Annotated in this window: 95 protein-coding genes, 2 tRNA genes and 1 riboswitch (2 of these 98 cut by a window edge); of the genes, 34 read left to right on the top strand and 63 right to left on the bottom strand. The window is 68.0% G+C overall.

Features of this window, described 5'->3' with window-relative positions:
- The 3 genes in view from EDC29_RS00780 to EDC29_RS00770 are tightly spaced (each overlapping or abutting the next) and all read left to right on the top strand, a layout consistent with a single transcriptional unit that may run on beyond the window.
- Nucleotides 1-155, top strand: partial view of an AAA family ATPase gene (locus tag EDC29_RS00780; protein ID WP_132228174.1) — the end only. The gene continues 799 nt to the left of window position 1, outside the view; only the last 155 of its 954 coding nucleotides appear in the window; its start codon lies off the left edge, out of view; the stop codon is at nt 153-155.
- Nucleotides 139-1137 (top strand): DUF58 domain-containing protein, encoded by a 999-nt coding sequence (locus EDC29_RS00775; protein WP_132228172.1) that lies wholly within the window; start codon nt 139-141, stop codon nt 1135-1137. Before EDC29_RS00780 ends, EDC29_RS00775 begins: the two co-directional genes overlap by 17 nt.
- Entirely contained in the window at nt 1127-3121 is a 1995-nt protein-coding gene (locus tag EDC29_RS00770) for a transglutaminase TgpA family protein (RefSeq protein WP_132228170.1), read from the top strand. Before EDC29_RS00775 ends, EDC29_RS00770 begins: the two co-directional genes overlap by 11 nt.
- Here EDC29_RS00770 and EDC29_RS00765 read toward each other — a convergent pair.
- The 7 genes from EDC29_RS00765 to EDC29_RS00735 form a co-directional block, all read right to left on the bottom strand.
- Nucleotides 3118-4092, bottom strand: coding sequence for an AAA family ATPase (locus EDC29_RS00765; RefSeq protein ID WP_123139202.1), 975 nt, complete (start codon nt 4090-4092; stop codon nt 3118-3120). The two genes, EDC29_RS00770 and EDC29_RS00765, sit on opposite strands and share 4 nt — an antisense overlap.
- Nucleotides 4089-5228, bottom strand: a complete 1140-nt coding sequence (locus EDC29_RS00760) for a DUF4350 domain-containing protein (RefSeq protein ID WP_132228168.1) — start codon at nt 5226-5228, stop codon at nt 4089-4091. Before EDC29_RS00760 ends, EDC29_RS00765 begins: the two co-directional genes overlap by 4 nt.
- The gene (locus EDC29_RS00755; RefSeq protein WP_123139204.1) at nt 5218-6642 is read right to left on the bottom strand and encodes a DUF4129 domain-containing protein; all 1425 of its coding nucleotides are present in this window, start codon (nt 6640-6642) and stop codon (nt 5218-5220) included. The genes EDC29_RS00760 and EDC29_RS00755 overlap by 11 nt, the downstream gene beginning before the upstream one ends.
- On the bottom strand, nt 6632-7600 hold the full coding sequence (locus EDC29_RS00750) for a stage II sporulation protein M (RefSeq protein WP_123139205.1): 969 nt from the start codon (nt 7598-7600) through the stop codon (nt 6632-6634). Before EDC29_RS00750 ends, EDC29_RS00755 begins: the two co-directional genes overlap by 11 nt.
- Complete coding sequence (locus EDC29_RS00745) at nt 7597-8328, bottom strand: RDD family protein (protein ID WP_132228166.1); 732 nt, start codon at nt 8326-8328, stop codon at nt 7597-7599. Before EDC29_RS00745 ends, EDC29_RS00750 begins: the two co-directional genes overlap by 4 nt.
- A gap of 100 nt (nt 8329-8428) precedes the next feature.
- Nucleotides 8429-9097, bottom strand: coding sequence for a cation efflux transmembrane domain-containing protein (locus tag EDC29_RS00740; RefSeq protein WP_123139207.1), 669 nt, complete (start codon nt 9095-9097; stop codon nt 8429-8431).
- Nucleotides 9098-9848: 751 nt separating this feature from the next.
- Nucleotides 9849-10430: a chorismate--pyruvate lyase family protein gene (locus EDC29_RS00735; RefSeq protein ID WP_123139208.1), complete on the bottom strand. Its 582-nt coding sequence runs from the start codon at nt 10428-10430 to the stop codon at nt 9849-9851.
- 371 nt (nt 10431-10801) lie between these two features.
- On the opposite strand from EDC29_RS00735, the gene EDC29_RS00730 reads away from it, so the two are divergent.
- Entirely contained in the window at nt 10802-10999 is a 198-nt protein-coding gene (locus tag EDC29_RS00730; protein WP_005221977.1) for an alanine-zipper protein, read from the top strand.
- Here EDC29_RS00730 and EDC29_RS00725 read toward each other — a convergent pair.
- Nucleotides 10978-11934: a L,D-transpeptidase family protein gene (locus EDC29_RS00725; RefSeq protein WP_243695626.1), complete on the bottom strand. Its 957-nt coding sequence runs from the start codon at nt 11932-11934 to the stop codon at nt 10978-10980. The genes EDC29_RS00730 and EDC29_RS00725 overlap by 22 nt on opposite strands.
- 385 nt (nt 11935-12319) lie before the next feature.
- On the opposite strand from EDC29_RS00725, the gene EDC29_RS00720 reads away from it, so the two are divergent.
- Together EDC29_RS00720 and feoB are read left to right on the top strand one after the other, a co-directional pair.
- The gene (locus EDC29_RS00720; protein ID WP_123139210.1) at nt 12320-12589 is read left to right on the top strand and encodes a FeoA family protein; all 270 of its coding nucleotides are present in this window, start codon (nt 12320-12322) and stop codon (nt 12587-12589) included.
- 45 nt (nt 12590-12634) lie between these two features.
- Complete coding sequence (gene feoB / locus EDC29_RS00715) at nt 12635-14986, top strand: Fe(2+) transporter permease subunit FeoB (RefSeq protein WP_123139211.1); 2352 nt, start codon at nt 12635-12637, stop codon at nt 14984-14986.
- Here feoB and EDC29_RS00710 read toward each other — a convergent pair.
- From EDC29_RS00710 to EDC29_RS00700, 3 genes are all read right to left on the bottom strand, one after another.
- Complete coding sequence (locus EDC29_RS00710) at nt 14958-15497, bottom strand: SixA phosphatase family protein (protein ID WP_123139212.1); 540 nt, start codon at nt 15495-15497, stop codon at nt 14958-14960. The two genes, feoB and EDC29_RS00710, sit on opposite strands and share 29 nt — an antisense overlap.
- A 91-nt stretch (nt 15498-15588) precedes the next feature.
- Complete coding sequence (locus EDC29_RS00705) at nt 15589-16470, bottom strand: fructosamine kinase family protein (RefSeq protein ID WP_123139213.1); 882 nt, start codon at nt 16468-16470, stop codon at nt 15589-15591.
- Nucleotides 16467-17072 carry an HNH endonuclease gene (locus tag EDC29_RS00700; protein ID WP_123139214.1) on the bottom strand — a complete coding sequence of 202 codons (606 nt, stop codon included), beginning with the start codon at nt 17070-17072 and terminating at the stop codon, nt 16467-16469. The genes EDC29_RS00705 and EDC29_RS00700 overlap by 4 nt, the downstream gene beginning before the upstream one ends.
- A 636-nt stretch (nt 17073-17708) precedes the next feature.
- Between EDC29_RS00700 and EDC29_RS00695 the strand changes: the two genes are divergently transcribed.
- The gene (locus tag EDC29_RS00695; RefSeq protein ID WP_132228164.1) at nt 17709-19916 is read left to right on the top strand and encodes a primosomal protein N'; all 2208 of its coding nucleotides are present in this window, start codon (nt 17709-17711) and stop codon (nt 19914-19916) included.
- A gap of 179 nt (nt 19917-20095) precedes the next feature.
- Here EDC29_RS00695 and EDC29_RS00685 read toward each other — a convergent pair whose 3' ends face one another.
- Nucleotides 20096-20695 carry a histidine phosphatase family protein gene (locus EDC29_RS00685; RefSeq protein ID WP_123142298.1) on the bottom strand — a complete coding sequence of 200 codons (600 nt, stop codon included), beginning with the start codon at nt 20693-20695 and terminating at the stop codon, nt 20096-20098.
- An 814-nt stretch (nt 20696-21509) separates the two neighbouring features.
- Between EDC29_RS00685 and EDC29_RS00675 the strand changes: the two genes are divergently transcribed.
- From EDC29_RS00675 to EDC29_RS00665, 3 genes are all read left to right on the top strand, one after another.
- Nucleotides 21510-21812, top strand: a complete 303-nt coding sequence (locus EDC29_RS00675; protein WP_123139217.1) for a hypothetical protein — start codon at nt 21510-21512, stop codon at nt 21810-21812.
- A gap of 3 nt (nt 21813-21815) precedes the next feature.
- Nucleotides 21816-22256: a hypothetical protein gene (locus tag EDC29_RS00670; RefSeq protein ID WP_123139218.1), complete on the top strand. Its 441-nt coding sequence runs from the start codon at nt 21816-21818 to the stop codon at nt 22254-22256.
- A gap of 186 nt (nt 22257-22442) precedes the next feature.
- The gene (locus EDC29_RS00665; protein WP_132228160.1) at nt 22443-22919 is read left to right on the top strand and encodes a bacteriohemerythrin; all 477 of its coding nucleotides are present in this window, start codon (nt 22443-22445) and stop codon (nt 22917-22919) included.
- Between the two features lie 26 nt (nt 22920-22945).
- Here the strand turns inward: EDC29_RS00665 and sdhB are convergent, their stop codons facing one another.
- The 4 genes from sdhB to EDC29_RS17585 all read right to left on the bottom strand — a co-directional run bounded on the left by sdhB (nt 22946) and on the right by EDC29_RS17585 (nt 26477).
- On the bottom strand, nt 22946-23707 hold the full coding sequence (gene sdhB / locus EDC29_RS00660) for a succinate dehydrogenase iron-sulfur subunit (protein WP_123139220.1): 762 nt from the start codon (nt 23705-23707) through the stop codon (nt 22946-22948).
- A 17-nt stretch (nt 23708-23724) separates the two neighbouring features.
- Nucleotides 23725-25608 (bottom strand): succinate dehydrogenase (quinone) flavoprotein subunit, encoded by a 1884-nt coding sequence (gene sdhA / locus EDC29_RS00655; protein ID WP_123142301.1) that lies wholly within the window; start codon nt 25606-25608, stop codon nt 23725-23727.
- Entirely contained in the window at nt 25605-26237 is a 633-nt protein-coding gene (locus EDC29_RS00650; RefSeq protein WP_123139222.1) for a succinate dehydrogenase/fumarate reductase transmembrane subunit, read from the bottom strand. Before EDC29_RS00650 ends, sdhA begins: the two co-directional genes overlap by 4 nt.
- Before the next feature lie 114 nt (nt 26238-26351).
- Nucleotides 26352-26477, bottom strand: coding sequence for a hypothetical protein (locus EDC29_RS17585; protein ID WP_255419372.1), 126 nt, complete (start codon nt 26475-26477; stop codon nt 26352-26354).
- 156 nt (nt 26478-26633) lie between these two features.
- Between EDC29_RS17585 and EDC29_RS00645 the strand changes: the two genes are divergently transcribed.
- Nucleotides 26634-27701, top strand: coding sequence for an endonuclease (locus EDC29_RS00645; RefSeq protein WP_242465910.1), 1068 nt, complete (start codon nt 26634-26636; stop codon nt 27699-27701).
- Nucleotide 27702: 1 nt separating this feature from the next.
- On the opposite strand, the gene EDC29_RS00640 is transcribed toward EDC29_RS00645, so the two are convergent.
- From EDC29_RS00640 to EDC29_RS00620, 5 genes are all read right to left on the bottom strand, one after another.
- On the bottom strand, nt 27703-29886 hold the full coding sequence (locus EDC29_RS00640) for a sensor domain-containing diguanylate cyclase (protein WP_123139223.1): 2184 nt from the start codon (nt 29884-29886) through the stop codon (nt 27703-27705).
- A gap of 128 nt (nt 29887-30014) precedes the next feature.
- Nucleotides 30015-31100 carry a phosphotransferase enzyme family protein gene (locus EDC29_RS00635; RefSeq protein ID WP_165913402.1) on the bottom strand — a complete coding sequence of 362 codons (1086 nt, stop codon included), beginning with the start codon at nt 31098-31100 and terminating at the stop codon, nt 30015-30017.
- Nucleotides 31090-33306 carry a RelA/SpoT family protein gene (locus EDC29_RS00630; RefSeq protein ID WP_123142305.1) on the bottom strand — a complete coding sequence of 739 codons (2217 nt, stop codon included), beginning with the start codon at nt 33304-33306 and terminating at the stop codon, nt 31090-31092. Before EDC29_RS00630 ends, EDC29_RS00635 begins: the two co-directional genes overlap by 11 nt.
- A 35-nt stretch (nt 33307-33341) precedes the next feature.
- Nucleotides 33342-34577, bottom strand: a complete 1236-nt coding sequence (locus EDC29_RS00625) for a DUF1015 domain-containing protein (protein ID WP_132228156.1) — start codon at nt 34575-34577, stop codon at nt 33342-33344.
- A gap of 42 nt (nt 34578-34619) precedes the next feature.
- Entirely contained in the window at nt 34620-35633 is a 1014-nt protein-coding gene (locus EDC29_RS00620) for an amino acid ABC transporter substrate-binding protein (RefSeq protein ID WP_132228154.1), read from the bottom strand.
- Nucleotides 35634-36372: 739 nt separating this feature from the next.
- Here EDC29_RS00620 and rpoH point away from each other — a divergent pair.
- Nucleotides 36373-37212 (top strand): RNA polymerase sigma factor RpoH, encoded by an 840-nt coding sequence (gene rpoH, locus EDC29_RS00615; protein WP_123139228.1) that lies wholly within the window; start codon nt 36373-36375, stop codon nt 37210-37212.
- Between the two features lie 120 nt (nt 37213-37332).
- Here rpoH and EDC29_RS00610 read toward each other — a convergent pair.
- The 6 genes from EDC29_RS00610 to EDC29_RS00585 form a co-directional block, all read right to left on the bottom strand.
- A tRNA-Phe gene (locus EDC29_RS00610) sits at nt 37333-37408 on the bottom strand.
- Nucleotides 37409-37805: 397 nt separating this feature from the next.
- Nucleotides 37806-38078, bottom strand: coding sequence for an oxidative damage protection protein (locus tag EDC29_RS00605; RefSeq protein ID WP_123139229.1), 273 nt, complete (start codon nt 38076-38078; stop codon nt 37806-37808).
- 40 nt (nt 38079-38118) lie between these two features.
- Nucleotides 38119-39201 carry an A/G-specific adenine glycosylase gene (mutY, locus tag EDC29_RS00600; RefSeq protein WP_123139230.1) on the bottom strand — a complete coding sequence of 361 codons (1083 nt, stop codon included), beginning with the start codon at nt 39199-39201 and terminating at the stop codon, nt 38119-38121.
- Nucleotides 39198-39515, bottom strand: coding sequence for a putative signal transducing protein (locus EDC29_RS00595; protein ID WP_123139231.1), 318 nt, complete (start codon nt 39513-39515; stop codon nt 39198-39200). Before EDC29_RS00595 ends, mutY begins: the two co-directional genes overlap by 4 nt.
- A 14-nt stretch (nt 39516-39529) precedes the next feature.
- Nucleotides 39530-39603 (bottom strand) — tRNA-Gly (locus EDC29_RS00590).
- Nucleotides 39604-39635: 32 nt separating this feature from the next.
- On the bottom strand, nt 39636-41459 hold the full coding sequence (locus EDC29_RS00585; protein ID WP_123142309.1) for an AMP-dependent synthetase/ligase: 1824 nt from the start codon (nt 41457-41459) through the stop codon (nt 39636-39638).
- A 334-nt stretch (nt 41460-41793) separates the two neighbouring features.
- Here EDC29_RS00585 and EDC29_RS00580 point away from each other — a divergent pair, with 334 nt between their 5' ends.
- Together EDC29_RS00580 and EDC29_RS00575 are read left to right on the top strand one after the other, a co-directional pair.
- On the top strand, nt 41794-42858 hold the full coding sequence (locus EDC29_RS00580; protein WP_132228152.1) for an efflux RND transporter periplasmic adaptor subunit: 1065 nt from the start codon (nt 41794-41796) through the stop codon (nt 42856-42858).
- Complete coding sequence (locus EDC29_RS00575; protein WP_132228150.1) at nt 42851-46108, top strand: efflux RND transporter permease subunit; 3258 nt, start codon at nt 42851-42853, stop codon at nt 46106-46108. Before EDC29_RS00580 ends, EDC29_RS00575 begins: the two co-directional genes overlap by 8 nt.
- Before the next feature lie 312 nt (nt 46109-46420).
- On the opposite strand, the gene moaD is transcribed toward EDC29_RS00575, so the two are convergent.
- From moaD to EDC29_RS00525, 10 genes are all read right to left on the bottom strand, one after another.
- Nucleotides 46421-46675 (bottom strand): molybdopterin converting factor subunit 1, encoded by a 255-nt coding sequence (gene moaD / locus EDC29_RS00570; protein ID WP_123139235.1) that lies wholly within the window; start codon nt 46673-46675, stop codon nt 46421-46423.
- Nucleotides 46676-46682: 7 nt separating this feature from the next.
- A complete protein-coding gene (locus tag EDC29_RS00565; RefSeq protein ID WP_132228148.1) occupies nt 46683-47924 on the bottom strand; it encodes a molybdopterin molybdotransferase MoeA in 1242 nt (413 codons plus the stop codon).
- An 8-nt stretch (nt 47925-47932) separates the two neighbouring features.
- Nucleotides 47933-48463: a molybdenum cofactor biosynthesis protein B gene (gene moaB / locus EDC29_RS00560; RefSeq protein ID WP_132228146.1), complete on the bottom strand. Its 531-nt coding sequence runs from the start codon at nt 48461-48463 to the stop codon at nt 47933-47935.
- Nucleotides 48464-48914: 451 nt separating this feature from the next.
- Nucleotides 48915-49289, bottom strand: coding sequence for a diacylglycerol kinase (locus EDC29_RS00555; RefSeq protein WP_123139237.1), 375 nt, complete (start codon nt 49287-49289; stop codon nt 48915-48917).
- The gene (gcvPB, locus tag EDC29_RS00550) at nt 49279-50754 is read right to left on the bottom strand and encodes an aminomethyl-transferring glycine dehydrogenase subunit GcvPB (RefSeq protein WP_123142313.1); all 1476 of its coding nucleotides are present in this window, start codon (nt 50752-50754) and stop codon (nt 49279-49281) included. Before gcvPB ends, EDC29_RS00555 begins: the two co-directional genes overlap by 11 nt.
- Nucleotides 50755-50843: 89 nt before the next feature.
- Nucleotides 50844-51341, bottom strand: a complete 498-nt coding sequence (tpx, locus tag EDC29_RS00545) for a thiol peroxidase (RefSeq protein ID WP_132228144.1) — start codon at nt 51339-51341, stop codon at nt 50844-50846.
- 42 nt (nt 51342-51383) lie between these two features.
- Nucleotides 51384-52754, bottom strand: a complete 1371-nt coding sequence (gene gcvPA / locus EDC29_RS00540) for an aminomethyl-transferring glycine dehydrogenase subunit GcvPA (protein WP_132228142.1) — start codon at nt 52752-52754, stop codon at nt 51384-51386.
- Nucleotides 52755-52863: 109 nt separating this feature from the next.
- On the bottom strand, nt 52864-53256 hold the full coding sequence (gene gcvH / locus EDC29_RS00535; protein WP_132228139.1) for a glycine cleavage system protein GcvH: 393 nt from the start codon (nt 53254-53256) through the stop codon (nt 52864-52866).
- 87 nt (nt 53257-53343) lie between these two features.
- On the bottom strand, nt 53344-54438 hold the full coding sequence (gene gcvT, locus EDC29_RS00530) for a glycine cleavage system aminomethyltransferase GcvT (protein ID WP_132228137.1): 1095 nt from the start codon (nt 54436-54438) through the stop codon (nt 53344-53346).
- Nucleotides 54439-54623: 185 nt separating this feature from the next.
- Nucleotides 54624-54714: riboswitch (glycine riboswitch) on the bottom strand.
- 80 nt (nt 54715-54794) lie between these two features.
- On the bottom strand, nt 54795-55337 hold the full coding sequence (locus EDC29_RS00525; RefSeq protein ID WP_005221914.1) for a zinc ribbon-containing protein: 543 nt from the start codon (nt 55335-55337) through the stop codon (nt 54795-54797).
- Between the two features lie 523 nt (nt 55338-55860).
- Here EDC29_RS00525 and leuS point away from each other — a divergent pair.
- From leuS to EDC29_RS00505, 4 genes are all read left to right on the top strand, one after another.
- Entirely contained in the window at nt 55861-58413 is a 2553-nt protein-coding gene (gene leuS, locus EDC29_RS00520) for a leucine--tRNA ligase (RefSeq protein WP_132228135.1), read from the top strand.
- 71 nt (nt 58414-58484) lie between these two features.
- Entirely contained in the window at nt 58485-58997 is a 513-nt protein-coding gene (locus tag EDC29_RS00515; RefSeq protein ID WP_123139244.1) for an LPS-assembly lipoprotein LptE, read from the top strand.
- A gap of 76 nt (nt 58998-59073) precedes the next feature.
- Nucleotides 59074-60087, top strand: coding sequence for a DNA polymerase III subunit delta (holA, locus tag EDC29_RS00510; RefSeq protein ID WP_132228133.1), 1014 nt, complete (start codon nt 59074-59076; stop codon nt 60085-60087).
- A 31-nt stretch (nt 60088-60118) separates the two neighbouring features.
- Nucleotides 60119-61393 carry a glutamate-5-semialdehyde dehydrogenase gene (locus EDC29_RS00505; RefSeq protein ID WP_132228131.1) on the top strand — a complete coding sequence of 425 codons (1275 nt, stop codon included), beginning with the start codon at nt 60119-60121 and terminating at the stop codon, nt 61391-61393.
- 84 nt (nt 61394-61477) lie between these two features.
- On the opposite strand, the gene EDC29_RS00500 is transcribed toward EDC29_RS00505, so the two are convergent.
- Nucleotides 61478-62938 (bottom strand): hypothetical protein, encoded by a 1461-nt coding sequence (locus EDC29_RS00500; RefSeq protein WP_132228129.1) that lies wholly within the window; start codon nt 62936-62938, stop codon nt 61478-61480.
- 358 nt (nt 62939-63296) lie between these two features.
- On the opposite strand from EDC29_RS00500, the gene nadD reads away from it, so the two are divergent.
- Both nadD and rsfS read left to right on the top strand, forming a co-directional pair.
- Nucleotides 63297-63953 carry a nicotinate-nucleotide adenylyltransferase gene (nadD, locus tag EDC29_RS00495; RefSeq protein ID WP_123139248.1) on the top strand — a complete coding sequence of 219 codons (657 nt, stop codon included), beginning with the start codon at nt 63297-63299 and terminating at the stop codon, nt 63951-63953.
- A gap of 189 nt (nt 63954-64142) precedes the next feature.
- A complete protein-coding gene (gene rsfS, locus EDC29_RS00490) occupies nt 64143-64499 on the top strand; it encodes a ribosome silencing factor (protein ID WP_005221898.1) in 357 nt (118 codons plus the stop codon).
- A 67-nt stretch (nt 64500-64566) separates the two neighbouring features.
- Here rsfS and EDC29_RS00485 read toward each other — a convergent pair whose 3' ends face one another.
- Complete coding sequence (locus EDC29_RS00485; RefSeq protein ID WP_123139249.1) at nt 64567-64980, bottom strand: BLUF domain-containing protein; 414 nt, start codon at nt 64978-64980, stop codon at nt 64567-64569.
- Nucleotides 64981-65322: 342 nt separating this feature from the next.
- Here EDC29_RS00485 and EDC29_RS17225 point away from each other — a divergent pair, with 342 nt between their 5' ends.
- The gene (locus EDC29_RS17225) at nt 65323-65478 is read left to right on the top strand and encodes a hypothetical protein (RefSeq protein ID WP_165913401.1); all 156 of its coding nucleotides are present in this window, start codon (nt 65323-65325) and stop codon (nt 65476-65478) included.
- A 147-nt stretch (nt 65479-65625) separates the two neighbouring features.
- On the opposite strand, the gene EDC29_RS00480 is transcribed toward EDC29_RS17225, so the two are convergent.
- The 10 genes from EDC29_RS00480 to EDC29_RS00435 form a co-directional block, all read right to left on the bottom strand.
- Nucleotides 65626-66717: an alginate O-acetyltransferase AlgX-related protein gene (locus tag EDC29_RS00480; protein WP_123139250.1), complete on the bottom strand. Its 1092-nt coding sequence runs from the start codon at nt 66715-66717 to the stop codon at nt 65626-65628.
- A gap of 5 nt (nt 66718-66722) precedes the next feature.
- Nucleotides 66723-68216: an MBOAT family O-acyltransferase gene (locus EDC29_RS00475; RefSeq protein WP_123139251.1), complete on the bottom strand. Its 1494-nt coding sequence runs from the start codon at nt 68214-68216 to the stop codon at nt 66723-66725.
- A gap of 406 nt (nt 68217-68622) precedes the next feature.
- Nucleotides 68623-69951 carry an HlyD family type I secretion periplasmic adaptor subunit gene (locus EDC29_RS00470; RefSeq protein ID WP_123142325.1) on the bottom strand — a complete coding sequence of 443 codons (1329 nt, stop codon included), beginning with the start codon at nt 69949-69951 and terminating at the stop codon, nt 68623-68625.
- Nucleotides 69952-70030: 79 nt separating this feature from the next.
- On the bottom strand, nt 70031-71758 hold the full coding sequence (locus tag EDC29_RS00465; protein ID WP_123139253.1) for a type I secretion system permease/ATPase: 1728 nt from the start codon (nt 71756-71758) through the stop codon (nt 70031-70033).
- Nucleotides 71759-71890: 132 nt separating this feature from the next.
- Nucleotides 71891-72685, bottom strand: coding sequence for a SapC family protein (locus tag EDC29_RS00460; protein WP_123139254.1), 795 nt, complete (start codon nt 72683-72685; stop codon nt 71891-71893).
- Between the two features lie 189 nt (nt 72686-72874).
- Entirely contained in the window at nt 72875-74077 is a 1203-nt protein-coding gene (locus EDC29_RS00455; protein WP_123139255.1) for a trypsin-like serine protease, read from the bottom strand.
- 152 nt (nt 74078-74229) lie between these two features.
- On the bottom strand, nt 74230-76998 hold the full coding sequence (locus tag EDC29_RS00450; protein ID WP_132228127.1) for a beta strand repeat-containing protein: 2769 nt from the start codon (nt 76996-76998) through the stop codon (nt 74230-74232).
- A gap of 458 nt (nt 76999-77456) precedes the next feature.
- Nucleotides 77457-78218 carry a conserved phage C-terminal domain-containing protein gene (locus EDC29_RS00445; RefSeq protein ID WP_132228125.1) on the bottom strand — a complete coding sequence of 254 codons (762 nt, stop codon included), beginning with the start codon at nt 78216-78218 and terminating at the stop codon, nt 77457-77459.
- A gap of 437 nt (nt 78219-78655) precedes the next feature.
- Complete coding sequence (locus EDC29_RS00440; RefSeq protein WP_132228123.1) at nt 78656-79804, bottom strand: transposase; 1149 nt, start codon at nt 79802-79804, stop codon at nt 78656-78658.
- Nucleotides 79805-80107: 303 nt separating this feature from the next.
- Nucleotides 80108-82441 (bottom strand): beta strand repeat-containing protein, encoded by a 2334-nt coding sequence (locus EDC29_RS00435; RefSeq protein WP_132228121.1) that lies wholly within the window; start codon nt 82439-82441, stop codon nt 80108-80110.
- Nucleotides 82442-82907: 466 nt separating this feature from the next.
- On the opposite strand from EDC29_RS00435, the gene EDC29_RS00430 reads away from it, so the two are divergent.
- From EDC29_RS00430 to purE, 11 genes are all read left to right on the top strand, one after another.
- Nucleotides 82908-83744, top strand: coding sequence for an ABC transporter permease (locus EDC29_RS00430; RefSeq protein ID WP_123139260.1), 837 nt, complete (start codon nt 82908-82910; stop codon nt 83742-83744).
- Entirely contained in the window at nt 83734-85080 is a 1347-nt protein-coding gene (locus tag EDC29_RS00425; protein ID WP_062274950.1) for an ABC transporter ATP-binding protein, read from the top strand. The genes EDC29_RS00430 and EDC29_RS00425 overlap by 11 nt, the downstream gene beginning before the upstream one ends.
- Before the next feature lie 133 nt (nt 85081-85213).
- Entirely contained in the window at nt 85214-86341 is a 1128-nt protein-coding gene (locus EDC29_RS00420; protein ID WP_062274952.1) for a DegT/DnrJ/EryC1/StrS family aminotransferase, read from the top strand.
- Nucleotides 86328-86900, top strand: a complete 573-nt coding sequence (locus EDC29_RS00415; protein WP_132228119.1) for an acyltransferase — start codon at nt 86328-86330, stop codon at nt 86898-86900. The genes EDC29_RS00420 and EDC29_RS00415 overlap by 14 nt, the downstream gene beginning before the upstream one ends.
- Before the next feature lie 69 nt (nt 86901-86969).
- Nucleotides 86970-88184, top strand: a complete 1215-nt coding sequence (locus EDC29_RS00410) for a glycosyltransferase family 2 protein (protein WP_123139262.1) — start codon at nt 86970-86972, stop codon at nt 88182-88184.
- 31 nt (nt 88185-88215) lie between these two features.
- Nucleotides 88216-89250 carry a glycosyltransferase gene (locus EDC29_RS00405; RefSeq protein WP_132228117.1) on the top strand — a complete coding sequence of 345 codons (1035 nt, stop codon included), beginning with the start codon at nt 88216-88218 and terminating at the stop codon, nt 89248-89250.
- The gene (locus EDC29_RS00400) at nt 89247-90431 is read left to right on the top strand and encodes a glycosyl transferase (RefSeq protein WP_123142882.1); all 1185 of its coding nucleotides are present in this window, start codon (nt 89247-89249) and stop codon (nt 90429-90431) included. The genes EDC29_RS00405 and EDC29_RS00400 overlap by 4 nt, the downstream gene beginning before the upstream one ends.
- Before the next feature lie 7 nt (nt 90432-90438).
- The gene (locus EDC29_RS00395) at nt 90439-92682 is read left to right on the top strand and encodes a glycosyltransferase (protein WP_132228115.1); all 2244 of its coding nucleotides are present in this window, start codon (nt 90439-90441) and stop codon (nt 92680-92682) included.
- 97 nt (nt 92683-92779) lie between these two features.
- Nucleotides 92780-94702, top strand: coding sequence for an acyltransferase family protein (locus tag EDC29_RS00390; RefSeq protein WP_132228113.1), 1923 nt, complete (start codon nt 92780-92782; stop codon nt 94700-94702).
- Between the two features lie 682 nt (nt 94703-95384).
- Nucleotides 95385-96539, top strand: a complete 1155-nt coding sequence (gene purK, locus EDC29_RS00385) for a 5-(carboxyamino)imidazole ribonucleotide synthase (protein WP_132228111.1) — start codon at nt 95385-95387, stop codon at nt 96537-96539.
- Nucleotides 96536-97048 carry a 5-(carboxyamino)imidazole ribonucleotide mutase gene (gene purE / locus EDC29_RS00380; RefSeq protein WP_123139268.1) on the top strand — a complete coding sequence of 171 codons (513 nt, stop codon included), beginning with the start codon at nt 96536-96538 and terminating at the stop codon, nt 97046-97048. Before purK ends, purE begins: the two co-directional genes overlap by 4 nt.
- Nucleotides 97049-97136: 88 nt before the next feature.
- On the opposite strand, the gene EDC29_RS00375 is transcribed toward purE, so the two are convergent.
- Nucleotides 97137-98471, bottom strand: a complete 1335-nt coding sequence (locus EDC29_RS00375) for a peptidylprolyl isomerase (protein WP_132228109.1) — start codon at nt 98469-98471, stop codon at nt 97137-97139.
- Entirely contained in the window at nt 98452-100887 is a 2436-nt protein-coding gene (locus EDC29_RS00370; RefSeq protein WP_242466026.1) for an LPS-assembly protein LptD, read from the bottom strand. The genes EDC29_RS00375 and EDC29_RS00370 overlap by 20 nt, the downstream gene beginning before the upstream one ends.
- A 222-nt stretch (nt 100888-101109) precedes the next feature.
- On the opposite strand from EDC29_RS00370, the gene EDC29_RS00365 reads away from it, so the two are divergent.
- Nucleotides 101110-102090, top strand: a complete 981-nt coding sequence (locus EDC29_RS00365) for an aminoglycoside phosphotransferase family protein (protein ID WP_132228105.1) — start codon at nt 101110-101112, stop codon at nt 102088-102090.
- 38 nt (nt 102091-102128) lie between these two features.
- Here EDC29_RS00365 and purD read toward each other — a convergent pair whose 3' ends face one another.
- The 12 genes from purD to cutA form a co-directional block, all read right to left on the bottom strand.
- On the bottom strand, nt 102129-103421 hold the full coding sequence (gene purD / locus EDC29_RS00360; RefSeq protein ID WP_132228103.1) for a phosphoribosylamine--glycine ligase: 1293 nt from the start codon (nt 103419-103421) through the stop codon (nt 102129-102131).
- A 65-nt stretch (nt 103422-103486) separates the two neighbouring features.
- The gene (gene lpxA / locus EDC29_RS00355) at nt 103487-104263 is read right to left on the bottom strand and encodes an acyl-ACP--UDP-N-acetylglucosamine O-acyltransferase (protein ID WP_123139273.1); all 777 of its coding nucleotides are present in this window, start codon (nt 104261-104263) and stop codon (nt 103487-103489) included.
- Between the two features lie 110 nt (nt 104264-104373).
- Nucleotides 104374-105948 carry a bifunctional phosphoribosylaminoimidazolecarboxamide formyltransferase/IMP cyclohydrolase gene (gene purH, locus EDC29_RS00350; protein WP_123139274.1) on the bottom strand — a complete coding sequence of 525 codons (1575 nt, stop codon included), beginning with the start codon at nt 105946-105948 and terminating at the stop codon, nt 104374-104376.
- A 104-nt stretch (nt 105949-106052) separates the two neighbouring features.
- Entirely contained in the window at nt 106053-106361 is a 309-nt protein-coding gene (locus EDC29_RS00345) for a helix-turn-helix domain-containing protein (RefSeq protein WP_005221820.1), read from the bottom strand.
- A complete protein-coding gene (gene dusB / locus EDC29_RS00340) occupies nt 106358-107365 on the bottom strand; it encodes a tRNA dihydrouridine synthase DusB (RefSeq protein WP_132228101.1) in 1008 nt (335 codons plus the stop codon). Before dusB ends, EDC29_RS00345 begins: the two co-directional genes overlap by 4 nt.
- The gene (gene prmA / locus EDC29_RS00335) at nt 107362-108243 is read right to left on the bottom strand and encodes a 50S ribosomal protein L11 methyltransferase (protein ID WP_123142890.1); all 882 of its coding nucleotides are present in this window, start codon (nt 108241-108243) and stop codon (nt 107362-107364) included. The genes dusB and prmA overlap by 4 nt, the downstream gene beginning before the upstream one ends.
- Nucleotides 108244-108929: 686 nt before the next feature.
- On the bottom strand, nt 108930-110270 hold the full coding sequence (gene accC, locus EDC29_RS00325) for an acetyl-CoA carboxylase biotin carboxylase subunit (RefSeq protein WP_062274983.1): 1341 nt from the start codon (nt 110268-110270) through the stop codon (nt 108930-108932).
- A gap of 99 nt (nt 110271-110369) precedes the next feature.
- Complete coding sequence (accB, locus tag EDC29_RS00320) at nt 110370-110834, bottom strand: acetyl-CoA carboxylase biotin carboxyl carrier protein (RefSeq protein ID WP_123139278.1); 465 nt, start codon at nt 110832-110834, stop codon at nt 110370-110372.
- 2 nt (nt 110835-110836) lie between these two features.
- Nucleotides 110837-111298, bottom strand: a complete 462-nt coding sequence (gene aroQ, locus EDC29_RS00315; RefSeq protein ID WP_005221810.1) for a type II 3-dehydroquinate dehydratase — start codon at nt 111296-111298, stop codon at nt 110837-110839.
- Nucleotides 111299-111430: 132 nt separating this feature from the next.
- Nucleotides 111431-112000 (bottom strand): TlpA family protein disulfide reductase, encoded by a 570-nt coding sequence (locus tag EDC29_RS00310; RefSeq protein ID WP_123139279.1) that lies wholly within the window; start codon nt 111998-112000, stop codon nt 111431-111433.
- Nucleotides 111997-114279 (bottom strand): protein-disulfide reductase DsbD, encoded by a 2283-nt coding sequence (gene dsbD / locus EDC29_RS00305; RefSeq protein WP_132228097.1) that lies wholly within the window; start codon nt 114277-114279, stop codon nt 111997-111999. The genes EDC29_RS00310 and dsbD overlap by 4 nt, the downstream gene beginning before the upstream one ends.
- Entirely contained in the window at nt 114279-114614 is a 336-nt protein-coding gene (gene cutA, locus EDC29_RS00300) for a divalent-cation tolerance protein CutA (protein ID WP_123139281.1), read from the bottom strand. The genes dsbD and cutA overlap by 1 nt, the downstream gene beginning before the upstream one ends.
- Before the next feature lie 470 nt (nt 114615-115084).
- Between cutA and EDC29_RS00295 the strand changes: the two genes are divergently transcribed.
- On the top strand, nt 115085-115343 hold the 5' portion of the coding sequence (locus EDC29_RS00295; RefSeq protein WP_123139282.1) for an FxsA family protein. 173 nt of this gene lie beyond the right edge of the window; the window shows 259 of its 432 coding nt (coding positions 1-259); it begins with the start codon at nt 115085-115087; its stop codon lies off the right edge, out of view.

Raw genomic sequence — 115343 nt, 5'->3', positions numbered from 1 at the left:
CGCTGCTCGGCGGGCGCGACTATGTGCTCCCCGAGGACGTGCAGGCGGTGTTGCCGGCCTGTTGCGCCCATCGTCTGGTCGGCAGTGGCGAGGGCGCTGTGCTCGACGCCTGCCGGGTCGACGCCGAGATCCTCGCCCATGTCCCGGTCCCCTGAACGCGCGCGCTGGCGCGGCTGGCTCGCCGCGCGCTTCGACGCCATGCTGCGCCGCGCCCGCAGCGATCCCGACGGCGTGGTGCGCATCGGCGCGCGCCAGATCTATATCCTGCCCACCCGCTTCGGGCTGGTGTTCGGCGCCGTGCTGCTGGTGATGCTGCTCGGCTCGCTCAACTACCAGAACAACCTCGGGCTGCTGTTCACCTTCTTCCTCGCCGCGGTGGCGCTGCTGGCGATGCACCACGCCTGGTTCAATCTGCTCGGGCTGGAGCTGCAGGCGCGCCCCGGGGCGGCGGTGTTCGCCGGCGAGTCGGCGCGCTTCACCCTCAGCGTGCGCGGGCGCGGTCGTCGCACGCGTGCCGACCTGCGTCTGAGTGGTGCCGAGGATGCCGCCGCGCCGCTCGCCGTCCCCGCCGGTGAGCAGAGCGGCTGCGCTCTGGTCGTCACCACCAGGCGCCGTGGCTGGCAGCCGCTCGGCGAGGTGCGGGTCGAGACCTGCCACCCGCTGGGGCTGTTCCGCGCCTGGTGTCACACCCTGCCGCGTGCCGCATCGCTGGTCTATCCGGCGCCGGCGTCCCTCGCGCCGCCGCCGCCCGGCGCCGGTGCCGGCGCGCGTGCCTTGCCCCGGGGGGCGGGGGCCGGGCTCGAGGACTATGCCGGCGCGCGCGACTATCGTCACGGCGACTCGCCACGCCATCTCGACTGGAAGGCCTATGCCCGCGAACGCGGTCTGTTGACCAAGCAGTTCGAGGGTGAACAGGGGCATGAGCTGTGGATCGACTGGGCGGCGCTCGCCACCGTCGATCCCGAGACGCGGCTCGCCGAGCTCGCCCGTCAGTTGCTCGATGCCGCGGCCGCCGGGGCGCGTTTCGGACTGCGCCTGCCCGGGGTGGAGGAGCCGCTGGCCGCCGGCGAGGCGCAGCTGCAGCGCTGTCTCACCCGTCTCGCGCTGTTCGGCCTGGAGGGCGGCGATGGCCACTGAACGCGCGCACTGGCCCGAGCCCGTCCCGGACCGTCTCCAGCGGCTGTGGTTGACCCTGCTGGTGATCGCCGGCGCCCTGCCGTTGCTGCCCCGGCTCGACTGGCGCATCGGCGCCTTCGCCAGCGCGCTGTTCGCGTTGCGTCTGCTCGCGCTGCGCTGGCACGGGGTGCAGCCCGGGCGCTGGCTGCTGGTGCTGCTCACCCTCGTCGGCATCGCCAACTGTCTCCATGTCTACGGCAGTCTCAGCGGGCGTCAGGGCGGGGCGGCGCTGTTTCTCACCATGCTCGCGCTCAAGCTGCTGGAGCTGCACGCGCGGCGTGACCTGCAGATCGCGGCGATCCTGCTCGGCTTCCTGGTGGTGGTGCAGTTTCTCTTCGACCAGTCGCTCGGCCTCGCGCTCTATCTGGCGCTGGTGGTCGGGGCCATGCTCACGCTGCTGGCCGACATCAACGCTACGACAGGGGGCGGGCGGCTGCGCCCGGCGCTGACCACGACCACGCGGCTGGCGCTGCAGGCGCTGCCGCTGACCCTGGTGCTCTTTCTGCTCTTCCCGCGCCTGAGCGCGCCGCTGTGGGACCTCGGGCTCGATGCCGAGCAGGCCCGCACCGGCTTCTCCGACACCATGGAGCCGGGTGCGGTCAGCGAGCTGGTGGTCAATGGCGAGCTGGCCTTCCGGGTGCGCTTCGATGCCACCCCGCCGCCGCCCGATCAACGCTACTGGCGCGGTCTGGTGTTGTGGCAGACCGATGGGCGGCGCTGGACGGTGGGCGAGCCGCCGCGCACCGGACCGGCCTCGCTGGCGCTCGCCGCCGCGGCCGATCGGCTCGACTACGAGGTGGTGCTGGAGCCGACCGACCGGCGCTGGCTGTTCGCGCTCGACCTGCCGGTCGCGGCCGAGGGGGTGGTGCTCGCGCCCGATCATCTGTTGCGTGCCAGCCGCGCGGTGGAGAGTGCGCTGCGCTATCGGGTGCGCTCGGTGCTCGACGCTCGCACGCCCGCGCCGAGCGCGGCGCTGCGTGACTATGCCCTGCGCCTGCCGGCCGGCACCATCACCCCGCGGATGCGCGCCCTGGTGGCGAGCTGGCGTGGCGAGGGCGCGGACGACCAGACGGTGGTGAGACGCGCGCTCGCCTACTTCAACCGCGAGGCCTTCCACTACACCCTGCTGCCGCCGCCGCTCGGGCCGAATCCGGTCGATACCTTCCTGTTCGAGACCCGGCGCGGCTTTTGCGAGCACTATGCCAGCAGTTTCGCGACGCTGATGCGGCTGGCCGGGATCCCGTCGCGGGTGGTGCTCGGCTATCTCGGCAGCGAGCCCAACGCCATCGGTGGCTATCACATGGTGTGGCAGTCCGATGCCCATGCCTGGGTCGAGGTGCTGCTGCCCGGGCGCGGCTGGGTGCGGGTCGATCCCACCGCGGCGGTGGACCCCTCGCGGATCGACAACCAGAGTGCCTCGCGACTGCTCGGCGCCGGCAACCCGGTGCGCTTCGAGCTGGCCCAGGATGCGTGGCTCGCCCGGCTGGCGCGCGGTGCACGCCAGTTCGCCGACAGTATCGATGCGGCCTGGCAGCAGTGGGTGCTCGACTTCTCGGCCGAGGACCAGCTCGGCCTGCTGCAGCGGCTCGGGCTCGGTGGGCTGGGTGAGTACGGGCTGGCGGTGCTGATGGTCGTGACCTTCTCGCTGACCCTGGGCGCGGTGCTGCTGGGGCTGGTACGCGCGCCGCGCGAGCCCGATCCGCTGGTCGCGCGTCATGCCCGTTTCTGTCGCCGGCTGGCGCGTATCGGGCTGGCGCCGCACCCCGGCGAGGGCCCGCAGGACCATGGCCGACGGGTGATCGCCGCGCGTCCCGACCTCGCCGCCCCGGTCTCGCGCTTCCTCGCGCTCTATCTGCCGGCGCGCTTCGGTCCTGCGCCCGACCCCCGGACCGTGGCGCGGCTCGATGCCCTGTTGCGCGGCTTCCGTCCGCGCCGTCGTCGCTAGTCGCGCGGTGCGGGGACGCGTTCGACCAGCTCGCCGAGCAGGGCGTCGGCGCTCACCCCCTCGATCTCCAGCTCGGCGCCGAGCCGCAGCCGGTGGCGCAGTACCGCCGGGAGCATGCAGCGCACGTCGTCCGGGGTGGTGAAGTCGCGCCCCTCGATGAGCGCGTGCGCCCGCGCCGCGCGCACCAGCGCGATGCTGGCACGCGGCCCGGGACCGCTGTCGACCCCCGGCCAGTCGCGCGCGGCGCGCACCAGCGCCACCGCGTAGTCGAGCACGCGCTCATCGAGTCGAAGCGTGGTGGCGCTCAGCTGCAGGCGTTGCAGGGTCTCGGTATCGAGCAGCGGACGCACCGCCGAGGTGTCGAGCCGGTCGCCGATGCGCCCGCTGGTGGCGGCGCGCACCGCCGCGCGCTCGGCCTCGGCGCTCGGCGGCGCCACCGCGATCTTCAGCAGGAAGCGATCGAGCTGGGCCTGGGGCAGCGGGTAGGTGCCTTCCTGCTCGATCGGGTTCTGGGTGGCGAAGACCAGAAAGGGTGGTTCCAGCGCCAGCGCCTGGCCCTCGATGGTCACCTGTCCCTCCTGCATCGCCTCGAGCATCGCCGCCTGGGTCTTGGCCGGGGCGCGGTTGATCTCGTCGGCGAGCAGCAGGTTGCAGAAGATCGGTCCGCGGCGGATGCGGAAGGCCTCGCGCTTGAGGTCGAACACCGCGTGCCCGGTGACGTCGCTCGGCATCAGGTCGGGGGTGAACTGGATACGCGCGTAGCGCCCCTGTACCGCGGCGGCGAGCGCGCGCACCAGCAGCGTCTTGCCCACCCCGGGCACGCCCTCGAGCAGCGCGTGCCCGGCGGCGACCAGCGCCACCAGCAGCTCGCGGATGGCCTGGCGCTGGCCGCTGACGGCCTGGCCGATGTCCTGTTCGAGCCGGTCGAGCTGGATGACCGCCTCGGTCAGCGGCAGTGGGGTCTGGGTCATGGATCGGTGCTCTCGCGGTTGCCTCCGGGCGATCGGGCCTGCTGCTCCAGTCGCGCCAGGGTGTGGGTGAGGGTGATGAGCGCGCGGGCGCTGCGGGGTGTCTCCTCGAGCGCCTGGGCGAGGCGCGCGCGCGACTCGCCGCTGGCCGCGGCGAGTCGGGTCAGCCGCTGTTGGCGGGGCGCGCGCGCGAGTCCCGGCAGGCGCCTCGCCCACAGCCGCAGCACCCGGGCACGGCTGGCTGCGAGCAGCGCGCGGATCCGCCGATGGCGCCACAGAAAGCGCGCCCCGGCCTCGAGATGGACGAGCCGGTCGCGCGCCGGTGGCGGAGCCGGGGCGAGCGTCGGACCGAGCCGCGCGCCGAGCGACCACAGCCACACCGCCAGGGTGAGCGCTGCGGCGATCAGTGCCAGCGGCGCCCGCGCCCACAGCCGCGCGAGCAGCCCCGGCGGGGTCTCGGCATACAACAGCCATACCGTGCCGCCGGGTGCGGGGGCGACCAGACGGGCGCCGAACAGGGCGTGGTCGCGCTCGCCGATGCGCTGGCGTGTGAGGATGTCGAGGTCGGCGAGCACGCTCAGCCGGCCGGCGCCGATCTCCCGATGCGTCAGCGGTTGTCCGCACCGCTGTTTGTCGCCATGGCTGACGCACAGGGTCCGCCCGGGGTCGAGGGCGACCTCGAGTGGCGGCGCCCCGGGCGTCGGGCGCAGCCGGACCGGCGTCGGTGGGCCCGACTCGGTCCAGCTCTCGGGGTGGATCCCGAAGGTCTCGAGCAGCGCGTGGCGCGGCCCAGTCCCCGGCGTGGTCACCAGCCGTCCGCCGGCGGCGATCCAGTCGCGTAGCCGGTCGCGTTGGCGTGGCGACAGCGGGCCGGGTGCGCGCACCACCAGGGTGTCGCCGGGGGGCGGTGGGGCGGCGAGCAGGCCATGATCGGGGCGACTCTCGACGGTGATGCCGAGCCCGATGAGGAAGCGCTCGAAGGCGAGCAGCGGGTTGGCTCGAGCCGCTGCCGAGGGACCGACCGGTACCTGTTCGACCCGGCGCTCGAAGTGGGTCAGGAACCAGCTCGCCAGCGCTGCCACGAGGACCAGCCCGGTGCCGCCGAGGGTGAGCGCGAGCAGGCGCTGTTCAGTGCGCATCGGTCCGTCCCTGCCAGCGCCGCCAGTGGCTCAGCAGTCGCTCGACGTGCGCCGCGCTCGGGTCCCGATCGCCGTAGGCCGCGTGCTGGCGCGCCGCGGCGATCGCGGCGAAGGGGACCCCGACCCGGTGTGGCAGCCGGGCGCTCGCCCGCTGCACGCAGCTCCCCTCGGTGGCCCCCGGGGGGAGCGAGAGACCGAGCCGGTCGAGTCTCTCCAGGCTGGCGCGATAGAGCGCGCCGATGGCCGCGCCCGGGTCGTCGGCAGCGAGCAGGCGACGGATCTCGGTCTCGTGATCGATGGGCGATGCGCTGTGCGGCTCGGGCGCGGCCTCGTGCTCCGTCCTGGCCGATCTGGGCAGGCGTGGTGAGCGTTCGCGCCACAGTGCGCGGATGAGTATCAGCAGGGCGATCGCACCGAGCGTCACCAGTCCCCATTGGATGGTGCCGGCGAGCCAGGGGGGCGGGGTCGCCGACCAGGTTGCCTCGGCGTCCTCGGTGCTGCGCTGTGCGGGGTCGGCCACCGGCAGCCACAGCTCGACCTCGCGGGTGGCGCCGAAGTCGGGCGAGTCGAGCACCTCGGCGATGCGGGCGCGGGCCGCCTCGGGGGCCGGCCAGGTCTCGGCCTCGGCCGGTGGCGGCGCGAGCAGCAGCGGCGCGAGCAGCGCCAGCGCCGGGAGCACGGCGGCCGGTGGCGGCGGGGCGCGGCGGAAGGCGAGCTCGATGTCCCAGCCCTCGAGTTCGGTGCGGCGGCTGAGATAGAGCGCGAACCCGGCGCAGACGTAGAAGGGCGCGATCAACGAGCAGGCGAGCAGATAGCAGGCGCTGCTGATCCAGTAGGCCGGCGCGGCGCTGTCCTCGAGTGCGGCGATCAGGTCGATCCCTGGCAGCCCCTCGGGGATCAGCAGATAGAGCCCGAGCAGCATCCCGCCCCAGAGGATCGCCTCGAGGTGATAGCAGACCAGGGTCAGCCATCCGCTGGCGCTGCCCCCGGCGAGGGTGCGCAGCCGCGCGCGTCGCGCCCGTTGCGGCAGCCCTTCGAGCAGCAGCAGCGGGAGCACGAGCGCGCGTCTCGGGCTCAGTCGGCGCCACAACAGCAGCGGCAACAGGCGCGGGCGCAGTCCGGCGCCGAGCATCCCCGGGAGGGCGCCGCGTCGCGGGCGCTCGTCGAACAGCGCGCGGCTCGCCCACAACAGCAGCGGGGCCTCGTAGAGCGGCTTGCACCACCACAGCGCCAGCAGCCAGAGGTCGCTGTGGAGCCAGGCCAGCGCCAGCACGATCAGGGTCAGCGGTAGCGCGGTGCACCACCACAGCGCCCAGAGCGCCGGGAACCAGGCGCGGGCGAGGGCGAAGCCGAGATCGATCGCCTGCCAGGCGGGGCAGGGGCGCAGCTGGGCGGTGAGTCGCTCAAGACGCATCGTCGCCACGTCCGGCCAGGGCGATGTAGAGCGCGAGGAGGGTCCAGCCGGCGGCGCCGACGGCGTATTTCACCGCCACCGGCGCCGCGCCGGCCGACCAGAAGGCCTCGATCAGCGCCGCGCCAACGAGCATCAGCGCCGCGCCCGCCACCAGCACCAGGGCATCGCGGGCATTGACGCGCAGCGCCGCGAGCCGCGGCAGCCGTCCCGGGGCGAACAGCGCCTTGCCGAGCAGCAGTCCGGCGCCGCCGCAGATGGCGATCGCGCTCAGTTCGAAGGGGGCGTGACCGCTGACGAAGGGCCAGAAGGTGATGCCGTGACCGATGGCGCTGAGGTGACCGGCGGCGGCGCCGATGAACAGCCCGTTGAACACCAGGATGACCACGCTGCCGATGCCGAACAGCACCCCGGCGGCGAAGCTGCGAAAGCCGATGCCGACGTTGTTGCGGACATAGAAGCCGAACATCGCCAGATCGCTGTCGGCCGGGCGCACCTGCCCGGGATGATCCCGGGCCGGGTCGTAGAGCGCCTCGAGTTCGGCGAGCTGCTCGGCGTCGACCAGCGTCAGGATCAGCCCGGGGTCGTGATAGGCGCCGAGCGCCATCGCCGCCATCGGTACGAACAGCAGCGCGGCGGCGAGCCACAGCGGCGCGGCGTGACGGCGCAGCGCGCGCGGGAAATCGCGTGCCATCAGCTGCAGTGCGCGGGCGCCGAGGCGCAGCGTGGGGCGGTGGAGCTGGGCGTGACCGCGCCGCACCAGCTGCTCGAGTTCGGCGATCAACCCGGGGGTGTAGCCGCGGGTTCGGGCCAGCGCATAGTGCGCGCACACTCGGCGATGGAGGCCGGGGAACTCGGCGAGCTCGGCGCCGCGGCGCCGGCGCTGCTCGAGCTGCTCGAGCAGCGTGCGATAGCGCGCCCAGTCGGCGGCGTGCTGGTGCTCGAAGCGCTGCTGTCTCATGCCGCACGTCCGTCGGGCGCGCCGCGGTCGAGCCAGGTCGCCCAAGCGGTGATCAGTGCGGGCGCGGCACCGCCGCGCACCCCGCGCGGGGCGGTCAGGACCTCGGCGAGTTCGATGCGCCGCGCCTCGGCGAGTGCGGGCGCGCGCTCGGCGAAGGCGAGGATCGCCGCCCGGGTGTCGGCGTCGAACTCGGGCGGCGGTCGCTGGCCGGTGGTCGATGCCGGGCCCCGGCGTGGCGCCGGGCGGTCGTCGTGCACCACCAGGGTGGCGGCGGCGAGGTCGCCGATGCGGCGGAAGTCAGGGTCGGCGAGGCTCACCACCAGCCCCAGGGCATAGCCGGCGGGGAGGAAGTCGACCGTCCGCAGCAGGTTGCGCAGGGTCGAGGCGGGGAGCCCGACCGGGGTGGCGTCCTCGTGCACCACGCGCAGCCCGAGTGCCCGCTTGCCGGGGGTGGCGCCGCGCCAGACCTCGAACACCACCGGATAGAACCACTCGATGGCGAACACCGCGAGCAGCGCCAACCCGACCCCGAGGTCGGCGAGTGCGAGCAGCGGGAGCAGCAGCAGATAGAGCCCGAGACGGATCAGCAGGTCGAGCGCCAGGGCGAGCGCACGCGGTACCGCTCCGGCGACGCGCAGCCCGAGGTCGATGCCCTCGGGGGTCTCGCGCAGGCGCAGGGTGTCGAGCGGCGGTGGTGGCGTGGCAATGTCCCGGCGTGGCGCATCCATGGCACAAAGATGCGGGATTCGCCCGGCGCGGGCAAGCCGGTGGGATCGGTGGTGCCCGCGCCGCGCAGGCGCGCGGCACGGGGCGGGCGATGGTGCGTGATCAGATGCGCTGTGGCGCGCGTTCGAGTTCGGCGAGCTGACGCAGCGAGTGCCTGACCATCTTCAGCGGGATGCCGAAGAACCAGATCGAGGCGACCAGCACCATCACCGGGTCGGCGTAGCGGGCGAGGTGTGCCATCGGGGTCAGCTCGGTGAGCTTGGCGATGACGAAGCCGCACATCACCGCGCCGCTGATCACGGTGTCCATCAGCCACTGCTTCTCCTCGGCGTTGATCAGCCCGGAGCCGCCCTGCTTGCGGTGCTTGGTGATGTACCACCAGCTCAGGGTACAGCCGATCACGTTGATCAGGCCGAAGAGGATGGCGAGATCGCCGTCGGTGTCGCGACCACCGTCGAGGATGGCGCGCACTGCGAGCACCAGCGACAGGGTGCAGAGCAGGATGATGACTGCACCCTTGAACAGGATCACCCGATGCTCAATACGGGCCGCGGCCTGGGTGTTGAGCAGTCGTGACTGGCGATGGATGTAGTAGAGGGCGAGCAATGACACCAGGGTCATGAACAGGCCGATCAGGGAGTACAGGCCGTCGAAGATGACCACCATCGAGTTGATCCAGAGACCCCAGATCACTCCCATGATGGCAAAGGCGAGGGTAGACAACATCGAGAAGATCAGGATCTGACGTTCTCTCCGAGTCTGGGCGGACATGATGACCTCAACAGAAAGATGATGCGTGTTTGATAGGTGAAGCGCGCGCCGGTCTGGTCCGGGTGTGGAACCGTGCGGCACACGTCAGGGTGCGAGCCTGTGGGGCGAGCGATGCGCGGTGCTGTCTCCATGCAATGATCCGGTGGTGTTGACGGTGACGACCTCCAGCGCGATGGCGCTGGAGGCCGGTGAGGCGGCCCCGGCACCGGTTGTCCGGGGGCGCTGGATATGGTCGTCGAGCCGTATCGGCGCGCTCGGGCACGGCCCTTCCGGGCGCGCTCGACGGATGGGGGTGCTGGCGTCAGCGTTGCGGTGGCGCGGGTCGCGCACGGACGGTCGGCGATGATGATGCGGACGCGCACGGGCGACCGCTCACCCTGGGGCGGGAGACGGCATCGGTGTCAGGCACCGATGGTATCGGCGGTGTTCGGGGCGCCGATCACGGGCTGGTGTGCTGGGGGGAGCGCGTGAGAAGCACACCAGTGCTTCCCGGGGTGCGAGCCATCACCGCGTCGCGTGTCGCGCGGGCGGCTGACCGCATTGATCTGGGGCGATGTCTGTATGCTCTAGGCTGCTTGCGAGTTGGCGGGGTGGTGCGTGACCACGCCCTGACCTCCCCATCTGCGTAGCGTCGGCAGGATCATGAACGTGTATTCATTCAAACACTTGTTCAAGGGCTTTGCAAACGTCGCCCGGTGAGCGGCACGCATCATCGCGACGCCCGTCGCCATGTGGCGGTGGGCGTATCGGCTCAGCGATAGAGCGCGAGGGGGAAGTACTCGGTGATCAGGATCACCGGGTGGCGCTCGATGATGATGCGGTAGGTGCGGTAGACCGCGCTCGGCTCGGCGCCGTCCTGAACCAGACCGACGTCGAGTACCTCGCGATAGCTCTCCAGTCCACTGTCGCGGATCAGCACGCCGATACCGATCTCGCGATCGATCAGGCGCTGGCGGAAGTCGGCGGGGATCAGGTCGGTGCGGATCAGCGAGAAGGCCTCGGCGAAGCTGCGACCGCTGTCGTCGCCGCGCAGCCGCGCGTCGCGCAACAGGCAGCGATCGCCCTCGGCGACCTCGACCCAGGGGACCGTGGCGGCGGCGTGCTCGAAGCGTTGCTCGACGGTGTCGACCGTCACCGGTTCCCAGAAGTAGGCCTCGAGGATCTTGGTGACGGTACCGTCGGTAACCAGCAGGGCGCGCAGGAAGGGGGGCAGTGCGGCGAGCGCGAGGCTGGCGCCGTTCGGCGCGCGCAGCTGACCGTTGCGCAGGAAGCCGTCGCAGCGGAAGGTCGATTGTGCCGGGCCCTGGTCGGGGAGTCCGTAATAGCGGTGCATGGACGGGGCCTCAGCACGCGCGCCACGGGCGGGCGGTGAGGGGGATGGGGGATGCGGACATGGATGCTTGCCTTGATCGGTTGGATGGTCTGTGGTCGCCGGCCACGGCGGTGGCGGAGAAAAATAGCAGAACTTGGCCGTGATGGGCTTGATGTTGAGTCATGCTTGACGCACTCTCAGAGCACGGCGTCCGGTCGCCTCTCTGGAATGGTGGGACCGGGGCCGGCACACTGGACCTTAAGGGTCAGAGACCACTTCGCCAACTCGGCCAGCCCCGGCCTCGGGACTGGCCGGTCCGCGCGCGGAGGTCAGTCCCGGGTAAATGTGTTATACCAACAAAGGCCTTGAGCCGATCAATGGAGACATTACCAATGACCAAGACCGTCAAGCTCGCTTCCCTGTCCCTCGCTGCTCTCCTTGGCGCATCGCTGCTCGGCGGTTGCGCGACCGACCAGACCGCTCGCGACATGGCGCAGCAGGCGCTCGACACCGCCAACAGCGCTCAGGCGTGCTGCAACGCCAACACCGAGCGCCTGGATCGCATGTATCAGAAGATCATGGGCAAGTAAGGCGCTTGATCTGAGTGCGTCCGGTGTCCCACGGCCCGTGGGACACCGGTGTTCTCGTCGATGGCGCGCTGCACCTCGCGCCAGTCGATCTCCACCCCCTCGGCCTCGGCGAGCGCAGTCGGGACCGCCTCGCGGGCCGTGACCCGCTTGCCCTCGCGATTGACGTGCACCTCCAGATAGAGATCGTCGCCGCGCCAGCCGAACTTGTAGGGCTGGTCGACGATGGTGACCTGGGTGCGCAGCTCGGTCAGCGAGAACAGCTCCTCGATCCCCTCCGGGTAGAGCCGGATACAGCCGGCGCTGACCTCCATCCCCAGCCCCCAGGGCTTGCTGGTGCCGTGGATCAGGTACTCCGGGTTGCTCAGCCGCATCGCGAACTGTCCCAGCGGGTTGTCCGGTCCGGGCGGCACCACCGCCGGCAGGATGTCGCCATAGGCGGCGTGGGCGGCGCGCACATTGGGGCCCGGAGTCCAGCTCGGGTCGCGCTTCTTCTCGATGATGGTGAAGCCGCCCAGCGGTGTGTCCATGCCCTCGCGACCGACGCTGATGGCGTAGGAGCGGACCTCTTCCGGGTCGTCCGGGGGATAGAAATAGAGCCGCTTCTCGGGGCGGTTGATGACGATGCCCTGGCGCGGCGCATCGGGCAGCACGTAGAAGGTCGGTACCATCACCTCGGTGCCCGCGCCCGGGACCCACATGTCGACCTCGGGGTTGGCGCTGCGCATGTCCTCGAAGCCCTGGTTGTTCTGGCGGGCGACATCGAGCAGGGTGTCGTCGGCGCGGGTGGTGAAATAGAACGGGAAGCCGATGACGCTGTCGCCCGGGTGTTCGAGCCGATAGGTCTCGGCGTGTCCGGCCCCGGCGATGGTCAGCGCCAGGGCGCCGGCGAGACTGGCCGCCAGTGTGCGACGAGCGTTGGTGAATCCCCGTTTCATCAAGACCTGTGTCTGCATCTGTATCCGCCCAAAGAAACCTCGATCGAGTGTTGAACGCCCGACTCGCTGGGGCCGGGGTGGCGCATCCTCTGCCAGTTCGCCTGCTCCCGCAAGCGGCATCCCGGCGCGACCGGCCCGGTCGCGGCGCTCGCCTGTTCATCAACATGGATCGTCCGGGGCGGGTTTTCGAGCATGCGTTGTCCGCCGCGCCCGTCGCCGGCCGATTGATCCCTCCGATCAGCCCGTTGCGCCCCGGGTTCCCCAGGGCGGTGGCGTCGGCGTGACTGCGGCGCAGGCACGGTTCGGGTTATGCTTCGATGATCGACCCGGCTCGATTGATTCGCAGTCGCAGCCGCCCCTCGTTATCGGTCCAGACCCATCAGCCATGTCGCATACCGCATCGCCCATCCCCCTGTCCGAACTCCAGCACGACACCCCGGCACGTATCGTCGAGATCCAGGGTGGACGTCACCTGACCCGCCGTCTGCTCGCACTCGGGCTGCGCCAGGGCAGCCAGCTCAGCGTGGTACAGCGCCGCGGGCAGGGACTGGTGCTCGCCACCGGCGGTGGTCGGATCGCCATGGGCTTCGGGGTGGCCGAGAAGGTGCGGGTGTGTGTCGACCCCGAGGCCCGCAACGACAACGACCTCGACTGAGCGCGCGATCAACACCCCGCGAGCCCCAACACCAGGATCGAAGCGATGACGGCGACCCTTACCCCTCTCGATGATCAACGTCCGGCCCCGCTGACCCTTGCCCTGGCCGGCAACCCCAACTGCGGCAAGTCGGCGCTGTTCAATGCCCTGACCGGGATCCGCCAGACCACCGGCAACTGGCCCGGGGTGACGGTCGAGCGCAAGGAGGGTGCGCTCGAACTCGATGGTCGGCGGTTGCGGGTGATCGACCTGCCGGGGATCTATTCGCTCGATGCCAGCTCGCTCGACGAGCGGGTCACCCGCGACTATCTGCTCGCGCGCGAGGCCGGGCTGATCGTCAACGTGATCGATGCCGCCAACCTCGAGCGTCATCTCTATCTCACCGTACAGCTCCTGGAGATGGGCGTCGACCTGGTGGTCGCGCTCAACATGATGGACGTGGCGCGCAAGCGCGGGGTGGAGATCGATGTCGCCGCGCTCGCCGCCGCGCTCGGCTGTCCGGTGGTGCCGGTGGTGGCGGTCACCCGCGAGGGGCTCACCGAGCTGCAGGCGCGGGTGCTGGCGGTGGCCGAGGGGCGTGAACCGGGTGGACACGCACTCGCCCAGGGCGACTGCGTCGAGGAGGCGATCGAGCGTCTGGCGGCGACCTGTGACCCGGCGCAGCCGCGCGCCAACGCCCGCTGGCTCGCACTCAAGCTGCTCGAGTCCGACCCCGATGCCGAACATGCCGCCACGCCCGAGGCGCGCGCACTCGCTGCGCAGGCACGCGCCGAGATCGCCGAACGCGTCGGCGACGAGGCCGATCTGCACATCGCCGACACCCGCTTCGGCCATGCCCACGCCCTGGCGCAGCGGGTGTCGCGCGCGCGCGGCGCGGCGGCACGCAACCTCTCCGATCGCATCGACCGGGTGGTGCTCAGCCGCGCCTTCGGTATCCCTTTGTTCCTGTTGATGATCTATCTGATGTTTATGTTCACCATGAACGTCGGTGGTGCCTTCATCGACTTCTTCGATCTCGCCGGCGGTGCACTCTTCGTCGACGGTACCGCCGCGCTGCTCGGCGCGCTCGGCGCCCCGGGCTGGCTCGAACTGGTACTCGCCCAGGGCATCGGCGGCGGGTTGCAGGTGGTCGGCACCTTCATCCCCATCATCGCCAGTCTCTACATCGTGCTCTCGATCCTCGAGGACTCGGGCTACATGGCGCGCGCGGCCTTCGTCATGGATCGCTTCATGCGCTCGATCGGGCTGCCCGGCAAGGCCTTCGTACCGTTGATCGTCGGCTTCGGCTGCAACGTCCCGGCGGTGATGGCCACCCGCACCCTGGAGCACGAGCGCGAGCGCAAGCTCACCATCCTGATGAACCCCTTCATGTCGTGCGGTGCGCGGCTGCCGGTCTATGCGCTGTTCGCCGCCGCCTTCTTCCCGCACTCGGGGCAGAACCTGGTGTTCGCGCTCTATCTCGTCGGTATCGCCGCGGCGGTGCTCAGCGGGCTGGCGATGAAGCACAGCCTGCTGCGCGGCGAGAGTGCCGGGCTGCTGATGGAGCTGCCGCCCTACCACCTGCCGACCCTGCGTGGCGTGGCGCTGCGTACCTGGGACCGGGTGCGGCTGTTCCTGCGCGGGGCGGGCAAGGTGATCGTGCTGATGGTGCTGGCGCTCAACCTGCTCTCGAGCGTCGGCAGCGACGGCAGCCTCGGCAACGAGGACAGCGACCAGTCGGTGCTCGCCGCCGCCAGCCGTGCCGCCACCCCGTTGTTCGCGCCGCTGGGGATCGAGGAGGACAACTGGCCGGCGGTGCTCGGGGTGATCTCCGGGGTGCTCGCCAAGGAGGTGATCGTCGGCACCCTCGACTCGCTCTATGGCCGGCTCGCCGAGGAGGAGGGCGCCGCGGCGGCGGCGGACGATGATACCTTCGCGCTCGGCGCCCGGCTCGGCGAGGCGGTGGCCAGCATCGGCGACAACCTCGGCGCGCTCGGTGCGCGGGTGCTCGACCCGCTCGGGCTCGACGTCGGCGAGCTGGCCGACAGCGCCGAGGCGGCCGCCGTTCAGGGGGTGCGGGATGCGACCTTCGGGGCCATGATCGAGCGCTTCGACGGCCAGGCCGGGGCCTTCGCCTATCTGCTGTTCGTGCTGCTCTACTTCCCCTGCGTCGCCACCATCGGCGCCATCGTGCGCGAGGCCGGGGCGCGCTGGGCAGTCTTCGTCGCCGCCTGGACCACCGGCGTCGCCTATCTGGTCGCGGTGATCTTCTATCAGGCCGCGACCTTCGCCCGCGATCCGCTCGGTGCCGGGCTGTGGATCGGCGGCGGTCTGACGGCGCTGGTGGCGGTGTTGCTGGGGCTGCGACGTTGGGCGGGGAGGCCGGAGATCAGTCGGCGAGCTGACGCGGCCGGGTGAGCGCGAGCAGATTGGCGCAGCCGGGTTCGAGCCGCGTCCAATCCGCCGGCATCTCCAGCCGGACGAGTGCCGCGGTGGGCAGCAGCTTGCCGTGTTCCGGCGGCTCGAGATCATCTCCGGCGAGATACTGGAGCAGCTGCTCGAGGCCGGGGTTGTGGCCGACCAGCAGCACCGTAGCGGCCGCTTGCGGACACTGTGCGAGGATCTCGAGCAGGGCGGGCAGGTCGGCCTCGTAGAGGCCCGGTTGCCAGAGGATGCGACGCTTGTCGAAGTCGAGCCGCTTGCAGACCATGATCGCGGTCTGGCGGGCGCGCTCGGCCGGCGAGCTGAGGACCTGATCGGGGACCAGTCCCTCGCGATAGAGCCAGGCGCCGATCCGCGGCGCGTCGCGTCGTCCGCGCTTGGCCAGGGGGCGGGCGAAGTCGGTGGCGGCGCCGGCGTCCCAGTCGGACTTGGCGTGACGCAGGATCAGCAATTCGCGCGGGGTACGGAAGGCGTCTTGATAGTTCAAGCCGGGGTCCAGGCCAGACTGCGGTGACTTGGGCGCACTTTTAACACAGTCGTCATCTCGACGACAGAGGGTGTGCGCAAGCGTCGACCGTTCAGCCCAGCTCGGCGAGCAGCTGCTCGATCATCCCCTGGGCCTGCTGGCGATAACCGCCGCCGAACAGGTTGAGGTGGTTGAGCACGTGATAGAGGTTGTAGAGGGTCTTGCGTACCGCATAGCCCGGCGCCAGCGGCCAGGCCTCGCGGTAGGCGGCGTGGAACGCCGGACCGAAGCCGCCGAACAGCTCGGTCATCGCCAGGTCGGTCTCGCGATCGCCGTGATAGACGGCGGGGTCGAAGATCACCGGGGCGCCGTCTGCGGTGGCGCCGATGTTGCCGCCCCAGAGGTCGCCGTGCAGCAGCGAGGGTGTCGGTGCGTGATCGAGCAGGGCGTCGACCCCGAGCAGCAGGCGCTCGCCGGCGCGCTGCAGGGCGCCGCCGTGCCCCTGGGCGGCGGCCAGCTCGAGTTGCGGGCGCAGTCGTCGCTCGCGCCAGAACTCGGCCCAGTCGGCGCAGGGTGCGTTGTGCTGCGGGGTCGAGCCGATGGTGTTGTCGCGATGCCAGCCGTGGCGCTCGGCGCTGGTGCGGTGCAGCGCCGCCAGCCCGTGGGCGGCGCGCACCGGGTCGAGCCGACCGTCGAGCGCGAGGTACTCCATCGCCAGGAAGCTGTGCCCCTCGGCCAGACCGCAGCAGATCGGTCGCGGCACGCGGATCGCCGCGGCTCCGGCCAGGGTCTCGAGCCCCTCGGCCTCGGCCTCGAACATCGTCAGTCGCTCCGGGCTGTTGAGCTTGACGAAATAACCGCGTGCGCCGGATTCGAGCACCAGCGCATGATTGATGCAGCCGCCGTGCAGGGTGCGCCGGCGCTCGGGGTGGAAGGGCTGGCCGCTGGCCGCGCCGATGCGCGCGGCCAGCGCCTGCTCCAGGCTCAGGCTCACTGCGTCCCTCGCGTGAGGATGCGTCGGTGCAGCGGGCTGGTGCGTGGGAAGTGGGCGCGCAGGAACTCCATCTGATCGGCGAGGACGTGACGGCCCATCAGATAGATGTACTCGGCATGATTGGGGGTGAAGGGCACCGCCAGCAGCTCCATGCCGGCGTCCTCGGGCGAGCGCCCGGCCTTGATGTTGTTGCAGCGCATGCAGGCGGTGACGACGTTGTTCCAGTGGTCCTCGCCGCCCTTGCTGGTCGGGCGCACATGGTCGCGCGAGAGATGGCGTGTCGAGAAGCGCTGGCCGCAGTAGAGACAGATGTGGTCGTCGCGCTGGAACAGGGTGCGATTGGAGAGCGGCGGCACATAGTCGTCCTTCTGCTTGACCATCGCCTGATGATTGCCGTAGGTGGCGATGATCGAGTGGATCACCAATTGACTGCGCAACCGGGTATGCGCATTGACCCCGCCGTAGAGCCGGAACAGGGTGTGGCCGCAGGCATAGGCGACCTGCCCGAGATAATAGAGCCGGGCGGCGACGCGATAGTCGATCCACTCGAGTGGCATGCCTGCCAGATCCGTTCGCAGTACCTGTTGATTCAATGACAACATAGCGGGAATGCGGCTCGGAATTTGCCTGCATGATACAGACTTGATCGTCCTGCGCAAGTCATTGCGCGCAGACCGTTATCCTTTCTGCAAGCAAGGTTTTACCTCTTCCTGGGTGGATTGCCGGCTGGATCCAGAAGACGAGCCGACAGACGGTCATCTTCAATGACCTCTGGATGACCGAATGGTTGCCGACGCCAAGCATCCGTTGATCCACGGCGGACGAATGATTCGGGCGCGCTCGAGCGTTGTGCGCACTCATTGAAACGTCTGTCGTGCTGGGGATGAATGGCGCCACCGAGGTTGCTCAATGAGTGTGTCATGGGATGCTCTCCGACCCATCGCGGCGGCTCACTAGCGCCGTCGGGAGAAGACTTCATTCACAGAGCGGCGGGCTGGTGTCGGTCTTGATGATATGGTTGGGTTCATTTCCGGTAAAATTCACGAATGATTTTTAACTCAATGATTTTTAAGACAGTTTTTTTGATGGTCAAAATCTGTTCAAAACCCTCGGGTCACCGTGGTGATGCTGTTTGATAGGCGCTCGTCGCCGTCTGTCCCCAGACTTATCCACAGGTGCCGAGGCTGCGGAGCGACGCGGATCGATGTGGGTGACGAGTCGGTCGACGAGGTCGTGTCGTGACCGAGGCGAGGATCGCACGGGTGGCGTTGCCCGGTCCGCTCGACGAATTGTTCGACTATCTGCCCGGCGCGATGGGGCAGCCCGAGCCGGGGACCCGGGTGCTGGTGCCCTTCGGTCGTTCACGTCGGGTCGGCATCCTGGTCGAGTACGCCGCCGAGTGTGGCTGTGACCCGAGTCGGCTCAAGTCCGTCGAGCGCGCGCTCGACTCGCGACCGCTGTTCGCGCCAGCCGATCTGACGCTGATCCGCTGGGCCGCCCGTTATTATCGTCACCCGCTCGGCGATGCCCTGTTCACCGCGCTGCCGGCGCGGTTGCGTGAGTCCGGTCCGCTGCTCGCGAGTGGTGTCGCCGGTATCCGTCTCACTGCCGCTGGTGCGGCCCTGACACCCGCCGAGCTGGCACGGGCGCCGCGTCAGCAGGCGCTGCTCGCGCGTCTGCTCGAGTCACCCGAGGGCCTCGCGCAGCGCAACCTGGAGGAGGAACTCGGCGGCATCACCAGCGCGCTGCGCGCACTGCGCGCCAAGGGGTTGGTCGAGTCCTGTCGGCTGGAGCCGGGTGCGGTGGCGTCGGCGGACTCGTCTGCGGTGCTGGCGGCCCCCGAGCTCAACCCCGAACAGGCCGCGGCGCTGGCGGCGGTGAGCGAGGCGCTCGGCGGCTTCCGCCCCTTCCTGCTCGACGGCATCACCGGCAGCGGCAAGACCGAGGTCTATATCCGCGCCATCGCCGAGGTGGTGGCAGCCGGAGGCCAGGCGCTGGTGATGGTCCCCGAGATCGGACTCACGCCGCAGCTGCGCGAGCGCTTGCGCACGCGTCTGCCGGGGCCCCTGGCGGTGCTGCACTCGGCGCTCGCCGCCGGCGAGCGTGAGCGCGCCTGGCACCAGGCGGCCAGCGGTGAGGCGCCGGTGGTGCTCGGTACCCGTTCGGCGGTGTTCGTGCCGCTGCCGCGGCTGGCGCTGATCGTGGTCGACGAGGAGCACGACCCCTCGCTCAAGCAGCAGGAGGGGTTTCGCTACTCGGCGCGCGACCTGGCGGTGCGCCGCGCCCAGCTCGTCGGCTGTCCGGTGGTGCTCGGCACTGCCACGCCGGCGCTCGAGACCCTGCACAACGTCACCGCCGGTCGCTACCATCGTCTGGCGCTGCCGCGCCGCGCCGGCGGTGCGCGACCGCCCACCATCAACCTGCTCGACATCCGCAACCAGCCCTTGCGCGCCGGGCTCTCGCCGGTGCTGCGCGAGCGCATGCACGCAGCCCTGGCGGCGGGCGGTCAGGTGTTGCTGCTGCTCAACCGCCGCGGTTATGCCCCGGTGCTGACCTGTCACAGCTGTGGTTGGGTCGGCGTCTGCCCGGATTGCGACGCGCGCATGACCCTGCATCTGGGCGAGCGGCGGCTGTGGTGTCATCACTGTGGTCGGATCGAATCGGTACCGCGCGACTGTCCGCAGTGCGGGGGGCCGGATCTGCGCATGCTCGGGCGCGGCACCGAGCGGCTCGAGGAGGGGCTGACCGAGCTCTTCCCCGGCGTGCGGATCGCGCGCATCGACCGCGACAGCACCAGACGCAAGGGCGAGCTGACGCGGTTGCTCGCCGCGGTGCATCGCGGCGAGGTGCAGATCCTGCTCGGCACCCAGATGCTGGCCAAGGGGCACGACTTCCCCGGGGTGACCCTGGCCGGGGTGATCGATCTCGATCACGCCCTCTATGCCAGCGATTTTCGTGCCCCGGAGCGCACCGCCCAGCTGATCGTCCAGGTCGCCGGTCGCGCCGGGCGGGCCGAGCGCGCCGGCGAGGTGGTGCTGCAGACCCGCCACCCCGAGCACCCGCTGCTGCAGTCGCTGCTGCGCGAGGGCTATGGCGGCTTCGCCCGCGCCGCGCTCGCCGAACGCGAGGCGGCGCAGTTGCCGCCCTTCACCTATCTGGCGCTGCTGCGCGCCGAGGCCCCGGAGCAGGAGGCCGCGCTCGCCTTCCTCGCCGAGGCGCGCGCACACGCCGAGCCCTTGTGCTCGTCCGAGGTGGAGCTGCTCGGTCCGGTGCCGGCGCCATTGTCGCGTCGCGCCGGACGCCATCGCGCCCAGCTGCTGGTCCAGTGCGCGCAGCGTCCGGCGCTGCAACACTTCCTCGCCCACTGGACCCCGACGCTGCGTGCCCTGCGTCGCGTCAAGGGGGTGCGCTGGTCGCTCGACGTCGACCCGCAGGAGATGGTCTAGGAAGGGATGTCAGCCCTTCAGCCGCCAGCTTCCAGTGGGAGTGCTCCCTCGATCCTGCTCGCGCAAGATGAAGCGCGACGCCTATCCTCGCTGGCTGGCGGCTGGCGGCTGGCGGCTGGCGGCTGGCGGCTGGCGGCTGGCGGCTGGCGGCTGGCGGCTGGCGGCTGGCGGCTGGCGACTCAGGGCAGGGTGGGGCGGTTCATGCATTCGAGCACCGGGCCGTTGGCGCCGTGGCGGATACGGGTGATCCCGGCGTAGTCGGTCTTGGTGCGATACCAGTCGTGCGGACCGAGTCCGAGTACCTCGCCGAGGATGGCGCGGGTGGTCCCCGAATGGCAGACGATCAGCAGGTGCTCGCCGGGGTGGCGTTCGAGCCGGGCGCGATAGGCGCTGACGACCCGGTCGAGGAAGGCCTCCAGGGGTTCGGCGCCCTCGGGGCGGCAGCCGACCGGGTCGTTGCGGTAGGCGCGATGACGCTCGGGCTCGCTGACGGCGATCTCGTGATGGGCGCGTCCTTCCCATGCACCCATGCCGACCTCGGCAAACTCGGGGACGATCTCCAGCGGCAGGCGATGATGCTCGGCGAGTTCGCGGGCGAAGGCCTGACAACGTTGCAGCGGCGAGCTCAGGACCCGCGTCCAGGGCGCGGCGTCGCCGACGGCGTGGCGCATCTGCTGCCAGCCGGTCTCGGACAGGGGGTCGTCGACGCCACAGCCACGGTAGCGCCGTCCGCCCACGGGCTCGCCGTGGCGGATCAGGTCGATGAGAGTTGCGGACACGCTTGGGGATTCCTCGGGAACGGACGGGCGCGCCGCTGGTGAACGGGCGCGCGGGAAAAGCCCTCAATTCTAGCTCGACTCCATGGCGATGGCATCAGGGGCGAAGGCTGGCGGCTCGGCACCTGACAGCGATCAGCCGATTGAGCCGCCAAGCGCGCGAAGATGAGGAAAGGCTTCCAGCCTTCAGCCTTCAGCCGCCAGCCGCCAGCCGCCAGCCGCCAGCCGCCAGCCGCCAGCCGCCAGCGGGCGTTTTTCCTCACCGTCGCCGCGAACACCAGGCGTCATCGACGTAGGATGGGCAAAGCGCAGCGTGCCCATCGTGGGATTGGCGATCAGCGCCTAGCCTTCAGCCTTCAGCCGCCAGCTGCCAGCCTCCAGCGAGGGGGCTGGGTTGTCTCGTTGCGTCGCGGTTGACCGCACACCGACACCGGAGGCTGTTTGCTGGAGGTTGGTCGCTTTCTTCGCGTCCTTTGTCTCTTTGCGGTTCCATCTTCATTGAGCCGCAAGGCGCCAAGAGCGCGAAGATGAAGAAAGGCTTCCAGCTGCCAGCCTCCAGCGAGGGGGGCAGGGTTGTCTCGTTGCGTCGCGGTTGACCGTACGCCGACACCGGAGGCTGTTTGCTGGAGGCTGGTCGCTTTCTTCGCGTCCTTCGGGTCTTTGCGGTTCAATCTCCTGGCCGCTGGCCGCTGGCCGCTGGCCGCTGGCCGCTGGCCGCTGGCCGCTGGCCGCTGGCCGCTGGCCGCTGGCGACTGGCGCCCCTTTGCGGTTCAATCGTCGCTGACCACCGACTCTCAATCCAGCAAGGGATCACGCCATGTCTGTCAAACGCTATGCCGGTATCCACAATGAACTCCAGGGCGGGATGACGCCGACGGCCAACATCATCCGCGACGCCTGGGTGTTCGGCCTGATCCCCGAGGAGGAGACCTGCGAGGGCTGGACGGTTCAGGGGATCGATGACCTCTATGACAAGGTCAGCGCGGCCTGGGCGCCTTATGGGCATCTGGTCTCCAACCTGCCCGCGGAGCTGCGCGAGCGTCATGCCCGGATCTACGAGGTCGCGGTGAGCCGGGCGCGTGCCGCCGGCTGGGACCCGGACCAGCTCGAGGAGGATTGAGACATGGACAGTTCCGGGCCTGGTTTCGTCTTTTATCGGCCCGGGACCGTGATCGCGCGTGAATCGACGACCCTGCCCGCGCCGCTGCACAACGCCCTGCAGCTGCGCCGCATGCACAGCGGTATGGATCGGGTGCTGCTGCCGATCCGCTCCATGCAATATCTCGTCCTGATCGAGCGTGCCGAGATCGCCTTCGTCGACGTCCAGAGCCGCTACGACGAGGGTGGCGGGACTGGTGGTCGTCCCATCCGGGTCGCCTGGCGGCCGCTGGCCGGCCGATGCTCGCTCACCGACCCCGTTGGCTATGAAATTATCTATTATTGCAGGGACATGGCGCAGACCCAGCACCGTCTGATCGCGGAGCTGGGAAAGCTGCTCCTGGCCGGGGGGACCGGCAGAGGTCACGCGACCCGCTGTCCCGTGCTGCCCTTCCCCGGTGCATGAGGTGGGTGCCACGCCAGACCCGTCACGCCAATCAAGAGTCTCGCAAAGGGACCCGTTCGAATCGTCTCGTTGTCCAGTTCGTGGGGCTGTGCGCCGTCGTCGGCGCGCATCGGGTCAAGGGTATGGCGATCGCACAGTGCCGCTCGGGCGCCGGTGGTGCGTCCGCAATCATGACGAGAGGCCCTTATGTCCAAGCTACCCAGGTGGCGAGAGGATTGGTCGTTGAACATCGACGTTATCGATCAGGAGCATCGTGCGCTGATCGAGCGCCTCGCCGACCTCTGCCTGAGGTTCTGTCCCGAGGCCACGCCGACACGCAGCGGCGAGGCCCATGCCCTGATCGAGGCGCTCGCCGAGCTCGGCGAGCAGGCGCGCGCCCACTTCCAGCACGAGGAGCGGTTCATGCGGGCGATCGGCTTCGATGAGCTGCCCGAGCACCAGCGCGAGCACGCCCTGATGATGGCCGAATACACCGCGCTGTTGCGTGAATGGCGCGCCGAGGGGGTGGAGGTGTTCACGCCTGCGATCCAGGAGACGGTGCGTGAGTGGTTGCTGGCGCACATCCTCGGCGCCGATCGCGAGTTCGCCCGCGCCTATTTTCAACTCTGCGGCGGTGACGACCCGGTCGCCCCCAGGCCGTCGCGGAATCTCCAGCTGGGGTGAGCGCGCGGCACGGATGCCGGACCGGGTCAGGACGACCCGAACAGGTCCTTGAGCGCCTGGATCGTGGTCTGACGCCCGAGTTCGCCGATCGCGGTGGTCAGCGGGATCGCCTTGGGGCAGACCCGTACGCAGTTCTGGGCGTTGCCGCAGTCGCTCAGCCCGCCCTCGGCCATGATCGCGTGCAGCCGCTCGGTCTTGTCATGACGCCCGGTGGGATGGGCGTTCATCAGTCGCACCTGCGCCAGCGGCGCCGGGCCGACGAAGTCCGCGCCGGCGCCGAACTGCGGACAGGCGGCCATGCAGCAGCCGCAACTCATGCAGCGGCTGTAGAGATAGTCGGCGGCCCATTGTTGCGGGGCGATGCGCGGTGGCGGCTCGTGGGTGTCCCAGGCGCCGTCGATCTCGATCCAGGCGTGGACCTTGCGTAGCCCGGCGTCGATGGCGCTGCGATCGACGAGCAGGTCGCGTACCACCGGGAACTTGGGCAACGGTTCGAGCACGATCGGCTGTTCGAGCTGGTCGATCAGCGCCGAGCAGGCCGGACGCGGAACCCCGTTGATCAGCATCGCGCAGGAGCCGCACACCTCCTCCATGCAGTTGTGATCCCAGCACACCGGATCGACCCGCCGCCCGTCGTGGGTGAGCGGGTGCTCGCGCAGTGCCATCAGCACCGAGACCACGTTGTGATCGGGCGCGTGGGGCAGCACGAAGGTCTCCCAGTAGGGCGGCGTGTCGGGGCCGTCCTGACGACGGATACGCAGCTCGATGGTGGAGGGTGTTTCGCGCATGACGGGGACTCTCACTCTCAGCGGTAGTCGCGCGGCTCGCTCGGCGGGCAGACGCTGAGGTCGACCGCCTGGTAGTGGATGCGCGGGCGCGGCGCGGCGTACTCGGCCAGGGTCGTCTTGAGCCAGCGCGTGTTGTTCTCGCGCCAGCGGGCGCGATAGTCCTCGAACTCGGGGTCGCCCGGGAAGCTGCCCTCGGGGATGGGGAGTTCGAAATCCGGTTTGTGATGGGCGCCGCGACACTCGTCGCGGGCCAGGGCGCTGGCCGTCACCGCCTTGGCGAGCACGATCATGTCGGCGAGCTGGCGGGTGAAGATCAGGGTCTGGTTGGCCCAGCGGTTGGCCTCGCCGAGACCGATCCGCGCCAGTCGCGCCTCGAGCCGGTCGAGTTCGTCGAGGGCCTGCTCCAGCCCGGCGTTGTCGCGCACCACCCCGACGCGCTCGGTCATCAACGCCCCCAGCGCCTGGTGCAGGGTGTAGGGGTTTTCCTCGCCGTCGGCGCCCAGCAGGCGCTGGTTGATCGTCTCCTGGCGGCGCCGCTCGGCTTCGATCACCGTCTCGGCCAGCGCCGGTCGCGCCGGGTCGAGCCCACGCAGATAGTTGGCCGCCGCCTCGCCCGCGACCCGCCCGGAGAAGCTCGCCGAGAGCAGCGAGTTGGCGCCGAGTCGGTTGGCGCCGTGATAGGCGTAGTCGCACTCGCCGCAGGCATAGAGCCCGGGGATATTGGTGGCATGGTTGCGTGCGCTGCCCGGGCGCATGCCGCCGTCGGCATCGCGCTCGAAGTCGACCCACAGCCCGCCCATACCGTAGTGGGCGGCGGGGAAGATCTCCATCGGGGTGTCGAGCGGGTCGCTGCCGGCGAACTTGCGATAGATCTCGAGGATGGCGCCGAGGCGGGTGGCGACGAAGCGCCGATCGAGATGGGTGAGGTCGAGATAGACCCGGTCGCCGCCGCCGATGCCCAGCCCGAGTTCGCGGGTGACGCGCCAGATCGCGCGCGAGGCCTCGTCGCGCGCCACGGTGTTGCCGTAGGCGGGGAAGAACTCCTCGAGGAAGTAGAAGCGTTCGCGCTCGGGGATGCGGGTCGGGTCACGGCGGTCGCCCGGGGTACGCGGCACCCACACCCGACCGCCCTCGCCGCGGGCCGCCTCGCTCATCAGCCGGGTCTTGTCGTGCCCGAGCATCGCCGTCGGGTGGAACTGGAAGAACTCGCCGTTGGCGAACCAGGCGCCCTGCTGATAGACGCGGCTGGCGGCGGCGCCGGTGGAGTTGGTCGAGGTGGTGGTCTTGGGCGCGTAGAGCTGGCCGAAGCCGCCGCTGGCGAGCACCACGGTCTCGGCGGGGAAGGCGCGCACCTCGAGGCTGCGCAGGTCCATCGCGAGGATGCCGCGACAGCGCCCGTCGGCGTCGATGAGCAGTGACAGGAACTCCCACCACTCGAACTTCTCCACCCGTCCCAGACTCTCGAGCCGGCGCACCTGCTGGTCGACGCCGTAGAGCAGTTGCTGGCCGGTACTGGCGCCGGCGAAGCAGGTACGCCGATGCTTGACGCCGCCGAACAGACGCAGGTCGAGCCCGCCCTCGGGGGTGCGCGAAAAGGTCACGCCCATGCGCGCGAAGGTGCCGATCAGCCCTGGGGCCTGCTCGCACAGACTCTTGATCGGCGGCTGATTGGCGAGGTACTCGCCGCCCTTGATGGTGTCGAGGATGTGCTGCTCGATCGAGTCGCGCTCGCCCTTGGTGTCGAGCACCGCGTTGATCCCGCCCTGGGCGCACACCGAGTGGCTGCGCTTGACCTCGAACAGCGAGAACAGCCGTACCGGGAACCCGGCCTCGGCCAGACGCAGGCTCGCCCACAGCCCGCCGAGCCCGCCGCCGACGACGATCGCCCCCGGTGCGCTCATGACAGGAACCCCAGCATGCCGTGCACCCCGAGCGCGGCGAGCAGCACCCCGAACCCGGCGCAGGCCCAGGCGAAGCGCCGTTGCGCCGCCGCCGAGGTGGTCAGTCCCCAGACGATGGCCATGGTCGACAGGCCGTTGGCGAGGTGGAACACCGAGGCGAGCAGCCCGACGAGATAGAGGGCGAAGAACCCGGGGTTGGAGAGCAGGGTCTGCATGTAGCCGTAGAGATCGTCGCGGATCGCCGGCGTCCACAGCCCCTGGATGCGGGTCATGCCGACATGGAGGAGGAGGAAGAGGAGGATCACCACCCCGGAGAGACGCTGCAGCCAATAGGCCCAGTTGCGTGCATAGCGGTAGCGGATGGGCTCGGCGCGCATCTCGCGGGTGATCGCCAGCCCGATCACCGCGTGCAGCAGCAGCGGCAGCGCGATCACCAGGAGTTCGATCGGCACCAGATAGTTCAACCCCTGGAGCGCCTCGACCACCTCGCGGTTGTAGTGCTCGGCGCCGAAGCGCGACTGCGAGTTCTCCCACAGATGGAAGATCAGGAAGGCGCCCACCGGGAGCAGCCCCAGCAGCGAGTGCAGCCGGCGCAGCACGAAATGGCGGTTTCCGATGGAGGCGGTCATCGTGCGGCCCGTGGTTGGCATCCGAGTCCAGAAGATAACGCGATGGGCCGGTTGCGGGGTTGATCAGGCTCAGTCGCGGTGCGCGCGACCCGGGGCGGGTCCGCGCGGCGACACTCAGCCCTGTTTGTCGTCGTCGTTGCGGTCGTCGCGGTTGCGGCTGCGGTACTGGGTATAGACCAGCCAGCCGACCAGACCGAGGAACAGTGTCAGTTCGAGCGCGGCGAGCGAGCTGCCTTCCATCGTTGATCTCCTTGAGCGCAGTGGGGGGCGAACCCCGTTTGTGTTGGTTGGCCTCAGATGGCGACGCCGGGCGCGAATGGCAACGCCCGGGGTGCTCTTGCCCTTGGGTTGCGCGGATCTGTTACAGTTCCGTACCCATTCTTGTCGTGCTGTACCATGTCCCGTCGTCGCGTATCCAGGTCCCGCTCCCGTACCCGCTCATCCACGCCTTGGTCCTCGATCCTCGCCCGGTTCAGACGCCTCAGTGGCCGTGCGCGGACGCTGCTGCTCGCCACGGCTCTGGTGTTCGCCGTCTCGCTGCTGCCCCAGTCCTGGGTCGAGCGGTTGCCCGAACATGCCCGCGAGGCGGTGGCGATCACCGTCGACATCCGCGAGCTCGCCGTCGGCCTGGTCGCCGACGCCGGCAGCTGGGCCGGTGGGCTGGTGGCGGTGGTCGCCGGCTCGACCGCCGATCAGCTGCTCGCCCTCGTCGACCGTCTGCCGGTAGAGCCGCCGGCCTGGTGGCCGGAGTCGGCGGCGGTGCCCGCGCCGCCGGCGCTCGACAGCCTGCCGCGGGTCGCCGGCAGCTTCTCGACCGCCAAGCGCTGGCTCTACGAGGATATCTATGCCGATCATCGCGAGACCTTCTACTGCGGCTGTCGCTATGACACCGAGGCCCAGGTCGAGCTCGGCAGTTGCGGGCTCGATGCCCTGGCCGGCAGTCGCCGGGCGCGCCGGGTCGAGGCCGAGCACGTCTTCCCGGCCGCGCAGTTCGGCAACTTCCGCCAGTGCTGGCGCGAGCCCGAGCACTTCGCCGAGTGTCGTACCAGCAGTGGCCGCCAGCTCTCCGGGCGGGCCTGCTGCGAGCGCGTCGATCCGGTGTTCGAGGCCGCGCACAATGATCTCTACAACCTCTACCCGGCGGTGGGGCAGATCAACGGCGAGCGTTCGGACTTCAACTGGGGGATGGTCAGTGGCGGGGAGCGTTACGGCACCTGCGAGATCCGTATCGACGCCGAGCATCGCCGGGTGGAGCCGCCGACGCGGGTGCGCGGCGACATCGCGCGTACCATGTTCTACATGCGCGATACCTACGGGTTGCGGTTGAGTCGTCAGGACGAGCAGCTCTACACCGCCTGGAACAACGCCGACCCGCCGGATGCCTGGGAGCGCGAGCGCTCGCGCCGGATCGCGCGCATCCAGGGGCGCGAGAACCCCTATATCACCAGCTATCGGCGGCTCTGACTCAGGCGCGCTCGACGCGATCGCGCCCGTTGCGCTTGGCGCGGTAGAGCGCCTCGTCGGCGCGCGCGAGGATACCGTCGGGGCCGTCGTCGTCGTGGCGGATCTGGGTGCAGCCGATGCTCACCCGCACGGTGATGAGCGCCTCCTTGTGCTCCACCCGCAGTGCGGCGACGTGACGTCTGAGCCGCTCGGCGAAATGACAGGCCGCGGTGAGATCACTGCCCGGCACCAGCACGGCGAATTCCTCGCCGCCGAGCCGCCCCGCGCAGTCGGTGCTGCGCAGCTCGGCGCGCAGCACCTCGGTGAAGGCGCGCAGCACCGCATCGCCGCCGCCGTGTCCGTGGTGGTCATTGATTCGCTTGAAGTGATCGAGATCGAGCATCAGGACCGCCGCCGGGGTTTCGTGACGGCGGATACGATCGAGTTCGCGCTGCAGTTCGGCGAAGAAACGCCGACGGTTGGGCAGGCCGGTGAGGTCGTCGGTCTCGGCGAGTTCGCGCAGTCGTTGCTCGAGACGCTTGCGCTCGGTCAGGTCGGTATTGGCGCCGGCGACCCGGATCGGGTGTTCGTCGGCATCGCGCTGGATGAAACCGCGCGAGAGCACGGGGACATAGTGACCGTCGCGGTGCAGCAGTCTGAACTCGACCGAGTAGGCGTTGGTGGTGCCGTTGAAGGCCTGATCGAAGACCTGCTGGACCCGTGCCTGGTCCTCGGGGTGGATCAGCAGCTGCCACAGATAGCGGTTGGTCTCCAGCGCCCCCTCGTCATAGCCGAGCATCTCCCACCAACGCGTCGAGTAGGACACCCGGTCGCTGCTCAGATCCCAGTCCCACCAGCCGTCCTCGGTACCGCGCAGCACCAGTGACAGACGCTCCTCGCTGATGCGTAGCGCCTCGCTGGCGCGGGTGCGCTCGATGGCGATGCTGGCGAGATTGGTGGCCAGCTCGATGCGTTCCAGATCCTCTCTGTCGGGCCCCTGAGGGTGGTCGTGATAGATGGCGAAGGTGCCGAGGATATGTCCGTCCGAGGCGCGGATCGGCTCCGACCAGCAGGCGGCGACCCCCGCCTGTCGCGCCAGCGCACGAAATGGCCGCCAGTAGGGGTGGGTGGCGATGTCCTCGACCACTACCCGCTCGCCGGTCGCCGCGGCGCTGCCGCAGGAGCCGATGCCTGGGCCGATCGCGAGCCCGTCGATCGCCCGGTTGTAATCGGGTGGCAGGCTCGGTGCCGCGGCGGTATAGAGACGTTTGCTGTCACGGTCGAGTTCGAGGATGCTGCAGCGCCCGGAACTCTCCTGTTCGAAGCCCTCGACGATGACCTCGAGCACCGCCCTCAGCGGGGCGCCGGCGACGAGTTGCTCGAGCACCCGGTTGCGCAGCCGCTCGCGCTGCTCGAGGCGGCGCTGTTCGGTGGTGTCGCGCCCGACCGACTGGATCTCGATCAGCTGTCCGCCGGCGTCGAAGATGGCCTGGTCGACCCACTGCACCCAGCGCCGCTCGCCGTCGGCGCGCACCACCCAGTGCTCGCTGATCATCGCTGGATTGTCGGCGTTGCAGCGGCTCATCATCGAGTCGACGAGGGCGTGTTCCTCCTGCGGCACCAGGGTCATGAAGCTTCTGCCGATCAACTCGGCACGGCTGTATCCGAAGAAGGTGCAGTAGGCCTCGTTGGCGAAGGTGATGGTGTTGTCCGGGAGGAAGCGACAGACCAGGTCGCTCTGTAATCCGACGATGGCGCGATAACGGGTCTCGCTCAACCGGAGGCGTTGCTCGCGGGTCTTGAGGTCGGTGATCTCGGTGATGATGAGATCCCAGTCCTCGCCGTTGGCGCCGGGGTGGGCGTTGAGACGGATCCAGCGCAGCGCGCCGGCGCTGTCGCGGATACGACAATCCTGCTGCCAGGGCTGGCGCCCACCGCCCGCTCCGTCGAGCCGCTGCAGCAGGGCGGCGCGATCCTCGGTGATGACCGCCTCGATCCAGCGCGCGTCGCCATCCCGGCTCGGGGCGCTGGTGTCCGGTGGCGAGAGCCGGCAGAGCGTCCAGCGTCCGTCGGCGTCGACCGAGAGCCTCAGCCAGGCGCCGGCCGGCTGCATGCACTGCGCCTCGAGACTGTTGCTGCTGTCCGTGGCGGCAGGGCCGTGGTTGGTGCTGTCTGGTTCGCTGCTGTGGCCTGGGCGACGAGGCATGATGATCGCCTGGCGAGGGAGCGCACCGCGCGTTCGTCGTGTCCTCCGGATGACGGCGGGCGGTGCGTCTCGCGCATGACTGGAGGGCTTGGGTGGATGCTCTCAGGTTAGCCGGTCGCGAGGGCGATTCAAGCGACGCTGGTCGCCTCGGCGAAGCAGCGTTCGACCAGCGTCTCGATCTCGTCGGTCTGGCGCTCGAGGTCGGCGACCAGGGCGAACTGGACGCGCGCCTTGCGCAGGTTGTCGCCATGACGGCGCACGCGGAAGTAGCGGTCGCCCTGGAGGTGGTCGGTGAGGAAGCGTATCCCCAGCTCGAAGGGGATCAGCCGTAGCGCCTGCGGGATCAGTGCGCGCTCCTCGGCATCGAGCAGTCCGTCGGTCGCGGCGGCATAGCCGCCGAGGATGGCGGCGGCGAGGGCGAGGTCGAAGCGGGCGCTCGCGCCGCCCTCACCGGCGCGGTTGCAGCACGAGCGCAGACAGTCGCCGAGGTCGTGGTGGATCAGCCCGGGCTGGACGGTATCGAGGTCGATCAGCGCCACCACCCGGGTCGCATCGGTCGAGAACAGCAGGTTGTCGAGCTTGGGGTCGCCGTGGACGACGTGCTCGCCGATCCGCCCCTCGGCGCGGGCGGTGGCGAGCGTCGCGGCGAGCGGGGCGCGCTGCGCGACGAAGTCGAGCGACTCGGCGAGCGTCGGATCGCGCCGCGCCGTCGGGGTGTCGAGTCGTCGTAACCCGGCGAGGTAGGCCGGGGTGTCGTGGAAGCCGGGCAGGGCGGTCTGCAGCGGCAGTGGGGCGTGCCGGGCGAGGGTGCGATGGAAGCGCCCGAGCGCCTCGCCCACCGCCCTGGCCTGGGCGGGATGATCGAGTCGGGCAAGACTGCGGCTGGGGGCGATGAAGCGGGTCAGTCGCCAGCACGCGCCGCTGTCGTCGTGGAGGGCGAAGCCGCCGTCACGAGTTGGCAGGGGGGCCGGGATGTCGAGCCCGGGGGCGTCCCAGACCGCGGCGAGCGCGGCCTGGTTGGCGATCACCCGCGCCGGGTCGGGAAAGACCCGGGCATTGATCCGTTGCAGCACGTAACGCCGCTCATCGAGCCGCACCGCGAAGCTGTCGTTGATCAGACCGCCGCCGAGCGGGGTGATCGCGGCGCGGTCGGGATCGCCGGCGAGGGCGAAACCGGCGAGCAGCGCGTGCAGCCGCACCGGTTCAGTCGGCACGACGCACCTCGAGCACATCGGGGAGCTGGCGCAGCCTGACCAGCACCCGGCCGAGCTGCTCCTGGTCGCGGACCTCGATGGTGAAGCGCATCGAGGCGGTGTCGGTGGTGCGCTCGGAGTGGGTCTCGACACCGAGCACGTCGAGGTCGTCGTCGACGAACACCGAGGAGACGTCGCGCAACAGCCCCTTGCGATCGGCGGCGATCACCAGCAGGTCGACCGGGTAGCTGGCCTCGACCGGGGCATCGGCCCAGCGCACCGAGATCAGCCGTTCGGCCTCGTCCGGGGGCAGATGGCGGACGTTGCTGCAGTCGCGCCGGTGGATGGTGACGCCGCGACCGCGGGTGACGAAACCGATGATCGGGTCGTGCGGGACCGGTTTGCAGCACTGCGCCATCTGCGTCATCAGGTCATCGACGCCCTCGACCACCACCGCGCTGCTCGGCTCGCTGCGCTGGCGCTGGGGGTGATGACGCGGCTTGTGTTCGGACTCCTTGCTGTGCTCGGCGCGTGGCTCGCCGACCTGGCGCGCAACCTGGCCGACCGGCACGTCGCCGCGCCCGATGGCGGCCAGCAGATCCTCGCCGCGCTTGAAGTTGAAGCGCTCGGCGAGCGCCTCGAGCTGGGGCTTCTCGACGATCCCCAGACGGGCGATCTCGCGCTCGAGCAGGCCCCGGCCCTCGTGGGCGTGCTGCTCCAGGTCCTGTTGCTTGAACCACTGGCGCACCCGGTTGCGCGCGCGCGCCGTGGTCAGGTAGCCGTGGTGGGGGCTGAGCCAGTCGCGGCTGGGGGTGGCGTTCTTCTGGGTGAGGATCTCGACGGTGTCGCCGCTCTCGAGCCGCTGGTGCAGCGGCACGATGCGACCGTTGACGCGCGCCCCCCGGCAACGGTTGCCGACCTCGGAGTGGATGGCGTAGGCGAAGTCGAGCGGGGTCGCTCCCTTGGGCAGCTCGATGACCTTGGCGTGCGGGGTGAGCACATAGATGTGCACCGGCTCGAACTCCTGGCGGAAGCGTTCGAGCACCTCGCCGGGGTCCTCCAGCTCGCCCTTGAGTTCGAGCCAGTTGCGCATCCATACCAGGCGACGCTGGAAGGCCGCGTCGTGGCCCTTGGCCTCCTTGTAGGCCCAGTGCGCGGCGACGCCGAACTCGGCGTGGCGATGCATCTCATAGGTGCGGATCTGCACCTCCAGCGACTTGTCGCCGGGGCCGATCACCGCGGTGTGCAACGACTGATACATGTTGCCCTTGGGGGTGGCGATGTAGTCGTCGAACTCCTTGGGGATGTGGCGCCAGAGCCCGTGGACGATACCGAGCGCGGCATAGCAGTCGGCGACGGTCTCGACCATGATGCGCACCGCGCGCAGGTCGAAGATCTCCTCGATGTCGACGCCCTTGCGGCGCATCTTCTTCCAGATGCTGTAGATGTGCTTGGGTCGGCCGGTGATCTCGGCGCTGATGCCGCTGTTGGCGAACTTCTCGCTGAGGACCTCCATCACCGAGGCGATGTAGTGCTCGCGCTCCTCGCGCCGCTCGGCCAGCAGCCGGGCGATGCGCTTGTACTCCTCGGGCTGGAGATAGCGCAGGCTGAGGTCCTCGAGCTCCCACTTGAGCTGCCACACCCCGAGGCGGTTGGCCAGCGGTGCATAGACGCGCTCGGTGTCGCGCGCGATGCGGGTGCGACGGCGGATCTCGAGGTCCTTGATCGCGCGCATCAGATGCACCCGCTCGGCGAGCACCACCAGCACCACGCGCACGTCCTCGGCGATGCCGAGCAGCAGGCGGCGCAGGTTCTCCTCGTGCTGCGACTGGTCCTTGGCGGCGATGATGGCATCGACATTGGCCAGCTGCCCGATCCGCGACAGGTCGTCGACCATGCGCGCGACATTGGCGCCGAAGCGTTGCTCGATGTCGGCGAGGCTGGTGGCCTGCGCCTCCAGGCTGCCGTTGAGCAGCGCCGCCACCAGGGTCTCGTCGTCCATCTCCAGGCCGACCAGGATGTCGGCGGTGGAGAGCAGGTGACGCACCCGGGTCTCGCCGGTCTCGATGCGCTGATCGCCGTGGATGCGGGTGAGCATCGCGCAGGCGCCGGCGACGGCCTCGAGGCCGGCGGGCTGATAGCGCCCCTCGAGGCTCTCGAGCCAGTGGCGGATCGCGTGTTCGTCGTCGCCGCGGTCGGCGGGCAGGTTGTAGGTGGGTCTGACCATCGTCTTCGGTTGTCGTCTTCCGTCGTCTTGCAGTGTCAGTCCAGGACGTGGCTCACCAGTCCGTCGGCGAGCTTGGGTTCGAACCAGGTGGACTTGGGCGGCATCACCGCGCCGGCGTCGGCGACGGCGAGCAGCGATGCCATGGGAGTGGGGTGAAGGGCGAGCGCGAGCGCCATCTCGCCGCTGTCGACGCGTTGCTGCAGCCCGTCGAGTCCGCGGATGCCGCCGACGAAGTCGATGCGCGGATCGCGGCGCGGGTCGTCGATGCCGAGCAGTGGCTCGATCAGGTGTTGCTGGAGCAGGCTGACATCGAGGCTGGCGACCGGGTCGTCGGCAGGGATCAGCCCGGGGTCGAGTCTCAGCCGATACCAGTGTCCGGCGAGATAGAGCCCGAACTCGCCGGGGCGCGCGGGCGCGACCGGGGTGTCCGCCGGCTCGACGGCGAAGCGCTCGGCGATGGCCGCGAGCAGCGTCTCCGGGCTGTGGCCGTTGAGATCGCGCACCACCCGGTTGTAGTCGAGGATGCGCAGCTGATCGTGGGGGAAGATCACCGCGAGGAAGGACTCGTGCGCGCCGCCCGGCGCGGTGCCGGCCTCGCGGCGGGCTGCGGCCACCCGCGAGGCGGCCGCCGAGCGGTGATGGCCGTCGGCGACGTAGAGCACGTCGATCGCGGCGAAGGCGGCGTCGATTGCGGCCACCTGCGCTGGTTCGCCGAGCCGCCACAGCTCGTGGCGCACGCCGTCGGCGGCGGTGACGTCGACCTCGGGTGGCTGCTCGGTGGTCGCGGCGAGCAGGCCGTCGATCGCGGCCTGGGCGCGGTAGGCGAGGAACACCGGACCGGTCTGGGCGTCGAGCGCCTCGATCTGGCGCACCCGGTCGTCCTCCTTGGCCGGGCGGGTGAACTCGTGGCGCTTGATCCGACCGTCGTCATAGGCCGCCACCGAGGCGGCGGCGACCAGTCCGGTCTGGCGGTGTCCGTCCATGGTCAGCCGGTAGACGTAGTAGCTCGGGGTCGGGTCGCGTCGCAGCACCCCGGCCGCGAGCATGTGCTCGAGGTTGGCGCGAGCCCGGGCATAGACGCTCGGGTCATGGGGATCGGTGCCCTCCGGCAGGTCGACCTCGGCACGCGAGATGTGCAGGAAGCTCCAGGGGCGCTCGCGTACCAGCTCGCGTGCCTCTGCGACGTTGATGACGTCATAGGGCGGGGCGATGACGGCCTCGGCACGATCGGGTGCCGGACGCAGGCCGGTGAAGGGCTTGATCAGGGGCATGGGTGCTCTCGCTGTTGGATGGTCCGGGGGATGGTGGCCTCGTCAGCGGCTCGGCGGCGCGTAGAGGATGCCGCCGTCGCGCCAGAGCGCGTTGAGGCCGCGCCTGATCCCGAGCGGCGAGTGAGCGCCAAGGTTACGCTCGAACAGCTCGGCATAGTTGCCGACCTGGACGATGATGCGCTGGCGCCAGCCCGGTGTCAGACCGAGTCGGGCGCCGATCCGGGCATCGTCTTCCGGTGACGGCATGGTCGTGGGCAGCTCCGTCGTGGGCGTGATGAGGCTGTGGCTGTCGATGCCTTGCTCCTCGGCATCGATCAGTACGAACAGCGTCCAGCGCACGATGTCGAACCAGCGTCGATCGTCGTCGCGTACCGCCGGCGAGAGCGGCTCCTTGGAGATCACCTCGGGGAGAATGCGATGCCCGCTGTTGCCCTGTGGCAGCATCGAGCGTATCGCGAACAGCTGCGACTGGTCGGTGCTCAAGACCTCGCACTGGTGATCCTGATAGGCCTGGGTGGCGCTGCGGCTATCGGCGCTGATGACGAGCCGCGCGCGCATCCGGTGGCGCGCGAGATAGCCCCTGATATTGCCCGGCCCCGTGCCCCCGGCAATCACGCAGATCGACTGATCGTCGAGTTCGAGGGCGCTGTGGACGGGGCTGTCGTCATGGACCATGAAGCCCTGACCGTCGTGATAAAGGATGCCGACGAAGGTGATGCCGGGCTCGGTATCGCGCGTCAGGGTCCAGGTGGTGTTGCGCGCCAACAGGTCGAACTCGCCGTCGCGCAGGCGTGCGAGACGGTCGTTCGGCGAGGTGGCGACGAAGCGCACGCGCCGGGCATCGCCGAGCGTGGCGGCGGCCACCGCGCGACAGAAGTCGACGTCGAGTCCGTGCCAGTGGCCGTCGGCGTCGCGGTACGACAGCCCTGGTACATCCTGATTGACCCCGCAGCTTAGCTCGCCGCGTGCGCGGACCTCGTCGAGGGTGTCGGCGCTCCCCGGGGCGAGGATGGTGGCGAGGATCAGGCCGATGAGCCATTGCTGTCGAATCCGCATCGCAAGTCTCCGCTGGACGGTCGCTCGGAGGAGGTCTTCAGCGTCCGGACCGACGATCGCCTGGGCGTCCGGAGCGGGTCGCTGTATCCGCTTGCGGCGAGCCTGACGGCGCCGGCCGTTGTCGACGCGTCGCCGAGCAGGCCATCACCACCGGGTGCGAGCCGTCTGGTGGCTGAGTGTGGGCGTGGACGGCGATCTTCGGGCGGTGGCCAGCGACCACCGGGCAGGGTGGCGCGGATCGGTCCATGTCTTCAGCAAGCAGCCACGCCGATGCCATGGGTTGGGGGCCTCTCGTTGTCTGGCATCCGCATCCTTTCTCCGGTCTGGATGTGACCGACTATCTTTTCAGTATCGTCCTCGCGGCGCAATGCCCAGGGCTCGCCCGAGGCTGTTTGCAGCCTAGCGACGAAGAACCACTGTTCAGGTTTTGTCCAACCTTTGAGAATCTCCTCGGCACCCTGTCATCTCGCGATGGAGCGACTTGGGTTGCCCTTGGTTGATTTGTTCAAGTAACTGTTTTTAAAAAATAAAAAATCAGTTATCAGCTTCGCCTATGGTTGTTATCGAAAGATACGATCCCTAATTAACCGCTCGGATCTTGTCCCTATGCCGATGCTTGCCTAGAGTCTGATTGAACTTTTGTCGTGCTCCTGTCTCCAAATCCGCGGCAAAAGTGCTGGCATATTCCTTAGCGTACTGCTAGGATAATTATCCAAGCTTACAACTCAGGTATTGGACTATGGCGAAGGATCTCACTCTCGTGCCTACTGGCACCATCGATGCCTACATCAGCGCCGCGTACCAGATCCCAGTCCTGACCGCAGAGGAAGAGCGCTCCCTGGCCGTGCGGCTGCGCGATCATGGGGATGCCCATGCCGCCAAGCGGTTGGTGACCTCGCACCTGCGCTTCGTGATCCGCATCGCTCGCGGCTATCTCGGCTACGGTCTGCCGTTGCCCGACCTGATCCAGGAGGGGACCGTGGGCCTGATGAAGGCGGTGCGTCGCTTCGAGCCCGACATGGGGGTGCGTCTGGTCTCCTTCGCGGTGCACTGGATCCGCGCCGAGATCCACGAGTACATCCTGCGCAACTGGCGCATCGTCAAGGTCGCCACCACCAAGGCTCAGCGCAAGCTGTTCTTCAACCTGCGTAGTGCCAAGAAGCGTCTGGGCTGGTTCACCCGTCAGGAGGTCGAGGACGTGGCCGCCGATCTCGGGGTCAAGCCGGAGACGGTGTTGCAGATGGAGTCGCGTCTGGCCAACCAGGACCTGTCGTTCGACGGTCTCGACGACGATGACGACGACGCCCCCTCGGCGCCCTCGACCTATCTGCCCGACAACAGCATGGAGCCGGGCCGGTTGCTCGAACGCGAGGACTCCGAGCGCAATCAACGCGAGCGTCTCTATGCCGCACTCCAGGGACTCGATGAGCGCAGCAAGACCATCCTGCGCGAGCGCTGGCTCTCCGAGCGCAAGCAGACCCTGCACGAGCTGGCCGAACAGTTCGGCGTCTCGGCCGAGCGCATCCGCCAGATCGAGAAGAACGCGATGAAGAAGCTGCGCCTGCAGTTGGAGATATGATGAGCCCGGGCGCGCTGGATGCGCGCAGCCCTCACCGAGGCCCGCCAAGTGCGGGCCTTTTTCATGGTGGGGAGAACGAAAAAGGCCCCGTCGACGGACATCGACGGGGCCTTTCGAAGATGGTGCCCAGGGACAGAATCGAACTGCCGACACGGGGATTTTCAATCCCCTGCTCTACCAACTGAGCTACCTGGGCAGGTAGTTCGTGTGCAAGCATGCTGCTTGGCTTGAGCGCAGTATTAAACCAACGGAATTTTGGTCCGTCAAGTCTTTTTCAAGCTCTCAGCCGCCAGCCGCCAGCCGCCAGCCGCCAGCCGCCAGCGGATTGAACCGCAAAGCCGCGAAGGACGCGAAGAAGGAAAGAGCTTCCGGCGATCAGCCTCCCGCTGCCAGTGGCTGTCTGCCTTCGAGTGTTGGCACGCCACCCAGTGTGCCGACAGTGAATGGAGCGTGGCGCTATCGTCGAGGGCGTCCCTCCACTGGCGGCTGGCAGCTTGAATCACTTCGCGCCCTTCGCGCCTTTGCGGTTCAATCTCCTGGTCGCTGGTCGCTGGTCGCTGGTCGCTGGTCGCTGGTCGCTGGTCGCTGGTCGCTCAACTGCCTGGCGGCACGTACCCCTCGGGCAGTTCGGCGCCGTCGCCGAAGAAAAAGTGTTCCATCTGGGTCTCGAGGAAGCGGCGGGCCTTGGGGTCCATCGGGCTCAGTCGGTTCTCGTTGATCAGCATGGTCTGGTGACGCAGCCACTCCTGCCAGGCCTGTTTCGAGACCTGTTCGAAGATGCGTGCGCCCAGCGGGCCCGGGTAGGGTTGGCGATCGAGTCCCTCGGCCTCCTGGCCGAGTCTCACGCAGTGCACGGTACGGCTCATGCTTGGCTCCTGTTGCTGCGGGTGCCGGAGGGCGCGTCGTTCAGTCTTGGTCGAGGATGCTCGCCACCGGCGCCGGCAGGCCGAGCGTGGCGCGCTCCTCGGGACCGACCCAGCGGCGATCGGCCTCGTTCACGGTCGTGGCCGGGGCCGACAGCCGGAGCTGCACGACCTCGATCTCCAGCACGAAGTGAGTAAAGGTGTGACGGCGTCCACGCAGGGTTTCAACCGTGTCGGGGGTGCTGTTGAAGCGCGCCAGGCACCAATCTGCCGGGTCGTGCCCGGGGTCGGTCTCGGGCAGGCTCCAGAGCCCGCCCCAGATACCGCTCGCGGGACGGCGCTCGAGCAGGACGGCGCCGGTGTCGTCGCGGACCACCAGCATCCGGGTGCGGCGTTCGGGCAGCGTGCGCCGCGGGCGCGGGGCCGGCAGCTCGCGCTGGCGCCCCTGGTGCAGGGCCTGACAGCGCGCGGCGAGCGGGCAGCGCGCGCAGTCCGGGGTGGCACGGGTACAGCGGGTGGCGCCGAGGTCCATCATCGCCTGGTTGTAGGCGCCGGTGCGCTGGTGCGGGGTGCAGCGCTCGCTGAGTTGCCACAGCCGCTTGAGCACCGCGCTCTGTCCCGACCAGCCGTCGACGGCGAAGCAGCGCGCCAGCACCCGCTTGACGTTGCCGTCGAGGATCGGATGGGGCTGGCCGTCGGCGAGCGAGAGGATGGCGCCGGCGGTGGAGCGACCGATGCCGGGGAGCGCCTCGACCGCCGCCAGGGTGTCGGGGAAGCGCCCGCCGTGGCTCTCGACGACGGTGCGCGCGGCGCGGTGCAGGTTGCGCGCGCGGGCGTAGTAGCCGAGCCCGGACCACAGCGACAGCACCTCGTCGAGCGGGGCTGCGGCCAGGCTCGACAGGTCCGGAAAGCGCGTCATGAAGCGCGCGAAGTAGGGGATCACCACCGCCACCTGGGTCTGCTGCAGCATGATCTCCGAGACCCACACCCGGTAGCGGGTCGGCTCGTGCTGCCAGGGCAGGTCCTTGCGTCCGTGCCGGTCGAACCAGTCGAGCACGGCGGCGGCGAAATCGGCGGGTGACCAGGGGGCGGGCGGCTCGCTGGCGAAGAGGTCGGGTGTACTCATTCGGGGTAGGGGGTCGCGCAGTTCCAACACAGGGCGAATCCGGCCTCGACCTGCTCGCCGCAGTGCGGGCAGGTCCAGGCCGGGGTCGGGTGGCCGCCGAGTCCCTCGCGCAGGAAACGCGCGAGTACGGCCTCGGCACGCTCACGATCGTCGTCGTCGATGAGCCAGAGGGTCGGATGGATGTCGAGCGGCAGCTCGCCCGCGGCACCGGCAAGGGCGTCGCCGAGGATGACGGTACGGATCAGATGGCGATCGAGCAGATCGTGGAGGAGCTGTGCCTCGATGCGGTCGCCTGCTTGATAGAGTGGACGCATAGAGGACTGGGGAGTGGAGCGGGTGATGGGAATCGAACCCACGTCATCAGCTTGGGAAGCTGAGGTTCTACCATTGAACTACACCCGCATTCGTCCCCGATTGTATGCGTTCAGCCCCGCTCAGGCAAGCTCCGAGTCCTTGTACATGTGCTCGATGGCGTCCTGGTAGCGCTCGATCACCTTGTTGCGCTTGACCTTGAGGGTCGGTGTGAGCAACCCGTTCTCGATGGTCCAGGGCTCCAGGGTCAGGGTGACGCGCCGGATCTTGGCGTAGCCCGGGAAGTCGCGCAGCGCCGTGCGGATACGCTTGACCGCCTCCTTGTGCAGCTTGGCGTTGGCGAGGCTCGTCGGGTCCTCGGGATCGAGTCCGAGTTCGAGCGCCAGCCCCGGCCAGAGATCGGGGTTGAGCACCAGCAGCGCGCTGAGATAGGACTGCCCCTCGCCGAGTACCACCACCTGATCGAACAGCGGGTCGAGCGCGATGGCCAGTTCCATGTCGCCGGGCGGCACCTTCTCGCCGTTGGAGAGCACCAGGATGTCCTTGATGCGCCCGGTGATATGGATGTGGTTGTCCTCGATGCGCGCCTGGTCGCCGGTGTGCAGCCAGCCGTCCTGGGCGAGCATCTTGGCGGTGGCGGCGTGGTTGTTCCAGTAGCCGAGCATGGTGTTGTCGCCGCGCACCAGCAGCTCGTTCTCCGGGCCGATGCGCACCTGCAGCCCGCGCAGCGGCACGCCGACGCTCGCCGGAATGTTCGACTGCAGGGTGTTGAAGCTGATCACCGGGCTGGTCTCGGTGAGGCCGTAGCCCTGCAGCAGCGGCACGCCGAGACCGATGAAGGTGCGCGCGACCTCGGTCGACAGCGGTGCCCCGCCGCTGACGGTGGCGCGCAGCCGACCGCCGAGTCGCTGCTGGACCGGGAGCGCGACCTTGCGTCGCAGCAGCGGCCAGACGAGCAGCCAGGGGTGCCAGCCGGCGCGGCCCTGCTCGTGCTCGAAGGCGCGCCAACCGGCGGCCACCGCGGCATTGAACAGCCAGCGTACCGGCTTGGGCCGCTTGTCGAGCTGATCGAGGATGCGCTGATAGACGCGCTCGAACACCCGCGGCACGGCGATCATCGCCGTCGGGCGGATGGTCTGCAGGTCCTCGGCGAGCTGGCCGATCGAGCGCGCATAGGCCACCCGTGAGCCGGCCATCATCGGCAGATAGTAGCTGCCGGTGCGTTCGAGCATGTGCGAGAGCGGCAGGAAGGAGAGGAAGACGTCCTCGCCGTAGACATCGATCTGGGTCAGCGCGCCGTGGGCGTTGCTGAGGATGTTGCGGTGGCTGAGCATCACCCCCTTGGGACGACCCGTGGTGCCCGAGGTGTAGACGATGGTCGCCAGCGCGTCGGGGTCCCCCTCGCGCGGGGTCGGCGCCGGGGCCGTGGCCGGCAGCCAGTCCTCGGCGACCACCACGCGGGGGTCGGCCGCGGCGCAGGCGCGCGAGGCCTCGCTCGCCTCCAGCAACACCACCCGCAGCGGCCAGGGCGAGTCGCCGATGGCCTCGGCCAGACGACGCCAGCGACCGAGATCCTGCACCAGCAGCACCTTGACCGCGGCATCGTTGAGGATGTAGGCGGCGTTGTCGGCGCGGTCGTCGGTGTAGAGCGGGACCGTGACCAGACCGAGTCCGAGCGCGGCCTGGTCGAACATCACCCACTCGGGACAGTTGCGCAGCAGGATCGCGACCCGGTCGCCGGGCTCGAGCTGCTCGTCGGCGAGCGCCTGACGCCAGCGCGCCGTCGCCTCACCGACCTCGGCCCAGGTCAGATCCTTCCACCCGCTGGCGCGCTCGAAATGGGTGTAAGCGACGCGCTGTGGTGAGCGTGCCACCCGTTGCAGGAAGAGCCCGTCCAGGGTTCTTGCTCGGTCGATCGGGATCAAATCCTCGGACCATCGGCTCACGAAACTGCCCTCTCCGCCGTGTTGCTGTCTGGATCGGATGGTCTGGCGTCGACCGTCCGTCTGGATGCGCTCGAGCCCGTGGACCGATCGGTGCGTGCGAGCGGTCGGCATCGCTGCCGCCCCTTGGGGCGGAGCTGCTCGACCCGAGCCGGGCTACGGTATAAAGGCCGTCACCGATTTGCAATCTTTCCGCGCCCCTGATCGTCTCGTCTCGCCGCCTGATTACGCCATACTTGGGGCGGGCTGCGGCGAGGTCATGTGTTGGGAGTTGTTGAAAGGTCAACTGCGCCGCAAATATAATAAAATTCTAATATTTTGACGATTCCGACTCCCCATGCGTACCATCCGATTGATTACGGCGCTCGCCGCACTCGCCCCCGGCCTGCTCCAGGCCGCCGATAGCCCCTCTCTCGAGACCGCGGTCGCCGAATACCGCACGCTGCCGCGCGAGTACCGTCTCGACGGCATCGTCGAGGCGGTCAACCGCACCACGGTCTCGGCTCAGACCCAGGGTCGGGTCGAGGAGATCACCTTCGACGTCGACGACTATGTCGAGCAGAACAGCGTGGTCGCCCGTATCAAGGACACCGAACATCGCGCCAAGGTCGCCCAGGCCGCCGCCGACCTCAAGTCCGCCTCGGCGCGGCTGCTGCAGGCGCGCGAGGAGTTCGAGCGCATCCAGGGCCTCTATGCGCGCAAGAACGTCTCCGACTCGGCGATGGACAAGGCCACCGCCGATCTCGCCGCCGCCCAGGCCGAGCTCGACTCGGCCACCGCGCGGCTCGAGCAGGCCCAGGAGCAGCTCGACTACACCCAGATCCGCGCCCCCTATTCGGGCATCGTCACCCACCGTCACGTCGAGATCGGCGAGACCCTGTCGCCGGGACAGCCGGTGATGACCGGCATCTCGCTCGACCAGCTGCGGGTGATCGTCGACGTGCCGCAGAGCGCGATCGCCTCGGTGCGTCGCGAGCCGCAGGCCCGCGTCTATCTGCCCGACGGCGAACGGGTCGAGACCGATCGCATCACCGTCTTCCCCTTCGCCGACCTCGGCTCCAATACCTTCAAGGTGCGTATCGAGCTGCCCGAGGGCACGCCGTCGCTGTTCCCCGGCATGTTCGTCAAGACCGGTTTCGTGGTCGGGGTGAAGGACGAGCTGGTGGTGCCGCGCGCGGCGGTGGCGCGTCGCTCCGAGGTCACCGGGGTCTATGTGGTGACCGCCGACGATCACCTGATCCTGCGCCAGATCCGGCTCGGTCGCGAGCTCGACGACGTGGTGGTGGTGCTCGCCGGGCTGAACGCCGGCGAGCGCGTCGCCCTCGATCCGATCGCCGCCGGGGTTGCGATCAAGGCCCAGGCCGAGGCACGACGTGCGGCCGTGGAGGCCGACCATGACTGAGCCGGCGCGACAGGGGCTCGCGGGCGCCATCGCCGCGCGCTTCCAGAACAGCGAGATCACCCCGCTGCTCGCGTTGCTCGGGCTGCTGCTCGGGCTGTTCGCGATCCTGGTGACCCCGCGCGAGGAAGAACCGCAGATCGACGTCACCTTCGCCGACGTCTTCATCCCCTATCCCGGTGCCTCGGCCAGCGAGATCGAGCACCTGGTCTCGGGTCCGGCCGAGCAGGTGCTCGCCGAGATCCAGGGCATCGAGCACATCTACTCGGTCTCGCGCCCCGGCATGGCGGTGCTCACCGTCCAGTACGAGGTCGGCGAGGACAACACCGACGCGGTGGTGCGGCTGTTCAGCAAGGTGCTGTCGAACCAGGACTGGCTGCCGCAGAACCTCGGCGTCGGCAGCGCGATCGTCAAGCCCAAGGGCATCGACGACGTGCCCATCCTCACCGCCACCCTGTGGTCGGACGACCCCGCCGTCGGCGCCTTCGAACTCGGCCAGGTGGCGCATGCCATCGAGCAGGAGATCAAGCGCGTCCCCGGCACCCGCGACGTCTACACCGTCGGCGCCGCCGATCAGGTGGTGCGGGTGCTGCTCGACCCGCAGGCGCTGGCCGGCTACGACATCGATCTCGACGACCTGCGCCGCTCGCTGCAGGCCGGCAACACCACCAGGGACAACCTCACGGTGACCGCCGACAACCGCGAGCTGCTGGTGCAGGCCGGCACCTTCCTCACCAGCCCGCAGGAGATCGCCGATCTGGTGGTCGGGCTGCACGCCGGGCGTCCGGTCTATCTGCGCGATGTCGCCCGGGTCGAACTCGGGCCGCAGCAGCCGACCACCTCGGTGCGTATGGGCGCCGCTCTCGGCGCCACGCACACCGGGCTGGAGCTGGCCGGCAGCGTGCCGGCGGTGACCATCGCGGTGGCCAAGCTCCCCGGCATCAATGCCGTCGACGTCGCCGGGCGGGTGACCGAGCGGCTCGAGCAGCTGCGCGGCATCTTCATCCCCGACGGGGTGGAGTTCAGCATCACCCGCGACTATGGCCAGACCGCCGACTACAAGGCCAAGAAGCTGATCACCAAGCTGATCTTCGCCACCAGCTCGGTGATCCTGCTGGTGTGGCTGACCATCGGTTGGCGCGAGGCGGTGATCGTCGGCGCGGCGGTGATCGTCACCCTGGCGCTGACCCTGTTCGCCTCGCTCGCCTGGGGCTTCACCCTCAACCGGGTGTCGCTGTTCGCGCTGATCTTCTCGATCGGTATCCTCGTCGACGACGCCATCGTGGTGGTCGAGAACATCCACCGTCACATGGCGCTGCACGTCAGCGGCACGCGCCGACGCCTGCTCGAGCTGATCCCGGGCGCGGTCGACGAGGTCGGCGGACCGACCATCCTCGCCACCTTCACGGTGATCGCGGCGCTGCTGCCGATGGCCTTCGTCAGCGGCCTGATGGGCCCCTACATGAGCCCGATCCCGATCAATGCCTCGATGGGCATGCTGATCTCGCTGGTGGTGGCCTTCGTCTTCACACCGTGGATGACCAACGCCATGCTCGCGCGTCATTACGACGCCGACCCGCAGGCCGCGGCCGGTCATCAGGAGGAGGGCGCGGCTGGCGCTCGACTGGCGCGCTTCTTCACCTGGATCATGACGCCCTTCCTCGAGGGCCGGCGCGGCTGGCGCAACCGCTGGTTCCTGCTGTTCGGCATCTTTGCGCTGATCGCCGCCTCGGTGAGCCTCGCGGTCAACCGCACCGTGATCCTCAAGATGCTGCCCTTCGACAACAAGAGCGAGTTCCAGGTGGTGCTCGACATGCCCGAGGGCACCAGTCTCGAGCACACCGCCCAGGTGCTCGCGGAGATGGGCGACTATCTCTCCGGGGTCGAGGAGGTCACCGACTTCCAGTCCTACGCCGGCACCGCTGCGCCGATCAACTTCAACGGTCTGGTGCGTCAGTACTATCTGCGCGAGGGCGCGCATCTCGGTGATCTGCAGGTCAACCTGGTCGATGTGCACCATCGTGATCGCCAGAGCCACGAGATCGCGCTGGCGTTGCGCCCGCCGCTGCAGGAGATCGCCGAACGTCACGGCGGAGTGGCCAAGATCGTCGAGATCCCGCCCGGTCCGCCGGTGCTCTCGCCGCTGGTCGCCGAGGTCTACGGGCTCGACTATGCCGGTCAGATCAAGACCGCGCGGGCGGTGCGGGCGCTGTTCGAGTCGACCCCGGGCGTCGTCGACGTCGACGACTCGGTCGAGTACCCGGCCACCAAGCTGGTGGTGGTGGTCGATCGCGCCAAGGCCGCGCGGCTCGGGGTGGCGCAATCGAGCATCGCCCAGGCGCTGGCGAGCGTGCTCGACGGCGACGACATGAGCTATCTGCACGGCGCCGGGGTCAAGTACGCGGTGCCGATCCGCGTCGAGTACAGCGAGGCCGACAAGGCCGACGTCGAGCAGGTGCTGGCGCTGCGGGTGCGTGCAGAGAGTGGGGCGCTGGTGCCGCTCTCGGAGATCGTCGAGGTGGTCGAGACCGAGCGCGAGCACAGCATCTACCACAAGGATCTGCTGCCCGTGGTCTATGTCACCTCGGACGTCGCCGGGGCCACCGACAGCCCGCTCTACGGCATGTTCGCCATCTCCGCGGCCCTCGATGAAGAGCTTGGGCTCGAGCAGTGGTTCCTGCAGCAGCCGGACAACCCCTACGAGTACAGCCTCAAGTGGGACGGCGAGTGGCAGATCACCTATGAGACCTTCCGCGACATGGGCGCGGCCTATGGCGTCGGCCTGATCCTGATCTATCTGCTGGTGGTGGCGCAGTTCCGCAGCTATCTGGTGCCGCTGGTGATCATGGCGCCGATCCCGCTGACCATCATCGGGATCATGCCCGGGCACGCCCTGCTCGGCGCCCAGTTCACCGCCACCTCGATGATCGGCATGATCGCCCTGGCCGGCATCATCGTGCGCAACTCCATCCTGCTGGTCGACTTCATCAACCAGCAGGTGCGCGAGGGCAAGGCGTTCGCCACCGCGGTGATCGACTCGGCGGTGGTCCGTGCCCGACCGATCGCGCTCACCGCGGTCGCGGCGATGGCCGGCGCGGCCTTCATCCTCGACGACCCGATCTTCTCCGGGCTGGGGGTGTCGCTGCTGTTCGGCCTGTTCGTCTCCACCGTCCTCACCCTGGTGGTGATCCCGGTGGTCTACTACGGCGTGATGCACAAGCGCGTCGAGTGGATCCGCCGCGCCACCGGCTGATCGTCCCGCCAACTGCCGGTACGTCGGTTGGGTTGCCAGGGCGGCAACCCAACCAGCGGTCCGCCTCCAGCTACCAGCTACCAGCCGCCAGTTGTTGGTGGTGTCCGAGTGAGGATGCCCTCTGGTGGCTTTCCCTGACCTGCTCCAATGGGGGAAGAGTCCGACCTCGCCGTCGGCGTCGTCGATCCCGGGATCGGTGGGGCTGGTTGTGTGCCATCAGCGACCAGCTCCCAGCATCCAGCTAACAACCGTCGGTCATGTGCGCGTGAGGTGCCTGCTGGCGGCTGAAAGCTGGCAGCTGATGGCTGGTCGCTACCCCCCCGTCACCGGCGGGAAGAGCCCGATCTCGTCGCCGTCGCTGATCTCGGTCTCGGCGCGGGCGAGGGTGTGGTTGCGCGCCATCATCAGCCGCGGGGTGGCCTCGAGGGCCTCGCGCCAGGGGGCGCCGCGCGCGCTCAGGTGCGTGACCAGCGCGCCCAGGGTGTCGACCCCGGCGGGGAGTTCGATGCGCTCCTCGTCGCGACCGATGCGTTCGCGCAGGCTGGCGAAGTAGCGGACGTGGATCATCGCGCCCTCAGTGCAACAGCTCGGTGAAGGGGATGAACTCGACCGGGTCGCCCGGGGCGATCGCCACCCCGGGGGCGAGGTCGATCAGTCCGTCGGCCCACACCAGCGAGCGCAGCGAGGCCGAGGAGCGGCTGGCGAAGACCTCGACCCGGGGTTGTCCGCTGTCGTCCTCGACCAGCCGGGCACGATGGAACTCGCGGCGCTTGTCCGGGCGCGGCCAGGCGAAGGCGGCGGGCAGGCGTTGCCGACGCGGCGCGAGGTCGCCGCCGACGCCCTGCATCCGCAGCACCAGCGGGCGCACCAGCAGCGCGCAGGTGACGAACAGCGAGACCGGGTTTCCGGGGCTGCCGAAAAACGGGGTGTCGCCGATCCGCCCGAAGGCCACCGGCTTGCCCGGGCGGATCGCCACCTGGTGCAGCGCGAGCGTGCCGATGCGCTCGACGGCCGGGCGTACATGATCCTCCTCGCCGACCGAGACCCCGCCGCTGGCGATCACCAGGTCGGCCGCGTCGGCGCTGCGGGCGAGCGTCGCGCAGGTCGCCTCCAGGTCATCGGGAATGCGCCCGAGATCGATCACCTCACAGCCGAGCGCGGTGAGCATCGCCCCCAGGGTGAGACGGTTGGAGTCGTAGATCTGGCCGGGGCCGAGCGGGGCGCCGGGCGCGACCAGCTCGTCGCCGCTGGCGCAGATCGCCACCCGTAGCCGGGGCCGCACCATGAGTTCGGCCAACCCCAGACTGGCGGCGAGCCCGAGGTGCTGAGGGCCGAGCCGGGTGCCGGCGGCGATCACCTCGGTGCCGGCGGTGAAATCCTCGCCGGCGCGGCGGATGTTGCCGCCCGCCTTGCACTCGGGCGGGATGCGCACCCGCTCGCCGTCGCGCTCGCACTGCTCCTGCATCACCACGGTGTCGGCGCCCTCGGGCACCGGGGCGCCGGTGAAGATCCGCGCCGCGCTGCCCGGCGCGAGCGGCGCGCCGACCGTGCCGGCGGTGATGCGCTGGCCGATCGGCAGCCAGCCGTCTGCGGCGGCGGCGAGGTCGGCATGGCGCAGCGCATAGCCGTCCATCGCGCTGTGGTCCCAGTGCGGGACCGCCAGCGGGCTGCGCAGCGGTGCGGCGAGCACCCGACCGAGCGCGGCGGCGAGCGCCACCGGCTCGCTGGTGCTGGGTGTCGGCGCCTGTTCGAGCAGCCGCGCGAGCGCGGCGTCGAGTGACAGGGCGCGGGGAGAGGCGGGACAACTGGCGGACATCGCGGACCTCAACGTTCGTGGAGACGTGGCAGCAGCTGGGCGAAGTTGCAGGGGCGGGTGCGGCGATCGAGCTGGGGGGCGAGGATGCGCTCCCAGGCGGTGCGACAGGCCCCGGTCGAGCCCGGCAGGCAGAACAGGAAGGTGGCGTTGGCCAGCCCGGCGAAGGCGCGCGACTGCAGCGTGGAGGGGCCGATCTCGGCGAGCGAGTAGTGACGGAACAGCTCGCCGAAGCCCTCGATCTCCTTGTCGAGCAGTGGGCGCAGCGCCTCCGGGGTGCTGTCGCGGCCGGTCACCCCGGTGCCGCCGGTGCTGATCACGACATCGACGGCGGGGTCGGCGATCCACTGCGAGACCTGGGCGCGCAGTCGGTAGATGTCGTCGGCGACGACACAGCGCGTCACCACCTGGTGCCCGGCCGTGCGCGCGGCCTCCTCGAGCAGCGCCCCCGAGGTGTCGCTGGCGAGGTCGCGACTGTCGGTGACGGTCATCAGCGCGATGCGCAGTGGCAGGAACTCGGGCGATCCGGTCGTCTGGGACATGCGGACTCCTTGCGGGCTCAGTGATCCGAGACGGGCGTGTACACGCCACGCGTCGAACCATCATCGCCGCCCGCTGCGGGGCTGGCAAGGGGGTGTCAGCTACCAGCCGCCAGCCGCCAGCCGCCAGTCGCCGGGGCTGATGGCTGGGCGCTGGCGGCTGGATGTTGATTCGAACCGCAAAGACGCCAAGCGCGCGAAGCAAGGATGTTTCGGCTGGGTGGCCGCTTCAGGCAATCGAGCGTCGTTTGCGCCAGCCGTCAGCCGCCAGTCGTCAGCCACCAGCCGCCAGTGAGGCGCGGCGGTCCGCTGCCGCTCATGGTCGCTACCCGCGGACGCCCGCTGGGGAGCGTCGCTTGAATCAGCCGCCAGCCGTCAGCTCCCAGCCACCGGTCTCGATGGCTGGCGGCTGGTATCTGGCCGCTGGCGGCTTAGGTCACTCTGGCCGCTGCGGTCAAAAGAGCTTGGGCACCAGCAGCAGGGCCCAGATCACCACGCACAGGGTGATGCTGGAGAACACCGCCGCCGAGGCGATGTCCTTGGCGCGTCCCGAGAGTTCGTGGCGCTCCGTGCCGATGCGGTCGACGTTGGCCTCGATCGCCGAGTTGAGCAGCTCGACGATCGGCACCACCAGCAGGCTGCCGACGAGCAGGGCGCGCTCGACCGGGGTCTCGCCGAGCCACAGCCCGAGCGGGACCAGCGGGATCAGCAGAAACAGCTCCTGGCGGAACGCCTCCTCCAGCTCGTAGCAGGCGCGGAAGCCCTTCATCGAGTAGCCGAAGGCGCGTACCACCCGGCGCCAGCCGAGGTTGCCGCCGTTATTGGCCATCGCCGCCCCCGTCGGCCTGCTGCGGGGTCCAGGCGAGGTCGAGTTGGCGCGCCGCGCGCACGTCGTCGAGACGGCGCCGCGGCATGGTGTAGGGCGCGCCCTTGAGCTTCTCCGGGTCCTCCTGGGCCTCGCGACGGATCGCGATCATCGCCTCGACGAAGCCGTCGAGCGACTCCTGGGTCTCGGTCTCGGTCGGCTCGATCAGCAGGCACTCGGGCACCAGCAGCGGGAAGTAGGTGGTCGGGGCGTGGAAGCCGTAGTCGAGCAGCCGTTTGGCGAAGTCCATCGCGGTGACGCCGTACTCCTTGGCCTCGCGCTTGAGGGTGACGATGAACTCGTGGCTGGCGCGCCGCTCCGGGTAGGCCAGCTCGAAGCCCGCCTGCTGCAGCCGCGCCATCAGATAGTTGGCGTTGAGGGTGGCGAAGTCGGCCACCCGCGCCATGCCCTCGCGTCCGAGCATCCGCGCGTAGACATAGGCGCGCAGCAGGATGCCCATGTTGCCGCCGAAGGCGGTCATGCGACCGATGGTCTCGGGGCGGTCGGCCTCGGTCAGCCAGCGGTAGTCGTCGCCCTCGCGCTCGACCAGCGGCACCGGCAGATAGGGTGCGACCCGCGCCGAGACGCCCACCGGACCCGCGCCCGGACCACCGCCGCCGTGCGGGGTGGAGAAGGTCTTGTGCAGGTTCATGTGGATGACGTCGAAGCCCATGTCGCCCGGACGCACCTTACCGAGGATGGCGTTGAGGTTGGCGCCGTCGTAGTAGAGCAGGCCGCCGGCGTCGTGGACGATGCGGGCGATCTCCTCGATGTTGCGATCGAACACCCCGACGGTGCTCGGGTTGGTGAGCATGATGCCCGCCGTCTGCGGTCCCACCGCCGCGCGCAGCGCCTCGACGTCGACGTCGCCGTCGGGGCCGGTGGGGATCTCGCGCGCCTGGTAGCCGCACATCACCGCCGAGGCCGGATTGGTGCCGTGGGCGGCATCGGGGATCAGCATCTCGGTACGGGCGTGATCGCCGCGCGCGAGGTGATAGGCGCGGATCATCGCCACCCCGGTCAGCTCGCCCTGGGCGCCGGCGGCGGGCGCCAGCGACACCGCGCTCATCCCGGTCACCGCCTTGAGGATCTCCTGCAGGTCGTGGAGACAGGCCAGCACCCCCTGACCGTGCTCGACCGGCGCCAGCGGGTGACGCTCGGCGAAGCCGGGCAGCGCGGCCAGGCTGTTGCACACCCGCGGGTTGTATTTCATGGTGCAGGAGCCGAGCGGGTAGAAGTGGGTGTCGATCGAGAAGTTCTGCTGCGACAGCCGGGTGTAGTGACGCACCACCTGCAGCTCGGAGACCTCGGGCAGCCGCGGACGCGCGCGGCGGCGCAGCGCCTGCGGGATGTCGCTCGGCTCTGGGGTGTGGCTCGGGGCCAGGACGTTGGCGCGTCGTCCGGGGCGGGATTGGTCGTGGATCAGCATGGCGATAGGGTCCGTCGGGTGGTGCGGCCCGCGCGGGCGGGCCCGGGAGCTGGGGCCGCGCCGCACCTCGGGGCGCGGCGCGGGTCGGTTCAGAGCGCGGCGAGGGCGGCCGCGTAGTCGGGTTCCTCGGTGATCTCGGGGACCAGCTGGCAGTGGATCACCCGGTCCTCGGCGTCGAGCACCACCACGGCGCGGGCACAGACCCCGGCCAGCGGACCGTCGGCGATCAGCACCCCGTAGTCGCGCGCGAACGCCTGCGAGCGCATCAGCGACAGCGGGATCACGTTGTCGATGCCCTCGGCGCCGCAGAAGCGGCCCATGGCGAACGGCAGGTCGGCCGAGATCACCAGCGCCACGGCGTCGTCACGCTCGGCCATGGCGGCGTTGAAGCGCTGGGTGGAGAGCGCGCACACCGGGGTGTCGAGGCTGGGGACGATGTTGAGCAGCTTCTTCTTCCCGGCGAAGTCGGCCAGGGTGCGATCGTTGAGGTCCTTGTCGACCAGGGTGAAGTCGGGGGCCTGCTGCCCGACGGCGGGCAGGGTGCCGGTGAGGGTGACGGGCGAGCCTTGCAGTGCGGTCTGTGCCATGGGTGATGTCTCCGCTGCGATGGGGAATCCGTGGCCGGGCGTTCAGCCGGCCTCGAGGATCTCGGCGAGGGCGCTGGCGTAGCGACGCATCTCCTCCTCGCTGCGCTGCTCGGTGGCGCACACCAGCAGTGCGTCGTCGAGTTCGGGATAGTCGGCGCCGAGGGCGAAGCCGCCGAGCACGTCGGCCTCGGCGGCGAGCCGTCCGAGCACCTCGCGCGGCGCGCGCGGCAGGCGCAGCGCCTGTTCGTGGAAGATTGCGCCGGTGAACGCCGGCTCGACCCCGGGGAGGGCGCAGAGCCGCTCGACGAGCCCCAGGGTGTTGGCGTGACAGGCGCGCGCGACCTGCTCCAGCCCCTCGGCGCCGAGCAGCGCCAGGTGGATGGTCGCGGCGGTCACCATCAGCCCCTGGTTGGTGCAGATGTTGGAGGTCGCCTTGCTGCGGCGGATGTGCTGCTCGCGTGCCTGCAGGGTGAGGGTGAAACCGGGCTTGCCGTCGGCATCGAGGGTGCGCCCGACGATCCGTCCCGGCAGCTGGCGCACCAGCGCCTGCTTGCAGCAGAGGAAGCCGGCGTAGGGCCCGCCCGAGGACAGCGGCATGCCGAACGGCTGGGCCTCGCCGCAGGCGATGTCGGCGCCCGCAGCGCCCCACTCGCCGGGGGGGGTGAGCAGCGCCAGGGCCAGCGGGTTGACCACCGCCACGGCCAGGGCGCCCTGCTCGTGGGCCCAGTCGGTGAGGGCGTCGACCGTCTCGAGCACGCCGAAGAAGTTGGGCTGGTTGATCACCACCGCCGCCACGCCCTGGTCGCCGGCGAGCGCGGTGCAGCGCTCCACCGGGGTCTGGCCGCTGGCGGCGTCGAAGTCGACCTCGACGAGCTCCAGCCCCTGCGGCTCGACGATGGTGCGTACCGTGCTCCGGTACAGCGGGTGCAGCGCGCGCGGGATCAGCACGCGCCTGGACTTGCAGCGACGGTTGGCGCGCACCGCCATCAGCAGCGCCTCGGCGAGCGCGGTGGCGCCGTCGTAGAGCGAGGTGTTGGAGGCGTCCAGCGCGGTGAGCGCGGTCATCATCGACTGGAATTCGTAGAGCACCTGCAGCGTGCCCTGGCTGGCCTCGGCCTGGTAGGGGGTGTAGGCGCTGTAGTACTCGCCACGGGTGGCGATCTGCCACACCGCCGCCGGGATGTAGTGATCATAGGCGCCGGCGCCTATGAAGCAGGCCGGCTGCTCGTCGGTCTGGGCGCGCAGGCGCATCAGCCGGGTGATCTCCTGCTCCGAGAGCGCGGGCGGGATCTCGGCGCGCTCGCCGCTGCGCAGCGCCGCGGGGATCTCGTCGAACAGCGACTCGATCGAGGGGGCCCCGATGGCCTGGAGCATCGCGGCGACGTCGTCGTCGGTGTGGGGGATGAAGGGCATGATCTGGATTCCGGGGCCCGCGGCGCGGGCGCGTCTGCCTTGAACGGGACCAGCGCGCGCCGCGCGCGCCGGGCGAGGTGCCGGCCCCGATCGGGGCCGGTGGCTGGGCTCAGTCCTCTTCCTCGAGCACCTTGGCGTAGGCCGCGGCGTCGAGCAGGGCGTCGAGCGCAGCGGCGTCGCTCGGCGCGAGACGGAAGATCCAGCCCTCGGCGTGCGCGCTGGCGTTGAGCAGCTCGGGGGCGTCGCCGAGCGCCTCGTTGGCCTCGACCACCTCGCCGGCGAGCGGGGCGTAGATGTCGGAGGCGGCCTTCACCGACTCGACCACGGCGCAGGCCTCTGCGGCGGCGACCTGGCGTCCGACCTCGGGGGTCTCGACGAAGACGATGTCGCCGAGCGCCTCCTGGGCGTGATCGGTGATGCCGACGGTGACGGTGCCGTCGCCGTTGTCGCGCACCCACTCGTGGCTCTTGGTGTATTTCAGATCGGCGGGGATGTCGCTCATTGGGGGTTCTCCGTTGCGGTCTGCACGCAGACGCTCGATGTCATGGCTGCCGGGAGAGACCCGGCAGGTTCGGATAGGGGTCGGGGTTCAGGCGAGGTCGATCAATGCCTTGCCGTGACGCGCGAAGGGCGGTTTGACCACGCGCGCGGGGACGGCCTTGTCGCGGATCAGCACCGCGCAGCGCTCGCCGATCGTCGGGGCGACGCGCGCCAGCGCGATCGAGCCGCCGAGGGTGGGGGCGAAGCCGCCGGAGGTGATCTCACCGTCGACTTCGCCGTCGATCAGCACCTGCTGGTGGCCGCGCAGCACGCCGCGCCCCTCCAGCACCAGACCGACGAAGCGGCGCAGTCCGCCGCGCTCGCGCTGCGCGCTGAGCGCGGCGCGACCGATGAAATCGCGCTCGGCCGGCTCCCAGGCGACGGTCCAGCCGAGCCCGGCCTCGAGCGGGCCGGTCTCCTCGTCCATGTCCTGACCGTAGAGGTTCATCCCCGCCTCGAGACGCAGGGTGTCGCGCGCGCCCAGGCCGCAGGGCTGTACCCCGGCCTGCTCCAGCGCCTGCCACAGCGTGGCGGCCTCGGTGGCCGGGAGCATGATCTCGAAGCCGTCCTCGCCGGTATAGCCGGTGCGCCCGACGAACCAGTCCTCGTGTTCGGTGGCGAAGAAGGGGGCGAGCGCCTGTGCCTGCTCGGCCAGCGGCGCGGCGAGCAGCGGGAGGGTCTTGGTGCGGGCCTCGGGGCCCTGCACGGCGATCATCGCCAGGTCCTCGCGCGGCCGGATGTCGACCGCGAAGCCGGCGCGTTGTTGCGCCATCCAGTCGAGGTCCTTGGCGGCGGTGGCGGCGTTGACCACCAGGCGATAGTGCTCGGGGCCGCGCAGATAGACGATGAGGTCGTCGATCACCCCGCCCTCGGGGTTGAGCATGCAGCTGTAGAGGGCCTTGCCGGGCTGGGTGAGACGGGCGACGTCATTGGCGAGCAGGTGGCGGAGGAAGTCGCGCGCCTGTACACCCTCGATGTCGACCGGACGCATGTGGGAGACGTCGAACATGCCCGCGGCGCGGCGCACCGCGTGGTGCTCCTCGAGCTGGGAGCCGTAGTGCAGCGGCATGTCCCAGCCGCCGAAGGGGACGATGCGCGCGCCCAGACGCACGTGCTCTGCAAACAGGGGGGTACGTGATCCCATTCGACTCTCCGCTAGACTGTTCGGGGTGCCGCGCGCGCGGCCATGATAACGACGCCGCGGGTCAGTTCGACCCACGGCATCGCCCCTCTGTCTTAGACCTGAGAGTTTGCTGACGGTGACCGGGTGGTTCCGCCGCTGCCCCGTCGGTGGGCCGCGCCTGTGGCGGCCACTCTCCAGAGTCGGTCCTCGTTCCCGCAGTCCTTTTGCCTGAGCGATTCCGGGCGATGTTGCGCCTTCGGCGCCGGCGAAGCTGCCGGTCTCTCCCGCGGGACATGACACGAGCGGCCACTATAAGCGCGCCCCCGGTCGATTTCCAGCCCCGCGCGCGGGCTCGCACCCGCGCGCGCCTTGGTGGTTCAGCCCTGCTGGTCCTCGCGTCCGACCGGGTTGCGGCGGAAGCTGGTGGCGCCGCACTCGGCGCAGGGCGGGATGCGACCGGCCTTGACGAAGTGGGTCTCGGCGCCGCACTTGTCGCACACCAGGGTGCCGGGGCCGGTGATCTCGCCGGCCTGGTAGAGGCTCATCCGGCGCGCCGTCTCGGCGATCTGCGCGAGCTGCAGCCGGGTCTGGTCGGCGACCTGGCTGAAGGCCTCGAACAGCCGTCGCTCCATCAGCTCCAGATCGAAGCGCCACCAGTCGCGGATGTCCTGGCCGGTCTCGGCGACGAAGCCGGCGGCGTCCTCGATGTCGCGACGGATGTAGTCGGCGACGCGCTGCGCCTCCTCGCGGCTGAGTTCGCCGAGTTCGACCAGGTTGTCGCGGGTCTTGTCGAGCACCTCGCGCAACCGCGGTGCCGTCTCGTTCTGCGCCTGCTCGATCGCCTCGTGGGCGTCCTCGAGCATGCGCTCGTAGGCGCGCACCAGCCGGTCGTCCTTCGGGTTCCTGTCTTGATCGCTCATGATCTGTCTCTCCAGTGGTCCACCGGACCATCTTGGGCCGGCATCGGCCCGGGGCGAAGACAGCGGGCATCGGGCGACACCCGGTGTGGATCGCGTCGACTCCAGCATAGCAAAAGGGCGCTAGCGGGACTCGGCGGGCGCCGATCGCCAGCCACCAGCCGCCAGCCACCAGCTGCCAGTGGGTGGGGGCTGCGAACGACCGCGCGGGACGGATGGGGTGCGTAAACGGTGACGGGGGCAGGGTCGAGCCATGAAGAATGCTTGAGGCGAAGGGGAACGTCTTCGAGGGGGGGGCAGTGGACGAGATGATGCCGGCGTGCTTACGGATTAGCGGGGCAGCCAGAAAGCCTTGCCAAGCGCGAGCGTGGCCGCCCTGCGCCTTGCGCTCGCGATACCACCCACTGGCGGCTGATAGCTGGCGGCTGGTGGCTACCCACGACCTCCCCCCGGTCGCCGTGCATCATCGAGCTGGGTTATGCTTTCGTCATCATTCCAACCCCAGTTGTCACAAGACCGAAGACCCATGCAGACCGATTACGATCCGTGCGCCGTCGAGGCCGCGGCCCAGCGCTATTGGGAAGAGCACCAGTCCTTCAAGGCCGTCGAGGACAGCTCGCGCGAGAAGTTCTACTGCCTGTCCATGTTCCCCTATCCCTCGGGGCGGCTGCACATGGGGCACGTGCGCAACTACACCATCGGCGACGTGATCGCGCGCTACCAGCGCATGCTCGGCAAGAACGTGCTCCAGCCGATGGGCTGGGACGCCTTCGGCCTGCCGGCGGAGAACGCCGCGATCACCCACGGCATCCCGCCGTCGCAGTGGACGCGCTCGAACATCGCCTACATGAAGGACCAGCTCAAGAAGCTCGGTTTCGGCTACGACTGGGACCGTGAGCTGGCCACCTGCGACCCCGACTACTACCGCTGGGAGCAGTGGCTGTTCACCCGACTGATCGACAAGGGGCTGGCCTATCGTGCCAAGGCGATGGTCAACTGGGACCCGATCGACCAGACCGTGCTCGCCAACGAGCAGGTGATCGACGGGCGCGGCTGGCGCTCCGGCGCGCCGATCGAGAAGCGCGAGATCACCCAGTGGTGCGTGCGCATCACCGACTACGCCCAGGAGCTGCTCGACGCGCTCGACGGTCTCGACGGCTGGCCGGAGCGGGTGCGCACCATGCAGCGCAACTGGATCGGGCGCTCCGAGGGCGTGCACATGACCTTCGGTGTGGCCGACAGCGACGAGACGCTGGGCATCTACACCACCCGCCCCGACACCGTGATGGGCGTGACCTATGTCGCCGTCGCCGCCGAGCACCCGCTGGCGCGTCGCGCCGCCGAGACCGATCCGGCGCTCGCCGCCTTCATCGAGGAATGTCGTCAGGGCGGGATCTCCGAGGCCGAGATCGAGACCATGGAGAAGAAGGGATATCCCCTCGGCATCGACGCCATCCACCCGATCACCGGCGAGCCGGTGCCGATCTATGCCGCCAACTTCGTGCTCATCGGTTACGGCACCGGCGCGGTGATGGCCGTCCCCGCGCACGATCAGCGCGACTGGGAGTTCGCCGAGCGTTACGGCATCGCCAAGCGCGCGGTGATCCGCCCGGCCGATGCCGAGAGCTGCGACATCAGCGCCGCGGCCTTCACCGACAAGGGCGTGCTGTTCAACTCCGGCGCGTTCGACGGATTGACCTCCGAGCAGGCCTTCGACGCCATCGCCACCTGGCTCAGCGAGCAGGGCAAGGGCGAGCGCACCGTCAACTTCCGTCTGCGCGACTGGGGCGTGTCGCGCCAGCGCTACTGGGGCTGTCCGCTGCCGGTGGTCAACGGCGCCGACGGCGAGGCGCGTCCCGAGACCGAGCTGCCGGTGCGTCTGCCCGAGGACGTGGTGGTCGACGGCTCGGGCTCGCCGCTCAAGCGCATGCCCGAGTTCTCCGAGCTCGGCAACGGCGAGACCCGCGAGACCGACACCTTCGATACCTTCTTCGAGTCGAGCTGGTACTACGCCCGTTACTGCTCGCCGGACTGCGACACCGCCATGCTCGACGAGCGCGCCAAGTACTGGCTGCCGGTCGATCAGTACATCGGCGGCATCGAGCACGCGGTGCTGCACCTGCTCTATGCCCGCTTCTTCCACAAGCTGATGCGCGACGAGGGCCTGGTCGATTGCGACGAGCCCTTCACCAAGCTGCTCACCCAGGGCATGGTGGTGGCCGAGACCTGGTATCGCGAGGACGCCGACGGGCGCAAGCAGTGGTTCAATCCCGCCGAGGTCGTGCCGGTGCGCGACGACAAGGGTCGGGTGATCTCGGCGGTGCTCGAGGCCGACGGCGAGCCGGTCATCTATGGCGGCATCGAGAAGATGTCGAAGTCGAAGAACAACGGCGTCGATCCGCAGAGCCTGACCGAGCGCTACGGCGCCGACACGGTGCGGCTCTACACCATGTTCACCTCGCCGCCGGACCAGTCGCTGGAGTGGAACGACGAGGGCGTCGAGGGCGCCTTCCGCTTCATCAAGCGGCTGTGGACGCTCGGCACCGGCGAGGCCGAGACGATCCGCGCCGGCGCTGCGCCGGCCGACCTCGACGAGGCGGCCAAGGCCGCGCGTCTGGAGATCCACGGCGCACTCAAGAAGGCCCTGTTCGACTATCAGCGCAACCAGTTCAACACCGTGGTGTCGGGCTGCATGAGCATGGTCAACACCCTCTACCGGCTGGAGTCGGCGGCGCGGGCGCAGGTGCTGCGCGAGGGCGTGAGCATCGTGCTGCGGCTACTCGGCCCGATCGCGCCGCACGTCACCCATCATCTGTGGCGCGAACTCGGCTTCGGCGACGACATCCTCGCCGCGCCCTGGCCCGAGGTCGACGAGTCGGCGCTGGTGCAGGACAGCATCGAGTACGTGGTGCAGGTCAACGGCAAGGTGCGCGCCAAGATCAAGGTCGCGGCCGACGCCGACAAGGCGACGATCGAGGCCGCGGCGCTGGCCGACGAGCACGCGCGCAAGTTCATCGGCGACAAGACCATCCGCAAGGTGATCGTGGTACCGAAGAAGCTGGTCAACATCGTCGCCTGAGGCGTGGCCCTCGCCGGGGCCGGGTTCCGGCGAGGGCCGGCGCGATAGAGGAGAGACGGAGTGAGCAACGAATGAGTCGATCGATGCCCGGTGGCCGGGGTCCATGGATGGTGCTGCTGACGGCGGTGCTGCTGGCGCTCGCCGGCTGTGGCTTCCAGTTGCGCGGCAGCGTCGAGATCCCGCCGACGCTCAACCCGCTCTATATCCAGGCCGATGCCGGTTCGCCGGTGCGGCGCGCCCTGCTCGATCTGCTCGCGGGCAGCGACGTCGAGGTGACCCGCAACGCCACCGAGGCGCGGATGGTGCTGCGCATCCTTGCCGAGACCAGCTCCTCGCGGGTCGCCGCGGTCGATATCAACGGCAAGACCCTGGCCTACGAGCTGCACTACATGGTGCAGTTCGACGCCCTCGGCGAGGCCGGGGTGCAGCTGGTCGCGCCGCAGGGTCTGGATCTGGTGCGCACCTTCGACAACCCCGATGTCGAGGTCCTCGGCAAGCGGCTCGAGCAGGACCTGATCTTCGAGGACTTCGCCATCGAGGCCGCCGATCGTATCCTCACCCGGTTGCGGGTGGCGCTGCGCTGATCTCGCGTGACCTCCGCCGCGCGCCGTGCCCCGAGCCGGTGCGCGGTCTCCCCTTGTCCCGGACCCCTGGTAAATCATGCGTCTGCGTTTCAATCAACTCCAGGCCCAGCTCGCGCGCGGACTCGCGCCGGTCTATCTGCTCTGCGGCGAGGAGCCCTTCCAGCTCGACGAGGCCGCGCGGCTGATCCGTGCCGCGGCGCGCAAGGCCGGGTTCGCCGAGCGCGAGGTGCTCGACCAGGACGGCGGCTTCGACTGGAACGCGCTCGGCGCGGCGGCCGATGCGCTGTCGCTGTTCTCCACCCGCAAGCTCATCGAGCTGCGTCTGGGTGGGGTGCGCATCGGCAAGGAGGGCGGCGCGGCGGTGCGCGAGTACTGCGCCCGCCCCTGTGCCGACAACCTGTTGCTGATCCTCGCCCCCGGGCTCGAGCGCAAGGAGCTGAAGGCGCGCTGGGTCGGTGCAGTCGAGGAATGCGGTGCGGTGCTGCAGGTCTGGCCGCTGAAGGGGCGCGAGCTGGAGCAGTGGGTCGAGCAGCGGTTGCGCGCGGCCGGTTTCGCACCCGCGAGCGGCGTTGCCGCGCTGCTTGCCGAGCGCGCCGAGGGTAACCTGCTGGCCGCCTCCCAGGAGATCGAGAAGCTGCGCCTGCTCGGCGAGCCGGGCCCGCTCGGGCTCGACGACCTGCTCGGCACCCTTGCCGACAGCGCCCGTTTCGACCTCTTCGCCCTCACCGACGCCGCGCTCGCCGGCGATCGCGCCCGGGTGCAGCGGATCATCGCGGTGCTGCGCGCCGAGGGCAGCGCCGAGAGCCTGGTGCTGTGGGTACTGGCGCGTGAGCTGCGGATGCTCGCCGAGGCCGCCGAGGCCGTCGCCCGGCAACAGTCCCCGGCGACGGTGCTGGCCGCCCACCGGGTGCCCAGACCGCGGGTGCCGGTGGTCGAGCGCGCACTGCGTGCGCGCTCGTCGGGTCAGCTCCACGGTCTGTTGCGGCGCTGCGCCGAGGCCGATCTGGCGATCAAGGGGCTTGCTCCGGGCGATCCCTGGCAGCGGCTGGCCGCGATCGCCGACGATCTCGCCCGGGGCGACGCGCACTGAACGCCTTTTCCATCCATCGAAGGTCATCGACATGAGCGAATCCAGCATCCACGACATCGACGCCTACATGAGTGATCTCGGCGTGCGCGCCCGCGCCGCCGCCCGTGCCCTGGCGCGTGCCACCACCGCCGAGAAGAACCGCGCCCTGCTCGCCATCGCTGCGCGGCTCGACGCCGCGCGCGACCAGCTCGCCGCGGCCAACCGTCGCGACCTCGAGGCCGGTGCCGCCAAGGGGCTCGATGCCGCGCTGCTCGATCGGCTCGAACTGACCCCGGCGCGGATCGACGCGATGATCGAGGGGCTGCGCCAGATCGCCGCGCTGCCCGACCCGGTCGGCGCCATCAGCGACCTCGACTATCGTCCCTCCGGCATCCAGGTCGGGCGCATGCGGGTGCCGCTCGGCGTGGTCGGGATCATCTACGAGTCGCGTCCCAACGTCACCGCCGACGCCGCCGCGCTCTGTCTCAAGTCGGGCAACGCCACGGTGTTGCGCGGCGGCTCCGAGGCCTTCGCCTCCAACCAGGCGATCGCCGGCTGCATCCACGCCGGGCTGGAGGAGGCCGGGCTGCCGGCCGACGCGGTGCAGGTGATCGCCACCACCGACCGCGCCGCGGTCGGGGCGATGATCACCATGCCCGAGTCGATCGACGTCATCATCCCGCGCGGTGGCCGCGGGCTGATCGAGCGCATCAGCCGCGAGGCGCGGGTGCCGGTGATCAAGCACCTCGACGGCATCTGTCACGTCTACATCGACGCCCACGCCGATCTCGACAAGGCCTTCGCCATCGCGCTCAACGCCAAGACCCAGCGTTACGGCACCTGCAACACCATGGAGACCCTGCTGGTCGACGCCGCCGTCGCCGGGCAGATCCTGCCGCGCCTGGGCGCGGCCTTCGCCGAGCACGGGGTGGAGCTGCGCGGCTGCGCGCGCACCCGCGAGCAGCTGCCCGCGGCGCTGCCCGCCAGCGAGGCCGACTGGGATACCGAATATCTGGCGCCGATCCTCTCGATCCGGGTGGTCGACGGTCTCGACGCGGCGATGGACCACATCGCCCGGCACAGCTCGGCGCACACCGAGTCGATCGTCACCGAGGACTACGCCCGCGCGCGTCGCTTCCTTCGCGAGGTCGACTCCAGCTCGGTGATGGTCAATGCCTCGACCCGCTTCGCCGACGGTTTCGAGTACGGGCTCGGCGCCGAGATCGGCATCAGTACCGACAAGTTCCACGCCCGTGGCCCGGTCGGGCTGGAGGGCCTGACCTCGCTCAAGTTCGTGGTGCTCGGCGACGGCCAGGTGCGCGGCTGAACGGCGCGACCGGGCGATCGATCGGCTGAGCGGACACGACGAGGCCGCCCCGGTGGACCGGGGCGGCCTCGTGTCGTCAGGGCCTCAGTTGTAGGGGTTGGCCCGGTTGATGAAGTCCTGATAGGCGTCGGTGTTGATGGTGCTCGGCGGCAGCTGGGTGGCGAACCAGGTGAAGTTGTAGGGGCTGGTGTAGGCCCCTTCGGGGACCTCGACCACGCCGCCGAAGACCGAGCAGCCGCAGAGTGCGGTGGTCTTGTAATAGGCGATGTCCGGCGCCGTGCCGAAGACGTTGCAGCCGGTCTCGATACCGGGGATACACTCGTCGACCGTCTCGTTGCGACAACTCAGGCCAGTGCTGCAGCTTGCGCTGTCGACCGGGACGTAGCAGCTGTTGCCGTTGCTCGGGTCACAGGGACCACAGCTTGCGCCATAGCCACCGGCGGCGGCGCCGGAAACCAGGTTGTAGGCGAGACAGGGGGCGGTGAACAGCCGCTTGTGACTGACCAGGATGAAGTAATAGCCGGGCTGGTCGAAGCCGAGCTGGAAGGTCTCGGGGTCGACGGTATCGCCGTCCGAGTTGGTGTTCTTGGTGTTGAACGACAGCAGTGGGACCACCGAGGTGCGCGGGACGCCAGCCTCGATCTGGCTGGCGGTGGCCATGTCGTAGACCTCCATCTGCCAGTCGCCGACGCCGCAGCCCTCGCGCTCGCAGAAGGTCACCGAGATCAGCTCGTTGCCCTGACTGTAATAGACGAACCAGTCGCTCTCGCCCTGGCCCCAGGTATAGCTGGCGTCCTCGTCGTCGCCGCTCGGCGGCAGCGCGGTGTTGAAGGTCAGGTTGACCACGCCGTACATGGTGACGCTGGTGGCCAGCGGATCGGAGATGCTCGGGGCGTCGTTGGGCTCGGTCTCGACGTCGTGGAAGCCGACCACATAGTTCGGTGTGTCGAGCCCCGAGTCCTGCAGCGAGACGGCGAGCTGGTAGGCGCTGTAGACCTTGGCGCTGTCGTAGGGCTGTACCACCACGTAGTAGCTGCCGACCAGCCCGAGGGTGGCGCGGTAGACGATGGTGTCGCCGGCGGTGCCGCCAGAGCCGGTCACTCCGGTGTCGAATTCGGCGAAGATGTTGCCGGCGGCATCGCGGATGGTCACCTTCCAGCCCGAGGGATCGGCCGATCCGGGGGTGGAGAAGTTGACGATGATGTTCTGGTTGGGGCTGGTGGTCTGGGTGTAGTACCAGTCCTGGTCCTGCGGGCCGTAGCTCTGGCCCCAGAAATTGGCGTTGAGCTGGAGCGGGTCGGCGCTCACCAGGTTGTCGTTGGGCTCGGTCTCGCCGAAGCTCGGCGCGGGCAGGCAGGATGAGAGGCTGATGCCGCAACTGCCGGGGTCCGAGTAGCAGGACGAGACGCCGGCCTCGAAGCCGCTGCCGTAGGCCTCGTCGCTCGCCGTGCCGCAGTTGTCCGGATAGCCGCCGAGTGAGTCGGCGACGACGTGCAACGGCGCCAGCAGGCCGAGTGCGAGCAGAAGGGAGTGGATGGCTTTCATGACATATGGTCTTCCTGGTGACACGGGTCGGGGAGGCGGCAGGCCGCCGGCTGCCGACATCCGGGTGGTCTCGATCCTCGGTGGAGTGTAGCCGAACGATCCTCGGCGGCAAAAGTCGTGCCTTGGCGTGCGCGCTCTGGCGGGGGGAAGATGGCGACAAAGGCCGCGCTTTCTGCTAGCGTTCGATCCATGTATCGATCACCCACCGATCTGGACAGGAGACCTTGCAACAGGCCCGTTTCGCCGCTCGCCATCGTCCGTCAGTGACCGTCCCGGTCCACGCGCGCGCCCCGCTCGGGGTCGGTCGCGTCCGCCCCCGAGTCATCGTCGTCGCCCTGGCGTCAGGACCGCGGCAGCGATGATCGGCGTCTTCGGTGGTACCTTCGATCCGGTCCACTTCGGCCATCTTCGACCCGCACTGGAGTGTCTGCAGGGACTGGATCTGGAGCAGCTGCGCTTCATCCCGCTCAAGGTTCCGGTGCATCGGCCCCAGCCCTGCGCCTCGCCGGCCGCCCGGTTGGCGATGCTGGAGGCGGCCATTGCCGACGAGCCGAGGTTCATGGTCGATGCGCGCGAGCTCGAGCGTCCCGGACGCTCCTACTCCTACGACACCCTGGCCTCGCTGCGCGCCGAGCTCGGCGCGCAGCGGCCGTTGTGTCTGCTGGTCGGCGCCGATGCCTTCGCCGCCTTCCTGCGCTGGCACCGGCCACAGGAGATCCTGGAGCTGGCGCATCTGGTGGTGATGCGTCGTCCCGGTCACCGGGCGCTGGTCGATCCCGAGCTGGAGGCGCTGTACGCGCGTCGCGGCAGCGACACGCGCGCCGAACTCGCGCGCGCGCCGGGTGGGCGCATCCTCTTCCAGGAGGTCACCCAGATCGATATCTCGGCGACCCGTATCCGGCGGTTGCTCGCCACCGGGCAGAGCCCGCGCTACCTGCTGCCCGAGCCGGTGCGCGCCTATATCGCGCGCACCGGCGTCTATGACGGTTGCGGCATGGGCGAGCTGCCCGCCTGAGTCAGTCTTTTTCCGCGGGATGGGGCGTTCCCCGTCCGACAAGGCCGCGCCAGGGATGGCGCGGCGCCGGCGATCACGCTTGCAACGTCGTCGACCGGCCAGGGCCAGGAGGGCAGGCGTCGCGATGATCGCGACCTGTCGTGACCGGTGCACAGGCACCCCAAACACTCTCAAAGCAGAGGAGATCGCATGCAGCTCGAGCAACTTCGGGAACTGGTCGTGGAGACCCTGAACGACATGAAGGCCAATGACATCGAGGTCATCGACGTGCGCGGCAAGACCGCCGTCACCGACTTCATGATCATCGCCTCCGGCACATCGGATCGTCACGTCAAGGCAATCGCCGAGACCGTTGCCTTCCGCGCCAAGGACGCCGGCGAGGCGCCGCTCGGCACCGAGGGCGTGGCCGAGGGCGAGTGGGCCCTGGTCGACCTCAACGGCATCGTGCTCCACGTCATGCTGCCAAAGGTCCGCGACTTCTACAGCCTCGAGCGGCTGTGGTCGGCCCCCGCCGTGGTTCCCCAGACCGCCGCCCAGCACTCCTGAGCGGGCGCGGTCGTGTGCGTTCCCCGTCTCCCCGCCCGTGCCCGACGCATGGGCGGGGGCTGAGGCCTCAGCCGCGCAGCTGTTCGAGGAACTTGCGCATCAGCACCACCAGCTCGTCGGCCTCGGCGCGCCTCTCCCACATCGCCAGCAGCTGCTTGCGCCTGGCCTCCATCACCTCCGGCGGGTTGGACAGATAGCCCATCGACCACCCCTGGAACATCCGCTGCTTGATCGGGGCGACGCCGATCAGCACGCTGTCGTAGTGACGACGATCGTCGAGGATACGGCCATAGAGCCGGAACACCGCCTCCTGCGGTCCTTCCAGCACCTGGATGAAGTGGCCGCCACCGGCGCAGAGGATGCCGGAGATCCTCTGCTCCTTGTTGTGCCGATTCGACTGTTCGAGGATCTGTTTGAGTTCGGCCTCGCCGACCCCCTGGCTGGTGCGGCTGACATAGAGGATGCGTGAGAGATGCTCCATCGTGCCTGTCCTTGAGGGCTAGGTGCCCTGCGATCTGTGCGGATGACCATCATGGGCGATGCCCATGGTTATGGCATGGGTTGGGGCGATGCGGGGTGCTGCCAAGCGGGCTGGCGGAACGATGGGAGGCGTCGTGCCGGCCCCGGGCGCGTCGATCGATGACCGCGCCCGGGGTGGCGGATGATTATTCCTCGCGCATCGAACGCGCCAGGGCATCCTTGAGCGGGCGCAGCCGGTCGGCGAGCGGGCGGTGGCGCTGCTGGGCGCCGAGTTCAGCTCGGTGACCACGTCACGCAGGAACTTGCGCTACGCCTGATCGATCTGCAGCTCGGTACTGGCGCGTTGCGAGCGCACCGCCACGAGATCCCCTTCGACCTCGGCCTGATCACGTTCGAGCGCGAGCAAGGCGCCGAGTTCGCTGTGCACCGATTGCTGTGGCTGCGTCAGCTGTGCGACGAGGCCTATATCGAGATCAGGCTCGACGACCTCGGCGACTGAGATGCGGTGATAGCGATTGGGCCACGGGGCCAACCTTGCCATCGCCTCGTGGCCCCAGTACCGACGCCTTGCTGGGTTGCCAAACGGCGACCCAGCCGACGAAGTCATGGATTGAATACCGCTGGGGGCAGTCCAGCTCGGCTGAGCTCATCTGAACGGATGATCGGCAAAGTAGGCGAAAAATGTCGTGATATCTCTTTCCACGCCCGTGATGAAGATGTAGTCGGGCCGGAACACCTCAACCAGCGCATCGAGCTTTGCAGGTGTCATGACAGAATAATGTACCTGCAAAACCTCACGAAAGGATCGCGCGACATAGGGTGAGAGCGCTATCCCGAAAGAATCCCTCAGCCATATAACCTTCAAATCGTTTTCGGCATCACTGGAAACGACCAGCAAAGGTTCAAGATGGACGCCTACGGGAGGATTCCCTGTCGCCGATTTGACCGCCTTGGATTGAAAATCGATTTGCTTGGCATCGATCTGTTTTTCCGGCTCGACTTGAAGCACCGGAGAAACGTCTTCAACCACGTCACCCAATCTCAGAAAGAGTGAAAGATCCCCACCGGGAATGGTCTTTTCATCGCTCACGTGCCCAGTCAAGTCATATGTGATCTCAGGGTGCCTGGACGACACCTCGGTCATGAAAAAGTCGTAACCCAGCCAAGCCCCGTGGTTGTTCCAGTGGGTGTCTGTCTTGTAGTAAAGGAGACGATCTTCCTGACGGGACCTTTCCGCGATGAATCCGCGAAGATCGATACAGGCATCGCTCGACACCGAGCCGACAAAGACATCGGCCAGCGTCACCGGGGCCGGACGCATCCACTCAGGCAAGTAATCGCGATAGATGGTCGACTTGTCGGGCGCGAGCATCAGCACGACATCCTTCACCCCCGTCGCCAACAGATGAGTCCGCCACGACTCCAGGGTAGCGCCAGAGACCCTTGCACGTTCGGTGTGCTCTGACTCGGCGCCAACCCTTTTTTTCGTGATGGCCTCTGAGTATTTGTCGCCCAGAAAGAGCCAGCCATCCTTGCCGATGATGACCTGGGAAGGGAACAGGCTGATCCCAAAGCGACTTATCACCGCACTCAGGTCAGGCAGTATGGGATCGAGACGATAGAGTAACTTGCTCTTGACCTCCTGATCGGAACGCAGCAGATAAACCACGTTGGTCACGGGAAGAATCGCCAATAGCAATACCGCCAACGACAAGAAAACGATGACTTTTTTCTTCATCTTGATCAGAAATTGAAGTACAGGAAGACATTGCTGACGCTGTTCACCATCATCATAACGGCAATGGAGAAAAACAACGATGCCAACGAGATCCGGATCATGGTCAAGCGTTCCCGGGCAAGTTGGATCGTATTGCGCTGGAAGATCAGCACCAACGCCAGAACGCTGGCGAAGAGCGGGATGGCATTGGTCAGCAATATCAGCTGAGTACCGCTCAGGGCATCGGGGATGGTTCCGAGCCAGGCCAACTGTGCGGTGGTGAAGTGCTCATAACCGACCCCACCGAAACCGTTCAGACCGAACATGCCGGAGATGACATTGGTCGCTGTCGCCAGGTCCGGCGCCCTGAAGAATACCCAGGCAAGATTGACGAAGTTGAAGGTCACCAGCCACGCAGCCAGAGCCGGTAAGGACAGTCCCAGCCCTTTCCAAAAGCGGTGGATGACCAGCGCCATCCCGTGGAGCGCCCCCCACAACACAAACATCCAGCTCGCACCATGCCACAGCCCCGCGAGCAGGAAGGTCACAAACAGGTTGATGTAAGTCCGCGTTTTGCCCTTGCGATTGCCACCGAGCGGGATGTAGATATAGTCCTTGAGGAAACGACCGAGGGTGATGTGCCAGCGTCTCCAGAAATCCTGAATATCAAGGGATTTGTAAGGCGAGTTGAAATTGATCGGCAGGCGAATATTGAAGAGCAGGGCAGCACCGATAGCCATATCGGTATAACCACTGAAGTCGAAATAGAGCTGAAAGGTGTAGCTCAAACTGGTGGTCCAGGCCTCGACAAAGACCAGGGGTACCGCAGAAGAGAACCCGGCATCGGCCCAGACCGCGAAAGAATCGGCGATCACGACCTTCTTGAACAACCCGAGCGAAAAGATGAAAAGTCCCAGGGCGATGTTCTTGTAGTTCATCACCAGCAGACGCGTCGATGCGAACTGCGGCATCATCTCCTTGTGGTGAACGATTGGTCCGGCGATCAACTGCGGGAAGAAGGTCACGAACAGCGCATAGTTGATGAAGCGATATTCCTGCGTCTCGCCACGGAAGCTGTCGACGAGATAAGCGATCTGCTGGAAGGTGAAGAAGCTGATCGCCAGCGGCAGCGCGATCCCGAGCAGATCGAGATCGGCACCGAGATGGTTGAGGTTGGAGATAAAGAAATCCGCGTACTTGAAGTATCCCAGTACCGAGAGATTGAAAGCGACGCCGATACCGAGAATGACCTGCTTCCTGCGAGCAGCCGAGAAAGGCCGAAGCAACACGAAATCGTTGCTCTTTCCTGGCTTGAGCGCGCCTCCCAGGAAATAGTTGACCGCCATCGACGCGAGGATCAACGGCAAGTAGATGGGATTCCAGTAGGAGTAAAAGAACAGACTGCAGAAGACTAGCCAAAATCGTCCCGCGGCCACCCAGCGCCTACTGTTGAATGCGAAATAGACGAAGAAGGTGATCGGCAGAAAGGCGAAGATGAACGCAGATGAATTGAAAAGCATCTCGGCAACTACATGGATGTTGTTTTTATCTGTTGGCGGGAATCCGGGCAGGTGTCATGGCATCGTCCGGCGCAACGAGCACACGGATTTCGAAGCGGCACAATGCCGCCGGTGGTCACCAACGGCGGACGAGGTCACATCCCGACGCCAGCAATCGGCCCCTGACCTTGATCACACACCCTCGGCGAGGATGAAAAAACGACTGCCACGCCAGTCGGCACGGCCATACAGCGATCGCGAGCAGCCCCGAGTCGAGCGCACCGTGATGATGGCCTTCACAAGAGGATGGCGATACTCAAAAGGCAGGAACAGCGGCCAGAGCGAGCCTTATCCTGTCGCGGGTACGAGGATGCTCGAGACGGGATCGACCACCGGCGCCGCGGCCCGCGGTCGATTCCCCTGCGGGTCACTCCTCGCGCATCGAACGCGCCAGGGCATCCTTGAGCGGGCGCAGCAGATAGTCGAGGAAGGTGCGCTCGCCGGTGACGATCATCGCCTCGGCGGGCATGCCCGGCAGCAGCTTGAGGTCGCCGAGACGCTGGCTCTGGTCCTCGGGGATCTCGATGCGGGCGAGGAAGTAGGGATGGCCGTTCTGCTCGTCGATCAGGCGGTCGCCCGAGACCGTGACCACCTGCCCGGTGAGGGTCGGGGTGGTGCGGAAGTTGAAGGCGGTGAAGCGCACCTGTGCCTCCAGCCCCGGGAACACCTTGTCGATGTCCTGCGGCGTGACCTGGGCGTCGATCACCAGCAGGTCATTGTCGGGGACGATGTCCATCACCCGCTCGCCGGGCGAGATCACCGCGCCGAGGGTGTGCACCTGCAGCCCCACCACCTTGCCCGAGACCGGCGCGCGGATCTGGGTGCGGCGCACCCGGTCGGCGAGCGCGCGGTGGCGCTGCTGGGCGTCGAACAGGCGCTCCTGCGCCGAGCTCAGCTCGGTGACCACGTCGCGCAGGAACTCGCGCCACGCCTGGTCGATCTGCAGCTGGGTCTCGTCGATCTGCAGCGTGGCGCTGGCGCGCTGCGAGCGCACCGCGGCGAGATCGCCCTCGACCTCGGCCTGATCGCGCTCGAGCGCGAGCATCCGCACCTTGTCGCCCATGCCGTCCTTGTAGAGTGCGCGCAGCCCCTTGAGCTCGTCCTCGTAGAGCGCCATGCGCTTCTCGAACTTGCGCTCCTGCTCGGAGAACCCGTTGACCTGCTCACGCAGCTGCTCGATGCGCTGCTCCATCACCCCGACGCGGCCATCGAGGTCGTCGCGGCGGGCGATGAAGACCTGATGCTGGGTCTCCATGAACTCCTGCAGCCGGGAGTCGTGCTCGGCCTGCTCGATCAGCTCTTCGGGGAAGGCGATCGCCTCGTTGCGATCGCGCTCGGCCTGCAGTCGCGCCTCGAGCGCGAGCAGGGCGCCGAGCTCGCTGCGTACCGCTTCGAGCTGGGAGGAGAACTGGGTGTCGTCGAGCCGCACCAGTAGGTCGCCGGCCTCGACCAGATCGCCCTCGGTGATCAGCAGTTCGCTGACGATGCCGCCCTCGAGGTGCTGCACCGCCTGACGGTAGGACTCCACCGTCACCACGCCCGGCGCCACCGCGGCGCTGTCGAGCATCGCCATCGCCGACCAGCTCCCGAAGCCGCCGAACATCACGAGGATGACACTGATGCCGAACCAGCGTATGCGCTGATCCTGGATGCTGGCCTGCGGGGCCTGGGTGGTCGAATCGGATGCTTGCGACACGTCGGGTCACCTGTCAGTGGGAGGGTGGGGTAGAGCGGGGCATGGCGCGGGCGGCTGCCCGCGCCGGTCGTTTCTCGGATCAGGCGCTGGCGCTGGAGGCCGCGTCCAGCGACGCGGGCTGGACCGAACGTGGCTTGAGCACGCGCGAGAGCACCTCCTGGCGCGGACCATAGGCCTCGATGCGGCCGTCCTTGATCACCAGTACCTTGTCGACCGCCTTGAGCACGCTCGGGCGATGCGAGATCAGTACCACGGTGGCGTGGGTGGCGCGCAGGTTGTCGATCGCCTCGAGCAGCGCCGCCTCGCCGCGGTCGTCGAGGTTGGAGTTGGGCTCGTCGAGGATCACCAGCTTGGGGTTCTTGTAGAGCGCGCGGGCGAGCCCGATGCGCTGGCGCTGACCGCCGGAGAGCATCACGCCGCCGCCGCCGAGCCGGGTGTCGTAGCCGTTGGGCAGTTGCGCGATCAGCTCGTGCACCCCGGCGCGTTGCGCCGCGGCCACCACCTCGGTGTCCTCGATCTCGCCGAAGCGGGCGATGTTCTCGGCCACGGTGCCGTCGAACAGCTCGACGTCCTGCGGCAGATAGCCGATGTGCGGACCGAGCTCGTCACGGTTGTAGAGCGCCAGATCGGCGCCGTCGAGCCGCACCGCGCCCGAGGCCAGGGGCCAGATGCCGAGCATCACCCGCGCCAGGGTCGACTTGCCCGCCGCCGAGGGGCCGATCATGCCGACCACGTCGCCGGCGGCGATCTCCAGCGAGATCCCGCGCAGCACCGGCTTGCGCGCGCCGGGGGGCGCGGCCACCACGCCCTCGAGCTGGAGCGCACCGGTCGGTGCCGGCAGGCTGATGTGACGGCTGCCCGGCGGGATCTCGGTGAGCAGCTTCTGCAGCCGGCCATAGCTGGCGCGGGCGTTCACGAAGCCCTTCCAGGAGCCGATCATCTGATCGACCGGGGCCAGCGCGCGGCCCATCATGATCGAGGCGGCGATCATCACGCCGGGGGTGATCGACTGCTGGATCGCCAGCCAGGCGCCGGCGCCGAGGATCAGCGACTGCAGGAACATGCGGAAGGACTTGCTGGTGGCCATCAGCAGCGCCGCCTCCTCGCTCGCGCGCGCCTGCCAGCCGATGGTCTGGGCGTGGTGGTCGTGCCAGCGCTGCTGGATCTGCGGACGCATCCCCAGCGCCTCGATCACCTCGACGTTGCGCAGCTTGGCGTTGAGCACGTGCTGCTCGCGGATCGCCTGGTTGGAGGCGGCCATCAGCGGCTTGCGGGTGCGGAACTCGTTGAGGAAGGCCAGCGCGATGAGGATCAGCGCGCCGCCGAGCGCGATCACCCCGAGCAGCGGGTGGAACATGAAGATGACCACCATGTAGACCGGGATCCAGGGCGCGTCGAAGAAGCCGAACAGCCCGTTGCCGGTCATGAACTGGCGAAAGCCGCCGAGATCGCTGATCGGCTGGGCGCTGCCCTGGCCGGGCTGGCGCGCGGCGACATCCATGGTGGCGTCGAACACCCGCTGGCTGAGCACCCCGTCGAGCCGGGCGCCGACGCGGATCAGCACCATCGAGCGCACCCATTCGAGCAGCCCCATGGTGAGCATCAGGAAGGCGACCAGCACGGTCAGCGCCATCAGCGTCGAGACGCTCGACGAGGCCAGCACCCGGTCGTAGATCTGCAGCATGTACAGCGGCGGGACCAGCATCAGCAAGTTGATGAACAGGCTGAAGAAACCGGCACCGTAGAAGGAGCTGCGGCAGATCGCCATTGCTTCCTTGAGGGTCTTCGCGGGCTGCAGTTCGGCCATGGGGATTCCTCGATTGATCAACGGGCAATTTTAGCACAGGGCGTGCCTCGCCCGTGTCCGCGCCACCGCGGCGGGGACCTGCCGGGCGGCGCGCGATCGTCTTGTCGGGTCAAGCGGTTGGCGGTGTCGGGATCAGCGTGTCAGCGCGTCCCAGTCGAACTCGAAGCTCTCCTCCTCGGGCTGGTCGAGCATCGCCCGCGCCTGCCTGGCCGCGGCCTCGTCGTGTTGGGCGTGGGCCTTGGCGAGCAGGCCGAGCCGTTGCAGGTGCTGCATCGAGAGCAGCTGGCAATAGGCCATCGACAGCGCACCACTGGCGCGCAGCCCGGCGAGGGTCTCGGCGTCGAGCTGATTGAGCGCGGCCTCGTCGACGCGGAACAACCCCTCGATCTCGCGCTCACCCTCGTCGCCCTGGACCTTGATCGGCCAGGGCGCGATCACCCCGGCCTCGGCCAGCGCGGCGCAGGCGCGTGCGGTGGTCTGGCGGTTGGTCTCGACCTGCTGGAGGAACTCGAGCACCTTGGTGATCGCCGCCGAGGGCTTGCCCTCGTCGTCGAACAGCGCCTCGTCCTCGGGGTCGTCGGTGAGCAGGCCGCTGTCCTCGTCGATGCACAGCACCAGCTGGTCGCCCTCGGTGCGCACCAGGCGGAAGGGGTAGCCGCGCAGCGCCGCCGGGATGTAGCCGCCGCCGACCCAGCGGCCCTCCTGGGTCACGCACAGGTTGCGGCCGGGGGCGAGCCCCAGCACCGCGCTCAGCGCGAAGCCTTCGCCCTGGCGGACGAAGGCCAGCGGCAGGCTCATGGTCGCCTTGGGCAGCTCGGCGGCCACCACATCGACCAGCGCCGCGCCCCGGGCGAAGGCATAGGAGTCATAGCGTTTCCAGCGCCGAGCGGCGTGGCGCTCGCGTGACAAGGCAGCGATCTTGGGCATGGATTCGACCTCGGATGAAGATGGGGGCTGGGTGGCGCGTGGCCGAGGGCGCGGCTGGAGCGGGGATCGGACGCGCCGATCCCGGGCGTCGCCGACCGGCGCGTCGGTCCTGGCGCACGGGCGTTCGAGTCAGGCGATCATGATAACGCGGATGGTGCGATCGCTGCAGGTCGGCGCGGCGGCGCGGCCTCAGCCCCACCAGTCGTCGTCGACGATGATGCGCGTGGCGCTCAGCTGGGTGACGCCGGCGCCGAAGTCGGCGCCGACCGGGTTGAAGACATCGAGAAAGAAGGTCTCGGCCTCTTCCGGGGTGGTGTCGCCGATCACCTCGACGGCGATCACCGCCTGATCCTCGCCGGGATAGAGCACCAGGGTCTCGCTCACCGGCAGATAGTCCTGGCCGGCGACGGCGGTGCCGTCGCGGGTGGCGTAGTCGACGCTCAGCCAGGCCTCGGGGCCGCTGCGGGTGCCGTTGAACTCCAGCAGGAAATAGGCGTGACTGGTACCGCTGTCGCCCTCCTGGACCATCGGCGAGACCTCGGTCACGTTGCTCGGCGCGTCGGTGTAATTGGCGCGCAGGCTCAGGTCGATCCATTGCTGATAGTGGCTCACCCGCTGCCAGGAGGCGATCTCGCCGAAGCTGCTGTTGACCTGGTTGTCGACATCGGGCTGGGTGAGCCAGGTGTTGATGCTGGCGGTATAGCTGGCGATCCCGGCGACGCGCCCGTCGACGAAGGCCGGCCCGCCGCTGTCGCCGGGCGAGATCAGCCCCTCGTTCACGCCGATGCCGAGATGGTCGAGATCGAGCAGCTGACCGAGCGCGTCGTGTCGGCTGCTGCCGTCGTCGAAGTCGGCGATCAGCTGGGTGCCGCTGGCCGGCTCCCAGGTGAGGATGCGACCGAAGCGCGCGTCCAGGGTCTCGATCCCGGCATCGAAGGTGTTGAACGCCATCAATCGCAACGACTCGCCGGAATAGGAATCGATGGTCCCGTTCGCGCCGGTGCCGGGGGTGCCGTAGCCGACCAGGGTCAACACCTGCCCGATCTCGTCGGGGCTGCGATAGAGCCCGTAGCGCTCGGCGGTGACCGGGGCCGACTGGTCGAGCCAGACCAGCGCCAGATCGTGGTTGCCGTTGACCGGGTCGTAGTCGGGGTGGAGCGTCACCCGGCTCGCCGTCAGCGTCTCGCTGCCGGCGGTGGTCTCGAAGGTGACGCTGGCCGAGGTCACGCCGGGATCGAACAGGTGCGCGGCGGTGAGCACCGCCTGCCCGTCGGATAACAGTACGCCGGTGCCGTAATAGCCGCCGGCGCTGACCTTGACCACGCCGTCGTAGCCGAGGCCGGGGACGGCTCGATGAGTGGAATCGTTCGCGCGGGTGACGGTGCTGACCATGGCGGGGCTTCGCTACGGGGATGAATGGACGATATGACCACGCGCGCTTGCGCCTGGTTCATCTCGGGAGTGTAGCTCGGTCGCCGTCTTCGGTGGCCGGATCGTGCGCGGCGCCCCGTAGCTCGGGGCGCCGTCGCGGGCGCGGGCTGTCGTCAGATGACGTGGAAGTTGTAGGCGGTCAGGTTGGCGACGTCGGCCTGGGTGATGTCGACCACGCCCAGCAGGGTGACCTCGGCGCCGCTGCCGTCGTTGGCGCCATCGCTGTCGAAGTACACCTCCGTCCGGGTGGTGCTGGTGTTGTAGGCGACCACCACGGCGCCGCCGGTGACTCCGCTCTGGTTGGCCAGCATGGTCTCGATGTCGCTGGCCCCGGTGATCGCGTTGGTGGCGACGATGACATTGCCCGACACCTGATTGGGGATGCCGATGTTGCCCTTGGCGAAGGTCTCGCTGGCCGTGCCGCTGAGGTCGAGATCGGTATTGTCTTTGAAGGCCAGCACATCGCCGCCGTCACCGACATCGAACCCGGTGATGGAGTTGCCGCCGGTGCCATCAGCGGTGTGGTCGAACAGTACGGAGAAGGTGCCGGTGCCGAAGGCGATGGTGTCGGTGCCGGTCGAGGCGTGTACGATCACGCTCGCGCTCGTCGTGGTGGCGTTGGTCAGCGTGATGGTGTCGTCGCCCGAGGTCGTGGCCAGTTGCAGATAGTCGGTGGTGGTGTCGGTGCCGGTCAGCGAGAAGCTCCGGCCGCTGATGTCGGCCGCCTGCCCCTGCACCGGGTGTGTGGTGTCGATGGTGAGGGCGTCGATCTTGGCGAGACCCTGAGCGACCGCGGTCAGCTCCGCCGCGTCCATCCCGGTGTCGCTGGCGGTGTCGACGTTGACCGTGGCGGTGGTCGCGGTCTTGGCGCCGAGCAGGTTGCCGATAGCGGTTGCGTCGAGCCCGGTGGTGGAGAGCGCCAGGGTGCCGGTGATGCCGTCGGTGGCGACCTTGGCGATATTGGTGGATACCGCCGCGAGGTCGGTGCCGTCCATGTTGGTGGCGGTGACCTGCGCGCCCGTGGCCTTGCCGAGCAGGTTGCCGATCTCGGCGGCGCTCTGGGTGTCGGTCAGGGTCAGGTTGGCGATGGCATCGACCTTGGCGATGCCGGTGTTGACCGCACCGAGTTCGGCACCGGTCATGTTGGCGGCGTCGACGTTGACCGTGGCGGCGTCGGCCGTCTGGGTGCCGAGCAGGTTGTCGATATCAGCCTCGTTGAGCCCGGTGGTGGAGAGCGCCAGGGTGCCGGTGATGCCGTCGGTGGCGACCTTGGCGATGTTGTCGGCCACTGCCTTGAGGTCGGTGCCGTCCATGCCGGTGGCGTCGACCTGCGCGTCCGTGGCCTTGCCGAGCAGGTTGCCGATGGCGACGGCGCTCTGGGTGCCGGTCAGGGTCAGGTTGGCGATGGCATCGACCTTGGCGATGCCGGTGTTGAGCGCACCGAGTTCGGGGTCGGTCATGCTGGCGGCGTCGACGTTGACCGTGGCGGCGGCCGCCGTCTGGGTACCGAGCAGGTTGCCGATGTCGGTCTCGTCGAGCCCGGTGGTGGAGAGCGCCAGGGTGCCGGTGATGCCGTCGGTGGCGACCTTGGCGATATTGGTGGATACCGCTGCGAGGTCGGTGCCGCCCATGTTGGTAGCGTCGACCTGCGCGTCCGTGGCCTTGTCGAGCAGGTTGCCGATCTCGGTGGCGCTCTGGGTGTCGGTCAGGGTCAGGTTGCTGAGCCCGTCGGCCGCCAGCTTGGCGGCATTGTCCGACAGCGCCGTGAGCTGCGCCGCGGTGGCGCTGCTGGCGTCGACCTTGGTGGCGCCATCGGCGAGTTTGGCCACCAGGCCGGTCACGGCGAAGGTGGTCGCGCTCATCGTCAGCGGCCCCGGGATGCCGGCGTCGTCGAGGTCGGTGAGGTCGGGCTTGGTGCTGGCCTCGTGACCATCGCGGGTGAAGGTCAGTGCGCCTGCGTTCTCGGTGACGGTGATGTCACCGGTCGCCGATCCCGCGAAGGTCAGGGTGATGTTGGGCGAGGTGCCGCTCTCGGTGACGCTGAACGTCGGGGTCGATGGCGTGCCGCCACCGCTGCCCGACTCGTCTGGCGTTTCCGGCGAGCTGGGTTGTTCGAAGGTGTCGGGCAGCTCGATATCGTCCGGGACCTCGACGCCCTGGGGGACCTGTAGCCTGACGCCCTCGGTGGGGATGAAGTCGACCGGGATCGGGGTGTCGGCGGCAGGTGTCCAGCCCTCGGGCGGGGTGAACGCGGGCAGGAAGGGCGCGACCTCGTTGACTCGTGCGAGCGCGGCGGCGGCATTGCCGGAGGCCACCGCGGCCTGGAATTCGGGGTCGTTGGCGAAGTCCGCGAGATTCAGACCGTTGCCGAGATCACGCCCTTCCGCGAAGCCGTAGGTGAACAGGTGCTCGGCGATGCCGATCTGTCCGGCCTCGGCCTGCGCCAGCACATCGGGGTTGGCCCGGGCATAGGCCTGCAGATCGATGCCGGGGGCGGGGGCGCGAAGCTCGCCGTTGCCCTGGCCGTGGTCGAAGAAGTGCGCGAAGGGTGTCAGCGTGCCCGCCGTCACGGCGCTGTCGACATCCGGGTTCTGCTCCAGATAGAAGGCTGGATCGAATAGCGGCGAGGGTTGGCGCTGTTCCTGCGCGCCGTAGGTGACGAAATGGTCGTAAGCGGTGGTGCTGCCATTGGCGACCGCCTCGGCAACATCCGGGTTCTGCTGCAGATAGAAGTCGAGATCGACGAAGGCGTTGGGGTTGCGTCCCTCGAAACGTCCGTATTGCTCGAAATGTTCTTCCGCGGTGAAGGTGCCGGCCTGTACGCTCGCCGCGACATCCGGGTTGTTGCGCAAGTAAAAGTCTTCGTCGAAAAACCTAACCATCTGCGATCTCTCCATCGTGCGCGTCATCGTGCGCACCGGGGTTCGGGACAATCCTCCCTGCCGTGATGGCCGGGGAGGAGATCGAGCCGTCCGGGCTCGAGGGCCGATGCGCCGTTGTCGACCAACCCCTGTCGATCGGGGCGGTCACAAAGGCGCAAGTGCCGGAGCCAGTCGAACACGTCCGATGACGGATGTCGATCGATGGGGAATGACTGTGGACGATTTCTTGTCGTCCTGAGGTGCTGTTCGCTGTTTCGGGCGCGTGTTGGACACGCAAGGGCGAGTGCGCGGTGCGATCTCGCCGGGGAAGGGGGCGACGTCGTTTCAGCATCCGCGCATGGGTAACTGGGTGTCCCTTTCTACTCGAGCCTTCCGTTAACTGGGTGTCCCTTTCTTCTTTCCAGCAGGGTTTTCGTACAAAACGTAGCCCCTCCTAGCCCGGTAAGTGGGTGTCCTTTTCAGGAGCGATTCGGCCCGAGGATATGGCGCATCGCATCGAGATGGCGCCGTACCTTGCCCGGTGCGGTCGGCGGGCGCGTGGTGCGGTCGGGGTTGCGCGGGGGTTCGGGTGACGGTGGGGGAGGGGGCGAGGCTGTCCGTCCACGCTGGTGCAGCTCGGAGAGATAGCCCTCGAGCCGGGACGGGGTGAACAGCGTCGATGGACGCAGATAACGCGCCTGCTCGGTGCGGCCCCACTGGGCGGTCTTCAGGTCGACCACGGCGCACAGCGTCTCCGGGGCGTGTCGTCGCAGCGCGCGGCGCAGGATGCGGTAGGTCGCGGTGCCCGGCGCGTCGGGGAAGCAGGCGTTGGCCGCGCGGTTGAGGTGGGCGACGACCCGCGCGATGGCGGCGTCATCGACGGGGCGCGGCTCGGCCTGCTGTCTGGGCGCGGTGTCGGGCGCGCGCTGCGGCGCGGGCCGGGGTGGGTCGCGCCGCAGGATCGCCCGATAACGATTCGCCCGTCTGGCATCGCCGCGCTCGACCTGCAGCAGCTGTAGCTCGACCATGCGGCGGATGGCGCGCTTGACCGAGCTGTAGGAGGTGTTCGACACCCGCGCGAGCGTACGCAGCGACGGCCAGGCGACGCCGGAGTACGAATTGATGTGCAGCGACAGGCTGGTGGCGATGCGGCTGGCGGTATGGCTCAGCCTCGGCTCGGACAGCACGCGGCGCTGCCAGGCCAGGATCTCCACCGGCGAGGTGGCGAACTGAATGGACATTCGGCAATCTCCAGCATACGGAAACGGAGACCACCGACTGGATTGAGAGGGATCGCGAACGGGCAGTACGGCACACGCCAGCCCCTGGGGGACTTTGCTAGAATACCGCCGGCCACTGGTGCGCTCGACTCTTGTGCAGTCGGGGCTTTACGCGGTCAGGTGCGCCAACACCCCCGCGACGGTGGCCATCCTACCCTCGCCCAGCCCGGCTTGTCGAGCCTCCCCATCTCCGCGCCAACCCTTGGCGTCTCCCGCATTCGCCGTCTCCTCGCCCGTTCATCCTTCCGCCCCGAGGGGGCCACGGGGGAGCGATCATTCGTGCCTTCGGATTCGTCCGTTCAGGGGCCAGCCTGACCCCAGGGGTTGGGGCGCGTTGGACCCAGGGTGGGTTCAGGCTGGGCCCACGAAACGACCCCGGCTGATGGGCGATCGATATGTCAGGCCGTGGCGGCGGCAGCCGTGAAGAACTGCTTGGCGCGTCGCACGCCTCGCAGATAGCGACACTCCCGCTGTGCGGCGAGCGCCGTCATTCGTTCAGGCGCACCGATCGCCGCGCCGAAACCCTTGAGCAGGAATCCCGCGTGCTCGACGAAGCGCTCCGGCGCGATGCCGAGCCGGGCGAGGATGTCGGGCAACTCCGCCGGGATCGCGCCACGCTTGCGTGGATGCAGGGCGCGCCCGAGCGAGTCGACCAAGGTCAGGTAATTGTCGAAGGTGAAGGGGATGGTGGCGGGGCATTCGGCGGGGTTGCCGAATGGCATCAGTGGGGCAGGTGGCAGACGGTTGAGGGCGGCTTCCCAGAATTCAGCGCGACGTGCGTCTGCCGTGGGCTCCGTATCCTCGGTCTCTGGCGGCGTCGATGCTGTCGCTGGGGTGGGCGGTGGATGCGATGAGCCTTGCCGGGGCTGTGGTGCCGCTTCTGCTTCATCCCCATCCCCTTGCAAGTCGGCGATCCGCGCCGCAATCCCGGTGTGCGCGCTCGCCTCCGGCGTCTCCGCGATCCCGGCGCGGATCGGGTTGAGATCGACATAGGCCATCACCGCCAGCAGCGCCGTCTCGTCGAGGATCGCCTGCGAGCGGAAGCGTCCCTCCCAGAACCGACCCCGAACCCCGTCCTCCCGATTCGCCGCCCGCGCGATCGACTCGTTCAACACCCGCATGAACCACGACAGATCCGCCAGCCGCGCCCGATAGGTCGCGACCAGCCCCGCGACACCATCCAGCTCCGCCTCGGTCATCTCCGCCCGCGTCGCAGGCGACAGGAACCGCTCTACCACCACCGGCCCCCGGAACAGACATCGCCAGCGCCGTAACACCTCCTCATCCGACCACTGAGAAGCACGCTCCGCATCGAGTCGCACCACCAGATGCACGTGATTACTCATCACCGCATAGGCCGCGACATCGATCGCGAACACTCCGGCGAGCTGACGCAACCGCAACTCCACCCAGCCGCGCCGATGCTCGAAGCTCCGTCCGGTCAACCGATCGAAGCCGCAGAGATAGGCCCGCCGCACGCAGCGCGTGACGAGGTGGTACCAAGGCGTATCAGAGAGTGAGACGAGCGAGGCGCGGGGACGAGTCATGAGGTCTCTCCGCGAGGGGTGATGAAGGGAAGGTAGGAGAGGCGGGGAGGGAAGTCAAAGGTAAGTGGGTGTCCTTTTCTTCCTCTTCCGCCATGAGGTCTCTCCGCGAGGGGTGATGAAGGGAAGGTAGGAGAGGTGGGGAGGGAAGTCAAAGGTAAGTGGGTAAGTGGGTGTCCTTTTCTTCCCGCTTTTCTCTTTTTTTCTAACGAAAAAACCGCCCTCGGTTTCCCGAGAGCGGTTTTAATCAAGCGTCAAGCGTTGGTGCAGATGTTGGGTTGCCGTTGGCGACCCAACCTACGCCGCTTAGACAAAGTTGTCGACGGTGACGTCGGCAACCGCAACACCAGAAAGCTCAACGATGATGTCGGTGCCTTGGTCGAAGGTGGCATTGTCGTCGCCATCGAACAAGGCATAAGTCTTACCGTCGTACTCGAAGGCAGTCCAGTTAGTGTTGTCGGTGAAGCCAAGGGCCTCCACTACAGCGTCGTCGAGGGTATCTGCCTCGCTGACCGTAGTCCGCTGAGATGCAGTCAGGTCATCGTATGCTGCTGCACCGCCGTCAATGGTGTCACCGCCACGACCTGCCTGGAAGTCGGTAATGGTCGAGTGATCAGCAACGGTCGAGTTATCAGTTGCGTCGATGTTGAACTCATCACGACCTGCGCCACCGGTCAGGGTGTTGACGCCCGCGCCAGCTGCGATGTCGTCATCACCATCACCACCAACGATCGTGTCGTTGCCGTCACCAGTGGTGACGGTCAGATCACCAGTCAGCTCCTCGGCATTGATAGTCAGGTTGCGGTTGCTGGCATCAGCCGCAGCAGAAGCCACCGTACCCAGGTCAACGTCACTGTCACCAGTAATGTTAACGGTAGCGTTTGCACCAACCAGAGTGTCTTCAGTTGCTGCAGTACCACCGTTCGCTGCGCCGCGAGCAACCGTCAGGTCTTCGTCTGCAGAGATGTTTACAGTTTCAAACTCGCGAGCATCGATGCCAACACCGGCTTCACCAGCAGTGTCACCACCACCAGCTGCTACGCCCTGTCCGCCTTCAATAGTACTGCTATTGCCGGTAATGGAAATGCTGACGCTGTCGTTGGCGCCGTCGGTACCCATATTCAGCTCAAGTCCCGCAGCAGCGTTACCAGCGTCATCGCCGCCGCCGGTGCCAGCTGTGGCTTGACCGCCAGTCAAGTCGTTGGTGACATTGACGCTGTCTCCGCTGGACGCGATGCCGTTGATGGTAACAGCAGCAGCTGCATCTGCAGCAACAACAGGGGCGTTACCACCTGTGGCAGCACTACCGGTGACAGAGCCGCCCAGACCTGCCGCGATGGTGGAAACGTCATCCAGCTCGCCAACGTTAGCCACGACGTCAGTAGTCGCAGTGGAAGCAAGCGTGCTCACACCGCTAGCGGCGTTAACAGCGGTGACGATGGCATTGGTGCTAAGGTCTGCATCGCCCAGCACCAGAGTGTTATCGCCTTCGCCCAGATCCACGCTGTCGTCGGTGTTGAACTCGCCAGCACCGAACTCAATAGCGTCGTCTCCCGCGCCTGCGGTGACTGTCACATCCAGAGCATTGTCCTCCAGATCAACGTATGAACCGCCGGCAGCCTGAAGGTCGACAGAAGTGACGCTGTCAAACTCAACAGTATCATCACTCAGGCTGACACTGCCTTCGCCCGATGTTTCGATGCTGGTATAAGAAGCAACACCACCATCGATTTCAATCACAGAGCTACCGTTCACAGCAGCAACAGCGAGAGTTGTAAATGTGTTCCCTGTGCCTGCGTCAATGTTTACAGTTGCATCGGAGCTATCCGTTGCAATGTTCAGCGTGCCATCGTCGCCAATCACGCCAGCACGGAATTCGGCGTTGAAGGTTTCATCGGTGTCCAGCAGCCCCAAGGTGGCATTGTTCTGGATATTCGAAACCGTCAGTGTATCGGAGCTACGGTTGCTCCAGAACTCTTCAGCACCTTCAACGCTGGCGGCATTAAACGTATCGTCTCCGGTTGACTGGATGAAGAACTGCTCAACACCGGTGGCGTTCAGGGTTTCGTCATCAGACAGGAACAGATCGGCGCGATCTGTGCCTGCTCTACCGTCAATGGTGTCGGCAGGAGAGATGGATGCAGAATCACCGATAAAGGTGTCATCGCCAGCAGTGCCAACCAAGTTGTCGACACCAGCAGTCAACGTGAAGGTTTCCCCAGTCGACGGGCTCTCAGACCCACCCGAGGCACGACCCTCGTTCGCACCATAGAGCACGAAGTGCTGGTAACCACTGGTGAAGGTGCCGGCGTCGACGGCGGCCTGGACATCAGGGTTGTCCGCGAGGTAGGTGGCCTCGTTGAAGGTGTCGGCGCCGGGCTGACGGCCCTCGGTGGCACCGTACATCTCGAAGTGCTCCAGCGCGCTGGAGAAGGCGCCGGCCTGCACGGCGGCGAGCACGTCCGGGTTCTGGGTGTAGTAGCCGGTCGGCTCGAAGTAGGGGTTGGGCTGGCGACCCTCGGCCTCGCCGTAAAGGGTGTAGTGCTGCTCGGCACTGGTGAAGACACCCTGGAGGACGGCCTGAAGGACGTCGGGGTTCTGCTGCAGATAGTATTCTTGAACGAAGGTCTGGAGAGCCATGAGTTTTAGTCCTTTACGGTGGGATGTTAGGGTGGTGGGTGAGCCCGAAACTCGGCTAGGCTAACGCAGCCTGACGCTATCAGCAACTCACGCCATGGCGCAAGCACTCGGCCGTCGAGTTGCTGTACCAGAGCGGTTCAGCGCGGGCGGTGGCGCCGACAGGCTTTGGGGCGCCCGACTCCGCTGTGCCGACCTGTACCAGGAACTCATCTTGGTGTCCCCAAAAAGCAACATTGGATACGAGCACTGCTAAATTCTACTCAAGTTTTCCCATAAAACAAGCCTGAGAGTGCGCGACTGACACTATATTGAAACGTGTCTCTTTTTAGCATCACCCGGGACGACCGCTGGTGGTGCGCAAGATTGTCCCGCCCGCCCCGGATCGCTACACTGAATCCCTTGACTTACCCTGGCGTGTCCCGCACGGCCCGCCGTCACCCGCTCACCCGACCTCCCAAAGCTGCCGATGGACTCTCCGTACTCCGATCTATCCACCACCGCGCCGTCGGCCCTGCCGGCGAGTTTGTGGCGCAACCGGGGGCTGGTCCTCCAGTTGGTCCGGCGCGACATCAGCAGTCGCTACCGCGGCTCGTGGCTGGGGCTGGCCTGGTCGGTGCTCAACCCGGTGCTGATGCTGCTGGTCTACAGCTTCGTGTTCTCGGTGGTGTTCAAGGCGCGCTGGGGCGGTCCGGTGGAGGACGGGCATGCGGCCTTCGGTCTGGTGCTGTTCGCCGGGCTGATCGTGCATGCGCTGTTCTCCGAGGTGGCCAATCGCGCGCCGCGGCTGATCCTGGACAACGTCAGTTATGTGAAGCGGGTGGTGTTTCCGCTGGAGGTGCTGCCCTGGGTGGCGCTGGGCTCGGCGCTCTTCCACATGGGCATCAGTCTGGTGGTGCTGCTGGCGGGGCAGTGGTTGCTGACGCAGTCGCTGCCCTGGACCGCGCTGCTGTTGCCGGTGGTGGTCGCGCCGCTGTTGCTGGTGACGCTCGGGTGCGGCTGGTTCCTGGCCGCGACCGGGGTCTATCTGCGCGACATCGGGCAGAGCATCGGTCTGCTGACCACGGTGATGCTGTTTCTGTCGCCGACCTTCTATCCGCTCTCGGCGCTGCCCGAGCTGGGGCAGACGCTGCTGTATCTCAACCCGCTCACGCTGGTGATCGAGGAGAGCCGGCGGGTGTTGCTGTTCGGTCAGTTGCCGCACTGGGGCGGTCTGCTGGTCTATTCGGTCATCAGCGTGATGGTGGCCTGGGGCGGTTTCTGGTGGTTCCAGCGGGCGCGCCGAGGGTTTGCCGATGTCGTCTGAGCCGATGATGATCCGTGCCGAGGGGCTGGGTAAGTGCTATCGGGTGTACGAGCGCCCGGAGGACCGGCTCAAGCAGTCGGTTGTGGCGCGCTGGCGCGGGCTGCGGGGGCAGCCGCCGCCGCAGTATTATCGCGAGTTCTGGGCGCTGCGCGAGGTGTCGCTGGAGCTGCGCCGGGGGGAGACGCTCGGGGTCATCGGGCGCAACGGCTCGGGCAAGTCGACGCTGCTGCAGATGCTCTGCGGCACCCTGGCGCCGACCACCGGGCGGGTGGAGACCGGGGGGCGGATCGCCGCGCTGCTGGAGCTGGGCGCGGGGTTCAACCCGGAGTTCACCGGGCGCGAGAACGTGTATCTCAACGGCAGCGTGCTGGGGCTGACGCAGGCGGAGGTCGACGCGCGTTTCGAGCGCATCGCTGCTTTTGCCGATATCGGCGCCTTCATCGACCAGCCGGTGAAGACCTATTCGAGCGGGATGTACGTTCGTCTGGCCTTTGCGGTGGCGGTGAACGTCGATGCCGACGTGCTGGTGGTCGACGAGGCCCTGGCCGTCGGCGACATGTATTTCCAGGCCAAGTGCATGGCGCACATCCAGCGGTTGATCGACGACGGGGTCAGCCTGCTGTTCGTCAGCCACGATGTGGGCGCGGTCAAGTCGGTGTGCCAGCGCGCGCTCTATCTCGACCGGGGGCAGCCGGTGGCGCTGGGCGAGACCGCCGGGGTGGTGGAGGCCTATTACAGCGCACGCGTACAGGCGGAGCGCGCCGCCAGACCGGCGCCGGAGGCCGCCTCGCCCGAGCTGCCCGCGCAGGATCTGTTCGATCCCGCGGATCTCGAGGCGCAGGCCGAGTTCGCGCGGCGCGCGGACTTTCAGCGTATCCGCAACGGTCAGGCGGAGTTTCTCGATGTGCGGCTGACGGATCTCGACGGCCAGCCGCTGGAGTGCGTCGAGTTCGGCCAGACGGTGGTGCTGCGCATGCTGTTTCGCGCCAATCAGGCGATCGCGCTGGCCGGCATGGCCTACCATGTGCGCGATCGCACGGGGTATGACATCATCTACTCCGACACCGAGATCGAGTCGCGCCCCATCACCGATCTGCGCGCCGGCCAGGTGGTGCAGACGGACTGGCGCTTTACCGTGCGCTTGCGCGAGGGGGATTACTCGATCGCCGCGATGCTGTCGATCCCGGAGAATCTCGAGATCGCTCAGGTCGATGTGTGTGACTTCGTGCCCATCGCGCTGGCGTTCAAGGTGGTGCGGGGGGAGACCCTGCCGCTGCATGCCGCCTGTCACTGGCAGAACGAGGTGGCACACCGCACGCTCGAGGGCGAGGCGTAGGGGCGCTGTCCGGGGCTGTCGCCGCGACCGCGCGTCGGTCGCCGCGGCCCCGCTTGCCGACGGCCTCTGGTGCGCGCCCGCAGCGTCTGCGAGACATCGGGATCTCTCCGTTAACCTCTGCTGATCGGCACTCATGTCCTCCTCCAGACCCCTCTATGTGACGCAACCCGCCCTTCCGCCGCTGCGGGAGTTCATGCCCTATCTGGAGCAGATCTGGGATGCGCGGATGCTGACCAACGCAGGTCCCTTCCACGCGCGCTTCGAGGCCGCGCTGGGCGAGTACCTGGGGGTCGAGCACCTGGCGCTGTTCGCCAACGGCACGCTGGCGCTGATCACGGCCCTGCAGGCGCTGCGCATCACCGGGGAGGTGATCACCACGCCTTACTCGTTCGTGGCGACGGCGCACTCGCTGTTGTGGAACGGGATCAAGCCGGTGTTCGTCGATGTCGATCCGGTGACGCTGAACCTGGACCCGGCGCGCATCGAGGCGGCGATCACGCCGCAGACCACGGCGATCCTGGCGGTGCACGTCTATGGCCATCCGTGTGATCTGGATGCGATTGAGCGCATCGCCGACACCTACAACCTGAGGGTGATCTATGATGCCGCGCATGCCTTCGGGGCCAGGGTGGGGGGGCGCAGTCTGGTGGATCATGGCGACCTGTCGGTGTTGAGCTTCCACGCCACCAAGGTCTTCAACACCTTCGAGGGTGGGGCGATCATCTGCCCGGACGCGCGCACCAAGCAGCGTATCGATCGGCTGAAGAATTTCGGCTTCGTCGACGAGGTGACGGTGGTGGCCCCCGGCATCAACGGCAAGATGAACGAGTTCTGCGCGGCACTCGGCCTGTTGCAGCTCGAGCACGTCGATGCCGCGCTGGCGCGTCGCGCGGAGCTGGCGCGGATCTATCGCGCGGCCATCGACGAGATCCCCGGACTGCGCTGTCACCCGGACCCGGTGCCGGAGGGGGCGAATCATGCCTATTTCCCGATCATGGTTGAGTCGGCATACCCCATCGATCGCGATGCCCTGTACCAGCGCTTCAAGGCGCGAGACATCCATGCCCGGCGTTATTTCTATCCGCTGATCTCGGCGTTCCCGATGTACCGGGGGCTGCCATCGGCGCAGCCCGACCTGTTGCCGAACGCGGTGCGCGCGGCCGAACAGGTGCTCTGTCTGCCGCTCTACCCGGATCTCGAGGCGGAGGATCAGGCGCGCGTGATCGCGGTCTTGCGGGAGGCCGGCGATGGCGATGCTTGAGCGTGCCGAGGTCGAGGCGCTGGGGTTCGCCGGCGTCGGTCGTGACGTCGAGATCTCCGAGCGTGCGGTGTTCTATGGCGCATCGCGCATCACCCTGGGCGATGCGGTGCGCATCGATGACTTCTGCGTGGTGTCGGCGGGTGCCGGAGGCATCGCGATCGGCAGCCATGTGCATCTTGCCGTCGGCTGTACCCTGATCGGCGCGGCGCGGATCAGTCTGGAGGACTTCAGCGGTCTGTCCTCGCGGGTGTCGGTGTATTCGAGCAGCGATGATTACTCCGGCGCCGCGCTGACCAATCCGACGGTGCCCGATTGCTATCGGGCCGTTGTCCACGGCGAGGTGAGGCTCGGACGGCATGCGATCGTCGGTGCCGGGAGCGTGATCCTGCCCGGGGTGACGCTGGAGGAGGGCGTGGCGGTCGGCGCGCTCAGTCTGGTCACCAAGCGCTGCGCGGCGTTCGGCGTCTATGCCGGTCGCCCGGCGCGGCGCGTCAAGGAGCGCTCGCGCGAGCTGCTGCGACTGGAGGCGGCGTTGCTTGGCGAGGACGCGCCGCGATAGGACATGGAGTCCTGGCCGCCGCGGGCAGGATAGGCAGGCCTTGGCGCCGAGTACAGAGATGGATCGATCATGAGTAGTCCACGAGTCAGCGTTGTTGTCGCTGCATATAACCATGCCGCCTTTGTGCGTGAATGCATCGAGAGCGTGCAGGCCCAGACCTTCACCGATTGGGAGCTGGTCGTCACCGACGACGGCTCCCATGACGGTACCGCCGATATCCTCCGCGAGCTTGCCGCCTCGGATCGACGCATCCGCTTTCACGGTTTTGCCGTCAATCAGGGGGCCTGCATCGCGGTCAACGATGCCATCGCGCGGGCGCGCGGCGAGTTCATCGCCGTGCTCAACTCCGATGATCGCTGGCGAGCGGACAAGCTGGCGCTTCAGGTGGCGTTTCTCGAGCGCCACCCCGAGTGCGGCGCGGTGTTTGCCAAGCCGCGCCTGATCGACGAACGCGGCGCGCCCTTCACCGACGCGGGGCACAAGGACTATCTGATCTTCGAGGAGGCGAACCGTTCTCGTCAGGCATGGCTGGATCACTTCTTTCATGCCGGAAACTGTCTGTGTCACCCCTCGGTCCTGATCCGGCGCTCATGCTACGACCATGTCGGCTGTTATGACCCGCGTCTGGCCCAGTTGCCCGATCTGGACATGTGGGTGCGGCTCTGCGCGCATTACGAGATCCATATCCTCGACGCGCAGCTGGTCGACTTCCGCATCCTCGACGGCGAGCGCAATGCCAGCGCCGCGCGTCCCGAGGTGCTTGCTCGCGAGCCCTGGGAGCGGTTGCAGGTCTTGCGTCACTATCTGACCGACGGTCTCGACGGTCATGTGTCTCCGCTGCCGCATCCGGCGCAGCCGCAAGACGAGCCGTCGCCGCGCCTGCGCCTGGCCTGGACCGCCCTGGCGATCGGGACGCCGGCTCATCGCGCGCTGGCCCTGGAGATCCTTCATCGGGCGCTTGCGCCCGGCGAGCCCGTGGCCGCGGGCGCCCCGGAACTCTCCGCGTATCTGCGTCTCACCGGCGAGACGGATCTCTTCTGGCAGCGCCATGTTGCCATCTGTCACCAGCTCCAGCGCGACGTCGAGACGCTGCAGGATGTTGTCGCACGTCAGCGCGCCGAGCTGGCATCGGTCAACCAGGCGCTCGACCTGAGCCAGTCGCGACATGCCTCGGCCGAGGCCGCACTGCGGGACATCCAGTCCTCCCGATCCTGGACCATGACCGCACCGCTGCGCCGGCTGGTGCGGCGGGTGAGCGGCTTGCGGCGAAAGGGGGATGAGTGATGATGGCTGCCGTTTTCAACAGAGATGAATCATGAGCAAGACCCCAACTGTCAGTGTCGTGATTCCGGCCTACCGTCATCAGGCGTTCATCGCCGAGGCCATCGACAGTGTGCTGCGGCAGAGCTTCGATGACCTCGAGCTGATCGTCATCGATGACGGCTCGCCGGATGACACGGCGGCGGTTGCCGAGCGTGCCCTGGCCAATGATCCGCGCGCCCGGCTGCTGCGCCAGGACAACGCCGGTTCGCATGCGACGATCAACCGCGGGCTGTCGATGGCCCGCGGGGAGTGGGTCGCCATCCTGAATTCCGACGACCGCTATCACCCGGATCGTCTCGAGCGTCTGCTCGCGGTGGCGGGGGAGGGGTACGACTTCCTGGTCAGCGATTTGCGCCTGATCGACCAGGACGGGGGCGTCGTGAGCGACCCCGGGCACTGGTTCAATACGATGATCGAAGGGTTCCGTCAGTACGCGAGGGCCGATGGCCCCGTGGCCGGCTTGCTGTACGGCAACTATACGGCCTCGACCTCGAACTTCTTTTTCAGGCGCGCGCTGCTGGATCGCATCGGCGGTCTCAGGGAGTATCGCTATGTCGTCGACTGGGAGTTTGCGCTGCGGGCCGCGCTCGAGGCGCCGGAGCGATTCACCTATCTGATCGACGAGCCCCTGTTCGATTATCGCCTTCACGGCGCCAATACGATTTTGTCGGGCGCGCTGCGCGGTGGCGCGGAGATCGAGCGCATGCAGCGAGGGATACTCCGCGAGCGCTTCGGTGTCCCGCGCGCGCTGCTGGCAGCCATGCACCGCAATCATCGCCATCTGCGTCGCCATTGGCGGGAGCTGGGTGAGCAACGCGTCGAGCGCTTCGTGCGCGATCGCGAGGCTGACGTGGCCCTGCTGCGTGATGCGCTCGACCTGGAGTCGAGCACTCGCCAGCAAGAAGTGGCCTTGCTGAAGGCCAAACTGGCAGAGCGCGAGACGGCCCTGGCCGCGCACAAGGCGGAGTTGGCCGCCATTCATGCCAGCCGTAGTTGGCGTTATACGAGGATTCTGCGTAAAAAATGAAATCATCGCCTCACTGCTTTACCAGCATTACGAGCAACTATCTGCCGAAGGCTCGTGTGCTGGCTTCGTCGATCAAGCGGGTCTGCCCCGATGCTGGTTTCCACTTGATGCTCAGCGACACGCCGCCCAGCGGTTTCGATCTGGCGGCGGAGCCGTTCGATAGTGTGCTGCAGATCGAGGATCTGCCGGTCGCCGATGTCAATGCCTGGGTGTTCAAGCACAGCGTGGTGGAGCTTTGCACCGCAGTGAAAGGCCTGGCGGCACAGGAGATCGCACGACGGCATGATGCGGCGCAGGTCTTCTATTTCGACCCCGACATGGTTGTTTTCGGTGGTCTGGATGAACTCAGCGGCAAGCTTGCCGGGCACAGCGTCGCCCTGACGCCTCACCTGACCGCCCCGGAGGAGGATCTGCAGGGGATTCTCGACAACGAGATCAGTGCCCTGAAGCACGGGATCTACAATCTGGGGTTCGTCGGCGTCAACACCGCCAGCAGCGAGGGACGGCGTTTTCTCGACTGGTGGGCGGCGCGGCTGGTGGACTTCTGTTATGACGATATCCCCAACGGACTGTTCACCGATCAGCGGTGGGTCGATCTGGCGCCCGGCTTCTTCGAGGACGTGCTGATCCTGCGTGATCCTCAATACAATGTCGCAACCTGGAACATCAGCCACCGACAGGCAACGGGGTCGATCGAGGACGGCATCGAGATCAATGGCCAGCCCTTGAGCTTCTATCACTTCTCCGGGTTCGACAGCGGCGCCCAGGAGGCCATGCTGAAGCGTTACGGGAAATCCAGCCCGGTGCTCTTCAAGCTGCGCGACTGGTATATCGAGGAGTGTCGCAAGAACGGTCAGGACGCGCTCGGCAAGCTGCCGTGCAAGTTTGCCTGCTACAGCAACGGGGAGACGATCACCAAGCTGCAGAGGATCGTCTATCGCAACCGTCAGGATCTGCAGGACGCCTTCCCCGATCCATTCGACACCTCAGACCTCCATCAGTCCTATTACGACTGGTTCCGTGTCAATGGTCCGGCACCAACGGACTTCGACGAGCTTCCCGCCGAGGCGCTGCGGGCACAGTTGAGCGAAGCGCTCGATGAGCTGCGTCGCATCAAGCATTCACGTAGCTGGAAGCTGGCCCGTCTGGTGAGTCGAGGTGCCCGGTTGCTCCGGCGCTGATGCTACCGTGGAACGCGTGCTTTGCTTTGATGGGGGCCCTGCGACAACAGGCTTGACGGTGCGGGATGACTGTCTGGTCGAGAGCCTGCGCCTGCTGTTGTCGAATACTGCCTACGCGACCGGGATTCGACTCTATCTGCCTGGGTTTAGCCGGGGGATGAGCGAGCGGGAAGAGCAGGCGTTTTGCAGCGAGCTTTCCAGCCGGGTCGGCCTGGATCTCGCGCGCGATGATCGCATCGAGATCCACCCGCAGGTCAGCAACGGTCTCTCCGACATCCTGAGCACGCTGCCGGCCTCGGTCAGCGAGGTGATGGTTGTCGGCGCCGGTTTTCTGGTGCCGCCCGGGTGGGATACGCGGCTGCGTTCCATCGCCAAGGACGACGCCCTGATCGGCTGCATTTCTCCGCTTTGCATGGGGGTGCCGCCCCTCGATGACGGCGCTGGTCTCTCCGCGCGTGGATCGAGTTCAACGGGCGCGGTCGATGCGGCCGCCATGACCGCGTGGCTGGACAACGACCGGCTGGTTGCGGCGCTCGGCGCAACGCAACACCTACAGCTTCCCATCCTGTTCCCCCAGTGCTGCTACTTGACCGCGCAAGGGCTGTCCGCTCTACGGGCGGCAGACAGGGGCCTGGACCCGGTCGTTTGTCTCGAGCGCGCCGGTCTCGTCAGCTTGGTCGCGCTGAATTTGCTGACCGCGAAACAGCGAGGCCTGGGTGAGTCAAGCGCGCTCTCGGCCTACATCGAGTCTGCGTCGAAATCCAGCAAGCTGCTCGGATGGCTGCGCACCAGGCTTGACGAGGGGCATGCGCCAGCCATCGATTCCGCAGCCGTCCGTTCATCGCAGCCGGTTCAGCTGCATATCGCTCATAGCTGGGGCGGCGGGCTCGGTCACTGGGTGGATGATTTCATCGCCGGTGATTCGAGTCGCGTCAACCTGGTCTTGAAGTCGATCGGGTCCTGGGGGGAGTTCGGGCAGCGTCTCGAGCTTTACAGCAGCTACAGTGCGATGCCGCCGCTCCGTGTCTGGTCACTGACCACGCCAATCACGGAGACGGCACTGGCCAATCTGGATTATCGCGCCGTCCTGCGCGAGATCCTCTCGGAGTATCAGGTCCAGGGCGTTATCGTCTCTTCGCTGATCGGTCACTCGCTCGATGTCTTTCGCACCGGCCTCCCGACCTTGCTGGTTGCTCATGACCATTATCCTTTCTGTATCGCGCTGTATTCCCGGTTCAACGATGTCTGCGCCCGCTGTGATGGCGAAAGGCTTCGGGCGTGCATGAAGGATAATCCTGGCCATCAATTCTTTACCAGTCGTGCCCCGGAGGACTGGGAGGCGTTGCGCGCAGCCTTTGTCGGGGTCTTGCAGGACAACCCCGTCACGCTGGTCACGCCTGTCCGTTCCGTGCTCGAGCGATGGCGTACCCAGATGCCTCAGCTCGAGTCCCTGCCTGCCCATGTCATTCCGCACGGCTTGGGGTTGTCGCCCAGCCCATCGCTCGCGGGAGAGGATGCGGGGCGGTTGCGTGTTGTGATTCCGGGAAAACTGAGTGAGGCGAAGGGCTTGAGGCTGCTCGAGCAGGTCCTGCCCGCCTTGGCTCGGTTTGCGGACATCTACCTGATCGGCTGTGGTGTCAGCGGCCATGTGTTCTCCAGCATTCCCGGCGTTCATCTCGTCGAGCACTATGCCCGGGGAGAGATTCAGGCCGAGCTTTCCGCCTTGCGCCCGCATGTCGGCTTGCTCTGTTCTCTGGTCCCGGAAACCTTTTCCTACACGCTTGGCGAGCTGCAGCACTATGGCATACCTGTCGTTGCCACCCGAGTGGGGAGTTTTGTCGATCGCATCGATCATGGTGAAACCGGTTTTCTGTGTGACCTGGATGCCGGGGCGGTTGTCGAACTGATGCGTTCTCTCGATGACGACAGGGAGGTTCTCTCCAGGGTACGTGGCCGGCTCGAACAGACTCCGCCGCGCACCTTGGACGGGATGGTGGCGGATTACCACAGGCTCCTTCCGGTGGCGCCGGTGGCAAGAGGACAGGCCCTGTTCGAGGCGGGGCCCAGACAACTGGCAAAAGAAGCCATCTACATCAACCCTCAGTCGACCTATAAAATGGCCGCGTATGCCTTTTTCAAGTATTCGCTCATCAAGGTCGCGAGCAGTCCGAGACTACCGTCGTGGTTGAGGCGCGGGCTCGGGAAGACCTTGCGGCTTTTGAAAAGGCTCAAGGGCTCGTGTGAGCGTTGACGGCCATGCCTCTTGTTGGGAAGTGAAGATCCTTTCGCTTTTCGAATATTCATGATTTGTGCCTCTTGCTTTTCAGGCAGGGGGCAGGTTGTTTTTGATGGAAAAAGAAAAGCGTCCAAGTAAAGATTCTGGCTGTCATCCCGCATATCGTCCAGATATTGACGGGCTCCGGGCTGTCGCCGTTCTTTTTGTCGTTCTTTTTCACGCCTTTCCCAGCCATTTGAGGGGTGGCTTCGTTGGCGTTGACGTTTTCTTTGTGATCTCCGGCTTTCTTATCTCCTCGATCATATTCAAGAGCGTTGATGCCGGTGCTTTCAGTCTGTCCGATTTCTATGGCAGACGGGTGAAGCGGATCTTTCCGGCGCTTTTTCTGGTGCTGCTCTCGAGTTATCTCTTTGGCTGGTATTTCTTGCTGGAGAACGAGTACGAGCAGCTGGGCAAGCATATTGCTTCTGGTGCTGCCTTCATCTCCAACATCGTTCTGTTTACGGAGTCGGGATATTTCGATAGTGCCGCCGAACTAAAGCCCTTGCTGCACTTGTGGAGTCTGGGTGTCGAGGAACAGTTCTATATCTTCTGGCCCCTGCTGGTCATGCTGGCATGGCGAAAAGGGGTAAGCCTTGCCTGGCTGATCGCGGGTGTCTTCGTCGTGTCTTTCTCTCTCGGTATCGTCACGATAAAAAACAACGAGGAAGCCGCTTTTTACCTTCCGCTGACCCGCTTCTGGGAGCTGCTTGCCGGGAGTCTGCTGGCCTGGCTGAAACTGTATGCCGAGCCGGTTGGCAGTGCCGTCGAGACGGGCAAGGGCAAGGCATTTCTAAACAAGGCCAATGTTTTTTCCTTGGTTGGCGTGCTGTTTTTGATCGTTGCCGTCACACAAATCAACGAACGATCCGAGTTTCCGGGTTATTGGGCGCTGTTCCCTGTGCTTGGCGCCGTCTTGATAATCGCTGCCGGGCCTCAGGCATGGGTCAACGAGAAAGTGCTTTCAAGCCGACTCTTCGTGTGGGTCGGCCTGATCAGCTATCCGCTTTATCTGTGGCATTGGCCGATCCTTTCCTTCGGTTATATCCTCGAGGACGGCTCGCCTGCCGTGGCGACCCGGCTGCTCGGTGTCGCCGGGGCCTTCCTGTTGGCATGGTTGACCTACCAGTTCGTCGAGAAAAGGGTTCGCTCCAGGGTCGGTGGAAAGAAGATCCTGGTGCTGGTGTTCGCCATGTCGGGCATTGGCCTGGTTGGGCTTGCCACCTACCTGGGTAACGGGTTTGGATTCAGGCTGAATTCCAATCTTGCGATGGATGAGCAGGCGATAAAGCAGGAGCGGGAGCAGTATTGGTCGGAGATTTCGGGCAGCGGTTTCCGTGACGATGCGACGAATATACTGATCTTCGGGGATAGTCAGGCATTCGATATCTACAAGGCATTGGCGAACGACGATCGTTTTGGTCTGAAGATCTATCAGACCAGCTTTGAGTGCGCCGCCTTCATGATGCCGAAGTGGGGGGCTGAAAAGAACGCGGAGTCGTGTCGTCAGAACTTTGCGACGATGATCTCCTCGCCGGAGATACAGGACGCTGAAATATTTGTCTATGCCGCTCATTGGCAAATGGCCGGCGAGCCGGAAGATGCGGAAGCATTCTATCGTCAGGCCGTCGCGGAAATAAAGGCTCTGAATCCTGAGATAAAGGTTGTCTTTTTCGGTCCGAAGCCATTGATCGGAGAGACATGGCTATCCATCAATGCGATCACCAAGGGGCAAAGATCGTTGCCCTTGATGAACGCATCGCTCAACGAGAAGAGATGGTTGAGACCGGAAGAAACGGATTATGCAAGGAGCATGGCAGGTCGTCTGGGTGTCGACTTTATCGACACCGAAGAGGTTTTCTGTGCTGGCGGATGTCCATTCTATGAAAACAACAAGTTTTCGTATTTTGACCAACTGCACTGGACTGAGTTTGGCGCTTCGCTGTTCATGACCAAGCTCAAGGCCCGCGGCGAGTTCCAGTCTCTTGTCCAGTAAGGGGTTTTCGTCCTGCGTCTGTTTGGCGATCCTTGTTTCTGACGGGGGGCTCGATCGCACAGGTTTGAAGCCCAGGGCGTTGATTGCAGCCAGCGGTGCCGGTGCGCTCGCCCGATGCTCAAGGGTCTCTTCGCTCAAGGGTCTCTTCCGGGGCTGTGCCCGGTGGCGGCATGGCGTGGCTGGCCTGGGGCGACACCTTGCCCAAGGGCCTGGAGCGGTTGCACCTCCGGTAACCCGAGACCGGGGGATCGGGCGGGAGACCTGGATGATCGACTCGACGCCGGTCCGTGCCATGCGTCTCGGCGCTGGCGGCGGACAAGCAGAGGGCGTAAGCGCCGCTGCGGCTGGCTGTCTGCGGACGTTTCGCAAATCCCGCGATCGCAACGCCACCGAGTGCCCGTTGGCAGGACTCAAGCCCTGTCGACGACCTGCCAGCCGTTACGACAAGTCGGCCCCCCGTTTTTCGGCGAGATTGAGGCTTGTTGGCATCCGCAGACGTCTCGGGCGCGAGGTTTTGCACGGAAGGTAAGACTGGAGACTCGCGGGCGCAGCCGATACCATGTCGTCTCAGCGTCCCCGCGACCGTCGCCCGACCCAGCCGATACGTCCACGCGCTGTCCTGACTACTCCCCTGTATTCTTTAGGGCTTTCCAATTTCTTCCACATCCCCGATCATTGCACTATGGATCGATTTTCCTTACCCATTGCCCGTATCGGCATCATCGGTGGTGGCCAGCTCGGCCGCATGATGGCCAAGGCCGCCAAGCGGATCGGCTGCACCTGCGTGGTGCTCGATCCGCAGCCGGGTTCGCCCGCGGCGCAGATCGCCGGTCAGCAGATCGTCGGTCACTATCATGATCCGGCCAAGCTGCGCGAGCTGGCCGATGCCTGCGACGTGCTCACCTTCGACATCGAGGACATCGGCACCGAGACCCTGGTCGAGCTCGAGCAGGAGGGGCATGCGATCTATCCGGCGCCGGGGGTGCTGGCGCTGATCCAGGACAAGCTCACCCAGAAGCAGGCGCTGGAGGCGGCGGGGATTCCCACCGCGCCCTTCGTGCCGATGCCCGAGCCCACGCCCGAGGCCTTCGCCGCTTTCGGCTATCCGCTGGTGCAGAAGGCGCGACGCGGTGGTTACGACGGGCGCGGGGTGTCGATCATCAAGCGTCCGGAGGACTTCGACCGTCACCTGCCGGTGCCCTCGCTGGTCGAGCGCTTCGTGCCGGCGCGCAAGGAGGTCGCGGTGCTGGTGGCGCGTGGGCGCGACGGCGCCTGCCGTTGCTACCCGCCGGTGGAGATGTGCTTCCGCGCCGGCGAGAACGTGCTCGACATGCTGCTCGCCCCGGCGGCGATCGACGACAGCGAGGCCGAGGCGGCGCGCGCCCTGGCGGTGCGCACGGTCGAGGCGCTCGGCGGCGTCGGGGTGTTCGGTGTCGAGATGTTCCTCGCCGAGGACGGCTCGCTGCTGGTCAACGAGGTGGCGCCGCGCACCCACAACTCCGGCCATCACACCATCGAGGCCTGCGTCACCGACCAGTTCGAGCAGCATCTGCGCGCGGTGGTGGGGCTGCCGCTCGGCTCGACCGACCAGCTGGTGCCGGCGGCGATGATCAATCTGCTCGGCGCGCCCGGCTATCGTGGCCGGCCGGTGATCCGGGGGATGGCCGAGGCCCTCGCCATCCCGGGCGTGTGCGTGCACCTCTACGGCAAGGCCACCACCTCGCCGTTTCGCAAGATGGGCCATGTCACCGTGCTCGATACCGACATCGAACAGGCGCGCGAGAAGGCGCTGCGGGTACGCGAGCTGATCGAGATCACCGGGGAGGAGCAGGCATGAGCCAGGTTCAGGAACGCGCGCGCGCGCGAGTCGGCATCATCATGGGCAGCGATTCGGACCTGCCGGTGATGCAGGAGGCGGCCAACAGCCTGGCCGGTCTCGGCATTCCCTACGAGATGACCATCGTCTCGGCCCACCGCACCCCGCGTCGGCTCTACGAGTACGCCGAGCAGGCCGTCGCGCGCGGGCTGCAGGTGATCATCGCCGGTGCCGGCGGCGCGGCGCACCTGCCGGGGATGGCCGCCTCGCTGACGCCGTTGCCGGTGATCGGGGTGCCGGTGAAGACCTCGACCCTGTCGGGCGAGGACTCGCTGCTGTCGATCGTGCAGATGCCCGCCGGGGTGCCGGTGGCGACGGTGGCGATCAACGGGGCGAAGAACGCGGGGCTGCTCGCGGCGCAGATCCTCGGCGCGTCCGACCCCGAGATCCGCGAGCGGGTGGCGCAGTACAAGCGCGACCTGGAGAAGCTGGTGATGGACAAGGTCGCCCAGCTCGAGGCCGGCGCCTGAGTCGCGACCTGCCTCTCGCCCCGGGCGCGCCGCGCGGCGCGCCCGTCTCCTTCCGGCGCCGCATCCACGCGGCGCCGTCTTCGTCCGCTCAGGGCTCGAGGTCGTCGAGCCTGATCTCGATATAGGCCTCGTCGCGCAGCTGGCGCAGCCACTGCTCGATCGCCTCTTCGGCCTTGCGCTGTTGCAGCGCCTCGCGTGCCTTGATGCGCATCGCACCCTCGGCCGAGTCCTGGGTGCGGCGCTCCAGCACCTGCACCAGATGCCAGCCGAAGGGGCTCTGGAAGGGGGCGCTGAGCTGCTCCGGCCCGAGCCTGTCCATCACCTCCTCGAAGGCCGGCACGGTGTCGCCGGGATTGACCCAGCCGAGGTCGCCGCCGCGCAGCGCCGAGCCGGTGTCGTCGGAGTTGGCGCGGGCGAGCAGGGCGAAGTCGTCGCCGCCGAGGATGCGCTGGCGCAGCACCGAGAGACGGCGCTTGGCGTCGGCGTCGGAGACCAGCTCGTTGGTGCGGATGAGGATGTGGCGCACATGGGTCTGCTGCAGGTTGCCCGGCTTGGCGCCCTCGATCTGGCTGAGCTTGATGATGTGATAGCCGCTGGAGCTGCGGATCGGGTCGCTGATCTCGCCCTCGTTGAGGGTCAACGCCAGGTCAGCGACCAGGGTCGGGGTGGCGCCGATCTCGAACCAGCCGAGGTCGCCGCCCTGCAGCGCGTTGCGCCCGTCGGAGTCGCGTGCCGCGAGTGCCGCGAAGTCGGCGCCGCCGCGTAGCTTGACCACCAGTTGCTTGGCCTTGCGTTCGGCGCGTGCGACCTGCTCGGCGTCGGGCTGCTCGGGCAGGGCGATGAGGATGTGTTGGAGACGCACCCGCTCGCGCTCGATCAGCAGGCTCGACTCGCGCTCGAGGAAGCGGTCGATCTCCTGGTCGGTGATGCGGATCTTGCTCACCACCTCCTGGTTCTGCAGTCGGCTGGTGAGGATCTGGTCGCGGGTGTCCTCGCGGAAGTCGGCAAAGTCGATGCCGCCGGTCTCGAGCGTGGCCTGCAGCTCGGCGATGGTGAGACCGTTGCGCGCGGCGATGTCGCCGAGCGCCTCGTTGAGGGTGGCCTCGTCGACCTCGATGCCGAGCGCGCGGGCCTGCTGGCGCTGCAGCCGCTTGAGGATCAGGCGATCGAGCACCTGTTTCTCGAGCTGCGGGCGCGGCGGCGCGGCGGTGCCGGCGCGCTGCATCTGCGGCAGCACCAGTTCGATCTCGCGCTCGACCTCGCTCTGCACGATGACGTCGTCGTTGACCACGGCGACGATGGCGTCGAGCGCCTCGACCGCGGCGGTGGCGGGCGTCGCGCCGAGCGCGAGCGCCAGGGCGAGCGCGAGGCCGCCGAGCAGGCCGGCCCAGGGGGCGGGCCGGTTAGTCCGTGTGGTACCCATAGATTCCTCTTTCCAGGAGCTTGTCGATCGGGTTGCCGAATGAACCGAGACCGGCAAGCTCCAGTTGCAACATGACGCTGGTGCTGCCGTCGCGCTCGGAGCTGGTCTTGAGGTGCTGTCCGAGCAGGCGCAGGCGCCAGCAGCAACGTCCGTACTCGATGCCGGCGAAGGCCTCGATGGTCTCGTCGTTGAGCATCGAGTAGAGCCAGCGCCCGACCAGCCGGGTGCGGTCGCCGAGCGGGAGCTGGAAGGAGAGGTCGGCGTCCTCGTAGCGTTCGGATCCGGTCTGGTTGCCGAGGTTGTAGCGATAGCTGAGGTTGACCAGACGGTTCGGTTCGGGGGCGTAGCGCAGCTGCAGCACCCGCTTCTCCCACGGGTCCTCGGTCTCGTTGGGGTTCCACTGTACGCTCGCCCGTGCGCTCCAGTCCTGGCTGAGCCGGGCGGCGAACTCGCCGGCGACCGAGGAGCTGACGTCCTCCTCGGCCTCGTCGCCGTAGAGTCGCACGCGGCGCGAGTCGAAGTAGTAGATCTGGCCGATGCTGGCGCGGAACAGTTCGCGCCCGCTGTCGTCGGCGATGGTGCGCGAGGTCAGGCCGAGGGTGAGACGGTTCTCGTCGCCGATGCGGTCGTAGCCGGTGAAGCGGTTGGCGCGGAACAGGCTGGCGAAGCTGAAGTCGAGCGCGGTGGTGTCGAAGCGCGGGGTGTCCGACTGGTCCTCGTAGGCGGTGAGCAGGTAGTAGATGCGCGGCTCCAGGGTCTGCAGCGCACTGCTGCCGAACCAGTTGGTCTCGCGCTCGAAGACCAGCTTGCCGTCGAGATCGAAGCTGGGGATGAGGTGCGAGGGGCGCTCGGGCAGGCCGTCCTGCTGGTCCTGCAGCTCGTAGCCGGTGTAGTAGACCCGTGCCTGGGGGATGAGATAGCCGAAGCTGCGGCGTATCGGGATGCGCACCGAGGGCACCGCCACCAGGCGGCTGCCGTGGACGGCGTTGCTGTGGTCGAAGTAGTCGTACTGGCCCTGGAAGCGGTACTCGAGCAGGCCGTTCCAGCGCTGCGGGTCGAGTTCGAGTTCGAGGTGCGGGAGCTGGCCGTAGGGACGGTTCTCGGGGGTGATGCTGGTGTCGACGGTCTGGAACTGCTGCAACCGGATCAGGGTGCGCCAGCCCTCGCCGGTATAGCCGAAGTCGGCACGCTGCGAGAGGTTGCGCAGGCTGGTGACGTCGAGTCGGTTGCCGAAGTCCTCCAGGTACTGGTCGTCGGAGGCCGAGGCGTAGTCGATCGAGCTGTACCAGCCGGCGTAGTAGCCGTTCTGCAGCACGCGCAGCGCGCCGCGCACCCCTTCCTCGGGGTTCTTGCGGTCCTCGGGCAGCAGCTCGGCGTTGATCTCGATCTGCTGGTGGGGCGAGAGATAGCGGAACTGGCCGCCGAGCATCAGCCCGCGGGTGCTCATGTAGCGCGGCATCAGGGTCGCGTCCATGTTGGGCGCGATGTTCCAGTAGTAGGGGATGGTGATATCGGTGCCGGTCTCGCTCGACGAGCCGAACGAGGGGATCAGCAGGCCGCTGCGCCGCCGATCGTCGATCGGGAAGCGCAGATAGGGGGTATAGAGCACCGGCACGTCGGCCACCCGCAGCCGCGCGTTGCGCGCCACGCCCATGCCGCTGTCGCGGTCGAGCTCCAGGGTGGAGGCGCGGATCGACCAGTCGTCGTTGCCGGGCGCGCAGGTGGTGTAGACGATGTCCTCGTAGCGACTGCGCGCCGGGTCGAGCAGCTCGGCGCGGGTGGCGCTGCCGCGCAGGTTGGCGCTGCCGGAGAGACGGTAGCGGGCGTGCTCGATCTCGCCGGTCTGGGTGTCGAGGTTGTAGTCGGCACGATCGCCCTGGAGACGCAGCCCGCGATAGTCGAGGAAGACGTCGCCGCTGGCCTCGGTCTGGCCGCTGGCGCTCGCGTAGGTGGCGCGGTCGGCCTCGAGACGCTGGCCCGGGCGGGTGATCTCGACGGTGCCGCGCAGTTCGATGCGCTCGCCCCGGCGGTCGTAGTCGACCCGGTCGGCGACGATGTCGATGGGGGTGGTGTCGTCCTCGTTGCCGAGGATGGAGACGTTGGCGCCCTTGCGCGGGCCGCACTGATCCCACTCCAGCCCCCGGTGCAGATAATCGACGCTGGCGCGCGCCGCGCCGGGCTGCGGGAGGGGCTCCTCGGGCTCGGCCGGGAGGCTGTCATCGGGGGCGAGCGGGCTGAGCGCGACCAGATCGGGCAGACGGATCGCCGAGAGCATGGCGCGCAGCGTCGCCAGGGTGCCGCCATCGCTGGATTCGGACTCCGGGCAGTCCTGGGTGCAGTTCGCCGCGCCCGGCGCGGAGACGGCGAGCAGGGTCGCCAGCAGTGAGGCGCGCACGCCCTGTTTGAAGTCGACCATGGTCGCCATGCGTCTGACGGGCTGGTTGGTGAGCGGGTGGACGGATCCGGTTGGAGGCTGCAACGATGTCATATCTGGGCCATACCATCAATCGCGATCATGCCCCGTCGAACGGCGAGCTGGGCCGTCCCGGAGCCGATCCCGGCGTTGCGCGCACGCGCTGGTGGCTGGATCATTGCGTCTCCCTCTGTGTTTTCACCGACAACCCACCGGAGTTCCCCCTTGGCCGACCGCGACGCAGCGCTCCACGCCTGGCTCGATCAGGTGCTCGAAGGGGCGCCCTTCCTGCTCACCCCGGCCTCGGCCGACGCGAGCTTCAGGCGCTATCTGCGGGTCCATCTCGACGATCGTACCCTGATCGCGATGGACGCCCCGCCCGAGCACGAGGACTGTGGCCGTTTCGCGCGCCTGGCGCGACGGTTGCGCGCGGCCGGGCTCAATGCGCCCGGGGTGCACGCCGCGGCGACCGAGCAGGGCTTCCTGCTGCTCGACGACCTCGGTGAGCGGCCCTATCTGCAGGTGCTCGACGAGACCAACGCCGACCGGCTCTATGGTGAGGCGATGGACGCGCTGCTGACGCTGCAGACGGCGGTGGCGACCGACGACCTGCCGCGCTACGACGCCGCCTTCCTCGGACGCGAGCTGGGGCTGTTCCGCGACTGGTTCCTCGAACGCCATCTCGGGCGCGCGCCCGACGCGGCGACCACGGCGCTGCTCGATGCGCTCGACCGGGTGCTGATCGACAGCGCGCTCGAACAGCCGCAGGTCTGCGTGCATCGCGACTATCACTCGCGCAACCTGATGTGGCTGGCCGCCGACAACCCCGGCGTCCTCGATTTCCAGGACGCGGTGCTGGGGCCGCTGACCTATGACCTGGTGTCGCTGCTGCGCGACGCCTATATCAGCTGGCCGGAGGCGCGCGTCGAGGGTTGGGCGCTCGACTTCCGCCGGCACGCGCTGGCGCGCGGCGTCCTCCCGGCGGCGAGCGCCGGCGGTCGCGACCCGGCGCAGTTCCTGCGCTGGTTCGACCTCATGGGGGTGCAGCGTCACCTCAAGGTGTGCGGGATCTTCGCCCGGCTCGCGCTGCGCGACGGCAAGCGGCAGTATCTCGACGACCTGCCACGGGTGCTCGACGCGCTGCGCACGGTCGCCGCGCGCCATCCCGAGCTGGCCGGGCTGGCGCGGTTGCTCGACGGGCTCTGAGTCGCGCCGGGCGCGGGCCCGGCGCGCTGGCCGAGCGCTCAGTCGTCCGCGCGCTCGCGGGCGATGGCGCGGTGGCCGATGTCGCGACGGCAGAAGCAGTCGTCCCAGCAGATCTGGTCGACCCCGGCATAGGCGGCGGCCTGGGCCGCCGAGACGTTCTCGCCGATGGCGGTGACGCAGAGCACGCGCCCGCCGCTGGTGCGCACCTGCTCGCCCTCGCGCGTGGTCCCGGCATGGAACACCTTGGCGCCGGTGGCCGCGGCGGCCTCCAGACCGAGGATCTCCTTGCCCTTCTCGTAGCCGTCCGGATAACCGCCGGCGGCCATCACCACGCCGAGCGCGGGGTTGGGGTTCCAGGCGGCCTCGATCCGGTCGAGCCGACCCGCGAGCGCGGCCTGACACAGCGCGATCAGGTCGGAGTCGAGCCGCATCAGCAGCGGCTGGGTCTCGGGGTCGCCGAGACGGCAGTTGAACTCCAGCACCTTGGGGGTGCCGGTCTCGTCGATCATCAGCCCGGCGTAGAGGAAACCGGTGTAGGGCGTGCCCTCGGCGGCGAGCCCGGCGACGGTCGGCTCCATCACCTCGCGCATGATGCGGGCGTGGATCTCGGGGGTGACGATCGGTGCCGGCGAGTAGGCGCCCATGCCGCCGGTGTTGGGGCCGCGGTCGCCGTCGTCGCGCGCCTTGTGGTCCTGCGAGGTGGCGAAGGGGAGGATGTGCTCGCCGTCGACCATGGCGATGAAGCTCGCCTCCTCGCCGCGCAGGAACTCCTCGATCACCACCCGCGCCCCGGCGCTGCCGAAGCGCCCGGCGTCGAGCATGTCGCGCACCGCGGCCTCGGCGGTGGCCAGATCATCGGCGAGGATCACGCCCTTGCCGGCGGCCAGGCCGTCGGCCTTGACCACGATCGGCGCGCCGATCTCGCGCAGATAGGCGAGCGCCGGCTCGATCTCGGTGAACACGCCGTAGGCGGCGGTGGGGATCTGGTGACGGGCGAGGAAGTCCTTGGTGAAGGCCTTGGAGCCCTCCAGCTGGGCGGCGTCGCGGCGCGGGCCGAAGCAGGCCAGCCCGGCCTCGGCGAAGGCGTCGACCACGCCGGCGACCAGCGGCGCCTCGGGGCCGACGATGGTCAGGCCGATCTGCTGGGCGCGGGCGAAGTCGACCAGCGCGGCGATGTCCTCGGCGGCGATCGCCACGTTCTCGATCTTGGGTTCGAGCGCGGTGCCGCCGTTGCCGGGGGCGACATAGACGCGTTCGGCGAGCGGGGACTGGGCGGCCTTCCAGGCCAGCGCGTGTTCGCGCCCGCCGCCACCGATGATGAGGATCTTCATGGGGTTGCTCCAGACGCGGCCGCTGGCCGCGCGATTGGCTGTGTGGGTTGGGTTCGGTTCGCGGCTCAGCCGAGCGAGATCAGCCCGCGTCGACTCGACTGGATGAAGCGCACGATGTGCTCGGTCTCGGGGCCGGGGTGCTCGCGCTCGGCGCGCACCAGCGCCTCGGCCAGCCGCAGCCCGGAGCGGAACACCAGCCGGTAGACCGCCTTGATGCGACTGCGCTGCGCCTGATCGAAGCCGCCGCGGCGCAGCCCGACCACGTTGAGCCCGACGAAGCGGGCGCGGTGGCCGTCGGCGAGGGCGTAGGGCGGCACGTCCTGCGACACCCCGGTGACCCCGGCGATCATCGCGTAGGCGCCGATACGGGCGAACTGGTGGACCGCCACCTGACCGGAGACGAAGCAATGGTCCTCGACGGTGACATGACCGGCGAGGGTGGCGCCGTTGGCGAGGATGTTGTGATCACCGACCTGGGCGTCGTGTCCGGCGTGGGAGAAGGCCATCCAGAAGTTGTGGTCGCCGATGCGGGTGCCCTGCTCGGACTTGATCCCGCAGCTGATGTTGACCCCTTCCTTGAAGTGATTGTGGTCGCCGATCACCAGCGGGGTGGCGCGCTCCGGGGTGAAGCTCAGATCCTGCGGCTCGGCACCGAGGGTGACGCCGTGACAGACGCGGTTGTGCGCGCCCATGCGGGTGTTGCCGTAGATGCGCGCGCAACTCTCGATACGGCACTCGGGACCGATCACGGCGCCGGACTCGACGATCGAGTAGGGGCCGATGGTGACGCTGGGGTCGATCTCGGCCCCGTCCTCGATGATGGCGGTGGGGTGGATGCGCATGGCGATTGAGCCTCCAGGCTGACAGCGTCCAGCCTCCAGCTGCTGGTTGCCGCGCCCGTATCGCGGGCGCCCGGCTGATGGCTGGAGGCTGGTCGCCGGTGGCTGATCCTTTAGTGGCGGAAGTGGCGCATCCCGGTGAACACCATGGCCATGCCGTGCTCGTTGGCGGCGGCGATGGTCTCCTCGTCGCGCATCGAGCCGCCGGGCTGGATGACGGCGGTGATGCCGGCCTCGGCGGCCTGGTCGATGCCGTCGCGGAAGGGGAAGAAGGCGTCGGAGGCCATCACCGATCCGGCGACCTGGAGGTTGGCGTGCTCGGCCTTGATCGCGGCGATGCGCGCGGAGTTGACGCGGCTCATCTGGCCGGCACCGACGCCGATGGTCATGCCGTCGCGACCGTAGACGATGGCGTTGGACTTGACGAACTTGGCCACCCGCCAGGCGAACAGCAGGTCGGTGAGTTCCTGCTCGCTGGGCTCGCGGGTGGTGACGGTGCGCAGCGCGTCGTGGAGCGCGAGGTCGGCGTCCTGCACCAGCAGGCCGCCGTTGACGCGCTTGTAGTCGAGCCGGGCGCCGGGCTGGGCCGACCACTCGCCGCAGACGAGCAGGCGCACGTTCTTCTTGGCGGCGACGGCCACCGCGGCCTCGGGGGCGACGCTGGGGGCGATGATCACCTCGACGAACTGACGCTCGACGATCAGCTTCGCGGTCTCGGCGTCGAGTTCGCGGTTGAAGGCGATGATGCCGCCGAAGGCCGACTCGGGATCGGTCGAGAAGGCGCGCTCGTAGGCCTCGCGGATGTTCGCGCCGATGGCCACGCCGCAGGGGTTGGCGTGCTTGACGATGACGCAGGCCGGGGCCTCGTCGAACTGCTTGACGCACTCGAGCGCGGCGTCGGTGTCGGCGATGTTGTTGAACGACAGCGCCTTGCCCTGGAGCTGGTGGGCGGTGCTGATGCCGGCCTCGGCGCGCTGGTGCTCGACATAGAAGGCGGCGTTCTGGTGCGGGTTCTCGCCGTAGCGCATCGACTGGTGACGCACCAGCTGCAGCGAGAGGGTGCGCGGCAGGGCCACCGGGGCCTCCTCGCCTTCGCTCCGGGCCTCGGCGCGGGCGCCGAGATAGTTGGCGATGGCGCCGTCGTAGCGGGCGGTGTGCTCGAAGGCCTTGGCGGCGAGGTCGAAGCGGGTGGTGTCGCTCACCCCGCCGTGCTCGGCCAGCTCGGCGCCGACGCGGGCGTAGTCGGCGGCGTCGACCACCACGGTGACGTTGGCGTGGTTCTTGGCCGCTGCGCGCAGCAGGGTCGGGCCGCCGATGTCGATGTTCTCGATCGCCGTCGGCAGGTCGCAGTCGGGACGCGCCACGGTCTGCTCGAAGGGATAGAGGTTGACCACCACCAGATCGATCGGCTTGATCCCGTTCTCGCGCATCACCCGGTCATCGGTGCCGCGACGACCGAGGATGCCGCCGTGGATGTTCGGGTGCAGGGTCTTGACGCGCCCGGCCATCATCTCGGGGAAGCCGGTGTAGTCGGAGACCTCGGTGACGGCGATGTTCTGCTCGGTGAGCAGTCGCGCGGTGCCGCCAGTGGAGAGGATTTCGACGCCTCTGGCCGCCAGCTCCCGGGCGAAGTCGACCAGGCCGGTCTTGTCGGAAACGCTGATCAAGGCGCGATTGATGGGTTGCATCTGGTGTAGGTCCGGATCGGTTGGTTGGTACTGGATGGATGCTGATCGATTCCCCGCGGGGAATCAATCGGTCGGCGTCGCGGTCGACGCCGGCGGGGGTGCGCTCAACGCTCGCGCTCGACCCCGTAGTCGTTCAGCCGCTTGCGCAGGGTGGTGCGGGTCATGCCGAGCATGCGCGAGGCCTGGCTGAGATTGCCGCCGGTGTGCTGGAGCACGGTCTCGAACAGCGGACGCTCGACCTCCTCCATCACCAGGGCGTAGAGATCATGCACGTCATGGTCGCCCATGTTGTCGAGATAGGCGCGCAGGGCGAGGCGCACGCACTTGTTCAGCGGGTCGGAGTGGTTGGCGTCCGTCACCCGGAGCCCCGTCGAGTTCGGCTCCGATGCGTTGCCTGCAGCCTCTGTCTTCATGCTGCGTCTGTCTCCGTGTCGGGGCATTGATCGAAGAACGCGAGCACCTGCGCGAGTTGTTGCGCCGGCGTCTCGGTCCGGTTGATTTGGTCTCTAAAGCGCGCCGCACCGGGGAGGTGGCGGCTGTACCATGCGATGTGCTTGCGCGCGATGCGCACCCCGCCGTGGTCGCCGTAGAACTGGTAGAGCTGCTCGAGGTGTTCGCGCAGGAGGTCCCTGATCCAGGTTCGGGGGGGCAGGGCCGGGTCGGACGTGTCGCCCGTGGCCAGTGCGGTGGCGATGTCGCGGAAGATCCAGGGGCGTCCCTGGGCCGCGCGCCCGATCATGATAGCATCGGCGCCGGTGTAGTCCAGAACCGCGCGCGCCGAGCGCGCGTCGCCGATGTCGCCGTTGGCGATCAGGGTGATCGGCACCTGCTCGCGGATGGCGCGGATGGTGTCGTACTCGGCCGGGGCGCCATAGCCGCAGGCGCGGGTGCGCCCGTGCACGGTGAGCGCGGCGATGCCGCTCTCGTGCGCGATGCGGGCGATGTGCGGGGCGTTGCGCGCCTCCGGCGCCCAGCCGGTGCGGATCTTGAGCGTGACCGGTACTTCCACCGCCGCCACCACCGCCTCGAGGATCGCCGCCACCAGCGACTCGTCGCGCAACAGCGCCGAGCCGGCGGCGACCTTGCACACCTTCTTCGCCGGGCAGCCCATGTTGATGTCGATGATGTCGGCGCCGTGGGCGACGTTGATCCGCGCCGCCTCGGCCATGGCCGCGGGGTCGGCGCCGAGGATCTGCGCCGAGACCGGTCCGTGCTCGTCGCCGAAGTCGAGTCGGCGCACCGACTTGCGGGTGCCCCACAGCGCGGTGTTGGCCGAGATCATCTCCGAGACCGCGAGCCCCGCGCCGAGACGGCGGCAGAGGGTGCGGAAGGGGCGATCGGTGATGCCGGCCATCGGCGCCAGCACCAGATTGTTCTCCAGTCGGTGCGGGCCGATCCGGAAGGGGCTGGCGCTCATGTCGAGCGGCGTCCGCTGATCCGTACCCAATCCTCGCGCTGACAGGTGGGATCGAGCGCGATCGTCTCGGCATAGGCCGCGCGCACCGTCTCGGCCTGCTCGGCGAGCACGCCGGAGAGCACCAGCGCGCCGCCGTCGCCAACCGCTGCGATCAGCCGCGGGGCCAGCTCGACCAGCGGGCCGGCGAGGATGTTGGCCAGCACGATGTCGGCCTCGCCCTCGGGCTGGGCGTCGGGCAGATGGCACTCGATGCGCTCGGCCACGTCGTTGGCCGCGGCGTTGTCACGGGTGGCCTGGAGCGCCTGGGGGTCGTGGTCGACGGCGACGGCGCGCGCGGCGCCGAGCTTGAGTGCGGCGATGGCGAGGATGCCCGAGCCGCAGCCGTAGTCGAGCACCGTCTTGCCGGCGAGGTCGGCGCCGTCGAGCCACTCCAGACAGAGCGCGGTGGTGGCGTGGTGCCCGGTGCCGAAGGCCAACCCCGGGTCGAGCGCGACGATGACCGCGTCAGCGGCCTCGGGCGACTGGCCGTGCGGACAGACCCACAACCGTTGACCGAAGCGGGTGGGTTTGAAGGTGTCGAGCCAGACGCGCTCCCAGACCTGATCCTCCAGCCGCTCGACCACGGGCGGGACCGGCAGACGGGTGCCGAGGTCGCCAACGAGCGCGGCGACCAGCGCGTTGCTGGCGGCATCGTCCTCGAACAGCGCGGTGGTCGTCACCTCGGTCCACAGCGGGGTCTCGCCCGGCCCCGGCTCGAGCTGCGGCTCGTCGCCGGCATCGCCGAAGGTCACCGACAGCGCGCCGGCCTCCTCCAGCTCGATGGCGAGCCGTTCGGCCTGTTCGCGGGGGGCATCGAATCTGAGCTGAAGCCAGGGCATGGGGCGAGCGTCCTCTGAAACAAACCTGAAATCATAGCATCCGCGCGCGAGGCTGGGGCGGGTGGCGATCAGCCGCCAGCCACCAGCTAACAGCCACCAGCCACTTGCTGCCAGCGTCGTAGGATGGGCAAAGCGCAGCGTGCCCATCGAGGCGCACGCAGGCGCCGGGCACGCTGCGCTTTGCCCGGCCTACGGGACGGGTCGCTGTTGGCCGGGAATCGACCGTCATCCACGCCCAAAAACCCTTCGTGTCCTTGGTGTCTTGGCGGTTTGGACCAGCCACCAGCTGTCAGCCGCCGGGAGATTGAACCGCCAAGATACCGTCTTGCCCGTCAATCGCTGATCATGCACACCAGCCTTCCCGACTGGAGGCTGGAAGCCGATCGCTGGAGGCTGGTTCGAACCGCCAAGACACAAAGGACGCGAAGAAAGCGATCAGCCTTCAGTAAACAGTCTCCAGTGTCGGTGTGCGATCAACCGCGACGCGACGAGACACCCCAGCCCCTCACTGGAGGCTGGCAGCTGGAAGCCTTTCTTCATCTTCGCGCTCTTGGTGTCTTAGCGGTTCACAATCTGACTGGAGGCTGGAGGCTGGAGGCTGGAGGCTGGAGGCTGGAGGCTGGAGGCTGGAGGCTGGAGGCTGGAGGCTGGAGCGAGCGGGGCGGGCGGCTGCCCGCCCCGGTGGCTCAGAGGCCGAGCATCTTCTCGAGATAGTGGATGTTGGGTCCACCGGCGAGGAAGGCGCCGTCGCGCATGATGGTGCGCTGGAGTTTGATGTTGGTGTCGATGCCGTCGATGATGGTCTCGCGCAGCGCGCTGCACATGCGTGCGATGGCGGCGTCGCGATCCTCACCGTGGGTGATCAGCTTGCCGATCATCGAGTCGTAGTAACAGGGCACCGTGTAGCCGGAATAGATGTGCGTCTCCAGCCGTACGCCGGGGCCGCCGGGGGCGTGGAACTCGGTGATCTTGCCCGGGCTGGGCATGAAGGTCTCGGAGTTCTCGGCGTTGATCCGGCACTCGATGGCGTGTCCGCGGATCTCGATGTCCTCCTGACGGTAGCGCAGCGGTTCGCCGGCGGCGATCAGGATCTGTTCCTTGATGATGTCGATGCCGGTGACCATCTCGGTGACCGGGTGCTCGACCTGGACGCGGGTGTTCATCTCGATGAAGTAGAACTGCCCGTTCTCGTAGAGGAACTCGAAGGTGCCGGCGCCACGGTAGCCGATGGTGCGGCAGGCCTCGGCGCAGCGCTCGCCGATGGTGCGGCGCTGCTCCTCGGTGATGCCGGGGGCCGGGGCCTCCTCGACCACCTTCTGGTGGCGGCGCTGCATCGAGCAGTCGCGTTCACCGAGATGGATGGCGTTGCCCATCTGGTCGGCGAGTACCTGGAACTCGATGTGACGCGGGTTCTCCAGGTACTTCTCCATGTAGACCATGTCGTTGCCGAAGGCCGCGGCGGCCTCGGCCTTGGTCAGCGAGATGGCGTTGAGCAGGGTGGCCTCGGAGTGCACCACGCGCATGCCGCGTCCGCCGCCGCCGCCCGATGCCTTGATGATCACCGGGTAGCCGATCTCGCGCGCCAGCTCCAGGGTGCGCTTCTTGTTGTCGTCGAGCGGGCCGCCCGAGCCGGGGACGCAGGGCACGCCGGCGGCCTTCATCGCCTCGATCGCCGAGACCTTGTCGCCCATCAGGCGGATGGTCTCGGGGCGCGGGCCGATGAAGATGAACCCGGAGTGTTCGACGCGCTCGGCGAAGTCGGCGTTCTCCGAGAGGAAGCCGTAGCCGGGGTGGATGGCGACGGTGTCGGTCACCTCGGCGGCGCTGATCAGCGCCGGGATGTTGAGGTAGCTCTGCTGGGACGACGCCGGGCCGATGCACACGGCCTCGTCGGCCAGCAGCACGTGTTTGAGGTCGCGGTCGGCCTCGGAGTGTACCGCGACGGTCTTGATGCCGAGCTCGCGGCAGGCGCGCAGCACCCGGAGCGCGATCTCGCCGCGGTTCGCGATCAGAACCTTCTCGATCATTGCAGCCATGATTGCAGTGTCTTCTGTAGCGGTTGCCAGGCTGCGCCACCGAGGTGGCGCAGGGTCGACGCTCGCGTGAGGGGGCGTCCCCTCACTCGATCACTCGATCACGAACAGCGGCTGGTTGTATTCGACCGGCTGACCGTTCTCCACCAGGATGCGCTTGATGGTGCCCGCCTGCTCGCACTCGATCTGGTTGAGGATCTTCATCGCCTCGATGATGCACAGGGTCTCGCCGGTCTTGACCGACTGGCCTTCCTCGACGAAGGACTTGGCGCCCGGCGCCGGGGCGCGGTAGAAGGTGCCGACCATCGGCGAGCGCACGACCTCGCCCTGGAGTTCGAGCGGGGCCTCGTCATCGCCCTCGTCGGCGCTGCTCGCGGCAACGCTCGCCGCAGGTGCAGCCGGGGCCGGCGCCGCGGCTTGCTGCGGGGTGTAGACCGGCATGGCGGTGCTGCCGTGGCGGCTGATGCGCACGGATTCCTCGCCCTCGTGGATCTCGATCTCGGCGACGTCGGATTGCTCCAACAGCTCGATCAGCTTCTTAACCTTGCGGATGTCCATGGTCAGTGTTTCTCGTTCGTGTGGTCTTGCGCCACGCGGGTGAGCGCAGCGCGCAGCGCCAGTGCGTATCCCTCGGCCCCGAGCCCGCAGATCACTCCCTCCGCGATGTCGGAGAAGTAGGAGTGGGCGCGAAACGGCTCGCGGGCGTGCACGTTCGACAGGTGCACCTCGATGAAGGGGATCGCGACCCCCAGCAGCGCATCGCGCAGGGCGACGCTGGTGTGGGTGAAGGCGGCCGGATTGATGATGATGAAGCGCACGTTCTCGTGTGCCGCGCGGTGGACTGCGTCGACCAGGACGTGCTCGGCGTTGCTCTGCAGGAAGGCGAGGTCGTGTCCCGCCCGTGCAGCCATCTGCTGGAGCTCGCGCTCGATGTCGGCCAGCGTGGTGCTGCCGTAGTGCGCGGGCTCGCGGGTTCCGAGGAGGTTGAGATTGGGTCCGTTCAGGACCAGGATCGCGGCCATGTCGCCAGCTGCCTCGCCGAAGGTTGCAACGGTTTCGGATCCACTATTTCGGCTTTGAATAGTAGTGAACCGCTGCGAATTGTCCGTATTTTACGGGATGATGTCCAGCTGGTTCGGCGAATTCACGCCCCCTCAGCGGGCGCTCGCGGGGTCGTCGGCGAGTCGGGCGGCGAGTTGCTCGAATTGTGCCTGATCGAGTGCCCCGGTGTGGCTGAAGATGCGTCGGCCACGGGCGTCGAAGGCGACGGTGAAGGGCAGCCCCTCGACGCGGTTGCCGAGGCGCCGGGCGAGGTCGATGGCCTCGAGATCGGCGAGCAGCACGGTGAGATCGAGCGGGTGTTCGGCGAGGAAGGCGCGGGTCGTCTCCGGGCGGTCGACGGCGATCGCCACCACCCGTATCCCGGTCTCGGCGTGGGTGCGGGCGAACTGCTCGAGCAACGGCAGCTCGGTGGCGCAGGGCGGGCACCACACCGCCCAGAAATTGAGGATCAGCGGGCGGCCGGCCCAGGCGTTGCTCGTGTGTTCGCGTCCGCCGAGGTCGGGGAGGCGGAAGTCCGGCAGCTGGTCGAGCGTGCCGCCGCGCAGCCCGGCGTGACGGTCGCGGTCGGCGCCCTGGTCGAGCCAGCGCTGACCGAGGACCGCCGCGCCGATGCTGATGCCGCCGGCCAACGCGGTGACCAGCACCACCTTGGCCGGGCTCATGGTGCGGCCCGGCGCAGGTGATCGGCGAAGGCCTCGGCGGGGGTGAAGCCGACCAGGCGGAAGCCGGTGCGCTCGGCGCCGTCGGCGCCGAAGAACAGCATCGCCGGCGGTCCGGGGATGCCGAAGCGTCCCTGCATCAGCGCCTGATCGGCGGCGTCGTTGGCGGTGACGTCGGCCTGCAGCAGCACGAAGCGGTCGAGCTCTGCGATCACCGCGGGGTCGCTGAAGGTGTAGCGCTCCATCTCCTTGCAGGCGACGCACCAGTCGGCATAGAAGTCGAGCATCACCGGGCGGCCCTGGGCGCTGGCGGCGGCCAGTTCGCGGTCGAGATCGGCGACCGTCTTGACCCGGGTGAACTCGGCATGGGCCGCCTCGCCGCCGCCGATGCCGAGCCCGCGCAGCGGCTGCAGGGTGTCCTTGCCGCCGGCGGCGGCGCCGATCAGCATCAGGCCGCCATAGACCAGCAGCGCCACCCCGAGCCCCTTCCACAGCTTGCGCCAGCCGCCGCTCTCGTGGCCGAGCGGGCTGAGCGCGCCGAGATAGACCGCCGAGCAGATCAGCAGCAGGCCCCACAGCAGCATCGCCACCGCCGCCGGGATCACCCGCTCGATCAGGCTGATGGCGACGGCGAGCAGGGCGACGCCGAACACTGCCTTGACCGCCTCCATCCAGGCCCCGGCGCGGGGCAGCAGCTTGCCCGCCGAGGTGCCGATGACGATCAGCGGCGCGCCCATGCCGAGACTCAGCGCGAACAGCGCCACGCCGCCGAGCAGCGCATCGCCGGTCTGGCTGATATAGATGAGCGCGCCGAACAGCGGCGGGGCGACGCAGGGACCGACGATCAGCGCCGAGAGCAGGCCCATGATCGCCACCCCGGCGAGGGTGCCGCCCTGCTGGCGGTTGCTGAGCGCGGCCAGGCGCGATTGCAGGCTGGCCGGCAGCTGGAGGTCGTAGAAGCCGAACATCGACAGCGCCAGGGCGACGAACACCAGGGCGAAGGCGCCGAGGATCCAGGGGTCCTGGAAGGCGGCCTGGAGGTTGGCGCCGAACAGCCCGGCGAGCACCCCGGCGACGGTGTAGGTCAGCGCCATCGCCAGCACGTAGACCAGCGACAGCACGAAGGCGCGGCGGGTGGTGATGCCGGCACCCTGGCCGGCGATGATCCCGGAGAGGATGGGGATCATCGGGAACACGCAGGGGGTGAAGGCGAGCAGCAGGCCGAGGCCGAAGAACAACGCCACGCTGGTCCACAGGCTGGCGTTGGCCAGGGTCGAGGCCAGCCGGTCCTGCTCGGAGATCGGCGCCGCGCTCGGCGCGGGCGCAGCCGGCGCCGGGGCGGCGGCGATGGGCGCGGCGCTACCGCCGGCGGGGAGGGCGAGGGTCAGTCGACGGTGCTGCGGCGGGTAGCAGATGCCGCGCTCGGCGCAGCCCTGGTAGCCGACCACCAGGGTGGTGTCGAGCGCCTCGGTGGTGGCGCGGCGCAGGCTCAGGTCGAGGGTGAGACGGTCGTGATAGACGGCGACGTCGCCGATGCTGCCGTCGGGCAGCACCGAGTCGTGCTTGATCTCGCCCGGCGGCAGCGCCGGCTGCTCGAGCGCGAGCTGCGCGTCGTCGAGCGCGACCTCGACCAGATCGCGATAGAGATAGGTGCCGGGGGCGATCTCCCAGTGCAGCCGCACCCGTTCGGGGCCGAGGACCTCGACCTGGAGGTCGAAGGCCTGGTCGACGGTGAGGATCTCCTCGTCGTCGAGGCCGAGGGCGCGGCTGATGCCGGCGCCGGCATCGAGTCCGGGCAGCGGGATTGCCGGGGCCGGTGGGGCGAGCGGCGGCGCGGGCAGGCGTATCTGGACGCGCTGGCGGTGCGGCGGGTAGCAGAGTCCGGCGTCGGCGCAGCCCTGTGAGGTGGTCTCCAGGGTGAGCACCTCGGGGGCCGCGGCGGAGCGCGTCACGGGCAGGGTGATCTCGACCGTGTCGCGATAGATGCCGACCTCGCCGAAGAACTCGTCCTGCTTGATCTCGGGCTCGGGCAGTACCGGCTCACCAAGGGTGATGCCGGCGGTGTCGGTGGTGAAGGCGAACTTGGCGGCGTAGAGATAGTAGCCCTCGGCGATGCGCCAGCGCACCTTCAGGGTGTCGGCGTCGATGGCCTCGGCGCTGGGCTGGAAGGCTTGATCCGGGAGCAGGAAGTCGTCGCGGGCCTGGGCCGCGAGTCCCGGGAGCAGCAGCGCGAGCAGCACGAGCAGCGGCAGGTGACGTGACAGGTGAGCGAGGCGGGACATCAGCGGTGCGCTCCTGTGGCGGTGTCGATCCAGTTCAGATAGTCGGCGAGCCCCTCGGTGATGGGGACGGCGATCGCCTCCGGGGTCTCGTAGGGGTGGAGTTCGGCGAGTCGGTCGATGAGCGCCCGGCTGCGCTCGGCGCTGGTCTTGATCAGCAGCAGGACCTCGCGCTCGCGCGCGATCTCGCCCGCCCAGCGATAGATCGAGGTCAGGCCGGGGACCAGATTGACGCAGGCGGCCAGCTCCTCCTCGACCAGCTGCTCGGCGAGCCGGGTCGCCTGGGCGACATCGGGACAGGTGCACAGCAACAGGTGATGGCGGGGGTCCGGGTGCATGCTCTGGGTCTCCTTGCGGGTATGGCCTGATCCTTCTTGGTGCGCCGCGTCCGCCGATGGTTCACGCCGGGGTGTTGCGGCATCCTGAGTGGCGCCGGCGCGTGCTGTCAATATGGCTTCCAGCCGCCAGCCGCCAGCCGCCAGCCGCCAGCGGTCAGGGTACTGAACCGCTAAGACGCGAAGGGAACGAAGGGAGAAGAGAGAAAGGGAGCCGGCCTTCAGTCCTTGGCCTCTTCCTTCGCTGCCTTTGTGTCTTAGCGGTTCGATCTTCTGGCGGCTGGTCGCCGGTTCCATTCGGGGCGTGCGATGCACTATGCTGCAGGGCATGGCTATGCTGCCGTCCTTCCTCCAGTCGCCTCCCCGATACCTGGTCGCGGGAGGGCCGATATGCCCGCTGCCCGGTTGGCGCGGGCGCTCGCCGGTCCCGGTCCCCGGGATCCTGGTCTTCCACCCTGATCGAGACTAACGCCGTGCTGCTTTTTCTTGTGCTCTTCATCGGGCTGCCGCTGATCGAGATCTATCTGCTGATCGAGGTCGGTTCCGAGATCGGCGCCCTGTCGACCATCATGCTGTCGATCCTCACCGCGGTGATCGGGACCTGGCTGGTCCGTCACCAGGGCTTCGGCGTGCTGTTGCGGGTCCGCGAGCTGAGCGACCGCGGCGAGGTGCCCGCGCTCGAGATGATGGACGGCGCCCTGTTGCTGGTCGCCGGACTCTTCCTGCTGCTGC

It is taken from the genome of Marichromatium gracile (assembly GCF_004343155.1).
GTDB classification, from domain to species: Bacteria; Pseudomonadota; Gammaproteobacteria; order Chromatiales; family Chromatiaceae; genus Marichromatium; species Marichromatium gracile.
The sequence above is the reverse complement of the archived record's forward strand: the minus strand, read 5'-3'. Positions and strand labels throughout refer to the sequence as shown.

Bases quoted from the DNA above. Each gene is read 5' to 3' on its own strand.
- gcvPB (WP_123142313.1), bottom strand. From the start codon at position 50,754: ATGCTGATCCACGACCAATCCCGCCCCGGACGACGCGCCAACGTCCTG.
- cutA (WP_123139281.1), bottom strand. From the start codon at position 114,614: ATGCACCCGGACCCCCGCCATCACCTGTTGCTGTGCACCTGTCCCGAT.
- purD (WP_132228103.1), bottom strand. From the start codon at position 103,421: ATGAAGATCCTCATCATCGGTGGCGGCGGGCGCGAACACGCGCTGGCC.
- EDC29_RS00555 (WP_123139237.1), bottom strand. From the start codon at position 49,289: ATGGCCAATAACGGCGGCAACCTCGGCTGGCGCCGGGTGGTACGCGCC.
- gcvT (WP_132228137.1), bottom strand. From the start codon at position 54,438: ATGGGATCACGTACCCCCCTGTTTGCAGAGCACGTGCGTCTGGGCGCG.
- holA (WP_132228133.1), top strand. From the start codon at position 59,074: ATGCGTCTGCGTTTCAATCAACTCCAGGCCCAGCTCGCGCGCGGACTC.
- EDC29_RS00480 (WP_123139250.1), bottom strand. From the start codon at position 66,717: ATGAAGAAAAAAGTCATCGTTTTCTTGTCGTTGGCGGTATTGCTATTG.
- moaD (WP_123139235.1), bottom strand. From the start codon at position 46,675: ATGATCCACGTCCGCTACTTCGCCAGCCTGCGCGAACGCATCGGTCGC.
- aroQ (WP_005221810.1), bottom strand. From the start codon at position 111,298: ATGGCCGCGATCCTGGTCCTGAACGGACCCAATCTCAACCTCCTCGGA.
- EDC29_RS00700 (WP_123139214.1), bottom strand. From the start codon at position 17,072: ATGTTGTCATTGAATCAACAGGTACTGCGAACGGATCTGGCAGGCATG.
- EDC29_RS00425 (WP_062274950.1), top strand. From the start codon at position 83,734: ATGTCGTCTGAGCCGATGATGATCCGTGCCGAGGGGCTGGGTAAGTGC.
- gcvPA (WP_132228142.1), bottom strand. From the start codon at position 52,754: ATGCCCTTCATCCCCCACACCGACGACGACGTCGCCGCGATGCTCCAG.
- EDC29_RS00525 (WP_005221914.1), bottom strand. From the start codon at position 55,337: ATGAGCGATCAAGACAGGAACCCGAAGGACGACCGGCTGGTGCGCGCC.
- EDC29_RS17585 (WP_255419372.1), bottom strand. From the start codon at position 26,477: ATGGAAGGCAGCTCGCTCGCCGCGCTCGAACTGACACTGTTCCTCGGT.
- EDC29_RS00580 (WP_132228152.1), top strand. From the start codon at position 41,794: ATGCGTACCATCCGATTGATTACGGCGCTCGCCGCACTCGCCCCCGGC.
- EDC29_RS00430 (WP_123139260.1), top strand. From the start codon at position 82,908: ATGGACTCTCCGTACTCCGATCTATCCACCACCGCGCCGTCGGCCCTG.
- accC (WP_062274983.1), bottom strand. From the start codon at position 110,270: ATGATCGAGAAGGTTCTGATCGCGAACCGCGGCGAGATCGCGCTCCGG.
- EDC29_RS00515 (WP_123139244.1), top strand. From the start codon at position 58,485: ATGAGTCGATCGATGCCCGGTGGCCGGGGTCCATGGATGGTGCTGCTG.
- EDC29_RS00735 (WP_123139208.1), bottom strand. From the start codon at position 10,430: ATGCACCGCTATTACGGACTCCCCGACCAGGGCCCGGCACAATCGACC.
- dsbD (WP_132228097.1), bottom strand. From the start codon at position 114,279: ATGTCCCGCCTCGCTCACCTGTCACGTCACCTGCCGCTGCTCGTGCTG.
- nadD (WP_123139248.1), top strand. From the start codon at position 63,297: ATGATCGGCGTCTTCGGTGGTACCTTCGATCCGGTCCACTTCGGCCAT.
- mutY (WP_123139230.1), bottom strand. From the start codon at position 39,201: ATGAGTACACCCGACCTCTTCGCCAGCGAGCCGCCCGCCCCCTGGTCA.
- EDC29_RS00670 (WP_123139218.1), top strand. From the start codon at position 21,816: ATGGACAGTTCCGGGCCTGGTTTCGTCTTTTATCGGCCCGGGACCGTG.
- EDC29_RS00750 (WP_123139205.1), bottom strand. From the start codon at position 7,600: ATGAGACAGCAGCGCTTCGAGCACCAGCACGCCGCCGACTGGGCGCGC.
- EDC29_RS00310 (WP_123139279.1), bottom strand. From the start codon at position 112,000: ATGAGCCCGGCCAAGGTGGTGCTGGTCACCGCGTTGGCCGGCGGCATC.
- EDC29_RS00650 (WP_123139222.1), bottom strand. From the start codon at position 26,237: ATGACCGCCTCCATCGGAAACCGCCATTTCGTGCTGCGCCGGCTGCAC.
- EDC29_RS00625 (WP_132228156.1), bottom strand. From the start codon at position 34,577: ATGCCCCTGATCAAGCCCTTCACCGGCCTGCGTCCGGCACCCGATCGT.
- EDC29_RS00405 (WP_132228117.1), top strand. From the start codon at position 88,216: ATGAGCAAGACCCCAACTGTCAGTGTCGTGATTCCGGCCTACCGTCAT.
- moaB (WP_132228146.1), bottom strand. From the start codon at position 48,463: ATGTCCCAGACGACCGGATCGCCCGAGTTCCTGCCACTGCGCATCGCG.
- EDC29_RS00485 (WP_123139249.1), bottom strand. From the start codon at position 64,980: ATGGAGCATCTCTCACGCATCCTCTATGTCAGCCGCACCAGCCAGGGG.
- EDC29_RS00460 (WP_123139254.1), bottom strand. From the start codon at position 72,685: ATGCCCAAGATCGCTGCCTTGTCACGCGAGCGCCACGCCGCTCGGCGC.
- EDC29_RS00390 (WP_132228113.1), top strand. From the start codon at position 92,780: ATGGAAAAAGAAAAGCGTCCAAGTAAAGATTCTGGCTGTCATCCCGCA.
- EDC29_RS00440 (WP_132228123.1), bottom strand. From the start codon at position 79,804: ATGACTCGTCCCCGCGCCTCGCTCGTCTCACTCTCTGATACGCCTTGG.
- rpoH (WP_123139228.1), top strand. From the start codon at position 36,373: ATGGCGAAGGATCTCACTCTCGTGCCTACTGGCACCATCGATGCCTAC.
- EDC29_RS00760 (WP_132228168.1), bottom strand. From the start codon at position 5,228: ATGCGCACTGAACAGCGCCTGCTCGCGCTCACCCTCGGCGGCACCGGG.
- EDC29_RS00420 (WP_062274952.1), top strand. From the start codon at position 85,214: ATGTCCTCCTCCAGACCCCTCTATGTGACGCAACCCGCCCTTCCGCCG.
- EDC29_RS00575 (WP_132228150.1), top strand. From the start codon at position 42,851: ATGACTGAGCCGGCGCGACAGGGGCTCGCGGGCGCCATCGCCGCGCGC.
- EDC29_RS00745 (WP_132228166.1), bottom strand. From the start codon at position 8,328: ATGGATGCGCCACGCCGGGACATTGCCACGCCACCACCGCCGCTCGAC.
- prmA (WP_123142890.1), bottom strand. From the start codon at position 108,243: ATGCCCTGGCTTCAGCTCAGATTCGATGCCCCCCGCGAACAGGCCGAA.
- leuS (WP_132228135.1), top strand. From the start codon at position 55,861: ATGCAGACCGATTACGATCCGTGCGCCGTCGAGGCCGCGGCCCAGCGC.
- EDC29_RS00505 (WP_132228131.1), top strand. From the start codon at position 60,119: ATGAGCGAATCCAGCATCCACGACATCGACGCCTACATGAGTGATCTC.
- rsfS (WP_005221898.1), top strand. From the start codon at position 64,143: ATGCAGCTCGAGCAACTTCGGGAACTGGTCGTGGAGACCCTGAACGAC.
- EDC29_RS00455 (WP_123139255.1), bottom strand. From the start codon at position 74,077: ATGGTCAGCACCGTCACCCGCGCGAACGATTCCACTCATCGAGCCGTC.
- sdhA (WP_123142301.1), bottom strand. From the start codon at position 25,608: ATGAGCGCACCGGGGGCGATCGTCGTCGGCGGCGGGCTCGGCGGGCTG.
- purH (WP_123139274.1), bottom strand. From the start codon at position 105,948: ATGCAACCCATCAATCGCGCCTTGATCAGCGTTTCCGACAAGACCGGC.
- EDC29_RS00645 (WP_242465910.1), top strand. From the start codon at position 26,634: ATGTCCCGTCGTCGCGTATCCAGGTCCCGCTCCCGTACCCGCTCATCC.
- EDC29_RS00410 (WP_123139262.1), top strand. From the start codon at position 86,970: ATGAGTAGTCCACGAGTCAGCGTTGTTGTCGCTGCATATAACCATGCC.
- EDC29_RS00755 (WP_123139204.1), bottom strand. From the start codon at position 6,642: ATGCGTCTTGAGCGACTCACCGCCCAGCTGCGCCCCTGCCCCGCCTGG.
- dusB (WP_132228101.1), bottom strand. From the start codon at position 107,365: ATGAGCGCCAGCCCCTTCCGGATCGGCCCGCACCGACTGGAGAACAAT.
- lpxA (WP_123139273.1), bottom strand. From the start codon at position 104,263: ATGCGCATCCACCCCACCGCCATCATCGAGGACGGGGCCGAGATCGAC.
- EDC29_RS00740 (WP_123139207.1), bottom strand. From the start codon at position 9,097: ATGTCCGCCCAGACTCGGAGAGAACGTCAGATCCTGATCTTCTCGATG.
- EDC29_RS00770 (WP_132228170.1), top strand. From the start codon at position 1,127: ATGGCCACTGAACGCGCGCACTGGCCCGAGCCCGTCCCGGACCGTCTC.
- EDC29_RS00400 (WP_123142882.1), top strand. From the start codon at position 89,247: ATGAAATCATCGCCTCACTGCTTTACCAGCATTACGAGCAACTATCTG.
- gcvH (WP_132228139.1), bottom strand. From the start codon at position 53,256: ATGAGCGACATCCCCGCCGATCTGAAATACACCAAGAGCCACGAGTGG.
- EDC29_RS00630 (WP_123142305.1), bottom strand. From the start codon at position 33,306: ATGGTCAGACCCACCTACAACCTGCCCGCCGACCGCGGCGACGACGAA.
- purK (WP_132228111.1), top strand. From the start codon at position 95,385: ATGGATCGATTTTCCTTACCCATTGCCCGTATCGGCATCATCGGTGGT.
- EDC29_RS00595 (WP_123139231.1), bottom strand. From the start codon at position 39,515: ATGCGTCCACTCTATCAAGCAGGCGACCGCATCGAGGCACAGCTCCTC.
- EDC29_RS00730 (WP_005221977.1), top strand. From the start codon at position 10,802: ATGACCAAGACCGTCAAGCTCGCTTCCCTGTCCCTCGCTGCTCTCCTT.
- EDC29_RS00725 (WP_243695626.1), bottom strand. From the start codon at position 11,934: ATGAAACGGGGATTCACCAACGCTCGTCGCACACTGGCGGCCAGTCTC.
- EDC29_RS00500 (WP_132228129.1), bottom strand. From the start codon at position 62,938: ATGAAAGCCATCCACTCCCTTCTGCTCGCACTCGGCCTGCTGGCGCCG.
- EDC29_RS00640 (WP_123139223.1), bottom strand. From the start codon at position 29,886: ATGCCTCGTCGCCCAGGCCACAGCAGCGAACCAGACAGCACCAACCAC.
- EDC29_RS00565 (WP_132228148.1), bottom strand. From the start codon at position 47,924: ATGTCCGCCAGTTGTCCCGCCTCTCCCCGCGCCCTGTCACTCGACGCC.
- EDC29_RS00415 (WP_132228119.1), top strand. From the start codon at position 86,328: ATGGCGATGCTTGAGCGTGCCGAGGTCGAGGCGCTGGGGTTCGCCGGC.
- EDC29_RS00345 (WP_005221820.1), bottom strand. From the start codon at position 106,361: ATGAAGACAGAGGCTGCAGGCAACGCATCGGAGCCGAACTCGACGGGG.
- EDC29_RS00465 (WP_123139253.1), bottom strand. From the start codon at position 71,758: ATGGCCGAACTGCAGCCCGCGAAGACCCTCAAGGAAGCAATGGCGATC.
- EDC29_RS00675 (WP_123139217.1), top strand. From the start codon at position 21,510: ATGTCTGTCAAACGCTATGCCGGTATCCACAATGAACTCCAGGGCGGG.
- EDC29_RS00375 (WP_132228109.1), bottom strand. From the start codon at position 98,471: ATGGGTACCACACGGACTAACCGGCCCGCCCCCTGGGCCGGCCTGCTC.
- tpx (WP_132228144.1), bottom strand. From the start codon at position 51,341: ATGGCACAGACCGCACTGCAAGGCTCGCCCGTCACCCTCACCGGCACC.
- EDC29_RS00370 (WP_242466026.1), bottom strand. From the start codon at position 100,887: ATGGTCGACTTCAAACAGGGCGTGCGCGCCTCACTGCTGGCGACCCTG.
- EDC29_RS00765 (WP_123139202.1), bottom strand. From the start codon at position 4,092: ATGACCCAGACCCCACTGCCGCTGACCGAGGCGGTCATCCAGCTCGAC.
- EDC29_RS00665 (WP_132228160.1), top strand. From the start codon at position 22,443: ATGTCCAAGCTACCCAGGTGGCGAGAGGATTGGTCGTTGAACATCGAC.
- EDC29_RS00605 (WP_123139229.1), bottom strand. From the start codon at position 38,078: ATGAGCCGTACCGTGCACTGCGTGAGACTCGGCCAGGAGGCCGAGGGA.
- EDC29_RS00445 (WP_132228125.1), bottom strand. From the start codon at position 78,218: ATGTCCATTCAGTTCGCCACCTCGCCGGTGGAGATCCTGGCCTGGCAG.
- EDC29_RS00450 (WP_132228127.1), bottom strand. From the start codon at position 76,998: ATGGTTAGGTTTTTCGACGAAGACTTTTACTTGCGCAACAACCCGGAT.
- accB (WP_123139278.1), bottom strand. From the start codon at position 110,834: ATGGACATCCGCAAGGTTAAGAAGCTGATCGAGCTGTTGGAGCAATCC.
- sdhB (WP_123139220.1), bottom strand. From the start codon at position 23,707: ATGCGCGAAACACCCTCCACCATCGAGCTGCGTATCCGTCGTCAGGAC.
- EDC29_RS00435 (WP_132228121.1), bottom strand. From the start codon at position 82,441: ATGGCTCTCCAGACCTTCGTTCAAGAATACTATCTGCAGCAGAACCCC.
- EDC29_RS00775 (WP_132228172.1), top strand. From the start codon at position 139: ATGTCCCGGTCCCCTGAACGCGCGCGCTGGCGCGGCTGGCTCGCCGCG.
- EDC29_RS00620 (WP_132228154.1), bottom strand. From the start codon at position 35,633: ATGCGGATTCGACAGCAATGGCTCATCGGCCTGATCCTCGCCACCATC.
- EDC29_RS00475 (WP_123139251.1), bottom strand. From the start codon at position 68,216: ATGCTTTTCAATTCATCTGCGTTCATCTTCGCCTTTCTGCCGATCACC.
- purE (WP_123139268.1), top strand. From the start codon at position 96,536: ATGAGCCAGGTTCAGGAACGCGCGCGCGCGCGAGTCGGCATCATCATG.
- feoB (WP_123139211.1), top strand. From the start codon at position 12,635: ATGACGGCGACCCTTACCCCTCTCGATGATCAACGTCCGGCCCCGCTG.
- EDC29_RS00720 (WP_123139210.1), top strand. From the start codon at position 12,320: ATGTCGCATACCGCATCGCCCATCCCCCTGTCCGAACTCCAGCACGAC.